Source organism: Mucilaginibacter sp. UYNi724, assembly GCF_054057495.1.
The window spans coordinates 1-115343 of sequence record NZ_JBSRZI010000011.1; the positions used below are offsets into that span (position 1 = coordinate 1).

Below are 115343 nucleotides of genomic sequence, written 5' to 3' on the forward strand. Positions count from 1 at the left end.
ACAACAAAAAAGCTCAAACATCTTTGGTGAATGTTTGAGCTTTTTTATCAATGTTTGTGTAATCAAAAACAGTCAACCTATTTCAGGACTACTCAGAACGGTTGGTGACGAATATGAAATATAGTTCGGCGATGTTTAATAGCAGACTGCCAGGCTCTATTTTTTTAAATAAATAATGCCGCTTTAAATTTTGCGTTAAATTAGCACCTTAAAGCTTGTGAAAATTACCTGCATGAAAAAATTAGTTATACTTATTACCGCCCTTATCTCCTTTACAACCGTTAATGCCCAAAACGCCGACAGGAGTAAATTTATTAAAGATAGCCTTGACGTTTATATCAATAAAGCCCTAACCAACTGGCGCATACCGGGGGTAGCGGTTTGTATTGTTAAGGATGGTAAAATAGTGCTTATGAAGGGCTACGGTATAAAAGAGCTTGGCTTGCCCGGTAAGGTAGATCAGAACACTTTATTTATGATAGGCAGCAATACCAAGGCATTTACTGCCACGGCCTTAGCCATGCTGCAAGCCGAAAAGAAACTATCGCTCGATGATAAAGTAACCAAATACATCCCCGAATTTAAATTGGATAATAAGCCAGCCGGCGAAATGGCTATTGTAAAAGACCTTTTGAGCCACCGCTTAGGTTTCCGCACCTTCCAGGGTGATTTTACTTTTTATAACACCAACTTAAGTCGCCACGAAGTAATTGAGAAATTGGGTAAAATGAAGGCTACCTACCCGTTCCGTACCAACTGGGGCTACACAAATTCAGCGTTTTTAACGGCGGGTGAGATCATACCCCGTGTTACAGGCAAGCAATGGGAAACTTATTTAAAAGAAAGCATTTTTTCACCGCTTGGTATGACAAATACCCTTGCCCTCACTGCCGAAATGCCTAAAGCCCTTAACCGCACCGTACCGCATACTTTAATTGATGGCAGGCTATCGGCCATACCTTATTGCAATATTGATGGCCTGGCCCCTGCGGGCAGTATCAGCTCATCGGCGGCAGATATGGGTAAGTGGGTAATGGCTTTGCTTGATAATGGTAAGGTTGGTAATAAACAGGTAATACCCGTTGCTGCGATCGCTGCCACCCGCCAACCGCAAGATTTTGTAAGCAGCGTAAATCATTTAAACGGCGAAACAGGCTTTGAGCTTTATGGCCTTGGCTGGTTTTTACAGGATTACAGCGGCCGCAGGCTGGTGATGCACGACGGAGGCGTTAACGGCTATGTATCATCGGTTACCTTGGTGCCTAAAGAGAACCTGGGCATAGTTATCCTGACCAATACTGACCAAAACTCGCTTTATGAAGCCATGCGCTGGGATATACTGGACGCCTTCTTTAAAAACAAAAACAACCATTACAACGATACCTACCTGGGATATAATAAAGCAAATACAACCACCTTCCAGGCTATTGATAAGAAAATGCGCGATAGCACATTGCTAAACCTTAAGCCATTATTATCTACCGGTAAATACACCGGCAAATACGTTAACGAGCTATACGGCAGCCTTGAAATTACCCCCGGCGATGTAGGTAATGACCTGGAGATCCGTTTTGAGCATCACCCTAAAATGTTTGCTAAGCTGCAACCACTGGGTGGTAACCGTTTCTACGTAACCTTCTCCGACCCGGTTTTGGGCAAAGCAATATTCCCGTTTACTGTAGTTGATGGTAAAGTAACCGGCGTGCGGGTTAAAGTAGCCGATTTTGTAGAATACAATGCCTACGACTTTAAGAAAATAGATAAGTGATTGAGCTTACCAGTCTGAGTTTGTCGAGCTGTTTGCCTGAAGGCGAGTCTTCGACAAGCTCAGACTGGCACATCAAGATTAAAACCAATCCACCAAACCGATTTTAAATATTTCTATTAACTCAGGATCATTAAATTGATAGTCGTCCGGGATGTTTAGCACGATGATTTTCTTTTGAGGAATTTCAACATACTGTTGTTTGATGATGTCCCGATGCTTATACTCCATCACAAAAACCACATCGGCCCAATCTATTAATTTTTGGTTGAGCTTAATGCGCGCTTTATCGCTTGTGCCAGCGCTGCGCGCATGATGCAAGCGATGGCCTTTAAACAACAATTCGGCAGTTGGGCTGCGCCATTGGTTTTTACTACAGATGAAAAGGAGGTTGGACACTGTTGATTACTTAACTGCTAAAATACGTACTGCGAAGGCTCCATCTTATTTCCCCTTCGCCGCCATATAATCCAACGTTAAATTACACAGGGCTTTTACGCCGAGGGTAAAACCGCTTTCGTCCAGGTAAAAATCGGGCGTGTGGTGCGATGGGGCTTTCAGGCTGTTGCCCCCTTTTGGCATCCCGCCTAAAAAGAAGAATATGCCGGGTACCTTTTGCTGGTAAAAACTAAAATCTTCGGCGCCGGTAACAGGTGGGCGCAACAATACATTCTCTTTGCCCGCGGTAGCTTCCAGCGTGGGCAGCATTTTAGCGGTAAGGGCAACATCATTAAACGTAACCGGGTATTTATTACTGAAGGGGATCTGTACTTCGGCAGTGGCACCATAGGCTTCTGCCGTTTTGGTGGCAATACGTTTCACGTTCTCGGTGATCAGTTTCTCGTCGCCTTCGGTAAAGTATCTTACTGTACCCTGCATCTTAACACTCTCAGGAATGATATTAAAGCGCGAGCCGCCATTTATTAAGCCGATGGTAACTACGGCGGGATTTTCGGTAACGTTGATGTTGCGGCTTACAATGCTTTGCAGGCTGCTGATAATTTGTGCCGATACCACTATCGGGTCTACACTGCTCCACGGGTAAGCACCGTGTGCCGAGCGGCCTTTAACGATGATCTGCAGATCTTTTACACCTGCCATGGTTCCACCAGGGCGGTAAACTATTTTGCCAACCTCGGTTTGCGAATTAATGTGCAGACCAAAAATCACATCAACCTTCGGATTTTCCATTACGCCCTGCTTCACCATTTCTTCGGCACCGCCTTTTTCGCCAACCGGTGCACCCTCTTCGGCGGGCTGGAAAATGAATTTTACCGTGCCGTGCAGGTCTTTTTTCATGGACGACAATACCTCCGCCACCGCCATCAATATCGCCATGTGCGAATCATGCCCGCAGGCGTGCATCACACCAACTTCCTGCCCGTTGTATTGTGTTTTTACTTTCGATGCAAATGGCAGGTCCACACGCTCGGTCACCGGCAGGCCATCCATATCTGCACGTAGCGCAACAACAGGGCCGGGCAAGCCGCCTTTTAAGATCCCAACAACTCCCGTGGTGGCTACACCGATTTAACCTCGATACCTAACGACTGTAAATGTTTGGCTATAATGCCCGACGTGCGTACCTCCCGATTACCCAGTTCGGGGTGTTCATGAAAATCTCGTCGCCATGCAATTATTTTGCTTGTAAGCGCATCGGCCCTGGTGCTGATAATTTTTTTAGATGCGTTATTTTGTGCCGATATATTTAAAGCGTAAAGGACAAAAAAAAGGGTTAAAAGTTTTTTCATTGCTACAGTTTAGTGCAGTAAGATAAACTTTTAACCCTGAAATATAAAAACGGTAAATTTATTAGTCGACCACCGCCCCAACTCCGTTCACCGATTTAACCGTAATTGTAAATACCAGATTTGAATTAGCAGGTAGCTGGCCATTAGCATATGGGCCATAGGCTAAAAGAGAAGGAATAATTAACAAGATCTTTCCTCCGTTTTTAATTTTAGGTAATCCTAATTGCCATCCGGTTATTACTTGGGTAAGCGTAAAAGAAAGGCTTTCATTTGTCTCAAATTGAACATCTTTTAGATCTTTACCTGTGTAGCTTACGATAAGTTTAGAACTACCGGAAATAGCTGCGCCCGAACCTTCTTTTAATACTTGGTAATATAAACCAGAAGCATCTTTGCTGGCTAGAATATCAGGGTGTGCACTTAAATAAGCAGTGATCAGGTCATTATCGATTTTTGCCTGGGCATCAAAATCTACAGTTGGTTGTGTTGGCGTTTTCTCTTTGGAGCAAGATGCTAATACGATAGCAAATACGCTTAATATAAAAATATATTTCTTCATGATTTTTCTTTATAGCTTAAAATTAAAAATTATTGAACACTTAAAACATCAATAGTAAATACTAAAACAGAATTTGCCGGTATAGCGCCGGTAGGGCTTGAGCCGTAAGCTAAAGCCGATGGAATTATTAGTAAAATACGGCTACCTGCACTTGCGTGTAGTAATCCATATTTCCATCCGTTAATAATGCCACCCAGCATACTGGCGGAATACCCCGTACGGGAATCAAACTGGGTGCCATTAAGCAATTTACCAACATAATTTACACTAATATCGCTTGATGCGATAACCCTTTTACCTGTACCCTCTGTTATAACCTGGTAATAAACGCCGTTGGCATCTTTTGTAGCATGGATGCTGGAGTTGGCTGTAAGGTAGGCTTGTATGGCTGTTTCATCTTTAGCCGCTTGGCCGGCAGTGTCATCTGTCTTGTCTTTTTTGCAAGATGTAAAAACAGCAAGGAATAAACTTAGTATCAGTAGCGTTTTTTTCATGCTATAATAACGTGTAAACTTAAGTAGGTGATACAGTTGTTTTAATTTTTAATTCGTTTAGTTGCGCCTCAGCAATGGTTGATGGCGAATCGATCATCACATCGCGGCCCGAGTTGTTTTTAGGGAACGCGATAACATCGCGGATAGAATCCAGGCCTGCGAAAATTGAGGTTAACCTGTCAAACCCAAACGCGATACCACCATGCGGCGGTGCGCCGTATTCAAAGGCATCCATCAAAAAGCCAAATTGCTTTTGTGCTTCTTCTTTTGAAAACCCAAGGTGTTTAAACATCAGTGCCTGCAAATCGCGGTTGTGGATCCGGATAGAGCCGCCACCAATTTCGGTACCGTTTATAACCAGGTCATATGCATTTGCACGTACGTTTTTAGGGTCGGTATCCAACAGGGTGATATCCTCCGGTTTTGGCGAGGTAAACGGGTGGTGCATGGCGTGGAAACGCGATGTTTCTTCGTCCCATTCTAACAGCGGGAAATCTAACACCCAAAGCGGCGCGAATTTATTTTTATCGCGTAAGCCTAAACGGCCGCCAACTTCAAGGCGCAGTTCGTTCAGTTGCTTGCGTACTTTGTCGGTTTCGCCGGCAAGGATCAAAATTAAGTCGCCCTTTTCAGTTTCGAAAGCGGCACTCCATTTAGCCAGTTCTTCTTCGTTGTAAAATTTATCTACAGATGATTTTAACGTGCCGTCGTCATTATGGCGGGCATAAATTAAGCCTGTCGCGCCAATTTGCGGGCGTTTCATCCACTCGGTTAATTCATCAATTTGTTTGCGGGTGTAACCGGCGCAGCCTTTTGCGTTGATACCCACAACAAGTTCGGCATTATCAAAAATGCTAAAGCCTTTGCCTTTAACCACATCGTTCAGTTCAACAAACTCCATCCCGAAACGGGTATCCGGCTTATCAGAGCCGTATAAACGCATAGCATCGGCGTATTGCATACGCGGAAAATCGCCAAGTTCCATCCCTTTTACGTTGCGGAACAGGTGGCGGGTAAGGCCTTCAAATATATTCAGGATATCTTCCTGGGTAATGAACGACATCTCGCAGTCTATCTGCGTAAACTCCGGCTGGCGGTCGGCACGCAGGTCTTCGTCCCTAAAACATTTCACGATCTGGAAATAACGGTCAAAGCCGCTTACCATCAGCAATTGCTTAAATGTTTGCGGCGATTGCGGCAGGGCGTAAAACTCGCCCGGGTTCATGCGGCTTGGTACCACAAAATCGCGCGCACCTTCGGGGGTCGATTTGATTAATACCGGGGTTTCCACCTCAATAAAATCTAATCCATCAAGATACTTACGGATCTCTTGTGCCATTTTATGGCGCAGCACCAAGTTGTTGCGGATAGGGTTACGGCGCAGGTCTAAATAGCGATATTTGGCACGAAGCTCTTCACCACCGTCAGTTTCATCCTCAATTAAAAACGGAGGGATCTTGGATGAGTTAAGTATTTCAAGTTCGGTAACGGTAATCTCTACCTCGCCGGTTGGGATCTTGGTGTTTTTGTTAGAACGCTCTACCACGGTGCCTGTAACCTTAATTACAAACTCGCGGCCAAGCTGCTTCCCTGCTTCGCGAAGGCCGGCATCGGTATCGGTATTTAAAACCAGTTGGGTTAAACCATACCGGTCGCGCACATCAATAAATGTTGTGCCGCCCAGGTCGCGCGATTTTTGGACCCATCCGCAAAGGGTTACCGGTTCACCTAAATTGCTGATATTTAATTGCCCGCAGGTGTGTGTTCTAAGCATAATTCCTTTTTTTAAAAGTCTGCAAAAGTAATATTTTGAGGCGAAAGGTGCTCAGTAAAAACTAAAGTTAGTATCAAAAAAAATTGAGAAGCCGGCGGTAAATGATATTTTTAGCAAATGAGATGGAAACTGTTAGCGGGGCAGATACTTGAAAAAAGCAATAACCTGATCATTAACTCGGGGCTAAATTTTGTAGATAATAACTACCCATATGGCAAAAACTGGGTGTTCGACCTAAAAAGGCTTTTGCCGGGGGCAACCACTATATTTGACATTGGGGCGCATGCAGGCAGCGTATCTTTAGAACTTAATAATAGTTTCCCCAATGCTGATATTATTGCATTTGAGCCAGTAAGTGCATCTTTTGATCGGTTTAAGGCAAACACGGTTAGTATTTATAAAATAAAGGGCTATCAATTAGCTGCCGGGAATGAAGCCGATGTTTTAGAGATACCGATATATAGCGAAAGTACCATTAATACACTTAAGAACGCTGAATACAGCATACCGCCAATAGGAAATGAAAAAATAACGGTAATCAGGCTTGACGAGTTCGCAAACAAGAATAATATTAGTCACATTGATATTTTAAAAATTGATGTGGAAGGTTACGAACTTGAAGCCCTGAGAGGGGTCGGCAATTTTTTGCAACAAGTGAAATATGTTTATGCCGAAATTGGCTTTGAGCGATGCCCCACTAAAACCCATTTTACAGATATGGATGTTTTTATGGAACAACATGGCTTTAGGCTTGTAAACATCTACGAATTACAACACCATTATATCGACAGAACGCGGCTTAGCTACGCTAATGCTTTATATGTAAAAAAATAACACACCGCCCTATATACGGTCATGTTTACTTTTATTATTAATTTCTCAAATCAAAAACTATATTTGCCACATAATTCTCAAGGGGTGCCTTGCTTTGAGCAATCAAACTGAAAGACAGGCTGAGATCAAACCCATTGTTTTGCAAAGTCAAAAGTTAAAAGTCAAAAAGTTAAAAGCTGCATGTCAGCTTTATACTTTGAACTTTCAGCTCTCAACTCCAAAAAACATGCACCTGATCCGGGTAATGCCGGCGTAGGGAGAGGTAACAAGTTAAGTGTACTGCCATTATACCCTGGTGAGCAGATGGTTTAACTAATTTTATTGTTTAACAATTTGAAAAATTTATTTGCGGCGCTTATCGCCCTGCTGCTGCCTGTCCTGGCATCGGCCCAATTTTCCATCAGCGGAAAGATCACCAACCAAGCCGGCGAAGCTTTGCCCGGCGCAACGGTTTCCATCACAAACCCGGCCACTAACACCCAAACGGATGTTAAAGGCAACTACCAAATTGGCGACCTGCCCGCAGGCACCTACACCATTAAGGCCAGTTACATTGGCTATCAAATTACTACCCAAACTGTAAATTTAACGGCTAACAGGGTTGTAAACCTTTCGCTTACCAACTCCATTTTTAGCGCCGAAGAAGTTACGGTGACCGCGACCCGCGCAGGCAAAAACTCGCCAACGGCATTTACCAACCTCAGCAAAAAAGACATCGAAAAAAACAACTACGGGCAGGATCTGCCTTACATGCTGGCCCAAACGCCATCGGTAGTGGTATCGTCAGATGCGGGAACGGGCATTGGCTATACCGGCATCCGCATCCGCGGAAGTGACGGCACACGTATAAACGTCACGGTTAACGGCATTCCGCTAAATGATGCCGAAAGCCAGGGTTCGTATTTTGTGGACCTGCCCGATCTTACCTCTTCAGTAAATAACATACAGGTGCAGCGTGGTGTGGGTACCTCTACTAATGGCGCAGGTGCTTTTGGTGGTAGCATCAACATACAAACTGCAACCCGCCGCGATACCGGCTTTGCCGATATCAACAATACTGTAGGCTCGTACGGCACGGTAAAAAATACCGTAAGCCTGGGTACAGGCCTGTTAAATGGGCATTTTAGCTTTGATGGCCGGTTGTCCAGGATCCGTTCTGACGGGTATATCGACCGCGCATCATCAAACCTGCGTTCTTTTTTTGCGAGCGGTGCTTATTACGATGACAAAAGCACTTTAAGGCTTAACGTGTTCTCGGGCGTAGAGCGCACTTACCAGGCCTGGAATGGTGTGGCCGATTACATTATTGGCGATAACACCCGAAAGGATAGCCGCACCTATAACGAACTTGGCCTGATGCCGGACGGCACTTTTTATAAAGACCAGGTAGATAATTACCAGCAGAACCACTACCAGTTATTGTACGATAGAAAGTTATCAGATAAACTCGCCTTTAGCGGTGCCCTGCATTATACTAAAGGCTTTGGTTATTACGAAGAGTTTAAGGCCGATCAGGCTGTAACCAAGTATGGCTTAACCCCCGTGGTTGTTGGCGGTACACCTATCACAAATACGGATCTTGCCCGCCGCCTTTGGTTGAACAATGATTTCTACGGAATAACATACGCGCTAAAATACCAGGCAAAAAGCAACCTTAACTTTACCCTCGGCGGTGCTTATAACAAGTACACTGGCGCGCATTACGGCAATATTATTTATACCGCGCAAAGCGCGGGTATAACGCCTAATTACGAATACTATCGCGATAACGCCAAAAAAACGGACTTCAATATCTTCGGCCGTGGCGAGTACAAATTGGGTGATGCAACCCTTTTTGCAGATCTGCAATACCGCCGGATAGATTACTCATTTTTAGGTTTCGACAGGAATTTGAACAATGTGCAACAGGATGCTAAGCTGAACTTTTTTAATCCTAAAGCAGGTATAACCTACGAAATTGATGAGCATAACAATGTGTACGCATCATTTGCCGTTGGTAACCACGAGCCCAACCGCGACGATTACACCAACTCTACCCCGGCAAGCAGGCCCAAGGCCGAGAACCTGAAAGACTTTGAAGCCGGTTACCGCACCAGCGGCGATGTATTTAAAGGTGGCGTAAACCTGTTTTACATGCTTTATAAAAACCAGCTGATATTAACCGGGGCGCTAAACGATGTAGGATCGGCAACACGTATCAATGTGGATGATAGCTACCGCGCAGGTATAGAAGTTGATGGCCGTGTTAGGTTTACTAAACAGCTAAGTTGGGCAGCAAACGCAACCATCAGCACCAATAAAATCAAGAATTTAACCCGCACCCTGGCAAGCTATGATGACGACTACAACCCGCTAACCCCGGTAACGCAAACATTCAAAAAAACAGATATCGCGTACTCGCCGTCACTTATCGTGGGTAGCGAGATCGCCTACTCGCCGGTGCCGAATGGCAGTATTGCCTTTGTAAGTAAATATGTAAGCAGGCAGTTTTTAGATAATACCGGCAATGTTAACCCTACAGGTATAAGCACCGCGCCGGATGTTGCCAATAACCCATATGCGGTTAACAGGTTGTTAAAAGCTTACTTTGTAAATGATGTAAGACTGAATTATAACATCCATACAAAAGCGATTAAAAATATTGGGTTAGGCTTACTGGTAAACAATGTATTTAGCAAAAAGTACGAAGCCAATGGCGCTACCTACCCGGAAGTTGACAGTGGTGTGCTGGTTAACTATAACTACTATTTCCCGCAGGCAACGCGCAACTTTTTAGCATCTGTTAGCTTAAGCTTTTAAGTATGCAAAGCTGGATAGACTTGTTTATAAACCAAGTTAAGGCTACCACCAGGCTGGAATGGCTCGCCGTAATTTTAGGCGTGGCCGAAGTGCTGCTGGCAAAAGCAAATAAAGTGTGGCTATACCCAACGGGTATAGTCGCTACTTTAATTTCTATATACTTGTTGCTCAACTTTGGGCTGTACGCCGAATGCCTGCTTAACGGCTATTATGTAGTGATGAGCTTTTATGGCTGGTATTATTGGATAAAAAAGAAGAATGAACCACCTGTAAAAGTTAGTTATTCTACCAGGCAGGAATGGCTCATAACCCTCCTTATTGTATTTGTAGGGTGGGGAGTGTTATATTTAATCCTCATCAAATTTACACCATCTACCGTTCCCATTTGGGATGCATGGGTATCATCAACGGCTTGGGCTGGCATGTGGCTGTTGGCAAGGCGAAAGATTGAGAACTGGGTACTGCTTAATGTGAGCAACATGTTTGCTATCCCGCTACTGTATCATAAAAACCTGGCCATGTTTGCCGTGCTTACGCTAGTACTGTTCATTGTAGCCATCTTCGGTTATTTTGAATGGAGGAAAATAATACATAAAAACCAGCCCCCTAACCACCTAAAGGGGGAACAGGATTTAAACTCCCCCTTCAGGGGGCTGGGGGGCTCAATATGATGCATCCGTCAACTTTATTAAAACCCGTATGGGTTGAAATCATCCGTCAATACGCTACCAAAGCCGAAAAATTAGGCAAGTTGCACCCGGCACAATTGGAATTGGTTTACCAACAACAGTGGTTTAATTTATTATCACCCGCTACATATGGCGGACTTGAAACCCCTTTACCCCTCCTTATCAAAACAGAAGAAGCCCTGGCATGGGCCGATGGCAGCCTGGGCTGGGTGGTAACCTTATGTTGCGGCGCGGGTTGGTTTGGTGGTTTTATTGATCAGGGCATCGCGCAGCAAATTTATGCTGATAAAAAAGCCTGCCTTGCAGGTAGCGGCGCGGCTACAGGCACAGCAAAAATTACAGATAACGGTTACCTAATTAACGGTAGTTGGAAGTACGCCAGCGGGGTGCATCATGCTACCTATATAACGGTTAACTGTAACATAATGCAGGGAGAAAACCCGGTGTTAGATACTGATGGCAACCCATTGATCTTGCCTTTTGTGTTGGACAGAAAAGACGTACAGCTACTGTCCGGATGGAAATATATAGGGATGATAGCCACCGGTAGCGATGCATATTCAGTAGAGGATTTACATGTTGATAAAAACCGATGTTTTAAAATTGACGCCGATTCTGCGTTGATAAATTCGCTGCTGTACACCTATCCCTTTTTGCAATTGGCCGAGGCTACGCTGGCGGCAAACCTATCCGGCATGGCAGTGCATTTTATAGACCTTTGTAAACCCGCGTTTGAATATAAGGCGACTAACATCCGCAGGGTAAATGCCGCGAACGTGTTGCTGATGGAGGAGGCGTTGCAGTCGGCCACAGAATTGTTGAACCAGGCAAGGGCGGCTTTTTTTGATGCGGTGGATGCATCATGGAAGGATCCCAAAGATGAAAAGTTATTGAAAGCGGTAAGCAACGCCAGCCGGGTACTGGCAAAAATAGCCCGCGAAAGCGTAGACGAGCTTTTTCCTTATTGTGGCTTGCAGGCAGCATCACCGGATACCGAGATCAACCGGGTTTGGCGCGATATACACACCGCAAGCCAGCACAGTTTGCTTACTTTTTTAGATTAGGTTTGCCATGTTTTTAATTATATGGTAACGCAAATATCACATTGTTTATAAATAGCAATGGTGATATTTGCCTTTTTAATATCCAAATCCATGAAGATAAAAGTACTGCTTACATTAACGTTTGCTACCGCTGTATTTAGCTTATCGGCACAAAATAAAAAAATCATAACTACTGTTTCAACTAACTTGCCCCGCCCTAAATTAATGGTTGGTTTAGTGGTTGACCAAATGCGTTGGGATTACCTATACCGCTATTACGACCGCTACCAGGCAGGTGGTTTTAAGCGCATGCTTAACGAGGGGTTCACTTGCGAGAATACGCTTATCCCTTATATCCCTACCGTTACCGCGGCCGGCCATAGCAGTATTTATACAGGGTCGGTACCATCAATAAACGGTATTGCGGGTAACGATTTTATAGTACAGGCAACCGGCAAATCGATGTATTGTACCGATGATAGCACGGTTACAGCGGTTGGTAGTAGCTCAATAGCAGGCAAAATGTCGCCACGTAACTTGCTTACAACTACCGTTACAGATGAGTTACGGTTGGCTACTAATTTCCGCTCGAAGGTTATCGGCATCGCATTGAAAGACCGTGGCGGCATTCTTCCCGGCGGCCACGCTGCAAACGCCGCATATTGGTTTGATGATGCCAACGGCGCATGGATCAGCAGTACTTATTACATGACAGAACTGCCTGCATGGGTTAAAAGCTACAACGCCACAAAACCGGCCGAGCAATATTTAAAGAAAGATTGGAATACCCTTTACCCCATAAATACTTACGTACAAAGCGCGCCGGATAATAGCCCGCGATACGAAGGTAAATTTAGTGGTACCGATGCCCCAACATTCCCGATAAAAACATCGGAGTTATATAAAGGTAGGGCCGGTATGATCCGCTCTACGCCATACGGTAACAGCATGACGCTTGACCTGGCAAAGGCGGCTATAGAGAATGAAAAATTAGGCGCTGGTTCGGTTACCGATTTCCTGGCGGTGAGTCTTTCATCAACAGATTATGCTGGCCACCAGTTTGGTCCAAACTCGGTTGAGGTTGAAGATACCTACCTGCGTTTAGATAAGGACGTGGCCGCTTTCTTCACCTATTTAGATAGCAAATTGGGAAAAGGAAATTATACAGTATTCTTGAGTGCAGACCACGGTGCTGCTCACAACCCTAACTTTTTAATTGACCATAATATCCCTGCAGGCGTTTGGAACGAGGGTGGTGTGCTTACGCGATTGAACAAAATGCTGGAAGAGAAATACAAAGTAAAAAACCTGATTATAAGCTTCGGCAATTACCAGGTCAACTTTAATAATGCCGCCATCAAAAAGGAAAGCCTGAACAGCGATGCGCTAAAATTTGAATGTATCCAGTTTTTACAGCAGGAACCCGAAATTGCTTACGCGGTAGATATGCAACGCATCCAGATAGCGACTATTCCCGAAGAACTTCGCCTGCGCATCCAGAATGGTTACAATACGGAGCGCAGCGGAGCTATCCAAATCATCCTGAAACCGGGATGGTACAGCGGCCATGGCCAAACAGGCACAACACATGGGACCTGGAACCCGTATGATGCACACATCCCATTGGTATTTATGGGGTGGGGCATTAAACATGGCAGCCTTACCCGCGAAACCCACATGACAGATATTGCTGCAACCGTTGCCCAGCTATTACATATCCAGGCGCCGAACGGCAATATTGGTACTGCTATTGGCGAGGTGCTTAAATAGAGATTCGTGGATGGATGTCAGAGATTAGAAGAAGCTTAAATTCCCACCCTCTTTCCGCGCAGCGAAGAGAGGGTCGACCAGCGAAGCGATGTCGGGGTGAGTAGAAGCGTTTGTTAAGTGTACGTGATGTCAGTCTGAACATGTAGAAAACCTTTTCAGCTTTTAATGGTTCGACAAACTCACTATTACAAAACTACCCTCTTTTCGCGAAGCGAAGAGAGGGTGGTCGAGCGAAGCAATGACCGGGTGAGTAACTATGCGATAGGCAACTTTCCCCCAATTCTTTCGCCGTTGTTGGTGTTGTCAACAACATTTAGGACGGTCTAAAAGGTGAAAGCCGTAATTGTGGACGAAAGTCAGAAAAACAGGATTTGCTTGTTCTATAATAATTACTGCCATTGGCGCAAAGCCGACGGTTTAAACCTTTCGCTCTTTTCCGACTATAACTATGAAAAAATACATCTCCAAACTCCATTACCTAACGCAGGACTTGCCCAACCGCAGCCATGTAGAGCAAGCACAAATAGCCTGCGAGGCCGGTGCCAACTGGGTCCAGTACCGCTGCATGAGTAAAAGCGACGAAGAGATGATGGCCGAACTGCACCAGATAGCGTCCATCTGCGATGATTGGGGCGCTACGCTGATCCTTGCAAACCATTATCACCTGCTGGATAAAGTAGATGCGCAAGGCGTACACATCGAAGACTTAAATGCTGATCTCGCCGCCATCCGCGAAGCTGTAACAGATGAAAAAACTTTAGGCGCATCGGCCACGGATATTGAAGGGTTATTACGCATTCAAAACAGCGGCGTGGTAGATTATTGCGGCTACGGCCCCTTTGCCCACACCACTACCAAAGCTAATGATAAACCTTTGTTAGGATACGATGGTTACCGCCAACTGGATAGCCAACTTATAAATATCCCGGTGATTGCCGTGGGTGGCATACAGCTAAATGATATTGAACTATTGATGCAAACCGGCGTGTACGGCATCGCGGTATCATCGGCAGTTAACCTATCGCCAGATCCGGGTGGGATGGTTAAAGAGATATATCGGAAGATCTATTGATTAAAAGCCTGTCAGTCTGAGCTTCTCGAAGACGTAGGTGCAATGCTAATGGTTCGACAGGCTCATCGTGGCAGGCGGCTATTTATACACCACATAAACATGCTCATCCATCACTTCGCCTGCTTTAATTACGGTTTGTTTTAACACACCCTGCTTCACATACCCGGCCTTTTCCAACACCCGCATCGATGCCTTATTTTTACCGAAAATGAATGCCAGTATGCAGATGATATCAAAATTGGCAAAGGCGTATTTGGTCAATAGTTTAACTGCTTCGGTAGAAATGCCCCTGCCCCAATGCTCCTCGCTAAGCCAGTAACCTATTAATGGAGATTTGCGATAAACATCAGCCCTAAATTCTAAACCGATGCCTCCGGCAACCTCTCCGTTTATTTCAATAGCAAAGTTGGTAACTGTAATTTGATTGATCATAATATCTATAAATGCCTCCGCATCGTCCAAAGAATATGGCGACGGGAACCTGTCCAGTAAATAAGAGGGCACCCTGGGGTTATTGGCGTGTTTTTGCAGGGCCGCTGCATCGGCAATGCGGAATGGGCGCAGTATAAATTGGCTTCCTTTTATTTCCATTTTGTAACAATCCAAACGTTAAAAATAGTAATATTAACTAAACTGCTAAATTGCAGCGCCTAACAGCATTTTGTGATATGAAAACACGCTTTACCTTATTGTTTCTTTGCTTCGGTTTTACCGCTTCTGCCCAATCCCTCGGCACACTAACTGTCGAAAAAATTATGCGCGACCCTAAATGGATGGGCGTATCGCCAAGCAACATCCGCTGGAGCGACGACAGCAAAAAGATCTATTTTAACTGGAACCCGGACAAGGCCGAGCGCGACGAGCTGTTTTTCATCACCCCAAATAACACCAAACCGCAAAAGGCAAGTACTACCGAGCGCCGCGACATGGTTCTTGAAAACGGTAAGTGGAATAAAGTGCGCACGCTGAAAACCTATGAAGAGGATGGCGACATTTACCTATGGCAGGCGGGCAGCGGTAAAACTGTGCAATTAACCCACACCGCAGGCCGCGAAAGTAACCCAACCTTTACCGGCGACGAAGGCAGCATTATTTATACTTACGAGAACAACATTTACAAGCTAAAGCTGAACAAAGCCGAGCTTACCCAGCTAACCAACTTTGTAAAAACCGCTACCACCGAAAAGAAACCTGCCAAAGATACCGAGCAAGCCCGGTGGCTAAAAAGACAGCAAACCGAACTTTTCGATATCATTAAAGTGAACGAGAAAGACCGCAAGCTGGACTCTGTGGAGCAGGCACAGGATAAACCGGCAAAAATAAAAGAGATAGCCTTTGGCGATAAGCGTTTGAACAGCGTGCAGCTCAGTCCGGATGGCAGGTATGTAACCTACAGGTTGATCCAGGCGGCAGATGGTGCAAAAGCCGGGATCGTCCCTAATTATGTAACCTCATCGGGATATACCGAAGATATCCCTAACCGTACCAAAGTGGGTGCCCCGCAATCCACATCAGAGAGTTTTATTTTTGACACGCAGCGCGATTCGGTTTACGCAATTAGCACTAAAGACATCACCGGTATAAAAGATATTCCCGCTTTTTACAGCGATTATCCTAAGGAATTGGACGTTCTTAAAAAGGCAAATAACGACCGCAAAACGGATATTACCGCCCCATATTGGAGCCCCAATGGCAAGTATGCTGTAGTAAATGTAGAATCGCAGGATAACAAGGACCGTTGGTTGATGAAACTGGATGCCGCGACAGGGAAACTTACCCTGCTGGACCGCCAGCACGACGATGCCTGGATAGGCGGCCCCGGTACCGGCGGGTTCTTTGCCGATGGTAGCCTGGGCTGGGCCGATAACACCCACTTCTATTTCCAGAGCGAGGCAAGCGGTTACTCGCACCTGTATATCGCCGATGTGGTAAGCGGCCAGAAAAAGCAACTTACATCCGGGCATTGGGAAGTGCAAACCCTTCACCTTTCTAACGATAAAAAAACATTTTACTTTACCGCTAATATCGAACACCCCGGTATCACCCATTTTTACCGTATCCCGGTAACGGGTGGCGTGCCTGTTAAGTTGACGAGCATGAAAGGCGGTAACGAGATAGACCTTTCGCCCGATGAGAAATGGCTGGCAATTCGCTACTCATACTCCAACAAACCCTGGGAGCTTTATGTGCAGCCAAACAAGCCCGGGGCAAAAGCCGTGCAGGTTACACACTCCACCACTGCCGAATTTAATGCCTACCCGTGGCGCGAGCCGGAGGTGATCAGCTTTAAAAACCGTTACGGCAAAGATATTTACGCGCGTTTTTATCAGCCCAAATATCCCGACCCGGCAAAACCCGCTGTGGTGTTTGTGCATGGCGCGGGCTACCTGCAAAACGTACATTATTGGTGGAGCACCTATTTCCGCGAGTATATGTTCAACAATATGCTGGTAGATAATGGCTACACCGTTTTGGATATCGATTATACCGCAAGTTCGGGTTACGGCCGCGACATTCGCACGGGTATTTACCGCCACATGGGCGGTGCCGACCTTACCGACCAGGTGGACGGTGTAAAATTACTGGTAGAAAAATATGGTGTAAATCCTAAACATGTTGGGTTATACGGCGGCTCGTACGGTGGCTTTATTACGCTTATGGCGATGTTTACGCAGCAAGACGTTTTTGCATCGGGCGCTGCCATACGCTCGGTTACCGATTGGGCGCATTACAACCACGGCTATACCTCAAATATCCTTAACGAACCATTTAATGACGAAAAGGCTTACCGCCAAAGCTCGCCCATTTACTTTGCCGAAGGCTTAAAAGGCCGACTGCTGATGCTGCATGGCATGGTAGACCAAAACGTAAACTTCCAGGATATTGTAAGGCTTACCCAAAAGTTGATAGAGTTGCACAAAGATAACTGGTCGCTTGCGCCATACCCGGTAGAAGATCACGGCTTTGTACAACCCAGCAGCTGGACTGATGAGTATAAACGTATTTTTAAACTGTTTGAGGAGACGCTGAAATAGCATGATGACCTCCCGGCAAATTGACTCACCCGGTCTTTCCTTCGCTCGACTACCCTCTCTCCGTAAACGGAAAGAGGGTTATAAGAAAAGAGGGTTATAAGAAATAGAAATACTCACCCTCTTTGCGCAGCAGAGAGGGTCGACCAGCGCAGCGTAGTCGGGGTGAGTAAACTAATAGATATGCAATCATGAAAAAACTATTGTACATACTTCCATTTTTAATTACCCTTGCCTGCACCTCAACCAAACACCCGGCTGCAGTTCAACTGTCGGTAATCGACAACGGGCAATCCATCCAGTTTAAAGGGCTGGATTATGTGGTGATGCAGGATATTGCCCGCGACAGTGATAAAAACGTTTGGCAAAACCTGGTTCCCGTTTACCGTATGCCTGCCGATACCGACCTGAAGAATTACCAGCCCGTGCAGCCCGGTCGCTACAGGTTAAAAGACAGCGCAGTGGTTTTCACGCCCGACACCCCGTTTGTAAAAGGGCAGATTTACTTTGCACGCAACTATCGTTTAGGAGAGGGCGCAACCCTGATGGATTATATAAAAGGCCACTCCCAACCCGGCAAAGTGCATTTTATCGATTTGATTTTTAAGCAATAAGCTTGTTATAACCAAAAAAACATTTATATTTGCATCTGAATTAAAAAAGAGGGGGCATTTGTCCCCTCTTTTATTTTATCAATCAAATTATCAACCGCCCTGTTATCTATCGGGGGCAACCGGTAAAAACACACGATAATGAATATTGAAAAAAGAACAATTGAACTGGTAAAGGAAAAAATAGCCGATATGCCAAACTTGTTTTTGGTGGATGTTAAAATGCATAGCAACGGCCAACTTATAGTACTGGTTGATGGGGATAACGGGATAGGGATTGCGGATTGTGTTGCCATAAGCAGGCACGTTGGCTTTCACCTCGAAGAAGAGAACGTGGTAGATACCCCATACAACCTGGAAGTTTCATCACCGGGTATCGATACACCGCTAACGCTTAAAAGGCAATATGCTAAAAATATAGGCCGCACGTTAGCCATAAAGATGGATGATGGCACCAAGCGCGAAGGCGTATTGAAGGAAGCGGGCGACGACACCATCGTAATTGAAGAAACAATAAAAGAAAAAGGGAAAAAGGCTGTAACTGTTGAAAGCACTATCCCGACAGATAAAATAACAGAAACAAAAGTTTTAATATCATTCAAGTAGAACATGAGCAATATTAATTTAATTGATTCTTTTCAGGAATTTAAAGATTTCAAGAACATTGACCGCCCAACCATGATGAGCGTTCTGGAAGACGTCTTCAGAAGCATGATCAGGAAAAAGTACGGCACCGATGAAAATTGTGACGTTATCGTTAACACCGATAATGGTGACTTAGAAATTTGGCGCACGCGTGTGGTGGTTGAAGATGGTTTTAGCGAAGATGACGACCTTGAGGTTGAACTTGCAGAAGCTAAAACAATTGATGCCGATCTTGAAATTGGTGACGAACAAATTGAGCAGGTTACTTTGGAGAGCTTTGGCCGCAGGGCTATCCTTGCTGCCCGCCAAACTTTGGTTTCTAAAATTTTAGAACTGGAGAAAGACGAGATCTTTAAAAAATATAAAGACCGGGTTGGCGAAATTGTTACCGGCGAGGTTTACCAGGTTTGGAAAAAAGAAACTTTGGTATTGGATGATGAAGGCAACGAGCTTTTATTGCCAAAAACCGAGCAGATCCCTGCCGATTACTTTAAAAAAGGTGACAGTGTAAGGGCGATAATCAGCAAGGTTGATATGTTGAACAGCAACCCTAAAATTATTATATCACGTACCGCGCCAGAGTTTTTACAGCGTTTGTTTGAGATGGAAGTTCCTGAGATCTTCGACGGGTTGATCACTATCAAGAAAATTGTCCGCGAGCCGGGCGAAAGGGCTAAAGTAGCTGTTGAATCTTATGACGACCGCATAGACCCGGTTGGTGCATGTGTGGGTATGAAGGGTTCACGTATCCATGGTATCGTTCGCGAATTAAAGAACGAAAACATAGATGTTATAAACTTTACCAACAATATCCAGTTATACATCCAGCGTGCATTATCGCCTGCAAAGATCACTTCTATTAAATTAGATGATGAGAAAAAAACAGCGGCAGTGTACTTAAAGCCAGACCAGGTATCGTTAGCTATTGGCCGTGGCGGCCATAACATTAAACTGGCAGGTAAATTGACAGGTTACGAAATTGATGTTTACCGCGAGGCTGATGAGCATGACGAGGATGTGGACATCGAAGAGTTCTCTGATGAGATCGATAGCTGGATCTTAGACGAATTTAAACGCATTGGGCTTGATACCGCGAAATCTGTATTGGCATTATCTGTGGGCGAATTGGTTAAACGTACCGACCTTGAAGAGGAAACAATAAAAGAAGTTTTATCGGTTCTGCAGGCAGAATTTGAATAAACGAGATAACACAAATAAAAAATCGTATTTTTGCGATAATTAGAGAGAAAATTTAATAAATGTCAGAAGACAAATCCATAAAATTAATAAAAGCAGTAAAAGAACTGAACATTGGTATGGGTACCATTGTCGATTTTTTAGCTACTAAAGGCTATAAGGTTGAAAAGCAACCTATGGCGAAGCTGGATGCCGATATGTACACAACCCTGTTGAAGGAATTTGCTGTAGATAAAATTATTAAGGAGGAGGCCAAGCAGATCAAGATCGGTAACATCCGCAAGGAAGAAGGTGTGCAAACGCCTGAAAAACCTGTAGAGCAGCCGCGTCGTTCCCGAGATTTCGAGAACGAAGAGATCCTGATCAAAAACACCGGCCATTTTTCTTCGCCGCAGGCTGAAAAGCCAAAACCGGCCGAACCTGTACAGGAGAAAGCCGAAGAACGCAGCAACGAAGGATTACCCGGTGTAAAGGTGATTGGTAAGATAGACCTTAATAACCTTAATGCTAAACCACCGGTTGAGGAAAAAGCAGCACCAGTTGCTGAAACCCCGAAAGCACCGGAGCCTGTTGCAGAAAAACCTGCACCCGTAGTTGAAGCACCTAAAGCAGCAGAACCTGTTGCAGAAAAACCTGCACCCCTTGTTGAGGCGCCAAAAGCGCCGGAGCCTGTTGTAGAAAAACCTGCACCGGTTGTTATAGAAGCGCCAAAAGCACCTGAGCCTGTTGCAGAGAAACCTGCACCGGTTGTTGTTGCGGAAGCCCCGGCAGTAGTAGCAGATGTTACTCCTGAGGCGGTAGCGCCAGCAATAGCAGAAGGCGAAGGCGACGACGTTATCCGCGCAAGCGCAGAACGTTTAAGCGGCCCCAAAATTATTGGTAAGATCCAACTACCGGTTAACCAGCCTAAACGCGGTGGCCCTGTTGCATCTTCATCAAGCGCGGCAGGTAACGCAGCAGATCAGAAACGCAAACGTAAGCGTAAAGATCAGCAAGGTGGCCCTGGTGGTGGCAATGGCACAGGCCAGCAAGCCCCGCCAAGTGGTACCATTAACCCTAACCGTCCCGATTTCAGGAACCGCCCACCGGGTGCTCCTGGTGGTGGTGGCAACCGCCCCGATTTTAGGGGAGGCAGGCCTGCACCAGGCGGAGGCCCTAAAGAAGAACCTACAGAAAAGGATATACAAGACCAGATCAAGGCTACACTTGCACGTTTAAGCGGTGCAGGTAAGTCGGGTAAGTTTGCACAGCGTGCCAAATTCCGCCGTCAAAAGCGTGATGATGTTGCCGCGAATGCCGATGAACTGGCAATGGAGCAGGACGCGATGTCTAAAGTAATTAAGGTTACCGAGTTTGTTACGGCAAACGAGTTGGCTTTGATGATGGACGTATCGGTAACACAAATTATCTCAACTTGTATGAGTTTGGGTATGTTTGTGTCTATCAACCAGCGTTTAGATGCCGAAACCCTGAGCATTGTTGCTGATGAGTTTGGTTACCAGGTTGAGTTTGTGAAACCACAGGACGAGGAGTTTATACTCGATCAGCCTGATGAGCCTGAAGATCTTATCCCACGTGCACCTATTGTGACTATTATGGGCCACGTAGATCACGGTAAAACATCCTTACTGGATTTTATCCGCAAAACAAACGTAATAGGCGGCGAGGCCGGGGGTATTACCCAGCACATTGGCGCTTATGAAGTTACTTTGGCAGATGATAAGAAAATTACATTCCTGGATACACCGGGCCACGAGGCGTTTACCGCCATGCGTGCAAGGGGTGCACAGGTAACAGATATTGTTATTATAGTAATTGCTGCTGATGACAGCGTGATGCCGCAAACCCGCGAGGCCATAAACCACGCGCAGGCTGCAGGTGCACCTATCATTTTCGCGTTCAACAAAATTGACAGGCCGGGTGCTAACGCCGATAAGGTACGTGAGCAACTATCTGCCATGAATATTTTGGTTGAAGAGTGGGGCGGTAAATACCAAACGCAAGAAATATCGGCTAAAACCGGTTTAAATATCGAGCTGTTGTTAGAGAAAGTATTGCTTGAGGCAGAATTGCTTGAGCTTAAAGCTAACCCTAATAAACGTGCCGTTGGTACCGTTATAGAAGCAGCCTTAGATAAAGGCCGTGGTATTGTTACTACGATATTGGTACAGGCAGGCCGCCTAAAAGTGGGCGACGCGATATTAGCGGGTTGTTACAGCGGGCGTGTTAAAGCTTTAACTAACGAACGCGGCCAAAGGGTTGAATCTGCAGGGCCGTCTACACCGGTACAGGTGTTGGGTATGCAGGGCGCGCCTACAGCCGGTGATAAATTTAACGTATTAGATACTGAGCCTGAAGCTCGTGAAATTGCAAACAAACGTTTACAGTTACAACGCGAACAAGGTTTACGTACCCAGAAACACATTACACTTGATGAAATTGGCCGCCGTTTGGCAGTTGGTAACTTTAAGGAACTTAACATTATTGTTAAGGGTGACGTGGATGGTTCTATCGAAGCGCTGTCAGATTCGTTACTGAAACTATCTACCGAGCAGATCCAGGTAAATATCATATCGAAAGCAGTTGGTCAGATCTCCGAGTCGGACGTTCTGTTAGCTTCTGCATCAGATGCGATCATCATCGGTTTCCAGGTACGTCCTTCGGGAAGTGCGCGTAAACTTGCCGAGGCCGAGCAAATTGATATCAGGCTATACTCTATCATCTACGATGCTATCAATGAGATAAAATTGGCGATGGAAGGTATGCTTGCACCAACCTTTGAAGAGAAAATTGTGGCTAACGTAGAAATCCGCGAAACCTTCAAGATCAGCAAGGTGGGTACAATTGCAGGTTGTATGGTGTTAGATGGTAAAATTACCCGTAACAGCAAGATTCGTATCGTACGTGATGGTGTGGTAATACACACAGGTGAACTGGCTTCACTAAAACGTTTCAAAGACGATGTAAAAGAAGTTGGAACAAATTACGAGTGTGGTTTGAACATCGCTAACTACAACAACATCGAAGTAGGTGACATTGTAGAAGCATACGAAAACGTAGAAGTAAAACGTAAATTAGCTTAAGCGCTAGTTACCAAATATTAAAAGGGCTGCGAATTTCGCGGCCCTTTTTTGTTTATACCAATAAATAAAAAAGCATGTCATTTCGAACGAGGTACGAGGAGAAATCTTCTGCTACAATAAAAAGTCTAATCCGTTAATTCATTATTAAGAAATCGTCGTTCTGGATTCGTTGTGTTAATTAGAGTTTCTTTCTTTTCTCTTCTCCATTTTTTAATTTCCTTTTCTCTTTCAATGGCGTGTTCAATATTCGAAAAGTGCTCGTAGTGAATTAAATAGTGACAAAAATATTTTCCTGTAAATGTTTTACGCAAGCCCCTATTTTCCCCATGCTCGTATAAGCGCCGTAATAGGTCATTTGTTACTCCAACATAAAGGACGGTCCGATCGTAGTTAGTAGTAATATAAACATAGTAGTTGTGGTTCCACATATTCTAAAGTACGAATTAAGACGTAGAGTCAAGCAGCAGAAGATTTCTCCTCGTACCTCGTTCGAAATGACATTTAGGGTAATAGAGCTGTTCTCAAAACCCCTTCTTCCGCGTAACGCCCGGTTTTCTACTTTTAGATGATGGCCTGTCGGCAACCTCATCGGCACCGTAACGACGCGCCATTTTTGCGATGCGTTCTTCCATCGTTTCGGTACTAAGGCGTTCGCGGCCAAGGCTGTCTACCAGTATCGGGAAGGCAAATGGTGTTGGGCGTTCAATTAATTTTAAAACGATGCTTTGCGTTTGGATGCGCTGTAAAGCAGCCCGCAGGCGAAACTCCTCTAATTGAAACGCCAGCGCCTCATTATTGGCCTGTCTGATCAGAAGATTATCCGGCTCGTACTCATTAAACACCTCGAAAAGCAATGACGTGGAAGCCTGCAAATGTTTATTCTTCACCTGTTGTCCCGGATATCCGGTAAATACTAAGCCGCCGATATGCGCGATATCCCTGAACTTACGCCTCGCCATTTCGTTGGCGTTCAAACTTTTCTGTATATCATCTATCAGGTTGTTAATGGAAAAGAACTCGGCATCTTCCAAAGCCTCTTCTATCGGGATATCCTCGTCGGTAAGTAATTCAAAGCCATAATCATTCATGGCAATGGAGAAACTGGCGGGTTTTATTTTAGAGATGCGATAGGCCAGCAAACTCGCCATGCCTTCATGCACCAACCGCCCTTCAAACGGATAAAATAACAAGTGGTGGCCCTCGCGCGATTTAAACGACTCGATCAAAAACTCGTGGCTTTGCGGCAGGTGCGATAGCTTAGCCTGTAACTCAAATAGCGGTTTAAGCGCCTTTACTTCGACATCGGTTTCAATTCCTTGAGCTACTTCGTTCAATTTATCTCGGAAGACTGCAGACAGTTGCGATGATAGAGGCATCCTGCCACCGGCCCAGCTTGGTATCAACCCTTTAGTTTTGGTTGACTTTTTAACGTAGGCCGTCATTTCTTTCACTTTAATGAATTCAAGGCTACGGCCCGCAAACCAAAAGGTGTTGCCCGGTTTTAATTTTGATATAAAACTTTCTTCCAGTGTGCCCAGGCTACCGCCGCTCAACCATTTTACACGGATGCTTAGTTCGCTGGTTATGGTGCCAATGCTGAGGCGATGGCGCATGGCCACGCGGCGGCTGTTCACTTTAAATAGGCCGTTCTCTACCTCAACCTTTAGAAATTCGTCGTATTGGGCCAACGTTTTTCCACCGTTGGTAATAAAATCAAGTAGTTGGTTAAACTCATCACGCCTAAGATCGGCAAAGGCAAAGGTACTTTTAACCTGCCGGAACAATTCATCAGCCCTAAACCCGTCTGATACCGCCAGCGTCACCATAAACTGGATCAGCACATCAAAGGTAAGCAGCATAGGGTCCCGGCTTTCGAACACGCCCTTTTTGATGGCGCTTTTTAACGCGGCCCCTTCCAGTAGCTCCAGCGAGTGGGTAGGCACAAAGTAAGCTTTGGATATAGCCCCCGGATGGTGCCCGCTTCGCCCTGCGCGTTGCATAAACCTGGCTACACCCTTGGGGCTGCCAACCTGCACAACGGTATCTACAGGCCTAAAATCAACGCCCAGGTCTAAACTGGAAGTACACACTACTACCTTTAAAGCTTCGGCATGCAGGGCTTGTTCCACCCAGTTGCGTAACTCGTTATCAAGCGATCCGTGGTGCATTGCCATAATGCCGGCATACTCCGGATAGTTATCGATAATAGCATGATACCAGATCTCGCTTTGTGACCGCGTGTTGGTAAATATCAGCGTGGTTTTGCTCTTGGCTACTATCTCCATTACCTGCGGCAATAATTTTACTCCGATGTGTCCCGCCCAGCTATAGTTCTCAATATTCTCGGGGATAACAGATTCTATTACCAGTTTCTTATCCACATTAGCCCTCACCATTTTTATCCGCTCCGGCGGGAAATCGTTACCCAACAAAACCTCGGCTGCCTGTTCCAGGTTGCCAATAGTAGCGGAGATGCCCCAGATGCGGAGATTTGACAGGTGTGAAGTTTCCGGAGTTGAGGGTGCGGTATTGGCGGCACTTACCATACCACTCCCCGCACTTAATCCTTTCAGTCTGCTCAAGCCAAGCTCAACCTGCACGCCGCGTTTGGTGCCAAGCAACTCGTGCCATTCATCGCATACCATCACCTGCAGGCCTTTAAACACCTTGTCGTATTCCTTTTGGGCCAGCATCAGGTGCAGGCTTTCGGGCGTGGTGAGCAGTACTTCAGGCAGTTTGCGTTTAAGGGCGGCTTTTTCGGCGGCAGATGTATCGCCGGTGCGGGTCATGATGCGCCAGGGCAGGTTCAGATCATCACAAACTTCCTGCATGGCTTTACGAATATCGTTGGTAAGCGCGCGCAGCGGCGTGATCCAAAGCATTAGCAGACCGTTGTTTTTTTGCGTGGTGTAGGTATCGGGGTATTTGTTGATAAAATCGGCCAAAAAAGGCAGGAACAATGCAAAGGTTTTACCACTTCCCGTAGGTGCGTTCAGCAAGCCCGAAAAGCCGGATAGATAGGCCGCTTCCATTTCTTTTTGAAACGGGAATTGTTTCCACTGCTTTTGCTTATACCATTCCTGTATTACCTTTTGCCCTTTAGATGCCATTGTTTTAACTAACAAAACCCGCTTTTACGGGTTATATGTATCAACTGTAAATTAAACAAATTGTTACGATTATGAAGATCTCAAAATATTTAATACTACCGGTACTTGTTCTTAACGTTACAGCATGCCAGCAAAACAAGACACCAAAATCGGCAGATACGGTTACCAAGGCAGATACCATATCTAATACCGATACTACTAAAACCGCCGATACCACTACCGTTGATATGCCCGGCGATAAACCGGTGCCGTTGGCGCAATTGATAGTGCCCGGCATCAGCGTAGGCCAAACAGCTATAAACCAAAGCGGCGAAGATGTACATAAAAAATTGGGCACACCCGACGGCGGGGATGCGGCCATGGGCAAAAGCGTTTCTATCTGGTATGCCAACCACGATACCACGGGTTACGTTACCCAAATGTATTTCTCCCGAGGGCAAGGTAATGATGAAGTTAAACGTGTTAAACAGATTAGGGTGACGTCGCCATTCTTCAAGATTAGCAGTAAAGTATATGCGGGCACGCATTTTAAAAACGTATGGCCGGCTTATAAATTAACAAAGGTGGCCACGTTTAATGATAAAGGCAAAGCGCTAAGCCTTTATGATGATGTTAAAGGAGGCATCGCTTTTGATGTAGACGAGAAGGATATTATTACCGGCATTACGGTACATGAGCCGGGTCGCGAGGCGGCATCAACCTACCTGCCATTCTTTTCTGACTTAAAACAGCTTAAATAAAAATGCCCCGTTAACTAACGGGGCATTTTTTATAATTTACCTAAAGTCTATTTCTTCTCGGGCATCAGGATAACTTTTGCCAGGTTGGCATTGTTCAAATACTTGATGGCCGCATCTTTAGTGCTTTGCACGGTAACATTCTCCAGGTTTTTAACGTGGCTCAGAATGTCATCCGGGTTTTGGTCGTTTTGTACCGCGCCGGAAAGTAAGCCTGCCCATGATACATTTTGTTTAAGCTGTACCTGGGTAGAGCGCGCTTCTTCGGCAGCAAATTTTTGGATGTCGGCAGGTAGCGCGCCTGTTAGTTTTATCTTACCAATCTCATCAAGCGTAGCGGCTACCAGTTTATCAACATTGGCAGCAGCACAGGTGAACGCTATGGTTACGGTGTAACGGCCTTCGGGGTTTTTAGTATAATTTGCCCTGATGCCGGGCGCGTAAATACCGCTTTCCTGTTCGCGTAAACGCTCAACAAGTTTAATGTTCAATATTTCTTCCAGCGCATCCAACTGCATATTGTTGGCCTCGTTAAACTGATATGCGCCGCTGTATATCATTTGTACATTCGCTTTATCATCCAATCCTTTATAAACGGTTTTAGTGATCTGCCCGGGTGCCGGATACATTTTAAGGTTACGGAAGGTTTCCTTTTTATGGGTTGATGGCAGGCCACCAAGGTAGGTAGAAAGGAACGGTTTGATCAATTCCACATTAAAATTACCTACCACTACAAACGTAAAACCACTTGCATCAGCAAACCGGTCTTTATAAAAGCTGAAAGATTTATCCTGGTTAGTAGTGTTTAAACGCTCAACCGTGGTAGCGCCAAAGCGGAAGTTGTTGTTACTTAAAACATTTGATAAAGTATCCTGGTAAACGCTCTGCGGGTCCACCCCGCGGTTTGCCAATAATGATTTGGTTTGCAGTATAGTGCCTTTCCAAATATCGGCATCCTTACGTGGCTGTGTAAAATAAAGATATACCAGTTGAAGAGCGGTTTCCAGATCTCGCGGAGACGAATTTGCACGTATCCCATGTGTAATATCGCTGATGTATGGAGATACATTAACATCCTTACCGGCCAGCATCTTATCTAATTGCCCCTGGTTAAATTCGGAAATACCGCTGCTGCCTACTATAGAGGCAGCAAAACTTGCCGAAGTAAAATCAGCATCACTTGCCAGTGATGTGCCGCCAAATGCTGCGCCATTTATCAGGATCTGGTCGTTCTTAAATTCGGTGGGTTTTAAGATAACTTTAAGCCCATTCTCGAATGTTAAGGTAGTTGTACCAATAGCCTCGTCTTTTAATTCGGAAACTATTTTTGAACCCTCGGGTGCTTTTTCCATTAAGGGCTTGCTTGTAACGTTATCTACGTAAGCAGTAACACCGTTTCCCGCCGCGCCTATCCAGCTTAGAATAGCTTTTTCATCGGGCAATTTATCTTTATCTTTTTCCGGGCCTTGTATTAGTATCACCCTGTTTTGATCGCTTATGAACTGGCCTGCAAGGGCATTCATTTCGGCAAGAGAAATTTTGCTGATGTTGCTTACATAAAAGTTGTATTCAAAATCGATACCGGGCACAGCCTCGCCGGTTAAAAAGTTTTGGGTGTATTCCCTAACGTAATTAACAGAATTTGTTTTGTTACGTTCATAAAAAGCATTTTGGATGCCCACCAGCGCTTGTTGTTTAGCACGCTCCAGCTCGGTTAATGTAAAGCCAAACTTGCGGGCACGTTCGGTTTCGGCAACAACGGCTTTAACAGCAGCCTCCAAACCGTCGGGTTTAGATACTACAATAGATGAGAAGGCGTCCTGCTTGCCAATTAAAGCGCCGTAACTTGTGCGGCCATATAAAAATGGCGGCTCGGGCTTTTGTTGCAATTCGCCAAGCCTTTGGTTAAGCATAAAATTAAAAAGCGAAATACGGATGCTTTGCATGTAGCCCGTAGTGGTGCGTATCACGTTGTGCGGGTGCTTAACAATGATCTGCGCCATGGTGTACGGGAATTCCTTATCGGTAGCCACTTTTACAACAGTGCCCGGCGTTGGTGCAACATTATAATCGGGGCGTGGTTTTTTAGCGATAGGGCCTTTTAAACCCGAGAAGTTCGCTTTTATAAGGGCTTCTACACGTTTTACATCAAAATCACCAACCACAATTACAGCTTGCAGGTCGGGCCTATACCAATCGCTGTAAAAGCTTTTTATGGTAGCTGCATCAAAGTTTTTAAGCACAGCTTCCTGCCCTATAGGCAGGCGGGTAGCATACCTGGAATTATTTAACAGAACCGGCAGGGTTTGCAGGCTTAAACGCTCTTGCGCGTTTTTACCACGCAGGCGTGCTTCTTCAAGCACCACACCACGCTCTTTATCAATTTCGGCCTGGTCAAAGGTTAAGTAGCCTGCCCAGTTAGCCAAAATGTTAAAACCTTTTTCGAATACGGCGGCGCTATCTGTAGGTAATGGCAGCTGATAAACGGTTTCATCAAAAGAGGTGTAAGCGTTTAGATCGGCACCAAATTTAACGCCAGATTTTTGAAGGTAATTAACCAACGCATTCTTCGGGAAATCGCGCGTGCCGTTAAAGGCCATGTGCTCGGTAAAGTGGGCAAGGCCTTGTTGGGCATCGGTTTCTAAAACAGAACCCACTTTATTTACCAGGTAAAGCTCGGCACGGTTTTGAGGCTGCTCGTTATGGCGTATGTAATAGCTTAGGCCATTTGGCAGCTTGCCGGTTATAACCTCTTTATCAAACGGCAGTACATTTGGCGGGGCAACTGCTGCCGCTGCATTTGGTTTATTGCGTGGAGATGGTGTTGGCTTGCGTTTTACCTGTGCATTTACACTGCCCGATGCGATAAGCAAAGCCAGTGCCGCTACAGATAAAGTTCTGTTAATGTTCATATTTAAGTTAAAAAGGGAATATTTTACTAAGATGCTAAACGAATATCTTAGTTACAAATTGTTATGGCGTTTTAAATGCTTCCTGCATCATTTGCTGTAGCTCGGCCTGGTGGCTTTGTACGGCCTGTTGCCCAATCAATGCCGACTTTTGAAACAACGCAGGTTGCTTTTGATTAAGCTTTACACCTAATGGCGAGCGATAAAAGGTAGCAAGGTCTTTTAACTCTTTTTCGCTGAACTCCTGCGCATAAATAGCAGCCATTTGGTCTTTCATCAAATCCCAGTTCATGTACTTGCTCATAAAGGTATTCATGATCTCGATAAATTTTGGCTTTTTATCTTCCGGGACGTTTGCGCTGGCTTGTGTTACCATTGCCGACATGTTTTCTTTTAACTGGTTGCCAGCACCAGATGCTACAAGCACATCTTCGGCCGCTTTTAAACGTGACGGACTGATTGCCGTTGTTTGCGCTTTTAACGCGCCGCATATTAACAATGCGATAATTAAGAATCTATATTTCATAGTTTGTTTGTTGCTGATAAATAGAAAGTTCTATACTGATACCTAATTCAGCGCAGAGTTTTATTAGTGTAATTGGAAGATATTTAGACTGAACAAACTTGTTGATATCACATTCAATACCAAAATCTAAAACCGCAAATTGAATTGCGGGAATCGAAGTGATAAGTTTTAATTTTTCCTGATACAATTCCAAATATCTGCTTGCATCATCTATCTGTTTATTAAAGTCGTTAAAGTCGGCCTTACTAACGTCGACGGCACAACCCGAAAATTGACATTTCTTGCCATCGGGGCTAAGCTTGGATTTTGGTTCGCCTTTATAAAAAACGCTGTAAGAACGTATACCGCTTTGAAGGATAAAGTTGTCAACGTCAAATTCCTCACCTATAATCCTAAGTATACAACCCATTGCTAATTAAAATTTATACCTCACAAAAGCTTCCATAGCGGCATATTCTGCCATACCTAAGCGATCGTAATTTTGGGCGGTTTCGCGGTTCCGATCTTCGGCGCGTACCCAAAACTCGCGTGCATCATCCCCAGGGAAAACGGGCTTATCCTTTTGCGACTGGTGTTTAAAGATCGCGCTGCGCTTACGCAACACTTCGGCCGGCGAAAGTGGTACCGCCATTTCAATTTCGTGGGTAGGGAACTCCTGCCATGCGCCGCGATACATCCAAACCCAGCAATCGTTTACCCAAGCCTCGGTTTTGCCCAGGCGGCGTAAAGATTCTATGATGATATTAAAACATACGATATGTGTACCATGCGGGTCAGCAAAATCGCCGGCAGTAAATACCTGCTGCGGTTTTACTTTTTGCAGCAGCTCCATAGTTAGTTTAATATCTTCCTCACCTACAGAGTTTTTTTGCGTTTTGCCTGTTTCATAAAAAGGCAAAGCCTGAAAATGGATATTACTGTCGGGCAAGCCCGCGTAGCGCGCACCTGCAATAGCTTCGGTTTTGCGGATAAACCCTTTTACATCGCGGATCTCTAACGAATCTATCTGGTTGGGTTCTTTAATGGCCATAAATCGGCGCATGTCGTCGTAAATGCTTTTCATTTTTGAGGCATCTTCGCCAACGCTTTCTTTAAAATCGATGGCAAATTCCACAAAGCGTAGCACGTCATCGTCCCAAACGGCGGTATTGCCCGATGTTTGATAGGCCACGTGCACATCGTGCCCCTGGTCAACCAATCTAATAAACGTGCCACCCATCGAGATCACGTCATCATCCGGGTGCGGAGAGAACACGATAGAACGTTTGCGTGCAGGTTCGGCACGTTCTGGGCGCTGGCTGTCGTCTGCACCCGGTTTACCACCCGGCCAGCCAGTTATGGTATGTTGTAACTGGTTAAAAATATTAATATTGATTTGATACACCGGCCCTTGCTCTACCGCGAGTTGCGCCATACCATTACTGTTATAATCTTCTTCCGTTAGTTTAAGAATGGGTTTGCCAACGGTATCAGAAAGCCAGATCACAGCTTTTTTGATCAACTGATTTTCCCAAACACAATCTTTAACCAACCACGGGGTATCAAAGCGTGTTAGACCCGATGCTGCATCCACATCCAAAACGAACTCTACGTTATCTGATAGTTGCAGGAAGGTTGCAGGCACTTCGCCCGAGATTTCGCCCTCCACAGCCTTCCGTACAATCGGTGCTTTCTTGGCGCTCCAGGCCATCAGGATAATTTCGCGGGCTTTAAATATGGTACCCACGCCCATGGTGATGGCCTTGGTTGGTACGTTTTGCTTACCACCAAAATCGCGCGAAGCATCACGGCGGGTCAAATCATCAAGCGTAACCAACCGCGTACCCGAGTTTGGTGCCGAGCCCGGCTCATTAAAACCGATGTGGCCTGTACGGCCTATCCCTAATAACTGCAGGTCTAATCCGCCTAAGTCTTCTATCTGTCGTTCGTATTCCAAACAAAAATCGGCAACCGCATCTTGCGGCAGCGTACCGTCTGGGATATGGATATTGGCTTTTTTAATGTCCACATGGTCAAATAAATTTTCGTTCATGAAGGTAACGTAGCTTTGCACCGCGTCGGGCTTCATGGGGTAATACTCGTCAAGGTTAAAGGTGATCACGTTTTTGAAAGATAGCCCCTCTTCTTTATGTAAACGCACCAGTTCTGCATACACCTTTATTGGTGTAACACCTGTTGCCAGGCCAAGTACGGCCTGCTCGCCGGCGGCATCTTTTTTATTGATAAGGTCGGCAATGCGTTTTGCAACAGCTACTGATGCTGCGTTTTGGTCGGAGTAGACGGTAACGGGCAGTTTCTCGTACCGGGTTTCTTCTAATAAATTTAATCTGGCCATTGGCTTAGGGTGTAATTGGTTTACAATGATGCTAAACAAATATATCAGATATTTATATACAGGCGGTTTTAATTTATCTTTTGTGGCTGGCGGCAAAACAGGTAAATTAGCGCATGCCCGCACTCAACAAAAACCTGCAAAAACTATTTACCATCGCTCAAAAAGACGAAAAGCTGGGGATAGGGCTCATGTCGGGCACATCGTTAGACGGGTTGGATATCGCACTTTGCAAATTTAAAGGCAGCGGCATCCACACGGAGTTTAAGCTTATAGATTTCATCACTATACCTTACGCGGACGGATTTAAGCACGAGGTACAAGAGGTGTTCGCCAAAAAACTGGTGAGCCTGCAGAAGGTTACTTTACTAAACGCATACATCGGGAATTTTCATGGCGAATTGATATTGCAGACATTAACTAAGTGGGGTATTAAACCTACGGATGTTGACTTTATTGCCAGCCACGGCCAAACTATTTACCATGCGCCAAAACGCCTGCACAAGCAGCCCGGCTATGGTAACGCTACCCTGCAAATTGGCGATGCCGACCATATAGCCGTTAAAACCGGCATTTTAACCATCAGCGATTTTAGGCAGAAGCACATTGCCGCGGGTGGAGAGGGTGCACCGTTGGCCTTATATGGCGATGTGATACTGGGTAGCAAACCCGGCGAGAACCGCATCCTGCTGAACATAGGGGGCATAGCTAACCTTACTTATTTACCTGCGGATATAGGAGCGGAAGTTTTATGTAGCGACATCGGCCCCGGCAACACCTTAATAGATGCTGCCTGCCGCGAATATTTTGGTAAAGCTTATGATGAAGATTCAGAAATTGCTAAATCGGGCGAGGTGAATGATGTTTTGTTGGATGCGCTGTTAGACCATCCTTTTTTTAGGGAAACCGCACCAAAAACTACCGGCCCCGAATTGTTTAATTTAGAATTTGTGGCCGACGCGCAACAGGCGGTTAGGCTATTCAACATCAATAAAACCGATCTGGTAGCTACCCTAAGTGCTTTAACAGGACGGTCTATAAGTAATTTTATAAAAGCCAACTTTAACCAGCCCGATCTTAAAATATTTGTTAGCGGGGGCGGTGCCTGGAACCCGTACGTTATTAATTATCTAAAAAATACCATGCCCAACGTAACCATCGCTAATACCGCCGAACTGGGGATTGACCCTGATGCGAAGGAGGCCATACTTTTTGCTTTATTAGGTAACGAAGCACTTTGCGGTGAACCGATTCCTATTGGTAATAGCCCCGCCGTACTAATGGGGAAGTTTAGTTTTCCCTTGTAAACACAAAACCCTCTTTCCATAATTAGAAAGAGGGTTTTTTATACGCGAATATGGCTTTAATAAAGCAAATTATCATACGGATATCTTTCCGCATGCGCCTTTTTCACGTACTCGTAAAGCAGTTCCCTAAACTCGTCTACATTTTCCTTTTCGGTAGCCGAGATAAATATGGCAGGGCTGTTGTTTTTAGCCATCCAGCTATGTTTAAAATCATCAAGGGTTAGTGGTTCTTCGGTTACGTCAACATGGTGTTGCTCGGGCACAAAGGCATCTATCTTATTGAAAACAGTTATGATCTGTTTATCTATAGCGCCAAGTTCTTTAAGCGTTTCGTTAACCGTACGGATCTGGTCTTCAAAGCTTGGGTGGGAGATATCTACCACGTGGATCAAAATATCAGCCTCGCGTACTTCGTCTAATGTAGATTTAAAACATTCTACCAAATGGTGTGGCAGCTTGCGGATAAACCCAACGGTATCCGACAGCAGGAACGGTACATTCTCGATAACCATTTTTCGAACAGTAGTATCCAGCGTAGCAAACAACTTGTTTTCGGCAAACACCTCCGATTTCGACAGCATGTTCATGATGGTAGATTTACCAACGTTGGTATAACCCACCAATGCTACACGAATGAGTTGCTGGCGGTTTTTGCGCTGTGTTTCGTTCTGACGGTCGATCAGCTTCAAGCGATCTTTCAGTAACGAGATCTTGTTTAATATTAAACGCCTATCTGTTTCTATCTGCGACTCGCCTGGTCCGCGCATACCAATACCACCCTTTTGGCGCTCTAAGTGAGTCCAAAGGCGGGTTAGGCGGGGTAGCAGGTATTGTAGCTGGGCAAGCTCCACCTGTGTTTTAGCCTGCGCTGTTTGGGCACGGCCGGCAAAAATATCAAGGATGAGGTTGCTACGGTCAAGTACCTTTACATTCAGTTCGCGCTCAATATTACGTAACTGAGACGGGGTAAGTTCGTCGTCAAAAACAACGATGTCTATTTCTTCGGCAATTACATATTCTTTTATCTCATCCAGTTTACCGGTACCTACAAACGTAGATCGCTCGGGACGCTGTAATTTTTGGGTAAAGGTTTTCACGGTGAGGCCGCCTGCGGTCTCCACCAAAAATTCTAATTCCTCTAAATATTCTTTTTCGCGTTCTTCGGTTTCGTGTGGTGTAATTACACCAACCAAAACCACTTTTTCCTGCTTTTCGGCAGTATCAAAAAACTTTGGTTTCATTTTAAAAATGATTAACAATTAAAGTATAAAGGTAAACATTAAGTTACCTCCAATATAACTCACTATACGCTTGTTATGTTCACATGGCATTTAATAATTATAGATTGACGATTTCGCTCCTGTGGAATACACCAGGAAGCGTTTGACATGGGCGTCAGGAACTGATCTGTTCATGACAACTTCACCAAGGCATGTCGACAAGGATTGCCAAATAGAAAGTTGCTGCGTGAGGGTATTATATTAGGATCAACATGATACGCAAAGATATTCAATTACGGGCTAATTACAAACCCTTCACAAACTCGCGCATGGCTGCGCCCGGGTCCTGTTTTTTCATGAAATTCTCGCCTATTAAAAACCCGTTGAAACCGGCTGCCTTTAATTGCTTAATGGTTTCGGTGTCGCTAATGGCGCTTTCCGAGATCTTCATGAACTCGTTAGGGATATGCTCAGCAAGTTTAAAAGAGTTTTCTACCGTTACGGTAAAATCGGCCAGGTTACGGTTGTTTACGCCAATAGCATCCAGGTTTGTATCAATGCTTCGTTCCAGCTCTTCTAAGTTATGCACTTCTAAAAGCACATTCAGGTCGAGGCTTTTGGCAAGGCTTGCAAGGCTCTTAATTTCGGCAGGGGTTAGGATGGCTGCTATCAGTAAGATAATATCAGCACCCAATGATTTTGCTTCGATAACCTGGTACTCATCTATCATAAAATCTTTACGAAGGATGGGAATACTGGTAGCGCGGCGGGCACGGCTAACATCCATTTTGCGGCCCATAAAAAAGCCGTAATCCGTCAATACCGAGCATGCCGAAGCCCCCGCAGCAGCGTAATCTTTAGTTACATCTTTTACCAGCGCATCGTCGTTTATAATCCCCTTCGATGGCGACTTCCGTTTAAACTCGGCTATAATACCTGTACGATCCGGCGCCAGCAAAAAATCTTTAAAAGAATAAGTTTCCCGGTGGAAGTATTCAGATTCTTCCAGTTGGCTGTAGGTGGTGCGCACCTTATCACGCTCAACCTCTATCTTTTTATAAGCAACTATTTTATCAAGTATGTTCATTGTTTTCTTTATTGTCATGCTGAGCGATAGCGAAGCATCTGTTTGCCGATTGCACAGTTCATGAATAGATCCTTCGCTATCGCTCAGGATGACAAATTTACTTATTTAATGTTTTACTAAGTCTTCAACCAGTTCTGCATCATTTCTTTCCCGTACTCGGTTAGTACCGATTCGGGGTGGAATTGTACGCCGCGCACGTTGTATTCCTTGTGCCTTAAAGCCATAACCGAGCCATCTTGTTCATCAATAGCGGTAATTTCTAATGCAGCGGGCAGGTCTTTCTCTACCACCCACGAGTGGTAACGGCCTACTTTAAAGGTATCGGGCAGGCCTGCAAAAAGTGGCTCGCCGCTATCCGTAACTTTTATTGCCGTAGCTATACCATGCATAGGTTGTGGCAGGTTATAAAGCTTGCCGCCAAATACCTCCGCAATAGCCTGCTGGCCAAGGCACACACCAAACATACTTTTTGTCGGCGCGTATTTTTCTATCACCTGCAAAAGCAAACCCGCTTCTGACGGTATGCCCGGCCCCGGCGAAAGGATGATGTGGCTAAACGCGTCTACATCCTCCAGTTTAAATTTATCGTTCCTCCAAACCTCACATTGCAAACCTAACTCGTTTACCAGATGCACCAGGTTATAGGTGAAAGAATCGTAATTGTCTATGATTAATATTTTCATTTTTTACACACCCCTAACCCCTCTCAAGAGGGGATTTGTTCTTTAACTAATTTCTAATCACCAGTCTCTAACCTCTAACTACAGCTCCTCCGCTAATTCTATCGCTTTCCTCAGCGCGGCTATTTTATTATCAACTTCCTTCAATTCGCTTTCGGCGATAGAGCCGGCCACAATGCCCGCGCCTGCCTGGTAATGCAGCGTATTGTTTTTGCTGAGGAACGAACGAATCATAATGGCGTGGTTAAAATCGCCGTTAAAGCCAAAGAAACCGATGGCACCGCTGTAAAAGCTGCGTTTGCTTTTTTCGTTCTCGTCTATGATCTCCATGGCGCGGTACTTTGGAGCACCGCTTAGCGTACCCGCCGGGAAGGTATCGGCCACAATTTTAAATGATGTGGTGCCCGGTTTAAGCGTACCGCTTACATGCGATACCAGGTGGATAAGGTGCGAGTAATATTGCACCTCTTTAAATGCTTTAACACTTACGTTTTCGCAATGGCGGCTTAGGTCGTTGCGGGCAAGGTCGACCAGCATTACGTGCTCAGCAGATTCTTTGGGGTCGGCCTCCAGCTGGCGGGCAAGCTCTGCGTCTTTCTCGTCATCGCCGCTGCGTTTAAATGTGCCGGCAATAGGGAATATGCTTGCAGTATTGTTTTTAATGGTGATCTGTGCCTCGGGCGACGAGCCGAAGATGCGGAAGTCGCCGTAGTCAAAATAAAATAAATACGGCGATGGGTTGATGGAGCGCAGCGCACGGTACACGTTAAATTCATCACCCAAAAATTTGCGCGAGAACGCCCTTGAAGGTACTATCTGGAAAACATCACCACGATAAATGTGCTGTTTCATTTTCTCGACGATAGCGATAAAATCCTCATTGGTCAGGTTAGACTTTTCGGCCTCGTTGCTTTTAAAGCTATACTCGGGGAAGTTTTTGTTTTTGATAAGGTCTTCTATCTTCTCTAACCCGTTGGTTTTCGGTTGCCCTTCTACCTGGTTGTGGAAAATGTACAGCTCGTTTTTAAAGTGATCTATAGCAATGATGTAACTGTAGATATGGTACTGCATCACCGGGATCTTGCGGGTGGTGTCAGCACTTTCCTTTAAACGGATGGTTTCGAAATGCTCAACCGCCTCATGCGTAAAGTACCCGAACAAGCCGTTAGACAGGATCTTGGAGGTATTTGCCTCTACCTCAAACCGGGCAGTAAAATTGTTTATCTCGTCGGTAATATCAAATTCGCCGGGGGCGCTTACTTCTTCAGTTCCATCGGGGAATTTCTTTTTAAGGGTTTTGTTGTCTAAAACCAAGCCGCTAAAAGGGGCGCAGCATACAAAGCTTAAGCTGTTTTCGCGGCTGTGGTAGTCCGAACTTTCCAGCAGCAGCGAGTTAGGGAAAACATCCCTTAAGCGCAGGTAAATACTCACCGGTGTAGTGGTATCTGCAAGTAGCTTTTTATGGGTAGTGGTAATTTTATATTTTTTCATTAGTGATTATCTCAGAGCGCATTAAACAAAAAAACCCGGCGAATTGAGCGTTCGCCGGGTTTCAAATTAGGTTTACATTTGATTAGTACTGCATATCAAAAACTATCCGGCCTGCCATGTTTTCACATAGTGCCACCAATTGGTATTAAGAGTAGTTTTTTTCATATCGTGGCGACAAATTTATACAAAAAATTGAATTAACAAATTTTTTGTCGACTTTTTTAGTGGGTAATTCCAAAAAAGGTGTGTCCGGGTGCATCTTTTGTCATTAAAGCGATGGCTACCACGATGATAACCAAGGCTAATGAGTAAAAAATAGCGATGGCTTTATGCTTGTTTTCGGGCAAAGTCGCCTTTTTTGATTTGCTGTGGCCAATGGTGATCAGGATCATGGCGATGATCATCATGGTAATGTGTTCCACCGTCCAGTAGCGTGCAGTAGGGTCTTTCATTACACCCCCGCCAAACTTAACGTTAGGGCTTATGAAATACAACACAAGCCCAATTAAAATTTGAGTATGCACGGATATCATGGTAAACAGGTTGAGTTTGCGGTTACCGTTGCTGTACGCTTTTTTGCCAAACCAATCGGCAAAGGCCCTAACAATAGCAATTGCAACCAATAAAAATACGATGTACCTGAAACCGGAGTGGAATGACAGGAAAAACTGATAAGCGTTCATGCGTTTAAAATTTGACCCGAATATAAATATAAGTTAGCATTGAACAATAATCGCCTGTATTATCCCTTTTCTTCCCAAACCATACATAAGTGCAAAATAGTATCAACCGCTTTTTGCATATCCTGTACAGATACCCACTCCTGCTTGCTGTGAAAAGCATGTTCGCCTGCAAAAATATTAGGTGTAGGCAAACCCATGAAAGATAACCGCGAACCGTCGGTGCCGCCACGGATGCTGCAAAGTTTTGGCTGCAGGCCTGCACGGCGCATGGCTTCCATCCCGTAATCTACAATTTGCGGGTGTTGGGCCAGCACATTTTTCATGTTGCGGTATTGCTGGTGCGTTTCTAATGTATATGTAGCGTTTGGATAACCTTTTAATATTTCGTCGGCCACCTTCCGTATAACATCTGCATGCTTTTTTAAATTCTCTTCTTCAAAATCGCGAATAATAAAATCGACAACGGCGGTTTCTACATGCCCGCTTAGATCAACCGGGTGCACAAAGCCGTGCATATCTGCAGTGTGTTCCGGCGACAAATTATCCGGCAAAGCCGAAACTATTTTACCTGCAATTTTTATTGCGCTTTCCATTTTGCCCTGCGCAAACCCGGGGTGCGCGCTTATGCCGTTTATGGTAAGTTTTGCACCATCGGCGCTAAAGGTTTCATTTTCCATGTTGCCGGCGCTTTCGCCATCCATAGTATAGGCGGCAAATGCACCAATCTTGGCAATATCGGTCTTATCTACCCCTCGGCCAATCTCTTCATCGGGTGTAAATAATATCTTTATGGTTCCATGTTTTATTTTGGAGTGATGCATCAACTGGTGGCAGGCGTCCATTATTTCGGCAAGTCCGGCTTTGTTATCCGCCCCCAAAAGTGTAGTGCCCGATGCCGTTATAATGTCATTTCCCAGTTGGTTTTTCAGGTCGGGATGGTCTTTCAATTTGATAATTTGTGCAGCATCATCCGGCAGGGAAATATCACCCCCCTGGTAATTTTTGTGGATGAGGGGTTTAACGCCCTTGCCGCTGCAATCCGGCGAGGTATCCATGTGTGAACAAAAGCAGATCACCGGTATGTCGGCCTTATCAGAATTAGACGGAATGGTGGCATACACATAGCCATATTCGTCGAGATGGGCATCATTAATGCCTATTTCTAATAGTTCGGTTACCAGTAAACGGCCAAGGTCTTTTTGCTTTTGGGTAGAGGGTATTGTTGTGGATGCGGGGTCAGATTGTGTATCTATCTGTACATACCGTAAAAATCTATCGGTAGCAGTGTAACTTAAGGGTGTGTTAAAATCCATAGAAAGCCTATATTAGTGGAAATTTTATTTGCCCGGTTGTGTTTAACCGCAGCTAATTTGTAAATATCAAACATAAATTCAATTGAAAAAGTATCTTTTATTTATTGTACTGGCATTAGCCTTTTATAAAGGTAAGGCGCAGGGTAGTTTAAACTATGCCACCTTTGGTATTGGTTTAAGCGCAAGTTTAAACCGCCCGTATGCCGATCTTAAAAAAGAGTATAATAATAAATCGTTTGCGTTAACCCTCAATTATTTTTATACACCTTATGTGCCTATTGGTTTAGAGTTCCAGATAGGTAAACTATCCGGCGGTGGCACAGACCTTAAGATAGATAAAGACGGCCGCCAATACGAAAACAATTATAAGGCGGTAATAGTGCATATGGATGTGCAGGCCGGCGAAATAATGAATTACCAGGGCAGCACGGTATTGAATGTGCTGAAAAACTTTTACCTGGGGTCAGGTATAGGTGGTATCATGAATAGCGTTAAAACACAAAGGGTAAGTGTTATTAACCCTCCTTATATGTTTCCGGGCACAGATAGCGGCGTTAACCTGATAATCCCTTTGCGTTTTGGTTACGAGTTTAAGTTTTATAACGAATATGACCAGCCAAACATCCGCCTGGACATTGGTTATCAGCATAATATAACCTTTGGCGAGGGTATTGATGGTTACGCCGACCCTACCACTAAGTTTAAGAACAACGCGCTTGACCAATACAGGCAAATTACCGTAGGTATTAAGGTGAACTTTGGCGGCCAAAATTCATACGATAAAGAGATTAGGGGGTACTAAGTTGAACATAGAAGAACTACGCGATTACTGCCTGGATAAACCAGGTGTTACCGAAAGCTTCCCGTTTGGTGAGGATACACTTGTTTTTAAAGTGGCCGATAAGGTTTTTATGCTTACCGGATTAGATTCGCCAAGTTTTAACGTAAAATGCGACCCGGAGCGTGCCATTGAACTACGGGAGCAGTACAGCGAAGTGCAGCCCGGCTTTCACATGAATAAAAAACATTGGAACACCGTACATACCGATGGTTCGCTTACCAATAAACAATTGCGTGAGATGATAGACCACTCATACGACCTGGTTTTTGCGAGTTTACCCAAAAAGCTGCAGGCCGAAATTGCCGACAGTAAATAATGTTATGAAAAGAAATTTCTTTCTGCTGATTGCCCTTTGTTGCTGGCTGCGGGGTTACGCCCAGCTTACCCCCTTTGAGCAAAGCAAGGATAAAAATTACACGGCCACGTATGCTGAGGTGATGACCTATTATAAAAGCCTCGCCAAAGCACAGCCGCAAATGCACCTTTTTAATTATGGTAGCACGGATATTGGCAAGCCGCTAATGTTAGTAGTTTTATCTAAAGATAAGGTGTTTGACCCGGCGCAAATCAAAAAGCAAAACAAGCGTGTATTGCTCATCAACAACGGCATCCACCCCGGCGAGCCCGAGGGCATTGATGCCAGTATGATGCTGGTGCGGGATCTGCTAAAAAAGAATCAATTGCCAAAAGACGTAGTGCTTTGCTTTATTGCCCTGTACAATATTGATGGTAATATGAACCGCGGCGTATCGCGCGTAAACCAAAACGGCCCCCGCGCTTATGGCTTTCGGGGCAACTACCGCAACCTGGACCTTAACCGCGATTTTATAAAGGCCGATAGTAAAAATGCCCTTGCCTTTACGCAGATCCTGAACACCTGGCAGCCGGAAGTTTTACTGGATAACCACACCAGCGATGGTGCCGACTACCAGTACGTGATGACGCTGATAGAAACCCAAAAGGATAAACAAAATCCAATATTGGCAGCCTATACAGATAAAACCCTTACGCCCGACCTGTATAAAGGGATGAAAAAAAGTGGTTATGAAATGATCCCTTACGGGGCCGGTGAACAAGGCCTGCCAGATAGCGGAATTGTTAGCTTTATGGAAACGCCGCGCTTTTCTACCGGTTTTGCTGCACAGCATAACATCATTAGTTATATGACGGAAACGCATATGCTTAAACCTTTTGATAAACGCGTGTGGGCAACCTATGCTTTTATGCAAAACCTAATAAACATTTGTCAGCGTGATGCGACAGTTTTAGGCATTATGAAAAAGCGGGTTGATGCCGAAGTGAGCAAACAAAAAACCTTCGCCCTTAACTGGATATTGGATGAAAACAAAGTAGATACCATCACCTTTAAAGGCTACGCCGCCGAATATAAAACCAGCGACGTAAGCGGCCTTAAACGGCTTTTTTATGACCGTGAAAAGCCTTATAGCAAACCTATAAAGTTTTATAACACCTACAAAGCAAGTGCTACTGCAGATAAGCCTGTAGCGTACATTATCCCGCAAGCGTGGGGCAAGGTTATCGATTTATTTAAGTTAAACAACGTTGCCATGAGCCGCCTGGCGCATGATACTACGCTGAGTTTGCAGATGTATAACATTGCCGATTACAAGACGGGCACAAGGCCGTACGAAGGGCACTACATCCATACCAATGTAAAGCTAAATCCGGTGGATGATAAAGTGAAGTTTTACGAGGGCGATTACGTGGTGTATGTAAACCAGCCCATTAACCGCTATATTGTAGAAACGCTGGAACCGCAAGGCGTAGACTCCTTCTTCGCCTGGAACTTTTTTGATAGCGTGCTCGGCCAAAAAGAATACTTTTCTGATTATGTTTTTGAAGATGTTGCCGCCAAAATGCTAAAGGATAACCCGGGGCTCCGCAAGAAACTGGATGATGCCAAAGCGGCCGACCCTAAATTGGCGGCAAGCGCGGGCGCGCAACTCAACTGGGTGTACCGAAACTCGCCTTATTTCGAAAAAACTTACCTGCGCTATCCGATAGGCAGGTTGCTTACCAATTCTAAACTCAACCTGCAATGATGGAAATTTTCCTGGCGTCGCCCGTGGCGTCAATCATATTTGTAATTACAATGGCTACCTCGCTTTGGGCTTTCTCTAACGAGAATATCTATGGCGAATTTATATTGAATCCCTATAACGTATCGCGTGGGCACAAGGTGTACACAGTTATCACCAGCGGGCTGATCCATAAAGACTGGAACCACCTGTTTTTTAACATGCTGTCGTATTATTTCTTTGCTTTTCAGTTAGAGAGTATGCTGGGGCACTGGCAGTTTGGTTTGCTATATGTGCTCAGTTTGATATTAAGCGACCTCCCATCCATCCAAAAACATAAAGATAACATTTGGTATAATAGCCTTGGCGCCTCAGGTGCCATCAGCGCAGTGATATTCAGCTTTATCATGTTTAACCCAAAGGCACAAATGGGTTTAATGTTTATACCGATACCTATCCCCGCCTGGATCTTCGGGATACTATACCTGGTGTACTGCCACTTTGCATCCAAACACGCGCGGGATAATGTTAACCACGATGCCCACTTATATGGCGCGGTTAGCGGCGTAGTGATTACATTCGCGTTGCACCACGATGTTATTAATGAATTTGTAAGGCAGTTTTAATTAGGCAGATCGATAGCTTCTTTGCTTATTTTGTTACCATCGGCATCAAACAAAAAGCTCATGGGTTCATTCGGGTTTTTGATAATCTCTAAGAGCAGGAAACCCCAGTTTTTCCAGAAGTTTTCTAATACTTGCCCGTAGGTTTTGTTGGTCCATTCATCAAATAATGGCTTGCTGCTTATGCCGCGCAGGGGCATATCTTCAATATAAATATCTTCGCCAACGGGTAAAATATTATACTCCGGCAGGCGGTTAAACAGGTAGTTGCTGTAAAATACCCGGCCGCTAAATTCATCGAACTGGATAGGGTGCAGCAAGTCGTCTTTTATCTGGCTGTAAATTTTATGATGATAACCAAAGTTGGCGGCATTGTCCTGTAGACAAATTACGAGGCCAAAATCTTTTATCCGCAAAGCAAATGTTTGGGTGTTGATCTCATCGCGGTAGCCAAACTCTTCGGGCTTGTTATCTACCTTAAATAAAAATAGGCTGTAAGGTTTAAACTCTTCAAATATAATAGGCAGGTTAAGGCTCTGCAGCATCAAATGCAGGTGGCTAAATTTATGGATAATGGCTTGCGATACGCTAAACTCCTCGCCCTGCGCATGCATCATTTTAATGCCTGATTGGATCTCGTTAAAGATAATCCCGTATAAAAGTTTGCTGGTCCATTGAAAAAGCTTTAGCTCATCAAGCGCCTTTACGCCTTCGTAGCCATTGGCAAACGCGGCAGCAACTTCCAGTTCAAGCGGGTCTAAATATTCCTCGTTAACGGCAGCTGAGCACGGGATCTTCAGGTCTTTGTATGTAGCTATGCTTTCGTCGAGCAGTTTAAAAGGCTGGTCTTCCAGGTTGTAAAGGCTCATTAGCCATTGGGGGAACACCTGGATCTTTTCTTCTTCGCTTTGCAGGGCCGCGCCTGTTAAAAAGCAGTTGCGGTTACTAAAGTTAAAACGTTCGAACGGTGCGTAAATTTGTGCCGGCATGGCTGCAAAGATAAGCAGGAAATTAACTTAATGTTTTAGCTTTGGTATTATTGACATGCGGCTTACTTATCAACCCTTCGAGCTACTTCTAAAGCACACATTCACCATCGCCAAATTTTCGCGTACAAGCACGCCTTTGATGCTGGTACAGCTTACTCACGAAGGCCAAACCGGCTATGGCGAAGCGTCCATGGTGCCTTACATGGGCGAAAGCCACCAAAGCGCCGCGGCGTTTTTAAGCACGGTAGATTTAAGCCAATTTAGGTTTCCGTTTGATTTTGCTTTGATTATTAATTATCTGGATAGCATAACCCCCGGCCAGCCGGCCATAAAAGCGGCTATTGATATTGCCCTGCATGATCTGGATGGAAAACTACAAGGTAAGCCATGTTGGGAGTTATTAGGCAGCGTCCCCGCCAAAATGCCGGTGACCAGTTATACCATTGGCATCGATACAGAAGACATCATCCTGCAAAAAGTTAAAGAAGCCAAAGGCCTAAAAGTGATAAAAGTAAAGCTTGGCCGCGATAGCGATAAAGAACTGATCCGAACCATTCGATCGGTTACCGATGTGCCGCTGTATGTAGATGCCAACCAAGGGTGGACTGACCGTAAACAAAGCCTCGATCTGATCTTTTGGCTGCACGAACAAGGTGTAAAACTAATAGAGCAGCCGATGCTAAAAACGGACATCGACGGCAATGCCTGGATAACAGAACACAGCCCCATCCCCATCATTGGAGACGAAGCTGTGCAGCGTTTGTCAGATGTTGATGATGCCAAAGGTGTTTACCACGGCATCAATATCAAACTCATGAAATCTGCCGGAATGTACGAGGCTAAACAAATGATAAACAAAGCCCGCGAACTTGATCTTAAAATACTCATAGGCTGTATGAGCGAAACCAGCTGCGCCACCCTTGCCGCCGCCGCCCTTGCCCCACAATGCGATTGGGCCGACATTGACGGGCCGTTACTCACCACAAACAATCCGTATCAAATACCCGCGATGGTTGATGGTAAGTGGGTGTTAAGTGATAAAGTAGGGTTGGGGTTGAATGTTATCGGGTAATTTACTCGCTACGCTTCGCTGGCGACCCTCTTTGCGAAGCAGAGAGGGTAGAAAAAAATAAAATATTTTATCCTCTTTGCGCGCAGTGAAGAGAGGATAGTCGAGCAAAGCAATGACCGGGTGAGTAAATAGCCGCAATGACATTGGAAAAAGTCTTAAAATCAAAAAAGGGATGCTTTCGCACCCCCTTTTCTTCGTTAGTTAGTTTAGTCAGTATAGTGTTGTTATTATAGTTCTTCGTCGTGCTGGCTTACGTCCAAACCTGCAAGCTCTTCTTCAGGAGTAACGCGTAGCGGGCTGATCAGGTCGGTTATTTTAAGTAGTACAAATGCACCTACAAAAGCAAATACCGATACTGCCACCAATGCAACAACGTGTTTGATGAATAATGAAGTTTCGCCGTAAGCCAAGCCATTAGCGCCAGCGCTGTTAACAGCTTTGGTAGCAAAAATACCTGTCATTAACATACCTACCATACCACCCACACCGTGGCAAGGGAATACGTCAAGGGTATCATCGATGTTGGTTTTGCTTCTCCAGATAACTACCAGGTTACTTACAACCGCGGCAACTATACCAATTATTAACGAGCTTGATACGGTTACAAAACCTGCGGCTGGTGTTACAGCAACCAAACCCACAACAGCACCTATACAAGCGCCCATTGCCGATGGTTTTTTACCTCTAAGGATATCAAAGAAGATCCATGACATGGCAGCGGCAGCAGAAGCTGTAGTTGTAGTTGCTAATGCAGTAGCAGCAAGTTCACCAGAACCTAATGCAGAACCCGCGTTGAAACCGAACCAGCCGAACCAAAGTAAACCTGTACCTAATATTACGTAGCTGATACGTGCCGGTGTGTGAACCTCTTCTGCACCGGTACGTTTTTTAAGGTAAAGTGCCGATGCAAGTGCAGCCCAACCGGCAGACATGTGTACCACGGTACCACCTGCAAAGTCTAACACACCATATTTAAAGAAGATACCTTCAGGGTGCCATGTAGCATGAGCCAGAGGGATGTAAATTACAATAATGAAAAGTGTGATGAAAATTAAGTATGAGTTGAAACGGATACGCTCAGCAAATGCACCTGTAATAAGCGCCGGGGTAATAACCGCGAACTTTAACTGGAACATTGCGAAAAGGATAACCGGGATAGTTCCCCATGCTACACCCAGAGTGTTTTGCATCATGAAGAATGATTTAGGGTTACCAATTAAGCCAAGGCCGCCAACATCTTCACCAAAAGCCATGCTGAAACCAAACACCACCCAGATGATAGTGATAAGGCCCATACATACAAAGCTTTGTAACATGGTAGAGATGACGTTCTTTTTACGCACCATACCGCCGTAAAAGAAGGCAAGACCCGGTGTCATTAATAATACCAGCGCGGTTGAAATTAGTAACCATGCAACATCGGCACCATTGTAAGTTGCCGGTTTGGCAGCTACTGTTGCTCCCGGGTACATAAACGCCAGGATAACTACAATAACGAGAATTCCAAAGGGTACAATTTTTTTCATGTTAAGATTTAAGTTAATAATTGATTGTTTAGTACATAGTTAATTAATCGGGTGGTTGGGCCGATAATTAATTTTTATAATTAATGTAATGATCAGTTTAACCTCATAGCCGGTTCATTCATAGAAGAGTTTTTCAACTCGTCGGTTAAATACTGGATATTGGATTTAATGTTAAAGATTATGAAATAAGCGAGACTGAATACCAGGGATAATAGTACGCTTACCAAAATGGCCACTTTTGCAATATCCTGCAATGCTTCTACCTTAAAAGCAAGCATTGTTGTAAAGATGGACATGGTAAAACCGATGCCGGCCAACGTGCCCATACCAAAAACCTGTTTCCATTTAACATTATTTGGCAGGCTGGCCAATTTTAATGCTACAAGCACACGGCTGAACAAGAAAATGCCTGCCGGTTTACCTATAACCAAGCCAAATATGATACCCATACCCAAGCTTGTCCCTAATGAACTTACGATGTGCTCGGGCATTAATATGGCTGTATTAGCAAGTGCAAAAAGGGGCAAAATCAAAAAGTTAACCCAGCCGTGAATGGCTTTTTCAATTTTAGGCAATGTTTTTACAGGGGTAGCAAATGCCACCAATACGCCTGTTATACTTGCCTCAACACCAGAGTTAAATATCGCATACCATATCAATAACGACAATGTTATTTGTATCACACCAAACTTTACCTTAAAATAGTTGCAGGCAAATAATGCCGCGTAAAGTATAGCTGCAATACCTAACAACACCCAGTTAAGATGGCCGCCGTAAAATAAGGCTATTACCACAATGGCGCCAAGGTCGTCAATTATAGCAAGGGCCATAAGTAATATTTTTAACCCTACAGGTACCCGGCTGCCCAATAACGACGCAACCCCTACAGAAAAAGCAATATCAGTGGCGGTAGGTATGCCCCAGCCATGTACATAGCTGGTGTGTAAATTAAACGCCACAAATATCATAGCAGGAACAGCCATGCCACCAAGAGCAGCGCCAAATGGCAAAATGGCTTTTTTTAAGCTCGAAAGTTCACCATTGATCAACTCCCTTTTAATTTCCATCCCGGCCATTAAAAAAAAGAATGCCATCAGGAAATTATTTATAAAGCTCGTAAAGTTTTCAGGTGCATGAAAAGATGTGGGGTTATGTAACCAGTCGCGGTTCCAAAAATCCCGGTACAGGTGCGTAACTCCGCTCATATTAGCCAGTAACATAGATACCATGGTACACACAATAAGCATGATGCCGGTAAAGCGGCTGTCATTTATTAATATCCTTAACGGATTAATTGCTTTGATCAGTAATTTTTCCATGGCAATGTTATAGTTATAAATACCCGGCTGTATTTGATGTAGCCAGGTATTTATTATGATTCAAATTAATCTACGTAGCCTAAAACGCCCATTTCAGGTATGTCAAGCCCTGCAATCTCATCTTCTGCTTTAACCCTGATAGGGGTAATTTTATTTGATATTTTAAAGAAGATGTACATCACGATAAATACAAATACTACACAGGTTACTGTGCCAATGCACTGTGCGCCAAGCTGGCCCCAATCGCCATAAAAGCCACCTTTTACAGTGCCTTTAACACCATTCCAGCCATCGCCGTATGAACCATCAGCAAAAAGGCCTAATGATAAAACGCCCCATGCGCCATTGGCGCCATGCACTGCAAACGCGCCTACAGGGTCGTCAATTCTAAATTTATTATCCATCAGATGAATAACTAATACAACCAGGCAACCCGCTATTGCGCCAATTATAACCGATGATAATGAGTTAACAAACGCGCAAGGTGCTGTTATAGCTACCAAACCTGCAAGCATGCCATTTGCAAGCATACCCGGGTCTGGTTTTTTACCTTGCATGTACAATATAGCTAACACAGCCAGTGTGCCAGCGGTACCGGCCATCATGGTATTTACGGCAACTATACTGATACGAAAATCGCCACCGGCCAATGTAGAGCCAGGGTTAAAGCCAAACCAGCCTAAAGCCAAAATAAAAGTACCTAATAATGCCATTGGGATATTGTGCCCGGGGATAGTGTTAGCTGAACCATCGGCATTAAACTTGCCGATACGCGGGCCAATAATTATAGCGCCTGCAAGGGCTGCAATACCACCAACAAGGTGCACAACAGATGAGCCCGCAAAATCAACCATGCCATGCCCTAATCCAAAATTAGCGCCCAGTTGAGACAGCCAGCCGCCACCCCAAACCCAGTTGCCGTATATTGGATACACGAACATGGAGATGAATAAGCCAAATATCAGGAAAGACTTAAATGACCATCTTTCAGCCATTGAACCCGTAGGGATAGTGGCGGTCGTATCCATAAATACCATTTGGAATAAGAAAAGGGTAAATACACCCACATCATAAACCTTGCTGTTTAAGAAAAATCCAACAGAGCCGGCAATGCCAAAGTCGTGCCCAAACAAGTGTATCACAACTTCGTGGCTTACTACGCCCGGTGCGCCGCCTAAAGTAGCTGCGTTAAGCGCGCCGCCAAACATAAATGCAAAGCCGCAAACCCAAAATCCGAACATGCCGATCGCATAAACCATAAAGTTCATACCCATGGTATGTGCAACATTTTTCTTTTGTGTAAACCCGGTTTCAACCAAAGCGAAACCAGCTTGCATAAACATTACCAGGAACCCTGCTATAAGGGTCCACATGATGTTGATGGCAATTTTGTTGTGCCCAATAGCGTCAACAATTTCGGTAGCGGTTGGCTGACCGGATTTTGCAGCTGTAACATCGGCTGCGGTTCCGGTTTTAGCGCCTGTAGCATCTTGTGCCAGAGAGCGCAGTGGCTGGAAAACCGTTAGCAACACTAATACTACCAGGCCAACAAGCAGGTAGGATGGGATTTTTTTTGGTAGAAATTTTAATTTCATAGTTTTAAAGGATAAAGTTTAGTTAATAGTTATTATTAGTCAGGTCAGTATTTTAGTGCGCGACAATGAATAATAGCCCCGGTGTTGTTAGCTTAAATAGTACTAAGAAAACAGCACCAGCCCAAGGTGCAACCTGTAAGCTGATGCCGGTTTAATTAAATCACAATTAGAAACATTTATATAAACTGTCGCGGTGTTTAATGCAAATTTTGGCTTGTTTTGGATAAAAAAGAAAGCCCTATCAAGGGTTTTGGTGTTTTTAATATCATTAATCATGTAAACAGACTTATTTTTTACGATGATTAAGGTTTCAGCAATGTTATTTAAACGAAAAACAACTATTAAATTAATAATATATCTAAATGGCGCGGAAATTAAATCCCTTAATGGCTTAAATCCATTGCTAATCATTAAAATATCTTTCAATACTGTCAGTTGCACATGCTAAAATAACAATATTAAAACAATACTATCAATAAAAATTGTATTTTTTTGTAAATTCATTCAAAAAACCGGTCTTATAATGAAAAATTAATCTTATTTATTTAATATCTGGTGTCTGAAAAACCTTTATTTTATCATTTTATGGGCATATTTTTAAATTCAGGCCAGATAATTATATCTTTTCAGAAAATTCAGGAAATCGGCAGGGATTATTGGATTATTTCAAATGTCAAAGAGAAAAAGCTGGTCTGTTTGCGGTTTTACCTTAGTTTCTATAGGCAAAAAGTTAGAAATTGTGATTCCCAACAACCTTACCCGGCTATTTTCGGTATCGGTAGCGGCAAGTAATGTTTTAGATGTGCTCAATATAGTATTGGCATCATCTATATTCTCCGGGAGTGAAAGGCTGCGTGTTATTTGCTTAAAGTCGCTGTATTTTATCTTGAGGGTGACGGTGCGCCCTTTTAAATGATATTTTAATAGCCGGTCATGCACTGTTTTGGCTATCTTTTCCAACTCGGCGTGCATTTCCTCAATATCGGTCAGGTCGTAAGCAAAAGTATCTTCAGCGCCCATTGATTTTGTTTCGCGATGAGGTTGCACGTCGCGGTCATCAATACCCCGCACTATATTATAATAAAAGGTGCCTGCTTTACCAAAGCAGCCGGTCATATCTTTCAGGGTTAATTTCTTTAGGTCGGCACCCGTAAACAGGCCCTGTTTTTTCATTTTTTGGGCTGTTACCTTGCCTACGCCGTAAAACTTTTCTACCGGCAGCTGCTCCATGAAATTTTCTATGGATGACGGGCCTATGAACATCAAACCATCGGGCTTCTTAATATCCGACGCGATCTTCGCTACAAACTTATTGATAGATACCCCGGCAGATGCAGTAAGGTTCAATTCATCTTTTATGGCTTGTTTTATTTGTTGCGCGATCTCGATAGCAGAGCCTATCGATAGTTTATCGTTAGTAACGTCCAAGTACGCCTCATCCAACGAGAGCGGTTCTATCAGATCGGTATATCGCCCAAAAATCTCGCGGATCTTTTGCGATACTTCCTTATAAGCCGCAAACCGTGGCTTTACAAATATGGCATGCGGGCAAAGCTGTAAAGCTTGTTTAGACGACATGGCCGAGCGGATGCCAAACTTGCGGGCTTCGTAACTGGCAGTAGCAACCACACCACCCCGTCCTTCGGGCAGGCCGCCAACAACGAGAGGCTTGCCCTGGTACTCGGGGAAATCGCGCTGCTCTACCGACGCGTAAAATGCGTCCATATCAATATGGATTATTTTACGTTTTATCGATATTTCGTTGTCGGCCACTGTATGCTACGGATATTAAAACTGTTTATTTAATTTACCTTTGGCAAAATTACTCAACTGCATATAAATATAATGTCATCCCATCACATTGTACGCGAAAAACAGGAACCTGCCCTGCTGTTATTAAGTGTCGATAATTTCGAGGAAGAGTTATTGGGCCAATTGCTGGAGTGGAGCCCAACGGTAATAACTACGCCGCTAATTGCCGAGCAGATGAACAGCTACGAAATAAAGATAGATATTATTGTAGCCGATGAAATTGACGAAACCCTGCAATCAGATATCAAACAGATCCCGCAAGCGGGGACATCGCAGGTAGAGGCCGCTTTAAACTTCCTCATCCAAAACGAATACAAAGCCGTTAATGTAGTGGCCGATGTGGTTAGCCTTGATGATTTTACAGCCTTCACCCCTAAAATAAACATCGTAATATATAGCGGCAACCAAAAAATTTACGCTGTTACCCCTGGCTTTAGTAAATGGAAACCTGCAGGCGAAAATATTTGTATTTTATTGGTATCATCAAACGTGAAAACCGGGGGGTTAACTGATAATGGCGATGGTGGTTTTGTAACAACCAACGATGGTTTTATCAGCCTTGATTTCGATGGAGGTTTCCTTTTTATATCAGAAGAGATCTGATTAGGATACAAGCCTGACAAACAGGCTGATTAGCGGCCTGTTTTTTGTACAAAAATAATTAAACATCAATTAAACCGTTGATGTGTTTCTTAGTCGTATACATACGTCGGCTTTGAAGGTGCCGATCAATTATAAATTTCAAGATGAAAACAGGATATAAAAAATTATTAAGTATTGCCTTAAGCGGAGTGTTACTCCTGTCTTTCGGCCTATCTGCCAATGCCCAACGTGGTAGCAGAGGTGGTGGCGGTGGCGGCGGAAGCCGTTCATCAGGTGGCTTTAGTGGCGGCGGTGGCGGCGGCGGTTTTAGCCGTCCGTCAAGCAGTGGCAGTAGCGGTGGTTTTAGCCGCCCATCTTCAGGAGGGTCTGCCGGTGTTGGCGTAAGCCGTCCATCAGGTGGTTTTAGTCGCCCGTCAGGTGATGCAGGTGTTAGCCGTCCGTCAGGTGGTTTCAGTCGCCCGAATAATAGTGGGTTCAGCCGTCCGTCTGGTGGTTTTAATCGCCCGAATAATAGCGGCATAGCCGGAACAAGAGGTACAACAGGCTTTAGCGGCCGTGGTACAGCAGTTGCCGGCAGCCGTGGTAATTATGGCTATAGCCGCGGCACTTACGGTAGTGGTGTAAGAGGCGGTTACCGTGGTGGCAACTATGGCCGTTACGGGTATGGTTATAATCGTGGCTACTACGGTGGTTCGCGTTATTTTAACCGTGGATTTTATAACAACCGTGGGTTTTACAATTCGTATTATTTGCCACGGATAGGTTTTAGTATAGGTGTGTTACCATTTGGTTATTACCCTTTCTATTACGGCGATTACCAATACTACTACAGCGATGGTTTATACTACCAGCAATACAATAACCAATACACCGTGGTTGAACCACCGGTTGGTGCCGAAGTAAACTCATTGCCTTCTAAAGCAGATGCTATTACTATTAATGGCGAGCAATACTACGAAAGTAATGGTGTGTATTACCGCGCGGTTACCAAAGATAATGGTATCGTTGTTTACGAAGTTGCCGGTAAAGATGGTGAACTAAATACAGCCGATGGTGGCGCAGGTGCCGGTGCCGAATACGACCAGCCTTATCAGATAGGTGACGTTTTAACCACCTTGCCGCAGGATAGCCGTAAGATCAAAGTAAATGGCGAAAAATTATACGTTGCTCCTGATGGGACTTATTTCCAGGAAACACGCGATAACGATAATAACAAAGTTTATAAAGTTGTAGGCCTTGCAACAGACGAGCCCGAAGACAATAACTAAATTATTTAAAATGTATTTAACGGCAGGTGCTTTGCAGCACCTGCCGTTTTTTGTGCCCTATATTTACAGATAAACCCGGGGCTGGGATTTATCCAAACAATTTTTATCCCCCGTGCATTATTTGTTAAGTTATGAGACATGTGCATCATAGGCATTACCGAAATGTGCCGATGTTTGTCAGGCTCGCTCAAACGTGTGCCATAAACCTATTTACAGGACTATTAATTATGAAAGCCCTAATATTAAATTGCACCCTTAAGCCGTCGCCGGCAGCATCAAATACTGAAGCATTGGCTAAAGAGTTTGTTGGCGAGCTGGAAAGCCTTGGGGTTGAAACGAACATGATTCGCGTGGCAGATCTCAATATTATCACGGGTATAAAATCTAACATGGGCGAAGGCGATGCCTGGCCCGCTATTTTAGAAGAGCTTTTAGCATCCGAGATATTAATCATAGCCACCCCCACCTGGATGGGAACCATGAGCAGCGAAGCTCAGAAAGTTTTAGAGCGTATAAACGGGCTTTACCCAAAACGTGACGCACAGAACCGGCCGGTTACTTTTAACAAGGTTGCGGGCTTTGTAGTAACAGGTGCAGAGGATGGCGCCCGCCACGTAGTATCAGAAATAGCAGGCGTGCTGATGGACGTTGGCTTTACCATCGCGCCGCAATCTTACACCTATTGGAACAATGGTCCCGGTCCCGGGGATAACTACCTGGAGAGCGATTATCGAAAAGAATGGTCGATACAAACGGGTAGGGCTGCTGCCGCAAATGTGGTGGCGGTTGCTACAGCCTTAAAAACCACACCCATTCCCGGCAGGGAATAACATTGGCGTTGATATTATTACCTTTGCGGTATGATCGACGTTGTATTAAAGAAAGGTAAAGAGAAAGCCGTATTGCATAAGCACCCCTGGGTATTTTCTGGCGCGATAGAAAATGTGAAGGGAGAACCTGCCAATGGCGAAATTATCCGCCTGTTGGATAGCAAGAATGGTTTCCTGGCTTACGGTTTTTACAATGATCAATCGCGCGTTGCCGTCAGGTTATTGGAGTGGGATGAAAGTGTAACCGTTGATGACAATTGGTTTCGTGAAAAGGTACAGGTTGCTGTTGCCGGCCGTGCCCATATCCTTGCTGATGGAACAACGGATACCTGCCGTTTGATCTTCAGCGAATCTGATTACCTGCCCGGCCTTATTGTAGATAAATACGCCGACCACTTAGCTGTGCAGGTGTTAACATTGGGTATGCAAAACGCCATGCCGGTTATTATAGATGAGCTTAACGCACTTTTAAAGCCAACCAGCATCTTTGATAAAAGTGATGCAACATCCCGCTCGCACGAGGGGCTGGAAACCACCAACGTTTTATTGGCCGGCAACCAACCACCCGAATTGGTGATGGTAAAAGAGAATGGCATCAGCTATGGCATCAACATCGCCGAAGGCCAAAAATCAGGCTTTTATTGCGATCAGCGTTATAACCGCCAGCTATTGGCAAGCTATGCAAAAGGCAAGAGAATGCTGGATTGTTTTAGCTATACCGGCGGCTTTACCTTAAACGCGTTTAAACATGGCGCGGCATCGGTAACCAGTGTTGATAGCTCTGCACTGGCGCTGGAAACGCTTGAGGAAAACATCCGCCTAAATAAATTTGAGGGTACGGTGCATAATGCCATAAAATCTGACGTGAACGTACAGCTACGTAAGTTTAGGGATGAAGACGCCAAGTTTGATATTATTGTGCTAGACCCGCCAAAGTATGCGCCATCGCGGTCGGCGTTGGATAGGGCATCGCGGGCTTATAAAGATCTTAACCGGTTAGGCATGCAACTGCTAAACAGCGGCGGCTTGCTGGCTACCTTCTCCTGCTCTGGCGCTATGGATATGGAAACTTTTAAACAAGTATTGGCCTGGGCTGCCCTTGATGCCGGCAAGCAGGTGCAGTTCATCTACCAGTTTCACCAACCCGAAGACCATCCCGTTAGGGCATCATTCCCGGAAGGGGAGTATTTGAAGGGGTTATTGTGCAGGGTTTGGTAGAATAATTTCCTGCTAACTAAATATGTCATTAATATATAGGCTTGGTCACGGCAACCCATTCATAACAAAGCAACCTCCAAACTATGCGTAATACACAGTTTGGAGATTGCTTTATACCACGCAATTATGCGCGGTTATACTATCGGCAGGAAACCTAAGTAAAAATTAATCTAAAGTTATTTGCCTTTTGATGCTTTCTTCAAGAGATATAAAGGTCTCGGTGCGTTGTATGCCCTTTACGCTTTGGATGTTTTCGTTCAATACCTCGCGCAGGTGGTTGGTATCGTGGCATACAATTTTAGCGAAGATACTGTAGCTGCCGGTTGTATAATGCAGCTCTACAATTTCGGGCACGGCCTTTAATTGTTTTACGGCATCGTTATACTGCGACCCTTTCTCCAGGAATATTCCCAGGAAAGCGGTTACATCATACCCCAGTTTTTGAGGGTTTACTTCCAGGCTGGCACCTTTAATTACACCCATCTCCTCTAACTTTTTCATCCGCACGTGTATGGTTCCGCCTGAAACGATCAATTCTTTTGCGATTTCGGTGTAAGGGGTGGTCGCATTTTTCATCAATATCGATAAAATCTGTATATCCAGATTATCAATTTCTAAATTTTGAGGTTTCCTGTGAGGCATAATTTTAAATATCTATATTCAAATACAAGTATAATTATAATTAAAGTAAAAATAAAAATATTTTGTTGAAATATTTGCAAGAAAGTATCAACTCTGTTAGATTTGTATAGAGCAAATGACAATTGCTTTATTGTTCTTTAAAAACAAACATTGTTGGGTGGTGAAATTTTTGGCAGACACACCTCCTTGTCCCGGTGGCGGAGAATATGGAAAACCCGAAGCGGGCTAACCACTCTGTGAAGGTTCGAACCCTTCCCCAACAGCTATTAGATCGGAAGATCTAATTAACATCCTGTAGGATGGTGAAATTTTGGCAGACACACCTCCTTGTCGCGGTGGCGGAGATAATGGGAAACTCTTAGCAATAAGAATAACCACTCTTTGAAGGTTCGACCCCTTCTCCTACAGCTCTTCTCATAATTTAGGTTTATAATTGGTTAGTAAAGGCCCCTGCCCATCAGGGGCTTTACTTGTATAAGAGACTTTTTTTCTAACCTATCACACGGCCATTTCATATTGAATTTTGAACTTCGGGTATTGGATTTTACTTCATTATCCCGTGTTGATATACTAATAAACAAAAAATCCCGGCTGTTTACCGGGATCTTCGCATAATATTTAATTAATCAGATCTCTCATTAAAAGAATTTAAAGCCTACGCTTAAAGCCCATATATTTTGGCGCTGGCCATAACTTTCGTTTATTTTAGTAAGGCCACCCTCGTAACGCAAATCGGCAGTTATATGGCCAATATCAATACCCCCACCTACCTGGTAACCCAGCGTGCTTTTTTTGTAATTGCCAAAATCATTGTAAGCGCCACTTACGTTATCGCTAAAGTTTTGGTTCTTATCCATCAGGTAGCTGTAAACCGGGCCGCCCATAATCCTAAAGTTTAGGTTATCGCCACCAAAACCTTTACCTATTAATAATGGTATATTGATGCTGGTAAAGGTTACCTTACCATTTGTAGTTACAGTGCCGCCGTTGTTATTAAAATCGAACTTACCGCCGCTGCTGGCTACATATAGCTCGGGCTGTAAATAAAGGCTACTTCCAAAACGCGCAAATAAACCTGCCTGATACCCGGCAACGGTAGACTCGCTTACATTATTGGCACTGATCTTGGAAAAGTTGACGCCCGCTTTGGCACCCAGCGAGAACTGTGCTTGGGCACTTATTGCCGCCATAAATAGTATGGCAACGCTTAACAAACATTTCTTCATAGTAGTAATTGTTTAGTTGATAAAAAAAGTTAGATGTGCATGTTGTTAAAAGTTTAACACTCTGCAGCATATTAAACGCCTGTAGCGGGGTATTTTTTATATTTTTGCTTAAATATTTTATTGTATGGCAGAGATAACGATCAGTAACAAGGATTGGGAACGTATAAAAATTAAGGTTCAGCGCAAATATAACAACCTTACCGACGAGCAATTACAATATACCGAAGGCCAGGAAGACAGCCTGATAACCCGCCTGATGGACCTGGTTAACCGCGACCGTAAATACGTGGTATTTACTCTTACCAAAGCGTTGGTGAACATGGATACTAACCGCCTTTAAATTTAGTTTATTATATAAAAGCCGTTTGGCTTTTATATATTTATAGTTCAAGAGGTTGGGAGCATGGAAAAAAGTGTGATAAGCAAATACAAAAAACAGGCGATATATATTGGCGGGCTGGCAATTGCTGTTAGTTTATGGAGTTTTCAGGACGATCTTTTCCAAATCTCGAAAAACCTGGATGTATTTGCATCGGTATATAAAGAGGTTAACATTAATTATGTTGATGATATAAACTCGGCAAAACTGATTAAAACAGGTGTTGATGCTATGCTGGAGGGGCTGGACCCTTATACCGAGTTTGTGCCCGAATCTGAAATTGAAGATTACAAACTGCATTATGTAAGCACCCAATATGGTGGCATAGGTGCAAGCATTTTTTTGCGTGATAGCAAAGTTTACGTGTCTGATGTATTTGCCGGCTTCCCGGCCCAAAAGGCAGATATACGCCAGGGTGACCAGATGCTGAAGATAAACGATATTGAGCTTGCCGGTAAAACTAACGACCAGGTGAGCCAACTGCTTAAAGGATCTAAAGGCGCGGTAATTAAATTACTAATGAAGCGCGATGCCGAAGCCCCGCTTGTAAAAACCATAACCCGCGACGAGATAAAACAGCCAAATGTAGTTTACACCGGCATGGTAGCCAACAACATGGGTTATATAAAACTGAATAAGTTTTTAGAAAATTCGGCCGAAGAAGTTACTACCGCGCTTGTTGCGCTTAAAAAGAACAACCCCAACGGGATCATCCTCGACTTACGATCTAACGGTGGCGGCATCTTGCAGGAAGCCGTTAAAATAGTGAACTTGTTTGTACAAAAAGATGTACAGGTGGTATCGCAACGCGGAAAAGTTAAAGAAAAGAATTTTACTTATAATACAGTATCAACTCCTTTAGAACCAAATTTACCGTTGGTGGTATTGGTTAACAGCCGCTCGGCATCAGCATCAGAAATTGTAGCCGGTGCGTTGCAGGATCTGGATAGGGCTATTATAATAGGCCAGCGCAGCTACGGTAAAGGCTTGGTACAACAAACCTTTAACCTGCCTTACAATAGTTTGGTAAAAGTAACGGTGGCTAAATACTTCGTACCATCGGGCCGCTGTGTTCAAGAGTTGGATTACACCCATCGTAAAGATGATGGTAGTGTTATTAAAATGGCCGATTCTTCTATCCACGAGTTTAAAACCCGTAATGGCCGCTCGGTTTATGATGGCAGCGGCATATACCCGGATATCTATATAAAGCAGGATAGGTTCGCTAACATTACCCAAACGCTGGTAAGCAAGCTGTTTGTTTTTGATTACGCTACAAAATACCGTAACGCGCATCCGCAGCCTATAGACCCAAAATCCTTTACTTTAACAGATGATGGGTATGCCGATTTTACCAAATACCTGGAAGGTAAGAATTATACTTATAGCACCATATCCGAAAAAATGCTGGGCAGCTTAAAAACAGAAGCGACCAGGGAGAAGCAGTTTACCGAGATCCAGGCCGAGTACGATGCGCTTAAAACCAAAATGGCCAGCAGCAAAAAGAACGATCTGCAACTACATAAGGAAGAAATAAAGCAGGTGCTTGAAAACGAAATAGCATCACGATACGCGTACGAGAAAGGCCGCTACGAAGCTAACTTTAAGTATGATAAGGAACTGGCCGAAGCTGTAAAAACGATGCAGGATAAAGCTCAGCTGGCAGCTATCCTTAAAGGAATAGGCGATTATAAAACCATAGGCAAACCCGTATTAGCCATGGCCGGTAAAAAAGAAGATAGGGATTAGAAGCGAGAAATAAGAGCCAAGAATCGAGACGATTTAACCATACAAAGCTTTTCGACTATTTGGAGGTTATTTTGCATCCTCTGCCTTTCCTCTTGTATTTTGATGTAACATCGATGTTATAACTATTTTAAGTTTAAACTATAACAAGCTATATCTGTCATACCTGCATTAAAACATAAAAACAACGTTATGAAAAAGATCATCATCACTGCAGCAATATTTTTTAGCTGTATAGCATACAAATCTGCCGATGCGCAAATTAGTTTAAGCCTTAACATCGGCAGCCAGCCTGAGTGGGGCCCGACAGGTTACGACCATGCAGATTATTACTACATGCCGGATATTGATAGCTACTACGATGTACCGGCTCATCAATACATTTACCTGGAGAACAATAGTTGGGTGCGCCGTGCAGGTTTACCGGCAAGATACAGTAATTACAACTTATACAATGGTTATAAAGTAGTTGTAAACGAGCCAAGGCCATGGACCCGCGCCACCGTTTACCGTACTAAGTATGCCAATTATAAAGGCCATAAAGGTCAAACCATTATACGCGATAGCCGTGATGTTAAATATAGCAACCATTGGGCTGGCAACAATTATAACCGCCCCGTTCGTGTTGTAGAGCATAAAAAGGTTGTAAAATACAAAGGAAACAATGGCAACCACGGGGATAATGGCAACCATGGCAATAAAGGAAACGGGCACGGTAAAGGCCATTAATAATTGCCATATAATATAAAAAGCGTACCGAAAATTTCGGGACGCTTTTTATTCCTTATTGTTTTTAGTTTTTTATTAGCACCGAGTTGATCACTTTTTCCAACTCCTCCAAGTCGAAAGGCTTGGCAAGATATGTTTCCGCGCCGGCATGATCTGCAAGCAACTGAATGTCGCTATTGGCCGAAAAATACACCACAGGTATGTTTTTTAGCACTTCGTCTTTTTTAAGGGTTTGGGTAGCAATGATGCCGCCGGCGTCAGGGATCCAATTGTCCATCAGAATAACATCGGGCGATATACCGCTAACTTTTTCGGTAATATCATTGCAGTCCGTAAAGGTATGAACCTCCCAGCCTTGTTCTTCTAAGATATAACTACAGATCGATAGAATGTCTTCATCATCATCAAAAATGATGATTTTTTTTGCTTTGTCGCTCATTGGTAAGTAGAGGGGTGAAGCTATAAATAAGTTTTAAAAAAAGCAAGTTTTTTAATTAGATATATAATGCATCACGCACATCAAACACGTTCCCAATTCTTAAAACTCAAGTTCCAGCAATACGGGACAATGGTCTGAATGTTTTGCCTCTGGCAGTATAGCGCAGCGTTTAATATTATCTTCAAGTTCCTTACTTGCCATGGCATAGTCAATACGCCAGCCAAGGTTTTTGCTACGTGCACCCGAGCGGAAACTCCACCAGGTATAATTATGCGGCTCTTTGTTACAATGCCGGAAAGTATCTACAAAGCCCGACTCTACAAAATTCTCCATCCATTCGCGCTCTTCGGGTAAAAAGCCTGATGAGTTGGCGTTTGATTTTGGGTTATGAATATCAATAGGTTTATGGCAAATGTTGTAATCGCCGCAGATAACTAAATTTGGATGCTCTACCTTTAAAAGGATAAGATATTTACCAAACTCCTCCAGGAAACGGTATTTGAAGATCTGGCGCTCATCGCCGCTTGATCCGGAAGGGAAATAGGCGCTCATTACTGATACTTCATCGAAATCAACCCTGATGCAACGGCCTTCGCGGTCAAAATCGTGGATGCCACATCCGTACTCTATGTGGTTTGGGGTTGTTTTGCTGAATATCGCAGTGCCACTGTAGCCTTTCTTTTCGGCAGGGAACCAGTAGTGGTTGTAGCCTAATGCATCAACAAGGCCAAGCTCTTTAATTACATCTGGCGTGGCCTTAATTTCCTGTAAGCATATCACATCAGCGTCGGTGGCTTGTAACCATGCCAACCAATCTTTACTTATAGCCGAACGAATGCCGTTAACATTATAGGTAATTATCTTCATTTTACTTTGGGCCATAGCAGTTTGTCCATCTGTTTACACTCTTTTTTGCTAAGTAGTTCCACGGTCATGGGTATATTAGTGTCCGGCCTGTCGTTGCCATCTTTTTTAACAGCGGCTATCTGGTCAACCATATCAATACTTGTAACCACTTCGCCATAAACGGTATAATTTTGATCGAGATGTGGCACGCCACCTACGGTGGTATAAATATCGCGCTGCCAGGTTGGGATCTTACGCCCTTTTAAACGGGTCATTTCTAATGTATCAAGCTTACCGTTCGTCCAGCGTTTGCCCTCTACAATATAAAACTGGCAGGCGCTTGACGCTTTTTTAGGGTTGTCATCACGCGCAGCGGCCAATACGCCTCGTTTATGAAATAAGCTATCGCGAAACTCTGCGGGCACCGTGTACTTTAAATCCCCGTTGCCCAGTTCGGCGCCGGCTTTGTTTTTCGCGGTATCGCGCGAGTCCGGGTCGCCGCCCTGGATCATAAAGTTTTGTATCACCCTGTGGAAAAATGTCCCATTATAAAAGCCCTGCTTGGTAAGCTTTATAAAATTATCGCGGTGGAGCGGCGTTTGGTTATATAGGCGGATTATAACGTTGCCATACGTTGTTTTAATACGAACGTACTGGTTTTTGGGCGGTTTGGCAAAAGCTATACTTATAGTAAGCAGTAATAAACAAATGGTAAATATTTTTTTCATATCGTTCAGTTATCCTATTAAAAAATCCATTCCATTTCCGATTCAAAATAGTCGATTATAAGCGATTTTATCAGCATCTCTTGCTCTAATATCGTGTAGTTGGGAACAACTTTCACCAGTTTCCAGTGCGGCCAGCCATCTTGATCAAGCCCCTCCAATTCATAAAAACCCATTTTGCTAAACAGCTTGCAGTTGGCAATATGCATTAGTTCTTCCTTTTGCCTTTTACTGAATTTTTTAGCGCCCTGCCCCAGTTCCTGAACACCTATCAAAAACATCACTACTTTAATGTCGGGTTTTTCATTGTCGAATTCTGTTGCAATTTTGTCTTGCAATGCGGCCCATTTTAAATTTATCTCAGCAGGTTTCATAAGGGCAAATATACTGATGTAGCACGGTTATCAGCATTTATCCTTGTGCTCAATTAACAACATTGTTACGTACTTAAAATATGATTAGAATTTTATTAACTACTTTTGCGTTGTATTGCTAAATGCATAGCTTGTTTTGAAAAAAAGCACTTACCATATTTTTTGCGCATGGGCGCTGATGCTCTGTTTCATAACAGGGCAGTATATGGTATTTGCCCACCAGCACAACATCATAAAAACATTACACGCAAAAAACTGCACTGATTGCCATAACACCTCAAAGCAGGACATTAAAGAAAAATGCCAGCTTTGCGATAGTATGCACCATACTTACATGGAGCTGCCCGGCAATAACCAATACGCGTCATTTACCCCTTCAAATCATACCTTCATTACTTTTGAGTATGATTTTAAAAGCATTGCCCTTGTATTATCGCAAGGCCGTGCGCCCCCTGTAGTTTCATAATACTACCTATCTTTTCAACGCCGCGTCATGTGGCATTTTATCGTATTTCTTTAATTTATTATTATGAAACTTAAGCTTATATATTGCTTTATATTTTTATTCGTTCAGTTGTCTGCATTTGCAGATGTTATAGACTTCAAGGGTAAAGTTGTTGATTCCAAAACCAACGAGCCGTTGATTGGCGCCACTGTGAATATTCCCGATCTTCGCCTTTCTGTGGCCACCAACAACAATGGCGAATTCTCATTCAAATCGATCCCGGCCAAAGGCCGTTTTGTAGTGCAGGTACAATATCTTAGCTACAAAACGCTGACCCAAACCGTAGATTTTTCATCTGCTGCACCAATGGTCTTTGCTCTGCAACCAAGTGTAATAGAATCTCACGAGGTGGTGATCACCGGCACCCCCATTACATCAGGTAGCCGCAGTAACAGCACATCGGCATCGGTAGTTACCAAAGAGCAGTTGCAGGGTTCATCAACAAACTTAATTGATGCGTTAGCCAGGCAGGTGCCGGGTGTAAGCCAGATAACAACCAGCCAGGCCATCTCAAAACCCGTTATTCGTGGTTTGAGCTACAACCGAGTAGTTACCTTAAATGACGGTGTTAAACAGCAAGGCCAGCAATGGGGCGATGAGCACGGTATAGAAATGGACCAGTTTGCTGCCGGCCGTGTAGAGGTGCTGCGTGGTGCTGCATCATTACAATATGGCTCTGATGCATTGGGGGGTGTTATCAACGTGATTGACCCGCCGACGCCCTCAGAAGGCAACATTGCAGGCGAGGTTTTAACCAACTATTCCACTAATAACGGTCTTAGCAATACATCTGTAATGTTAAGCGGTAACGAGAATGGCTTTGTGTGGAGGGGCCGCGGCACTTACCAAAATGCTTATTCATTTAATACACCTGCGGGCCGGTACATCAACAGTGGTTTTAACCAAACCAATGTTAGCGGTATGTTAGGGCTTAATAAATCTTGGGGCTACTCGCACTTAAACTTCTCATACTTTAAAGATAACATCGGCTTTTACGATGCAGAACCTGGCGACCCTTTGTATAACGACAATAAAAGCCGCACATTAGATTACCCCCGCCAGGACATCCGCCACTATAAATTAGCGCTTAATAATAACTTCCAGTTCGGTGGCAGCTCGTTAAAGTTAGACCTTGGGTACCAGAAAAACCAGCGCCGCGAATTGGAGGACAATCCAACGCCAAACCTGTTCTTCGATATGAATACTTATTCGTTAGATGCTAAGTATTACCTGCCCGAGCTTAACGGATGGCACCCGGTTGTTGGTTTAAGCAGTAGCCTAAGCCATAGTGTTAACCTTGGCGAGGAACTATTGATCCCGGCTTACGATGAGTACAGCACGGGCGCGTTCGTTTATGCTAAAAAAGTATGGGGACAAAACACGTTTAGCGCAGGTGCCCGTTTCGATTATATTAAAAACAAAGGCAAAGCCCAAAATGACGACGCCGGCAACCCTATATTTGTTGGATTTGATAATAAATTCTCTAACGTGAGTGCAGCCCTGGGTTACACCCATATTTTTAACGATGTGCTAAGCTTTAAGGCTAATGCCGGTTCTGCTTTCCGTGCGCCAAACCCTGCTGAGTTGGGTAGCAACGGGGTACACGAAGGTACAAGCCGATACGAAATTGGTGATGCTAACCTGAATCCGGAGAAGAGTTACCAGGCAGATGCTACCTTAGAATATGGATCGGGCTTCGTTACCGGTAGCTTTGGGGTCTACGAAAATTACATCCACAATTTTATTTATGCATCAAATACCAACAAAGAACAAACTACGGTAGTTGACCCGGCTACAGGCTTACCGAGGCAATTTGATACTTATCGCTACGGGCAGGTGAATGCTAACCTATATGGTTTTGAAGGTAACTTAACGTTGCACCCGGTATCATTCATCCACTTCGAAAATACTTTTAGCTACACCGAAGCAAAAAACACCACGTTCGACAGGCCTTTGCCGTTGATACCTGCCGGCACATTGCATAATACCCTTCGTTTTGAACCCAAAGTTAAAGGCATTAAGGATTTTTACTTTTACGCGGGTATAGACAACTTTTTTAAACAGAACCGTGTTGACGCCACCTTCGAAACGCCAACAGATGGCTACACCTTACTTAACGCAGGTGTAGGCGCTACGTTTAATATTGGTAAGCAGCCTTTGAAACTTTTTGTATCGGGCACCAACCTTACCAATAAAGCATATTACGATGCCCTTAGCCGCTTAAGGCCGGGCCGCTACAGCCAGGAGGACCCAACTTACGGGGTTTACAACATGGGCCGTAACATAACCTTTGGGGTTTATATACCTTTTGGAACCAATAAATAGTATAGTTAGTTTAGTTAGTTAGAAAGAGAGCCCCGGAGTAGTTACCGGGGCTTTCGCTTTTTATATGATCGGGTTGATCCCTAAAATTTCCAGGTCGCGCTTTAGCTTTTCTGGGGAGGTGAAGAGCAGGGATTTGATACCCAGTTTTTCTGCCGCTAAAACATTGCGGAGGTTATCGTCAATAAACAGAGCGTTTTTAGCTTTTACGTGATACCTGTCTAATAATATCTTATAAAAAGCAGGTGTGGGCTTGCGCATTTTTTCGGTGCCCGATACAACGATGCCGTCAAACCAATTCAGGAAGTCAAACCGTTCTAAAGCAATGGGGAAAGTCTCGGCCGACCAATTAGTAAGGGCATAAATTTTATAATTGCCGCTATCTTTAAGTTGTTTAAAAATCTCGACCGAGCCTTCAATGGCATCGCCAAGCATCTCGTTCCACCGGCCATAAAACGCGCGAATATATTCCTCATGATGAGGGTGTTGGGCAACCAGCAATTCGGTTCCTTCATGCAAGGAGCGGCCCGCATCTTGCTCTTCATTCCAGTCAGGCGTGGTAATGTTCGCCAGGAAATCTTTCATCTCCTGCTCGTTGGCAAATAAGTTACGATAAAGATAATGCGGGCTCCAGTCGATAAGCACCGCCCCAAGGTCGAATATGATGGTATTAATCATTTCTTAGCAGCATTCTGTTTTTCAAATTTCAGTTTGAGCTTTTCCTTATTGTCTTTCTCAGTTAACTTATAATCGCTCACCACCGAATCCTTACTCAAGTAAAGTACAAGCGTTTTAGCGTAAACCGTATCAATACCATCCATCTTACGGACGATCTCGTATTCAAATTTCTTTTCGGCAATACCGGTACGTTGTGGGTATTTAAGCAACCCTAAAGCTTGTTTAAAGGTAAGCCCTTTTAGTTTATGCGTAGCCAGTAGATCATCAACCATGCCGTTACGCTTAGGGAAGGTAATACCATCTCCATCGTTCCAGCCTTCTGTGGTAAACTTCTCTTTTTTTATATCGCAACCTGATAACGCCGCCATAAATGTAACTACCGTTAGGGCCTTTAAAAACACACTTTTGAACATGGCAATATTGCTAAACATTATTTAGCAAATATCCTTTAAATTCTTCAAAGCTTGTACCTAAACTTGTTGCGTGATGCGCTTTTTTCGCCAAGGCGCTTACCTGTTCAGGGATTTCAATTTTATTTGCAATTTCAGGCGTAAATACATCCGGGAATTTACACGGATGCGCCGTCGCTAAAAATACGCCGGCAGTATCTTTAACACTGTGATCTTGCTGGTAGGCTTTTAAAGCTTTCCAGGCAATAGCAGTATGCGGGCAGGCCACATAATTGTATTCCTGGTATATTGCCTCTATTGACTGCAATGTTTCTTCATCACTATAGGTATAGCCCATTATCAGTTTTTTCAGGGCCTCGGGGTCCTCTTTAAATAAGTCGGCTATGCGCACCCAGTTGCTTGGGTTGCCCACATCCATTGCGTTTGATAATGTTGCTACAGATGGCTTAGGTTGATAAACGCCTGTTTTTAAAAATGCAGGTACTGTATCATTGGCATTGGTAGCCGCTATGAATTGCGCTACAGGTAAACCCATTTTCCAGGCTAATAAACCAGCGCCAATGTTGCCAAAATTGCCGCTTGGTACCGCGAATACAACATTGCTTATACCCTCGCGAAGCAATTGCGCGTAGGCATTGAAGTAGTAAAATGTTTGCGGGATAAGGCGGGCTATGTTGATAGAGTTTGCCGAGGTAAGGCGGAATTTCTCATTCAATTCCTTATCAGCAAAAGCCTGTTTAACCAAGGCCTGGCAATCATCAAATGTACCGTCAATTTCCAGCGCACGGATGTTTTGCCCGTTCGTGGTCAACTGCAATTCCTGGATCTGGCTTACCTTGCCTTTGGGATAAAGGATGGTAACCCTTGTATTGGGCACACCTAAAAAGCCAAGTGCAACTGCGCCGCCCGTATCGCCGGATGTGGCAACCAGTACATCCAGCTGCTTTTCGCCTTCTTCTAAAAAAAAGCTCATTACCCGGCTCATAAAGCGCGCGCCAAAATCCTTAAACGCCAATGAAGGGCCGTGGAATAGCTCTAAAACGTAAACATTCGCCTCTAACTTTACCACAGGTGCGTAAAAGTTAATGGCATCATGGACAATAGCCTTCAAGTCATCCGCAGGAATATCGTCACCCAAAAAGTTTTGTGCAACGTGGAACGCAATCTCCGGCAGGGTATATTGATCAAGATTATTTAAAAATTTATCATCAAGCCTTGGTATCTCAACCGGCATGTATAAGCCTTTATCCTGCGGCATACTGTTAAAAACCGCCTCTTTGAATCCAACCCTTAGGTTTGTATTATTAGTGCTGTAGAATTTCATTTAAGCCCCCTCTAAATCTCCCCCGAAAGGGGAGACTTTAATTTTATGTGTTAATATTGTATTGATGTATTCCCGCTTTTCTAATAAGCCCTCCCTTTCGGGGAGGGTTTGGGTGGAACTATCCCAATACCTGTGGCCCGGCATCATTTATGGTTGACACGTAGCCGTTAGAGCCTATTTTGATACTTGTTAAATGCTTTTGTAGTTTAGCGGTGATGCGTTTAGCCGTTTCCTCATCGCGGGTAAAGGCAAATACCGAAGGGCCCGAGCCCGAGATACCGAAGCTTACCGCGCCCAATTCCATGGCCATTTCTCGCATTTCGTAAAAATCGGGGATAAGCATGCTGCGCACAGGCTCTACCAAAACGTCTTTCATGCTGCGGCCTATAAGGTCAATATCTTCCATAAATAAACCGCTTACCAAACCTGCAATATTTCCCCACTGGGTTACGGCATCTTTCATCTGGATGTTTTTGCGGATGATCTGCCTGGCTTCTCTTGTAGGTACATCCACATCGGGGAATACAATGGCACACCATAGATCTTTAGGATGAGGCAAACGCACTACATCCAATGGCTCATAGCTACGGATCAATACAAAACCACCCAGCAAAGCAGGTGCAACGTTATCCGCGTGGCCATGCCCGCATGCCATCTCTTCGCCTTTCATGGCAAAAGGCAGCAAGGTTGATGGATCGGTATCATCGCCCATTAATGTTTTAATTGCAAATAGCCCAGCAACGGTACTGGCCGAGCTTGACCCCAAGCCGCTGCCTATCGGCATTTTTTTGTGAAGTTCGATGTTCAGGCCAATATCCATCCTATCGATACTGCGTAGGTAATGTTCTACGCTTACGCTCACCGTATTTTTTGCCGGGTTAAGCGGCAGCCGGCCATCGTCGCCGGTAATTTTACTAATGGTGATGCCGGGTTTATCGGTGATTCTCATAATTACCTCATCGCCGGGTTCATTCACCGCGAAGCCCAGCACATCAAACCCACAAACCACATTGGCAACCGTAGCCGGGGCAAAGACGTGGATGCTATCCAATGCGTTTTTACCCGCCTTAGCTGGTTTTTTTAAATCTTGTATATCGTTACTCATATTAGTGCTATTCATTAACACACCCCTGCCCCTCTCAAGAGGGGAACCCGATGCTCTGTTCTTTTTTATCTTGTCTCTTGATTCTAAAAATCTTGCCCCTCTTTAATTCGCCCCTACATTTATCAGGTCGGCAAACACGCCTGCTGCGGTTACTTCAGCACCTGCGCCGGGGCCTTTTACAACCAATGGGCGGTCTTTATACCTATCAGTGGTGAATGATATAACGTTATCACTTCCACTCAGCATGTAAAACGGGTGGCTTTCGTCAACACTTTGCAGGGTGATGGACGCCTTGCCGTTTTCCAGATTGCCTATGTAGCGCAATACTTTTTTGTCTTTTTCGGCTTGTTGTTTCAAATTGGTAAAGAAGGCATCTTCGGCTTTGAGCGCGTCGTAAAAAGCTTCAACAGTTTGCGCTTCCAGGCAGGCCTTTGGCAATACGCTTTCTATCTGTACATCGGCTTCTTCCATTTCGTGGCCTGCGTCGCGGGCAAGGATCAATATCTTGCGCATAAAATCTTTACCACTCAAATCGTCACGAGGATCGGGTTCGGTATAACCTTTTTCTTGCGCTGCTTTCACCACATCGTGAAAGTTGGCATCCCCCTTAAAATGATTAAAGATGAAAGATATAGTTCCTGACAGGATAGCCTCTATCCTTTGAATACGATCGCCGCTGCTCATCAAATCTTTTAAGGTACGGATGATGGGCAGGCCTGCACCCACATTGGTTTCGTAAAAGAAATCTACACCGTGCCTGCGTGCGGTATCCCTGAAAGTTTTGTATTGCGCAAACGATGCGGAGTTGCCTATTTTATTACAGGTTACTACTGATACGTTGGCTTTAAAAACATCCTTGTAGAAAGCGATAGGTGCGGGGCTGGCGGTGTTATCGATAAACACGCAGTTCGGCAAGTTCATTTCCTTTATTTTGGCTATGAAGCCTGCTAAGTCAGCGGCGTTTTCTGAAGCCTGCAGATCGTCCTGCCAAGTATCTAAAGACAAACCATCGGCATTAAAAACCATTTTACGGGTATTGCTGATGCCTACTATTTTTACCTGGATGCCGTTGTTCTTTTGTAAAAAATCTTTATGCGCATTTAGTTGGTTAAACAACGTTTTACCGATATTGCCTGTGCCTAAGCAGAACGCATGCAGCGTTTTGGTTAATTCGATAAAGAAGGCATCGTGCACGGCATTTAAAGCCTTAGCTAAGTCATGTGCAGAGATGATCACCGAGATATTATACTCTGAAGAGCCCTGTGCAATTGCCCTTACGTTTACACCATTACGGCCAAGCGCATGGAACAACTTCCCGCTCATGCCGGGGGTTTGCTTCATATTTTCACCCACCACAGCCAATATGGCCTGGTCTTTTTCTACCACCAGAGGTTCCAGTTTATTGGCCAATAATTCCAGTTCAAATTCCTGTTCTATTAAAAGCTTGGCTTTATCAACCTCGTTTGGCTGCACGGCAAAGGTAATGCTGTGTTCTGATGATGACTGGGTGATGAGGATGATGTTGATCTGTTCCCGCGCAAGCAACGAAAATAACCTGCCGCTAAAACCCGATTTACCCACCATGCCGCTACCCTCTAAATTAAGGATGCTGATGTTGTTAATAGACGAGATGCCCTTGATAGGTAAGGTAGACGCTTTACAATCGTGGCGGATAACCGTACCTGCAAAAGCCGGTTCAAAAGTATTTTTGATCACGATCGGGATCTTTTTTAAAAACGCCGGGATCATGGTTGGCGGATAGATCACCTTTGCGCCAAAGTAACTTAACTCCATTGCTTCGGTATAAGTAAGTTCCTCTAACGGGAAAGCTTTTTGCACCATGCGCGGGTCGGCGGTCATCATGCCGTTAACATCCGTCCAGATTTGGATCTCTTCTGCATTTAATGCCGAACCTAATATTGCCGCGGTATAATCGCTGCCGCCACGGCCAAGGGTGGTTATTTGCCCGGCGTCATTTCCTGCGATAAAGCCGGTTACGATGAGCAGCTTATCGCTGTTTTCGCGGTAAAACGTTTTGATAAGCAAGTCGGTTAGCTCGCTGTTTACTTTGGCGTTGCCAAAGGCGCTGTCGGTTTTTATTAGGTCCGACGTGTCAACAAACAGCACATCCTTAAAGTGCTGGGCGGCAATTTTGCTCACCATTAATGATGAACAACGTTCGCCAAAGCTCAATATCTGGTCGCGGGTTTTGGGAGTGAGTTCTCGCAAGGTAAGCACGCCCTGCAGCAATTCCTCTAACTGGTTAAAGTGAATTTTTAAGCGTGTATATGCAGGGTTTTGGTTTTGTACGTCAAGCAAGGCCTTAACAGCATCAAAATGGCGTTTCTCTAACTCAGCTAATTGCGCGGTAAATTCTTTGCCATTGGCAGCATCCTCGGCCATTGATACCAGCAGATTGGTTACCCCGCCCATGGCAGATAATACCACGACAGGGCGGTTGCCTGGCTTATCCTCATCCTTTAAAATTTCCAGTAAAGTTTTGATGCTGTTTACCGAACCTACCGACGTGCCGCCGAACTTTAGAATTTTCATTTTGTGATAAAATAAAAAAGCCTTCCTCTTTGCGGAGGAAGGCTTTCATTTGGTTTTGTTTATGTTTTTACACCATACGATTATCTTCCTCCGAAATATATCCCGGTGGTAATAATTGTTGTAATGGTGGTGTTGTTAATTCTCATATATATTATGTTGGTAAAGTAAGTAGATTTTATTTTAATAACCAAATCTAAAGTTGTTTTATTTTTTCAAACCCTTTAAATCTTCCTAAATTGCGGCCGTATGCAGGGACTGATAACAAAATCAACCGGGAGCTGGTACCAGGTACGATCTGGCGACGAAACTATCGACTGCCGGATTAAAGGTAAGTTCCGGATCAAGGGAATAACTACCACCAACCCATTAGCGGTTGGCGACGTGGTTGATTTTGATATGGAGCCCGAGCAAGGCACAGGCGTGATAACCAATTTACATCAGCGTAAAAACTATATCATCCGCAAGTCCATCAACCTTTCCAAGCAGGCGCAGATCATAGCCGCAAACCTTGATAGGGCTTTATTGGTGGTAACCCTTGCATCGCCCCGTACATCGCTTGGCTTTATCGACCGCTTTTTGGTTACTGCCGAAGCTTACGATATCCCCGCCTGTTTGATATTTAACAAGCTGGATCTGTTTAGCGAAGAAGGTTTAGAGATCCTTGCCGATTACCAGGCCATCTACGAGAATATCGGCTATCCCTGTTATTCTGTTTCGGCTTTAGAGGGTACGAACATCGACCATGTGCAGGAACTGTTGAAAGATAAGGTAACGCTTTTCTCGGGCCATTCAGGGGTAGGTAAATCCAGCCTTATAAACCGATTGCTGCCTGATCTCGACTTGCGTACCCACATGGTATCTGAATGGAGCGACAAGGGGATGCACACCACTACTTTTGCCGAGATGTTTGAACTGCCGCAAGGCGGATCCATCATTGATACGCCCGGCATTCGCGAACTGGGCGTTATCGATATAGAAAAAGAAGTGCTAAGCCATTTCTTCCCGGAGATGCGCAAACGGATGAACCAATGCCGTTTCAATAATTGCCGACACATCAACGAGCCCGGCTGCGCGGTGCTACAAGCGTTGGAAGACGGCGATATCTCGTTATCCCGATATGATAGTTACTTGAGTATTTATAATGGTAATGACACAAGGGCTTAAGAAGAAGCAAGATTTTTAGAGTCAAGAATCAAGACTGAAAATAACAACTTATAAAGGGGTCTTGAATCTTATGTCTTGGCTTCCTGAATCTATAAAAAACATGCGTGCAGTAATACAACGGGTTTCGGAAGCATCATGCAAGGTCAATGGCAACATTACGGGGCGAATTGGTATAGGATTTTTGGTACTGGTCGGTATTGAAGATGCCGATAACGATGAAGATCTGCATTGGCTTGCCCAAAAGATAACAGGGCTGCGCGTGTTTGGCGACGAAAACGGACTGATGAATAAAGCCCTTGCCGACGTTAATGGCGAGATCCTGCTTATCTCTCAATTTACCTTATTCGCACAAACCAAAAAGGGTAACCGCCCGTCGTTTCTGCGTGCGGCAAGGCCTGATAAGGCTACCCCGATGTATGAGCAAATGATAAAAACGCTGGAAACTATTACCGGCAAAAAAATAGCTACCGGTGTTTTTGGGGCAGATATGAAAGTTAGCCTGGTGAACGATGGCCCTGTCACGATTACAATTGATACAAAGGTGAAGGAGTAAGGCGCGTACACTTATGATTTTACTCACCCCGTCCCGATATCTATCGGGAACGCTTCGCTGGTCTATCGTCTGTGCTGACCAAAGAGGGTGAAAACTTTTGTCTTTTACTCCCTCTCCTTCGGAGAGGCCCGGGGAGAGGCTAACAAAAAAGGCCGGAGCTATCGCCCCGGCCTTCTACATAATACTTAATTATAAATTATTGAACCTCAAAAACATTGCTGAAGCTACCACCATCCGGGTAGTATCCGGTGATGATAAGGCGGCCATTTTTTAGGTTGGTAATCACTTTATCCATATCGGCAACACTGCCTATAGGCTGCTTGTTGATGGACGTGATTACCGACCCTACAGGGATCTCGGTGTCATCAAAAATACCACCTGCGCGTACCTGGGTTACTACAACACCTGTACTTACATGGAATTTGGTTTTCTGCGCGGCATTTAACGGCTGGAAACTTGCGCCCAATTTGTTGAACAACTCAGCGGCCGATTTAGAAACTGCTGCGGTTTTATTTATAGGTGCATCTGCTTTAAGCGTAATGTTAAAGTTCTTTTCTACACCTGCACGTAAAACGGTGATATTTATCTTGTCGCCCGGCTGTAAACGTGCAACACGCTCTTGTAAGTCAGATGACTCGTAAACTGCGTTGCCTTCAACTTTGGTGATGATATCGCCTGTTTTAACACCTGCTTGCTCGGCACCGCCACCTGTTACCAGGCTGTTTACATAAAGGCCGTTTGTTTTATCGCTGTTAACTTGTTTCGCAGCTTCCGGATCGCTAAGGTCGGCAAAGCCGATGCCTACATAACCACGTTTAACGGTGCCGTATTTTTTAATATCGTTCAACACCTTTTTAGCCAGGTTGATAGGAATAGCAAAACCATAACCCTCGTACGAACCCGTGTGCGATGCGATAGCCGCGTTAATACCGATAAGCTCACCGGCAGTGTTTACCAATGCGCCCCCGCTGTTACCGGGGTTGATGGCAGCATCTGTTTGGATGAACGATTCGATACCTTTTCTAAGCGTAGGGTTATCCTGTTGCCTAACCGGGTATGGGCTGTCTTCGTCATCTTCGCGGCCAATAATGTTGATGCTCCTGCCTTTCGCGCTTACGATACCTGCTGTAACGGTCGAGTTAAGTTTGAAAGGGTTACCAACAGCTAATACCCATTCGCCAACACGCACCGCATCCGAGTTACCTAATTTTACTATTGGCAGGTTATTGCCTTCAATTTTTATCAGGGCAAGGTCTGTGTTAGGGTCGGTACCAATCACTTTAGCGTCAAAGCTACGGTGATCGTTAGTAACGATGGTAATTTTCTCGGCCTTTGCAACCACGTGGTTGTTGGTTACAATATAACCATCGGGAGAGATGATTACACCAGAACCAGATGCCATCTGCGGGCCTTGCGGGCGCATACGCTGGCCAAACATCTGCCCAAACATTTGCTCCAACTGGTCTTGCTGGCCCCCGCCTTCGGCTTTAGTTGAATACGTTGTACGGATGTAAACTACCGCTGGCGTTACATCGGCCGCGGCCTGTGTAAAATCTACCGAACCCGCCGATGAGGTGACCGGGGCGTTTGAACGGTTGCTGGCAAAGTAAACTTTTTGTTTGTCCTCTAAAGTCATGCTGTCGGCATACTTGTTTTCTACAAGCTTGTACACGCCTAACGCCATGGCACCACCCACAAAGGCGGTTAATAATGTTAAACCAATTTTTTTCATATTATTATTTACTTTTCTTTTGCTTTTTTAATACTGAGACTCAAATTTAATACCATATAGACGATATAATCAATAATAAGGTATATGTAATTTTGTTAAAAATTGTTAAATTAAGAGTAGCATCGGGCTATATTTGTTACGTAAAGTTATACTTTGATATTTAACGACCAATATAAGCAAGCATTGTGCAAATAAACTTTTATAAATACCAGGGGGCCGGCAACGATTTTGTACTGATTGATAATCGTGACAGCGTACTTAAAAGTATTGATAAACAAGCGGTTGCAACACTCTGCGACAGGCGTTTCGGTATTGGCGGTGATGGCCTGATGCTGCTGGAGAACGAACCGGGGTTTGATTTTAAAATGGTTTATTACAATGCCGACGGTAACGAAGGCAGCATGTGCGGTAATGGCGGCCGCTGTATCGTGGCTTTTGCCAAACACCTGGGGGTAATTACCGATACGACAAAATTTCTGGCTACGGACGGTGTGCACCATGCCAAAATTTCAGCTGAAGGTAATTGGGTTAGCCTGCAAATGATTGATGTTGCCGAGATAAAAAAAGACGGCGATGCTTATGTTTTAAATACAGGATCGCCCCACTATGTAAAATTAGCCACCAACCTGGAGGTTAAAGATGTGTACAACGAAGGGTACGCCATCCGCAATAACCCCACCTACAAACAAGAAGGCATCAACGTAAACTTTGTTGAGAAAAAAGACGAGGGCTACTTTGTACGCACCTTTGAGCGCGGTGTAGAAAATGAAACCTACGCCTGCGGTACCGGCGTAACAGCGGTGGCACTGGCCATGGCCAAACACGAACATCAAACGGGTTCGGTAACCACTCCCATAAAAGTTTTAGGCGGCGATCTTAACATCCGCTTTGATTACGACGGCGAAAAATTCAGCAACATATTCTTAGAAGGCCCCGCCGAGTTGGTTTTTGAGGGGGTGATAGCGCTTTAGTTATTCTCAACCAATCACTATTCAGCCCGTTAACTACGCTCTCAAAAAAATGACGCCTTAAAATTTTAGAGTGTCATTTTTTTACATTACGTTTGAATTTTTTCTCAGCGTAGATTGTATTAATTTTTTACTTATAAAAGTTAATGTTACGCGTAGACAGCACCAAGCCCTGCCAAATAATTTATGCCATTGCCCGGCACGATTACCTGTCGTACGTGATAGAGCCGCACATTGTTCAGTTGAACCCCAACGGCGAATTTTCTTTTACCCACCAGCGTTTATTCTCGAATACTGCAGAGGAGTTTACCCATTGCATTGATGATACGGACCGTAAACTGATTAAAATACTGGAGGATATTGAGCAGGGGAACGTTATTAAAAAATACTACAAGAAGCCCATTCGGCCGTTCGAGTTTTTTGCCAAGATCTTTACCGATCAGCTTTTTGATACCATCCGCCCAAAAATTGAAAAGAAATTGGTTGAGGCATTGGCCTTATTAGGTAGCTGCAACAAGCAAATTTACCTGATGAGCAAGGAGGGCTACCCTGCTGGCCGCCAAGTACATATAGCAGATGAACCGGCATCGGTGCTGTTCCATTTTAGGAGAAATGACGAGGAGATCCGCTATTTCCCAACCATCAAATACCAGGGCATGCGCATCGAATTTATGTTTAAAGATGCCGAGGTGATTTGTAACCACCCCGCCTGGATGCTGCTGGACGATACCCTTTACTATTTTGATAAGGAGATAGAGGGTAAAAAACTCCAGCCCTTTCTTAATAAACGTTTTATATCTATACCTAAATCATCAGAACAATCATACTTTGAAAAGTTTGTTGCCCCGCTAATAGAAAAGCATAATGTGTACGCCGAAGGTTTTACTATAAATACCGAAAAGTATGATGCAACTGCTTTCTTGAAACCTATCTACGTAGAAGGCGGCGCATCGCAATTACAGCTTTATTTTAAATATGCCGGCTATATTTTTCCCTATGGGGATGGCAGGACTATATCTGTAAGGATGGAAAAAACGGGCGACGATTACCTGTTTCATCGCATCAAACGGTCGGTTACCTGGGAAAAGGGAAAGCTTTCGATCTTAGAGGGGATGGGGTTAAAAACGGTATCGTCGCTATTCCAAAACTTAGAAGTAGCTAATCACCACGACGAGGGTGACCGATCGTTCCCTGTGTTTGAATGGCTGAACCAGCACCATGATGAACTCCTCGAAAAGGGTTTTGAAATAGAACAGCCCGACGGGCGAAAGCGCTACGTGTTTGGCAATACCAAGATAGACCTGGAGATAAGCGAAAATAACGACTGGTTTGACATTAATGCCGTGGTATATTTCGGCCCGTACCGCATCCCCTTCATCCAATTAAAAAACCATATTCTTAACCATAAAAAAGAATTTACACTCCCATCGGGTGAGATAGCCGTTATTCCCGAAAGTTGGTTTTCGCAATACGGCAATCTGCTGCACTTTAGCGAGGGTGGCGATGAATTAAAACTCCGCAGGCACCACATAGGGTTAGTAAACGAGTTAAGCGACGGCGAAATGGCCCAGGTTGCCATGAACCGCAAACTGCAAAAACTTACCGATTTTGAAGAAACGGAAGATATGCCCATGCCGGTAAATTTTGCGGGTAGCTTACGGCCCTATCAAAAGGCAGGCTATAACTGGTTCCACTTTTTAAAAGAGTACCATTTTGGCGGTTGCCTTGCCGATGATATGGGCCTTGGTAAAACCATCCAAACCCTTGCCCTGCTACAAAAGCACAAGGAGGACACAGAGAATACCGGTAGCAAAGCAACATCGCTGGTTATTATGCCTACCTCACTAATCTATAACTGGCTTAATGAAGCTAAGAAATTTGCTCCACAATTGAGGCTGATGGTGCATACCGGCGCGTTCCGTTACAAATCGGCAGAGGTATTTGCCAATTACGATGTGGTGATTACCACTTATGGCATCAGCCGGATAGATATCGAGATGTTTAAGGCTTACTTTTTCGATTATGTGATATTGGATGAGAGCCAGAACATCAAAAATCCGGCGTCAAAATCTTTCCAGTCGGTAAGGCAGTTAAAATCAAGGTTTAAGCTGATCCTGAGCGGTACACCGGTAGAAAATTCGGTTAATGACCTGTGGACGCAGATGTCGTTCATCAACCCGGGCTTGTTGGGTTCGCAACAATTCTTTCAAAACGAGTTTGTGACGCCGATAGAGAAAAAGAAGGACGAGGATAAAGCCCGTAAGCTACAGGCTATAATCAAACCATTTGTATTGCGCCGTACCAAGGAGCAGGTGGCAACCGAGTTGCCGCCAAAAACCGAAACCTTGCTGTATTGCCAGATGAGCGAGGAGCAGGCCGAGGTGTACGATAAAGTGAAATCAGAATACCGGAACGAGTTACTTCGCAGCATTGAGGATGGCACTTATGCCAAAACACAGATCCAGGTATTGCAGGGCCTGATAAAACTACGCCAGATAGCCAACCACCCATCCATGATAGATGCGGATTACGAAGGCGACAGCGGCAAATTTGAGAACGTTACGCATACCCTAACCAGCGTATTAAACGGCGGCCACAAGGTGTTGGTGTTCTCACAATTTGTAAAGCAATTGACCATCTACCGGAACCACTTTGATAAGGAAGGCATCCCCTATGTTTACCTGGATGGCAGCACGCAGAACCGAGGCGACGTAGTAAAACAGTTCCAGGAGGAAAAAAAAACAAGGGTGTTCCTGATCTCGATAAAAGCCGGCGGCGTGGGCCTAAACCTAACTGAAGCCGACTATGTTTTCATCCTCGACCCATGGTGGAACCCGGCGGTAGAGCAGCAAGCTATTGACCGCACGCATCGCATTGGCCAAACCAAAAATGTATTCATCTATAAATTCATCACCAAAGATTCCGTAGAAGAAAAGATCCTTGCCTTGCAACAGCGCAAGCTAAGCCTGTCTCGCGCGTTGATCACCACCGAGGACAGTTTTATCAAATCGCTTACCGCGGATGATATTAAGGAGATACTGGGGTAGAATTTACGTCAATTTCTGCGCTTCGTTTGGGCAAATGTTCACGTTCACGTTGGTGAACACAGGCAACACTTTATAAACAACTGATTATGAGGTTGTCTGAAATTTAATTAACTGACAAAATAGTGCCACCACTTCATGTTTAAATAATACTATAATTCTCTCCCTGCTATCGCGCAAGCCAATACTGCTTTCCCAATGTAGGTAATAAAACTATGCGCAAACAAAAAAGGCTGATGTTTCATCAGCCTTAATCATATTTAATTATTTTTTTCCTATCCTGTAAAGTTTCCCGCTATCGGTTAAACCGTAAAGGGCACCGTCTTTACCGGTTACCAGGGCACGCCAGCGTTCGTTTTTATCTTTTAGCAAACGTTCCTCGCCTACAACTTTATTGGCGCGGATAACCAGCCTTGCAATATGCTGGCCGCTTAAGCCCCCAACAAACAGGTTGTTCTTCCATTCAGCAATGTTGCCGGTGTAAAAGGTGATGCCGCCCGGCGAGATAGTTGGGTCCCAGTAATAAACAGGTTGGGTAACACCATCCTTTTGCTGGATGCCGTCGCCTACTTTTTCGCCACTATATTCTATCCCGTAAGTAACCACGGGCCAGCCGTAATTGCGGCCGGGTTTAATAATGTTGATTTCATCACCTCCGCGTGGGCCAAATTCTGATTCCCATAATTCGCCGGTTACAGGGTTCCAGGCCAAACCATCCGGGTTGCGGATTCCGTATGCATAAACCTCCGGTAAAGCGTTTGCCTTCCCCGCAAAAGGGCCGCCTGCAACAGCTTTGCCCGCTTTGGTAATGTGGATGATCTTGCCGATCCCAGCGCTAAGGTCCTGTGCTTTCATGCGGATGTCGTTACCACTACGTTCGCCGGTGCTTACAAACAGGTTTCCTTGTTTATCAAACACAATGCGGCAGCCATACTGCAAGCCTCCTTTATAAGCAGGCGTAGCACGGTAGATAACCTCTACGCTCTCAAGCGTGGTTTCATTAGCCGATAGCTTGCCTTTGGCAATAGCCAATACGCCGCCATTGTCGGTGGGTTCGGCATAGCCCCAGTAGACCATATGGTTAGTGGTAAATGCCGGGTCAATAGTAACATCAAGCAACCCGCCCTGCCCTTTAAACAGCACCGCCGGGAAGCCTGTTATTTGCTTATCAAATCCGCCGCCTGCTTTTAGTATGCGCATAGTACCACCTTTTTCGGTCACTAAAAAGCGCCCATCCGGCAATACGTGGATGCCCCATGGATTTTTTAAGGTGCTGTTAATAACAGTAGCCGTATAAGGCGTTTTGGTTTTTATACCGCCTATACGTGTTTGTCCTTTAAAGGCTGGTTTGTAGGTAGTATTTGGGTTTTGCGTTTCTACGGGCGCAAGCGTGGTATCGCGTTTTGCAATATCAGCAGCATAGCTAACAGATACCACAGCGGACAAACCCATAGCTAACAAGGTTTTTTTATAATATATTATCATAAATAAATAGTTTTAAGGATATTACCACATTAAACCCCATTTGGTTTTAATGGCATACGTTCGTAACAGATAAAATACCTATTAGGGGCTAAGCCCTGCAATATATAAAATCATTTGTTAGATGATCATTCACAAACAAAACCTCCCGGCATTTTGTATTAACACAATATTATTACAAATTAAAAGCATGGTCAAAATTAGTGTCCACTACTCCCGCATATAGCTTACTTTTTGTAACATTGCACAAAGTTTAATATTGACAACCGCAGCCAAAAAAATATTCTCGTACGTCATTAAGGCAACTATCATTGTTTTAGCATTCTTGTTTATATACAACAAGTTTTTAGGAAAAAATGACAGCCTTAAACAGTTTGAGGAATTAATATCTGTAATTAATCGCAACCAGGTTATATATACCTTATTAGCAGTTATATTACTAATGGTTATCAACTGGTTTTTGGAGAGTTTAAAATGGCAGTACCTTGCAAAAAAGTTAACCAACATATCAATTTGGGTTGCTATCGAAGCTGTATTTTGTGGGCTCACCTGGGCTATTTTTACCCCTAATCGTATTGGCGAATACGGTGGCCGGGTAATGTTTCTCCCAAATCGTAAACGCGTACATGGGGTATTTGCTATGGCCGTTGGCGCATTCGCCCAAAATGTGATCACTAACCTGGTAGGGGTAACAGCCTCATTATGGTTCATCTATTATTTTCTGGATATTAACATATGGCTTTATTTAACACTTTTGGCCTTGTCTATCGTGTTTTTGGGCTTTTTTTTGGTGTTTTATTTTAACATTAATTGGTTGGTAAGCCTGCTCGGCAGGATAAAGTTCCTTAAAAAGTATCACCGCTTTTTTGAGATCATAGGCCGCTATAACGTAAATGAGCTTTTAGTAGTTATCGGCTACAGCCTTGCCCGGTTCTTTGTATTCTCTTACCAATATTATCTCATTATTCATTTGCTGTTACCAACTATCCCGTTTGTAGAGATGATGCTAACCGTATTTGTTTTCCTGTTCGTACAATCGGCCATACCATCGCTTGATCTTTTAGACATCGGCGTACGTAGTTTTACGGCGATGCACCTGTTTTTATATATAACCAACCAGCAAATAGCTATAATTGCAGCGGTATCGTGTATTTGGTTAATAAACCTCATTATCCCTGCCATTATAGGTTCAGTATTTGTTTTTAAAATGAAGTTTTTTGATCGCACTGTATAGTACTATTTCGCTTATGCTAACTGGTTTATACCTATTAGTTGTTTCGTATCTCATAAAAGGGTGGGCTGCTTTAAAACGCCCGGCCATTAACACATCTGGTTTTATAACCAGGGTTACTATCCTTATAGCGGCGCGAGATGAAGCCGAACGAATTCGCTTCACAATTGATGATATCATCGCGCAGGATTATCCTAAAGAACTCACCGAAATTATAATTGTTGACGATCACTCTACCGACGATACTGCAAACATCATCCGTAGCTATGCTGCGCAGGGCGTAAAGCTATTACAACTGAAAGAAGACAAACCGCTAAACTCCTACAAGAAAAAAGCCATAGCAGAAGCCATTGCCCTATCGAAAGGCGATTTAATGGTTTGTACAGATGCCGATTGCAGAATGGGGTCAAAATGGCTGTCGTCAATCATAGGTTATTACGAAACTTATCACCCGGTAATGATATCATCGCCGGTAACCTATTTTGAGGAAAAAAGCTTATTCGAGCGTTTGCAAACGCTCGAATTCTCTTACCTGATAGGCATTGGCGCAGCGTTTATTGGTAATGGCCGTGCATCTACTTGCAACGGCGCTAACTTTGCTTACCGCAAAGATGTATTTTATGAGGTAGGTGGTTTTAAAGGTATTGATGACCTTGCATCGGGTGATGATGAGTTACTATTACAAAAAGTTGCCGAAGTTTATCCTTACAAAATAGGTTTTTTTAAAAACAATGATGCGGTAGTATTTACCCATGCCAAACATACCCTGCAGGAATTTTTACAGCAACGCCGCCGTTGGGCATCAAAATCGACCCGGTATAAAGATAAAAAGGTGGTAGCGCTAGCGGTTTGTATCTGGTTATTTAACCTTTCCTTACTCGTAAATGCTGGTTTAAGTTTTAATAGCCTGGTTTATCTTAAACTTTTTACAATTCAATTTCTGTTAAAATATTTGATAGAATTGGTTTTTCTGTTGCCAATAACCGCTTTTTTAAAACGGACAAATTTGGTTAGCCTCCTTATATTATTAGGGCCTATCCACATCATTTACTTTGTATATGTTGGCCTTATAGGCAACACCCGTAAGTATGCCTGGAAAGGCCGCATTGTTAAATAGAGATTAACATTTTTTAATCTCTTAAAAAAACCTTTGCAGCATCCATTAAAAAAGGAATATTTCGCTATTTTAGGCTGCCTTAACTGATAAATGCAAAATAACAACGATAGCACCGGCGAAGACGAACTGATCAGGCTACTGCTTAAAAGGCAGTCGGAATTGAATTCCCTTTTGGAAGTGACCAGGGCTATAAATAAGAACACCCCAACCCCAACATTAATTCAAATGCTGGAGGTTATCCTAAAAAACTATCTACAGATAGGTAAGTTCCGTTTTCTTATAGAAAAAGAAGGTGCTTACAGCTGTATATCTAAATATGGCGGTGATATCGAATCTGCCGTTACCCTTAACCATACCTGGGCTCATTTAAGCAAAATTAAAGCCCCTGCAGAACTTAGCAGCCATCCGGATAAGATATTGAGCAGGTACAATTATTTTATCCCTATATACCATAAAAATAAAGCGCTTGCATTCGCGCTGATAGGGGATTTCAACACTTCCGGCGATATGTTGAACAATGATCTTAATTTTATCCAGACATTGATCAATGTAATTGTAGTGGCGTTGGAGAATAAAAAGCTATTTCGTGAGCGCTTACAAGCCGAACGTTTCCAGCGCGAAATGGAATTGGCTGTAGAAGTACAAAATATGCTTATCCCGCTAAGAGAGCACAAAGAAGAAGGCGTAGAGGTTGGTGCACGATACCTGCCACACCAGGATATAGGCGGCGATTATTTTGATTTTTTCCGTATTAACGAAGCTGAATTTTTATGGTGCGTTGCCGATGTATCAGGCAAGGGAATATCTGCTGCTTTACTTATGGCAAACTTCCAGGCAAGCCTGCACGGTTTAGCCGCTATTGAAGAAGACCTTACCACGGTTGTAGAACGCTTAAATAAAATTGTTATCCGCAATACTAAAGGCGAACGTTTCATAACCTTATTTTTAGCAAAGTATAACGAGCGTACCCGTAAGCTTAACTATATTAATGCCGGCCATAACCCAACCATCGTATACTCGGAAGGTGAGGTTGTTCCTTTAAAATTAGGCACAACTATGATAGGCGCGTTTGATGAACTACCCTTCCTGAATGAGGGCGAGATTGACCTTGAACCTGGTAGCCTAATATTTAACTACACTGATGGCTTAATGGATTATGAATCACAAAATTCAAAGGTATGGAGCGAAGAAAAACTCCTTGAATTTGTAATAGCTAATGGTGAACTTACTCCTGACGAATTTAACGAAGCCTTAATGAAACACATTAATCAGGTTGTTAAAGGCAAACCTATTGATGATATTACTTTACTTACCTTAAGAATATCGTAGCTGGCTTCTAACAGAGTCAATAATTTTATTTGAACCGATTATAATCCTAAACTTGCTGAGATCTCCAGCATCCTCTCAATAGGTTTAACAGCCTTTTCTATAATATGCTTAGGTACTTCAATCTCCGGCATTTCATTTTTTAAACACAGGTAAAGTTTCTCCAGTGTATTGCGTTTCATGTGCGGGCAATCGTTGCAGGCACAGGTGTTATTTGGCGGCGCCGGTATAAAGTTTTTATCCGGGTTATCCTTTTGCATTTGATGCAAAATACCTGCTTCAGTAGCTACAATAAAATCTTTATCAGGGCTGTTGGTGGCGTATTTTAATATCCCGGTAGTAGATCCTATATAATCTGCCATCTGCAATATAATTTCCTCACATTCAGGATGTGCCAGTATTTTTGCGTTTGGATAGCGCTCCTTAAGCCTGGTTAACTTTTCACGGCTAAATATCTCGTGTACCATACAAGCGCCATTCCAAAGTACCAAATCCCGGCCTGTTTTTTTAGCTACCCAGGCACCCAAATTCCTGTCGGGCCCAAAAATTATTTTCTGGTCTATTGGCAAGCTTTCTACTATCTGCACCGCATTGCTGGATGTACAAACGATATCGCTTAGCGCCTTCAGTTCTGCAGTACAGTTAACGTAGGTTATCACCAAATGGTCGGGATAATTCTCTTTAAATTTTTTAAAAAGGTGCGGCGGGCAGCTGTCGGCCAGTGAGCATCCTGCCTTTAAATCCGGTAAAAGTACTTTCTTATTTGGTGATAATATTTTTGCTGTTTCGGCCATGAAGTGTACACCGGCAAAAACAATAATGTCTGCATCTGTTTTGGCGGCTTGTTGAGATAGGCCCAGGCTGTCGCCAATATAATCGGCAATATCCTGAATATCTCCTTCCTGGTAATAGTGGGCCAGTATAACGGCATTTTTCTCTTTTTTAAGTTTTTCTATTTCGGCGAAAAGGTCAAGGGACGGATCGATGTGTTCGTCTACAAAACCTTTCACTTTTATTTCTTCGAAGATATCCATTCCACAAATCAATTAATAATAACTCTTTTTATATATATAAATAAACCTATTGTTATTAAGGTGTTAGTTATGTGCAAAAGTTGTAATACTATTTAAGCTAAAAGTTGTTTTTCCATTTTTACTAACATTTATAAACAACTTTTCCATTTTTATAATATTGATGGTAAGATGAGTATAAGAAACAACATTTATCTTAAAAACTTATTTGTTAATAATTACTTGCTTAATTATATGTTAGTTTCGTAGTAATATCGTCTTACAAATAGCTTAAAAGTAAACGTAAAAATTGTAATTTTCTCACTTATCAACGTTCTGCTTATTTTGTACATTTTTACTTACACAAAGTTAACACGTTTTATACCGCTTATTAACATAAGTGCTAATTTTACACAATACATATACTAAACATGACCAGAACTGTTGATTTCCTCGTGGTAGGATCGGGTATAGCCGGATTAAGTTTTGCACTAAAGGCTGCAAAGCATGGTAAGGTTCTGATAGTTACAAAAGCTAACGAAGACGAGAGTAACACAAAATATGCCCAGGGTGGCGTCGCGGTAGTTGTTGATAAAAAAGAAGATTCGTTTGAAAAGCATATAAATGACACCCTAATTGCCGGCGATGGTCTTTGCGACCCGGTAGTTGTAGAAGCCGTTGTTAAGGAAGGGCCCGATAGAATCCGCGAGATTATTGATTACGGTACCAACTTCGACAAGACGAACGAAGGTATTTATGACCTTGCCAAAGAAGGCGGACACAGCGAATTTAGGGTGCTGCATTATAAGGATATTACCGGTTTTGAGATAGAACGTTCGTTATTAGAAGAGATTCATCGCGAACCTAACATTGAGATACTAACGCATTACTTTGCGGTAGATCTGATAACCCAGCACCATTTGGGTGAGTTTGTAGATAAATCATCAGATAATATAAAGTGCTATGGCATCTATGCTTTTAATACCGAAAATAACCAGGTAGAAAAGATAGAATCTAAAATCACTGTAATGGCATCAGGCGGTGCCGGGCACATATATTCTGTTACGACCAATCCTGTTATTGCTACAGGTGATGGTGTGGCGATGGTTTATCGTGCAAAAGGCAAGGTGCGTAATATGGAGTTCATCCAGTTCCATCCAACGGCATTATTTAATCCTGGCGAGTACCCGTCATTCCTGATATCAGAGGCGGTACGTGGTATGGGCGGAATATTAAAAAGAACAAATGGCGAAGAATTTATGCAGGAATACGATCCGCGTAAATCATTGGCGCCAAGGGATATTGTAGCAAGGGCGATTGATGCGGAAATTAAGAAATCGGGGGAGGACTTTGTTTACCTGGATATCCGCCATAAAAAGAAGAAGGATATTATAGAGCACTTCCCTAATATCTACGCCAAGTGTTTAGAGATAGGGATTGATATGACCCGTGATATGATCCCGGTTGCCCCTGCCTGCCATTATATGTGTGGTGGAGTATTGGTGGATCATCAGGGGAGGTCGTCTATCAATAGGTTGTATGCCTGCGGTGAATGTTCTTCAACTGGGTTACATGGTGCTAATAGGTTGGCCTCTAATTCGTTGTTGGAGGCTTTGGTTTTTGCACATCGCATTTATAAAGATGCGATTGTTGATTTTGCCAATCTGGAAATACCGACAAACATACCAGACTGGAACGAGCATGGTGTACAATTATCAAACGAGGATATTTTAGTTACCCATAACATCCGCGAAATGCAGAAGTTAATGAACGATTATGTGGGGATTGTTCGTTCCGATTTCCGTTTAGAAAGGGCTATGCGCAGGCTGCGTTTGTTATACGAAGAAACCGAGGATTTCTACAAGAAGACCAAGCTATCCGTTAAGCTTTGCGAGTTGCGTAATCTGATACAAGTAAGTTACCTCGTTGTAAAATCAGCAAAGGCAAGGCACGAAAGCAGGGGATTGCATTATACAACGGATTACCCTGAACATCAGGAAGTTTTGGAAGATACAGTTTTTTAGATGAAAAAAAATACGACTAATTGGATATTATTTGGTGCTTTTGCTCTGTTATTGACGTTGTTTATTATTTGGCAAATAAGTGAACAAATTTTCATGATTAACGAAGTTTTTGCTTTAATAATTCTGGCTGTTAGTCCTATATTAAACCATTACATTTTTCCTAAATTCCAAATAGTATTATTATTTGTATTACTTATTCCACTTTTTGGGTTTTTACAATACTCATATTCGTTCGTGGAAGCTAATACAACATACACTTACCATTCAGGAAAATTTACTGGTATAAGCCCAGTAGTTTTTATTATTATGGTGATTTATATAATTGTAAATATTTCTGCAATTAAAAAGGCATTTCGACTTTTTCGACATGGATCAGATGCTGAACAAACCGAAAAATATGATAAGATGAGCCAGTTTTAATATAAGAAATTTAAAGAATGCCCAGATAATGAATTTATAGAAATAAAATCAAAATATACCGATTATCCTTCAGAAGCTCAAGAGGCAATCGATAAAATTAGTTGGGAACGTAATATAATTTGAGAGCGGAAAACGGGATTCGAACCCGCGGCCTTCAGTTTGGGAAACTGATGCTCTACCAACTGAGCTATTTCCGCTTGTATTCGGTATTCAAACATAGCAAAAGTAAATCAATCACTAAACCAATAATTCACCAAATCAATTAATAAATATGCCTGTCATCTTATCCGTAAAAGACAAATCACCCGTATGGGGAACAGATTGCTTTATTGCCGAGAACGCTACTATTGTTGGTGATGTAATAATAGGGAATAACTGTTCTGTTTGGTTTAATGCGGTTATCCGTGGTGATGTACATTATATTAAAATAGGGGATAATACCAACATCCAGGATGGCGCGGTGATACACGCCACTTACTTAAAGGCACCAACCAACATCGGTAATAACGTATCTATCGGCCATAACGCTATTGTACATGGCTGTACCCTGCATGATAATGTTTTAATAGGAATGGGCGCTATTGTTATGGATGATGTGGTAGTAGAGGAGTATGTGATCATAGGGGCAGGGTCTGTTGTATTAGAACGTACCATTTGCGAAAGTGGTTATCTGTACGCCGGCAGCCCGGCCAAAAAAATAAAGCCTCTTACCGACGAGCAAAAGGCTTTATTGAATAAGTTACCGCAAAACTATATCATGTATTCCGGCTGGTTTAAGGATTAATTTGCTCCTTCGGGATATCTATCGGTTCTTCTGCTTCCCAATTTGGCCTTAAGGTTATTTCTTTATCGTATAACCAAATATTTTCAGGCTGTGTTTTCAGTTTCACATTACCGCTATCCCAACGCCCATTTTTATTCGCATCGTACACCACCCTAATTTTATACTTTCCTGTTAAATAATTTTTATAAACTATTGATCCGCTTTTGGCAATAGGATCGCTATGTATCAGGTTCTTTTGGTCGTCAATCAATTCCACCACATAGCTTTTGCTGCTATCCGGGACATTAACTTTAAGTGTAAGCTGGCTATAATTTTCCGGCTTATCCGCCTCAAAATTAATACCTGTTCGTTTGTTTTTGTCCCCGTAAATATCCGTTACTGCAGCGTCGTTAAATACTATCTGATACTTGCCACCCGCACGCCACCGGTTTTTTACCAATAAAACACGTGGGTTAGCGGTGTCCCGCTGAACCGTGATGTTTGGAACATTTGCCGAATCGATAGTAAGCGCTATCAATCCGGGCTCTATGCTTTCTACAGGTAAGTTGGTGGTTATTCTAAGGTCTGTATTCGGCTTTAACTTGTTATCACGGTTAATACCATACTTAAAGGTAAGCGTGCGTGTAAAGGTTTCTTTTCGGCCTTTTAACTGGTACACGGTATCGATTGGCTTTTTGTCGTCATAAATAGCAACACGTAACGAATCAAAATCCATATTACGCATAAATACTAATGCTGTGTCTTTCGTTTTGCTGATGTCTACTATCTTTTTTGCATCTAAGTCTGCAGGGTAAATAATTTTTAATGAGGGGTTATTTAAACGCTTATTAAAAATAAGGGATAATACACCATCGTTAGTTAACTTCTTTTCCGAGATTCTAAATTTTTGGGGCACTTGCTGGAACAGGGATAAACGGATACCCGATGTATCTTTGTTCAAATTTACGGTACGGTTAGAAAAAGCTATCAGCTCTTTGTCGTTATCAAAGATCTTATTCGGGCTTGGTTCCTTTAAAGCGTATATCTTATATTCTCCATCGTGCAAATTATTTAAAGAGAAGTTTCCGGCCGAATCTGTCGTTGCAAAAATTGTGGGTTTCTTTTTGCCGAATAACAAAGAGTCCTGTTTAACCGGGAAGATCATTACCGTTGCATCTTTTTCTTTTTCCTGGGTAATGCTGTTCATTACAAAACCCGACATGCTCAACGAGTCGATATGCGGGCCGGTAGAAAACACGTATGTAAAATTATCCATCACGTTGCTTTCGTTCACATCTTGTATCGCTTTACCAAAGTTGATCACATAGGTTGTGTTTTTTTGAAGCGAGTCTTTAAAATCAATGATGAGGTCGCGCTTACTTGTTTTGTACTCTGGTTGTTTTTCCATTGCCGGGCTAATGGTAATTTCCTGATACGGGTTACTCAGTTTATAAAATTCGTCAAATTCTAAACGGATCTCTTTCGCCGTAAAATTTCGGGTCATGTTTTCAGGTGTTGACTTCAATAATTTTGGCGGGGTAAGATCGCGCGGGCCTCCCATTGGTTTTTGGATGCTTGCGCAACCAAAAATAAGCAAAGCAAGAAAAATGAAGGAGAAAATTTTACCGAGAATAGCCGATTTTGAATTTAACATTGTTTTTATGCCCTATAAACGATTTTTGCCTTTTTATGAACTGTGATATTATAAATCTAAAAGAATGCTTTCTGAACGATATTTTATAATTAACTGATTTGCAGTTTGTTATACGCTATCTTGACACATGTACCATTAATACAGACACATCTGAAGGCGATACGCCCGAAATGCGGGATGCCTGACCTAAAGTGCGTGGTTTTATCCTCGCCAATTTTTCGCGTGCTTCTTTAGAAAGAGAAACCAGTTGGCGGTAATCAAACTCGGGGTTAATTTCCCGATCTTCCATTTTTTTCATCCGGTCAACAATTTCCAATTCTTTTATAAAGTAACTCTCGTATTTGATTTTTATTTCAGCCTGCTCAATAGTTTCTTTATCATAGGCCGATAATTTATCTTGCAATGAGCTATCTACCCGTTTCAGTTCATCAAAACCTATTTGTGGTCGCGAGATTAAATTAAACAACTTAGCGCCCTGGCTAATAGGCGAGGTGCCTACTTCTTCCAATAAACCATTTACTTCCGCCGGGTTAATGCTTTTGCTCCTGGTAAAGGCAACTATCTCGTCCGAGTCCTTTATTTTTTTGTTGACTTTGGCTAAACGTTCGTCGCTTATCAAACCCAGTTCGTGACCCATAGGGCTTAACCTAATATCGGCATTATCCTGTCGTAATAATAATCGATGTTCTGCCCTTGAGGTGAACATACGGTAGGGCTCTTCCGTGCCTTTGGTTACCAAATCGTCGATAAGGACGCCGATATACGATTCGGATCTTTTTAGGATCAGTTCGTGTTTATCATTGAGTTTTTGATGGGCGTTAATGCCCGCTATAAAGCCTTGCGATGCAGCTTCTTCATATCCCGTGGTGCCGTTTATTTGTCCGGCGAAGAAAAGGTTGCTGATCTGTTTGGTTTCCAGCGTCAAACTTAGCTGGGTAGGTGGGAAGAAATCATATTCTATCGCGTATCCCGGGCGGAACATTTTTGCGGTTTCGAATCCGGGGATCTGCGTAAGCGCTTTGTATTGTACATCCTCCGGTAGTGAGGTTGAAAAGCCATTTACATAGATTTCGCATGTGTTCCAACCTTCCGGCTCAACAAATATCTGGTGACGGTCACGTTCTGCAAAGCGGTTTATCTTATCTTCTATAGATGGGCAATATCGTGGGCCTAAACCCTTGATGCGGCCGGTAAACATAGGTGATTTTTCGAATCCTTCTTTTAGGGTTTCATGTACTTTAGTATTGGTATAGGTTATCCAGCAGCAACGTTGATCTTTCGAAAGTTCAACATCCGTGTAAGAAAAGCGGCCACGCTCTTCATCGCCCCATTGCTCTTCCATTAAGGAATAGTTAAGGCTTCGTCCATCCACGCGGGGAGGGGTGCCGGTTTTCATTCGGCCCGCGTCGAAACCCATCGTCACCAGTTGTTCCGTTAATCCGGTTGCGGCCTTTTCGCCTGTACGGCCACCGCCAAATTTCTTTTCACCAATATGGATTACCCCATTTAAGAATGTGCCATTTGTTAGCACTACTGCATCCGCTTCGATTTCTACCCCCAACGACGTTTTTACTCCTGCAATGGTGTTGCCTTTAATCAGTAGTGAGGTTACAGTATCTTGCCAAAAGTCGACATTTGGTGTTTTTTCAAGTGCAATACGCCACTCCTCTGCAAAGCGTATGCGGTCGCTTTGCGCCCTTGGGCTCCACATAGCCGGCCCTTTAGAGCGGTTAAGCATACGGAATTGTAGAGACGTTTTATCCGTGATTACGCCCGAGTAGCCACCCAGTGAATCAATTTCACGAACTATTTGGCCCTTGGCGACACCGCCCATTGCCGGATTGCAACTCATTTGTGCTATAGTACCCATATTCATGGTAATAAGCAAAACGGACGAGCCTAAATTGGCGGCAGCCGCGGCAGCCTCACAGCCAGCATGGCCAGCACCAACAACTATTACATTATATTTCCTAAACATAAAACCTCCATGTTCCACGTGGAACATTATGTAATTTTTTAAACAGATGTTCCACGTGGAACATTAAAAAACGAGTATAGAGCAAACGCCGCCCAAATGCCCTCTAATACAACAAAGGGGTAAAAGTTTATCATATATGACGACAACCCACACATGCCGGCACCTATAAAGTTCATTCCCGTGTAAAAACGTGTTTGTGCCGAAATCTTTTTGAACATATTTAACAAAAAAGCTATCAGTAATATAATAACGCCAATAGAAGCAATGATATCGGATGTTTTCATCTCACTACACTTCTTTAAGTTCGCCTAATTCAATCCAGCGGGCGCTTTTTGCGTCCAATTGTTTATTTAAATAAGCTATTTTGTCTGTCAGTTTTGTTAATTCTTTTGGATCGATGTTGGTTGTGTTCAAAGCGTCGGAAGTTTCCTTTAGCTTGTCTTCAATATCCGAGATCTCTTTTTCCAACCCCTCATATTCCTTCTCTTCTTTAAAACTTAGTTTAGCTTTTTTAGGTGCTTCTGCTTGTTGTTGAGTGGGGGCGGATGATGGTTTCTTATTCAATTGCTTGGCTTCTTCAAGTTCAACACGGTACGACGTATAGTTGCCGTTATATATGAGCACATTGCCTTCGCCTTGCATAATAAATAGTTGGTCGGTAAGTTTATCAAGCAAATACCTATCGTGCGACACCATGATCAAAATGCCGGGGAAGTTAGTTAAAAATTCTTCCAGCACATTCAGAGTGTCGATATCCAGGTCATTGGTAGGTTCATCCAGTATCAAAAAATTAGGGTTTTTGATCAGGATGCTCATCAGATGCAAACGTTTCTTTTCACCCCCACTTAGTTTTGACACCATTCCATATTGTTTGGCCGGAGGGAACAGGAATAAAGTAAGCAAAGCCGAAGCAGAAATAAGCTTACCATCGGCCATGGTAATAAACTCAGCAACGTTCTTTACAATATCTATAACGCGTTCATCTTCTTTAAAGCTTAAGCCAGCCTGGTTAAAGTAACCGATAACGGTGGTCTCGCCTTTTACTAATTCCCCACTATCCGGCAATAATTCACCGGTGATCATATTTAAAAGGGTTGATTTACCGCTACCATTTTTACCGGCTAAGCCTATACGGTCGCCTTTTTTAAACGTGTAGCTAAAATCTTTAATATAAGTATTGCCATTAAAGCCCTTCCCAATATGGTGCATCTCCATTATCTTGTTTCCCTGGCGGGATACCTTAACACTTAGCTCCACATTTTCTTTAGCTCCGCGGTCTTTAGTCTTGGATTCCAGATCATAAAAAGCATCGATACGCGATTTTGATTTAGTGCCACGGGCCTTTGGCTGCCTGCGCATCCATTCTAGTTCTTTACGAAGCAAGTTTGAATTCTTTTGAAAGGTAGCCTCGTCAGACGCTTCTCGTTCGGCTTTTTTCTCCAGGTAATAACCGTAGTTACCTACGTAGGGGATAATTTTGCCGCGGTCTATTTCCAGGATTTCGTTACAAACGTTATCCAGGAAGTACCTATCATGCGTTACCATCAGGATGGTTTTGCTGCCTTCTGTCAAAAGTTTTTCCAGCCACTCAATCGTATCAATATCGAGGTGATTGGTAGGCTCATCTAAAACGTAGATCTCAGGGTCTTCAATTAACAGTTTAGCTAAAGCTAAACGTTTCTTCTGCCCGCCTGATAGCGTATTAATGTGTTGGTTAAGGTGATGTATGTCAAGTCTTCCTAAAATAGTCTTGATCTTATACTCATATTCCCAGGCATCAATCTCGCTCATCTCCTCCATTACTTTATCCATCTCCTTCATGTTATCGGGGTCGTTCTCCAACAACTCCTCGTAACGGCGGATCAGCTGCTGCTGGATATTATCCGAATGGAAGATATAATCGCTGATGGTAACCGCATTTTTAAAGAATGGATCTTGCTCCAGGTAGCCAACGTTAAGGTCACGTGCTTGCGCAACTTTACCTTCGGTAGGCTTTAACGAACCGGAAAGGATTTTCAATAAGGTTGACTTTCCTGCACCATTAACACCAACAAGCGCAACTCTGCGTCCGCGGTTAATGCCAATTGTAAGGTTTTTAAACAACCAGTTGTCATTAAAGGAGTGGCCTAAATTTTCGGCCGAGATATAAGTGCTCACTAAATAGTATGTATTTTATCTGATGTATATATAAAAGTGCCTACGGCACTCTCTAATGATTTTTTGTACATGGCATGGGCAACCGTTGTGCCTTTAACGCTCCTGTATTTTTTAAGCCCGCCAATTAAGATTGGGTCAATAACCTTAAATAGGGCAAACAATATTTTTTCTGGAAATCGCGATTTTTCACGTTTGCCAATTAGCATTGATGGCTGATAGATGTAAAGAGATTTCATATTAACCTTCTTTAGGTCATCTTCTAATTCGCCTTTAAGCTTAACGTAGGGCATAGCAGACGTAGCATCCGCACCAATGGCTGTCACCACATGAAACTGATTGACGCCGTTTTGGTTTGCAAGCTTTGCCAGCAGCAATGGGTAATCGTGGTCTATTTTACGGTACCTATCCTTATCCGGCGTTTCGGCCTTTGTTGTGCCCAGGCAACTGAATACCGCATGGCCGGTAATGGCTCCGGCATGTTTATCCAAGTTATCAAAATTGATTACCAGTTGCACCAGCTTTTTATGTTGGATAGGCAGTTCATGTCTAACAAGCACCAAAACCTCTGTGTACTCGGCCGCTTCCAGTAATATATTTAATAAATTACTGCCAATAAGGCCGCTTGCGCCCGCTATAATTGCTTTGTATGCCATTATGGTGGTTTTAACGCGCAAATTTACGCATAATTAAATTGTGGAATAGATATTGAGTGTTTAAACACGTATTTAATTACATAGGACGTATTTTACTTCTTATAAATCATAAAAATGAAAACAACATTTCACGCCGCGGGCGACCGGGGTTATAACGATATAGGGTGGTTGAAAGCTAATTTTTCGTTCAGCTTTGGCCCATACCAGGACAAAAAAAAGACGAATTTTGGTGTTTTAAGGGTGTTAAATGACGACTTTATTGCACGTGGAAATGGCTTTGGCCGACACCCTCACGATAATATGGAGATTACTACCATTGTATTGGAAGGGGCTTTAGAACATCAGGACAGCATGGGCAATAAAGGCACCATCAAAGCTGGCGATGTGCAGGTAATGTCGGCAGGTACGGGCGTTTTTCACTCCGAGTACAACCCGTCAGAAACCGAAGATACGTTATCATTACAGATCTGGATCTTCCCCAAAGTACGAAACATCGAACCAAGATACGACCAAAAGAATTTTGGCGATAAGTTTATACAAAACCAGCTAACAACGTTAATATCACCTGTTAAAGGTGATGACACATTAGGGTTAAACCAGGATACCACATTCTCCCAGGGTAATTTTGATGCGGGGCAACAGTTAAATTATATCATCAAAACACCCGGAAACGGCGCTTATGTGTTCTTGTTAGAAGGTTCTGTAAACATTGCGGGCAAGGCCCTAAACAAAAGGGATGCAATTGGCGTTTACGATACAGAAGAATTTACAATAGAAACCAATAGCGAAAGCAAAGTATTTATTATAGAAGTACCGATGAGCTGATAAACATCAGAATAAAATTTCGGTAGCCTAAAACATTTGACCAATACTTTGTTTATAACGGGCAAGTAATTAATAACTTATGGCAGAACAGGCAATTACCGGGTACAAAAAATGGCTGGAAGGCGTTGGGGAACAGGGCGTGTTCTTTAAAAGCTTTTTCCGCAATATTTTTAGGGGCGGTTTTGAATGGTCGGAATTTGTGCGCCAATGCTATGAAATAGGTTATCGCTCTATGATGCTGGTTGGTATCACCTCTTTTATTATGGGGCTGGTACTCATATTACAACTCAGGCCGTCTATGTTAGAAATGGGCGCCGAAAGCATGCTTCCAAAAACCCTCGCGGTATCGTTTATCCGCGAGATAGGGCCGGTTATTATCGCCATTATATGCGCAGGCAAAGTAGCATCCGGAATAGGTGCCGAGCTGGGTAGCATGAAGGTTACCGAGCAGATTGACGCCATGGAGGTTTCGGGTGCAAACCCGTTACAATACCTGGTTGTTACCCGCATATTAGCGACCACATTGATGGTTCCTTTACTGACAGTTATTGGTGATGCAATAGGCCTTTTTGGTGGATTTTTAGCCCTTAATTTTACCGACGATATCAGCTTTACGCTGTACTTCCATAAATGTATTTCTTCCCTTGAATTTATAGATTTTTTACCCGCCGTCGTTAAAACAATGTTCTTTGGTTTTGCTATTGGTTTTGTGGGATGCTACAAAGGATATAACTCTAACAAAGGTACCGAGAGCGTAGGTATTGCGGCAAATTCAGCCGTAGTGACTGCTTCTTTATGGATCTTTGTAATAGATGCCGTTGCGGTGCAGATAACCAGCTTATTATTTTACAGGTAACCATGGGAGAAATAAAACAAAGTAAGACCGACATGGATAAAACTACTGGCGAAGTGGTGGTAGATATCGATCACATCTCAAAATCTTTCGGAACAAAAGATGTGCTTACAGATATTACCCTACAGCTAAAACGCGGTGAAAATATTGTTGTGCTTGGCAAGTCGGGCCAAGGAAAGTCAGTTACTATACAATGCATTGTTGGGTTGCTTACGCCGGATACCGGCAAGGTGACCGTTTTTGGAGCGGATGTTGCTGAAATGAACGAAGAGCGGCTAAAGGAACTTCGTACCAAGGTAGGTTTCCTGTTCCAGAGCGGGGCATTATATGATTCTATGACCGTGCGCGATAATTTGGAATTTCCGCTTACGCGGATCCTGAAAATTACCGACCAAGCAGAATTAGATAAACGTGTCGAAGAAGCTTTGGATGGCGTGGGCCTTTCGGACGCGATAGATAAGCTACCTTCAGATTTGTCCGGAGGGATGCGTAAACGTGCGGGATTAGCGAGAACGATGATCGTACGGCCTGAAATTATGCTTTACGACGAACCGACTACCGGATTAGATCCTATTACTTCCCGTGAGATAAGCGAGTTGATCCTTAACATGCAAAAAAAGTATAAAACATCATCCATCATTATAACCCATGACATGGAGTGCGCAAAAATTACTGCCGACCGTGTTGTAATTATGAATGAGGGTACATATATAGCCGAGGGCTCGTTTGATGAGCTAAAAAACTCAAAAGACGAATTGGTAAAGTCATTTTTTAACGAAACAACATGAAAACCACATCATCACAAAAAGTAAGAATTGGTGCTTTTACCATAGTAGGGCTGGCCGTATTGTTCCTGGCCGTTTTTTACATCGGGAACCAAAAAAGCTTATTTAGTTCCACCTTTAAAGTTTATGGTACGTTTAAGAACGTTAGCGGGCTTACCGTTGGTAACAACGTGCGTTTTGCAGGTATAAACGTGGGTGTGGTTGAGGCCATAAACATCGTGACAGATAGTTCGGTAAGGGTTGACCTTACGCTGAATAACTCCGTAAGAAAATTCATTAAAACCGACTCGAAGATGAGCATCGGCAGCGATGGTTTGATGGGCGATAAGCTGGTTGTTATCGCTCCCGGCGGGATTACCAGCCAGACAGAAATAAGCGAGGGTAAGGAACTAAATTCCGTTAATCCTGTAGATGTAGACAAGATAATTAACAAGCTTACCAAAGTAGCAGACAATGCTGAAAGCCTTACCAGCGACCTGTCGCAAATTGTAGCCAAAGTGAATAGCGGTAAAGGGAGTATCGGCCGGCTGTTAAATAATGATAAGATAGCAAGAGACCTGGAAGGCACGGTAAATCAGGCTAAAACCACTATGAAAGGCGTACACGCCACCACGGCTACGTTAAATGAGGATTTAAAAGCTGCGCAAAGCAACTTTTTATTAAAAGGCTTCTTTAATAAGAAAAAGAAAGCCGCAAAAGCCAAACAAGATTCAATTAAAAAAGTACAGGAAGAAGCTATTAAAGCCAAAGAAAAAGCAGCTAAAGACGCAGCCAAAAAGAAGGACGATAATTAAGAATGACGGATAAGGAAGTAAAAAGGGGAAGTTAATTAAGCTTCCCCTTTTTGTTATAATGCTTTTGTTATCTCGTCAGATAACGGTTTTGTTGTAGAGCGGTAGCGGTGTATTAGTTTGCCGTTCTCGTCTATAAGGAATTTCTCAAAATTCCATTTAATCTCGCCGGTAAAATCAGGGTTAGCTTCTTTGGTTAAGTAAGCAAATATTGGAGCGATATCATCACCCTTAACACTCACTTTTGAACTTAATGGGAACGTAACACCAAAGTTTTTCTGGCAAAACTCTTTAACATCCGCATTGGTACCAGGCTCCTGTCCGCCAAAGTTGTTTGCAGGGAAACCAACAACAACAACCTTGTCTTTGTACTGGTCTGCAAGTTTTTGCAGCTCGGCATATTGTGGGGTAAAGCCACATTTTGATGCGGTGTTAACAATAAGCAATTTTTTCCCTTTATACTTAGATAAAGAAAAATCATTACCATCGATAGTTTTTAGTTTAAAACTATAAAGCGGTGCGGGCGCAGACGTGATGAACATCATAGCACAAATTAATGTCAGTAATTTCATGTTTTATTTGTTGAAGATGAATAATTTACGAGGGATATTGATTTATGGATGTAAAATTAGGCATTAAAAACCTCTTTTATCCAAATAGAAATCCTCTTTCTGCGTCATTTTTTTCTTAGCGGCAGGGGTTTTATCAGGGTACCCTAATAAGTGTAAGGTTCCGTGTATGATAACACGATGCAATTCCTGTTCGGCGGTAACGCCAAACTTGGCGGCATTCTCTTTAATGCGCTCTATAGAAATAAAAATATCTCCTACTATTACCCCATCATCTTCCGAATTATCAAAGGTGATAATATCTGTATAGGTGTCATGATCGAGGTATTCTTGATTAATCTTAAGCAGGTAGTTGTCAGAACAAAAAATATAGGTAAGCTCGCTCAGCTTGTGTCCTTCTGCAACAATGGTGTCGGTGATCCATTTACGAACCGCAGTTTTATTTTTTAATTTATATTTGATGTCTTCCTCATGGAAAGTAATTGCGGGCATTATATCTTAAAGTGTAGTTCAACCTCGTTACCACTTGCGTTAAATATACACTGGTCGGCAAGGTGTTTTAGTATAAATACGCCACGGCCGGTTAGCTCTTCCAAGCGATCTGCAGCTGTTGGGTCGGCAAGGTTATTATAGTCGAAACCTGCACCCTCATCGGTAACTGTCCAGATGATGCGTTTGCCATCAACCTCAACATTCACAAAAACAGTTTTATTTGGGTCTAATTTATTGCCGTGTATAATAGCGTTAATAACCGCCTCATTGAGGCAGGTCATCATGTTGGCGAATACGTCCTCTGCTACGTTATATTTATCCGCCACTTCTTCAATCAAAGTCTCCAGCGGTGTAATGCTTTCGTATTTCGAAGGAAGTTGTAAGGTATAAAGTTCCGTGTGAACATTTGCCTGTGCCATATCATTTTCCATTAAGTTGATCAAAGTATTTTTTAATTTTTTGCCTGTAATACAAGTTGAGCGCCGCAGGTACGGTTTTTATTTGTTCCGTTTGCTTTGTTTTAACTTGTTCATAGTCCTGCAAAGCTTTAATATACCCCGGCGGCATATTACTTGCCGCCCGGCTCTCTCTTTTTTGGTCCTGCTCTCTCTCTTGCTCCGCTTTCTCGGCCTCAAGCAAACGCGTTTTTATTTGCTCTTGCCTTTTTAACGCTTCATTTGTAATTTTCTTGTTTACGAGATCGTTCTCAGTTTGTTCCATTTCTTTTGAAATTTTATCCAAATTTCCCAAACCGTTGGTCCCGTCTTTATTGTTTTCCTTATTTATCTGCTGCAGTGTTTGCCTTATCATTTGCTGCTCGCGCGCCATTTTGGCAAACTGCTCGCTCATGCCTTGCTGCCCTTGCTGGCCGCTTTTGCCCTGCTGAGGATTACCTGCCTTTTGCATTTGCTCGCGCGCCTTCTGCATATTTTGGTTGAGCTGCTGTTGCATCTTGCTCAATTGCGATATCGACGGTTGTTTGCCTTTGCCCTTACCGCTTTTGCTTTGCTGTTTTTGCAATTGGTTAAGCGCTTCACTCAACATCAGTGCCAAATTGTTCATACTGGTCATTGCAAACTGCTGGTTACGCATGGCCTCGGGCGTTTTTCGTTCGCCTAAATTATCTAAAGATTGGTCTATTTGCTCATTAATGCCGGCAATTTCTTTATTAACAGTCGACTGGATCTGTGGAATGCGGCGGCTAAGCGAGTACAAACTATCCTCGGCCGTTTTTAAATTATCTTTAACATCTTTTTGTTTTTGAGCCAATGCAATGTAAGCCGGATCGGTTGGGCTGGTGTTGCGTAATTGCTGCATTATTTTTTCTTGGGCGAAGGAACTGTTCACCAGCGATTTTAATAACTCGCGCAGTTGGCGTGCATCCACAGCATTTTCGCTATCCTGCCCTTCGCTTTCATCATTTTGTAATTTGTCGGCCAGTTGCTTCATTTGTTTGGCAGCTTGCTGTTGGGATTTTGACGCTTGCGGGCGACTGTTCTTTTTCAACGCGTCCAAACTTTTACTCATCTGTTCATCTATCGCTTGCTTTTCGGCCTCAGGGTTTTTAAAGTCCTGCTTACCACCGTTCTTTTCGTTCTCTTTTTGAAGGTCGTCCAGTTGTTTCTTGACGTTATCAAACTGGTTGTTCAGTTTATCTTGCTGTTGCAGGTCTTTGTCGTTATTGCCCGCCTTCCGTGTTTGGTCAGATAGTTTTTGCTGATCTTGCGCCAGTTGGTTTAGCTGGTTGATATTTTGATTAAGCCTCTGCTCAAAATCAAGTTTTTTGTATAATTCCAGTATGCGGTCAAGTTCTTTTTTTAGTGATTTATTGTCCATCTGCATTTTAGACAACTCGTCGCGTGTGCTATCTTTTTGGCTCTCCTGTAACATTTGTTGCAATCGTTGCAGCATTTCTTTGGTCTTATCATCCAGCACATTATTAAACAGGTTTTCTATCTGCTTTTGCATGTCCATCAGCTCCTGGGTTTGCTGTTGGTTTTCTTGTCGATTGTAAAGGTTCTTTTTGTTTTCGGCCTGGATATCTTTAACCAACTCATCCAGATCCTTGCGTTTTTGCAAAAGCTCTTCTACCTGCTTTTTCTCATCGAATGAAAGGGCGTTCTTATCCAATAGCGCTTGATTCAGCTTTTGTGCGCTTTTCTCAATCTGCGCGGCCAATTTCACTGCCGACTGCATTTTTTCTTTTACTGCATTAGATCCTTTGTTCAACTCTTCAGTTAGTTGAGCGGCATCAGGAACGTTCAAGGTTTTCACTGGCGTGCGTGCTTTTTTAGGGCCGGCAACACCGTCATTATCGGCAACTTCAAAATAATAGGTAACCTGGTCGCCGGGACGGATGCCCAGTTCCTTTAAGTCCCAGAAATAAAAGAAATTGGATTGGGTAGCTGACAAATCTGCCTTAACCGGTTTGTTTACAGCTTTTTCTGACCCTTTTTCACCAACTTTATAATGGAATATTAATGACGAAAAGCCATGGTCGTCCTGGATGCGGCCGTTAAAATAAAATGCCTTCATACTTACCGAATCCGGTCTTTCCTGCACTTCTATTGCGGGTGCTTCATCCGCAATTACATTGATACGGTAACTTGCAGAGTCGCTACGCCGAACGTTATTATTTAACGGACTAACGTTATAGGCTGTGTTTTTTAAGATGCGCTCTCGGTGTTCAAATAGGTTGCTATTTGTTGGTGGGATGGGAGTATTAGTGCCATCTATTTTAAACAAAAGCGAGGAAGCATTTTGCGTATGAAATTTCCAGTTTACCACAGTCCCGGCGGGGAGGGTAAGGTCGCCGGCATTGGCAATGATTTCATTCTTTTTGTGGAGGTAAGTAGGGTACGTTAAATCGGCGTCAAAGTGTAGTAATACCGGTTTTAGGTTAACCTTTATCTCGTATGGTGCCGAGCTAAATCCATTACCAACTAATTTAAACGAAGTGTTTTGCTGCAGGTTGGTAAACAGGTATTGGAAGCGGCTGATGTTCTCTTTATCAAGTTTAAACGTATTGTTTGCTGTTTTTATATAAATCTCATTAGGTAGTTTATCGCCGGTAAGTTTAAGGTCGAGTTTGTAATCTTCGCCCTGTAATGCAGATAAATTCTTATTCAAAAGCACAAATTGGAACGGGGCAACAGGTGCAAAATATTCGTTATGACGAATAAGCCTTTTGGTACTCTCTGTTAAAATAGATGGCGCTGCAAAAGCGATAATACAAATTACAGCCGCAGGAGGCATAACCCACTTAAGGTATTTACTATTCTCGCGAATGTTTACCGCTGATGGAAAGCTTACGGGCTTTAATGTTTCTATTTTTTGGTTGATGCTGGCCTCCAAAAGATCGCGGTTTTCAGCATTTTCAGCGGATTGCTTTTTTAGCTGAAGGGTATTCAGCAACTTGTCATGCACATCATTAAAATGTTGCCCTATTATTTCGGCGGCTTGGTCGTGCGTTAAGGTTTTGCCCAATTTAAGGCGCGCTAAAAGCGGCGGTAACACCAGCCAGATAACTAAGCCAATATTCAGCAGGATAAAAAAATAGAACAGGATGGTACGTAGTGTAGTGTTAAAATTCCCGAAGTATTCCAGCAACGTTATAACCACATAGGCCGAAAATATACCCGCGCCCAAAAATATCAATCCGCGCAGCAGGTTGTTATAATGGTACTTACGGATAAAGGTGTTGATCTTTTCGATCAACAAATCATAGTTTTCGGCCGAGGTCATAGTTTGGATAAGCTGCCAGCATAAGCAATAAAACGAAAATAACGTATTAATTGATACGCAGGGCATATTTTATATAATGCCTGTGTTTTTATATCCAATGCAATTAATGCCATGTTACGGTAATTTAGTTATTATAAAGCCGGCGGGAAACAATTAGCGGATAATTATTGTCGTTGAATTATATACAATGAATATCACCACCTTCAAGGCATTCCGCAGCCGCAACTACCGTTTATACTTTGCAGGTCAATCCGTATCGCTTATTGGTACGTGGATGCAGAAAACAGCAGTAAGCTGGGTTATCTACTCGCTTACCCATTCCACATTTATGCTGGGCGTTACACTTTTCGCCAGCCAGTTTCCGTCATTTTTATTGTCGCTTTTTGGCGGAGTGGTATCAGATAGGTACAACCGCTTCAGGGTACTATTATCCACGCAGGTTGCCTCAATGATACAGGCTACCATCCTTACTGTATTGGTGTTGCTAAAACATTACGAAGTTTGGGAGATATTGGCATTAAGCGTTGTGCTAGGCATTATTAACGCGTTCGACGTGCCCGCCAGGCAATCATTGGTTTATGAAATGATCGAGGATAAAAAGGACCTGCCTAACGCCTTGGCCCTTAACTCATCCATGGTAAACCTATCGCGATTAATTGGCCCCGGCATCGCCGGCTTTATATTAGAGTATTGGGGCGATGGGTTTTGCTTCGCGCTAAATGCAGGAAGCTTTATAGCGGTTATCGGATCGTTACTATTAATGCGTCTACCCAAATATGTGAAAACGGAACATAAGAAAAATGTATTTGGCGAGTTGCGGGAAGGGTTCGCGTATTTAAAAGCCACGCCATCTATTTCATTTGTGATATTGATGCTTGGGTTAATAAGCCTGTTGGTATTGCCATTTAGCACATTGATACCATACTATGCCCGTGAGGTTTTTAAAGGGAATGCCACAACATTCGGGGTGATTGATAGCGTTATTGGCCTCGGCGCATTTACCGGGGCTATATTCCTGGCATCGCTTAAGGCAGGAAGTAATTTGAAAAAGATCTTGAGCATCAACACGCTGGTGTTTGGTATTGGCCTGGCGTTGTTCTCGCACGAAAACACTTATTGGCTTGCGCTGGTATTTGCAACCATAGCGGGTTTCGGCATGATGTCACAGATCACCATCAGTAATACCCTAATACAAATAACAGTTGAGCCTGGCATGCGCGGAAGGGTGATCAGTTTTTATGCGATGGCGTTTTTTGGCTTACAACCAATTGGTGGCCTGTTGGTTGGATCGGTATCTAAATGGATAGGCGCGCCCGATACTATTTTGCTGGAAGGTGTCGCCGCGCTGCTAATTGGCTTGTTGCACTTCCGCTATCAGCGTAAAGAAAAACTGAGACAGAAAGATAACGTGATGGCTGTTGAAGAACACCACCTGCGGGCCGCAGTTTAACCCTTAAAATAACATAATTTAACGGGGTGTCAGCGTCACCACTGCCGAACACATCGTAAAATTACAAAAAGAACTAAAGGCAGACACTTACGATTGATGCAATATGCAAGGGCGTTTGATTTGATCTAATCTAACAAAACCAAAAAGGCCCGCTCATTTGAGCGGGCCTTTCAATAAGGAAGTTTAAACTTATTGTTTTACCGGGGCAGTTTCAGGGGCTTTACCTATCAGGTCCATAAACTGATCAAGTTTAGGGGTGATAATTATTTGCGTGCGCCTGTTTTGGGCTTTGCCGGTTGGCGTGTTGTTATCCGCAATTGGATTATACTCGCCACGGCCACCTGCGGTTAAACGTTTAGGATCTACTTGGTAAGTGTTTTGCAAAGCAAGCACTACTGACGATGCCCTTAAAGCACTCAGGTCCCAGTTGTTACGAATGTTTTTCATGGTAATAGGTACATTATCTGTATTACCTTCTATTAATACATCGTAATTTGAGTAATCTTTAATAATCTTTGCAATTTTGCTTAGGGTTATACCTGCTTTATCCGTCAGGTCATAACTGCCGGATTTATAAAGCATGTTATCAGCAAGAGAAATATAAACCACGCCCTTTAATACTTTAACGTCAACATCTTGTGTTTCCGATTGGCTTAACGAACGGGTTAGGTTATTGGTAAGCACCATGTTAAGCGAATCGCTTTTGTTTTTGGCATTAACCAATTGTTGAATGTATTTGTTAGAGCTATTTATTTCGTCGACCAGTTTAGAGATATTTAAGTTACCCTGCCCACTTGAGGTTAAACATTTGTCAAGGGCCGATTGTAGTTGTTTGTTGTTAGCTCGTTCTGACGCTAATTGTTCATCAAGGCTTTTAACACGTTCTTTTGCAAGGCCAAGGTTACGCTCGGTAAGCAGGTAACGGCCTTTCATTTCGCGGGTATTGCTGTCAAGCTTATCGTAGTTGGCTTGTAATTCTTTGTACTTTTTGCTGCTCACACAGCTGGAGGCTACCACTGCCATTATAAATAGCGAGGGTATCAATATTCGGAGTTTCATAAATGTTAAAATTAGTGAAAAAATTTAATTGTCTAACTCTAAACGAATTAGGAGTAATAAAGTTTTGATTGCCACAGTTACTCTACATCGTAATAACATTATCGCTAATATTTGTGGATGCATAGGGTTGTTGATACCTTGGCAATCTATAATAGAGGCAATGATAAGTACAGCAATATCCGGACAATCCAGATTAACAAATTTAAAATGCCCGGCATGTGGCGCGATGTATGATGCATCGCAACAAAATACTTTTTGTGTAAATGATGGATGCAACAGTACGCTTTTCGCGCAATACGATCTAAATCAGCCGCTTGATAAAGCTATCTTGAAAAACCGCCCGGCCAGTATGTGGCGTTACCGGGAGTTGTTGCCGGTTATTGATGATAAAAATATTGTGACCATGGGCGAGGGATTTACGCCCATTATCCCCGTTAAAAACCTTACTAACCATACTACAGGTAATCAGGTTTACTGGAAAAATGAAGCCGGTAACCCTACAGGGTCGTTCAAAGCGCGTGGCATTGGCATGGCGGTATCAAAAGCCAAAGAATTGGGTATAAAAATTATAGCAACCCCAACAGCAGGTAACGCAGGTGGTGCATTGGCAGCCTACGGCGCACGCGCAGGCGTAAAAGCTATTGTGTACATGCCCAAACTTACCCCGCAGGTATTTAAAGATGAATGCCGCTTATATGGTGCGGAACTGGTTGAGGTTGATGGTAACATTGCCGATTGTGGTAAATTGGTTGCAGATGGTGTTGCCGAACACGGCTGGTTTCAGATCTCCACCCTGAAAGAACCCTATCGTTTAGAAGGTAAAAAAACGATGGGCTTTGAAATTGCCGAACAGTTTGGTTGGCAGCTTCCCGATGTAATATTTTACCCCACAGGTGGCGGAACAGGCCTTATTGGCATTTGGAAGGCATTTGATGAGTTAGAACAGTTGGGGTGGATAGGCAGCAAACGCCCAAGAATGGTAGCTGTGCAATCTGAAAGCTGCGATGGCATTGTAACCGCTTTTAAATCAGGAAATTATAGTGCAAAATTTGTTGATGGCGGGTTTACCATTGCTAATGGCCTGCGGGTACCAAAATCATTCGCCGATAAAATAATATTGCAAGTGCTGCGCGATAGCAAGGGTACGGCGCTTACCATTAGCGATATAGAAATGAATGAGGGCATAAAAGAAGTTGCCCGCCACGAGGGTATGCTGATAGCACCTGAAGGCGCCGCCCTATGGCAGGCCTATAAAAAATTAAAAGCAACTAACTGGATAAAGCCCGGCGAAAACATTGTTTTGGTAAACACCGGGAGTGGATACAAATACCTGGAAAATATAGTAATCTAAATCACCAGAAAGCCTTTTTTTCACCCACAAGCGACCCTGAAAGTAGTTATTTGGCTACATTTTTGTACTGTAGAAACCAATTAAAACAAGCAGCATGTTAAAAGATTCAAAAGCGTTCAGCGGATTTTCTGTCAATGATATTGATGCCGCTTACCAATTTTACGGCGAAGTGTTGGGCCTGCAAGTTGAGAAGACTGAGGACATGGGCGGCATGGTTACTATCCATATCGAGGGTAACCAAAACAACATTTTGGTGTACAAAAAACCCAACCATCAGCCGGCTACTTACACCATTTTAAACTTCCCGGTTAAGGATGTGGAGGCAACCGTAAAGGAGTTAACTGCCCGAGGCGTAAAATTTGAGATCTATGATAGCGAATACCTAAAAACGGATGAACATGGCGTAGCCAAAGGCAACGGAGGCCCAACCATCGCCTGGTTTAAGGACCCTGCCGGTAACTTCCTTTCTGTACTTGATCCAACCTCCGCCCAATAGCGGCTGGTTAATTTCTAATTAATTTATTTTCAAAACCATTTGTTGTAAACGCCTGTTTACTTGTTAACTAAATATAATAAGTTATGGATAACAAACAGAATACAGGTAGCCCGGACAGAGACAGGATCAACGTAAACGAAGATTACGAATTACAATATTGGAGCGAAAAATTTGGTGTGAGCCGAGATGAGCTTAAGGAGGCTGTAAAAGCAGCTGGCACCTCGGTTGAAGCCGTACAGAAACAATTAAACAAATAATTGTACCGTCATGAGCCTGGAGAAATACGCCGAAAAACGAGATTTTACAAAAACCTCGGAACCCAAAGCCGGAAGAAGCAAGGATAAAGATAAACTGATGTTCGTGATCCAAAAGCACGATGCATCGCGCCTGCATTACGATTTTAGGCTGGAGATGGAAGGCGTATTAAAAAGCTGGGCCGTACCCAAAGGCCCCTCGACCGACCCCAAGAACAAACGACTGGCTATGATGGTGGAAGACCACCCATTCGACTATCGCAATTTTGAGGGGATCATCCCCCAAGGTGAATATGGCGGCGGTACTGTTATTATTTGGGACGAGGGCACCTATGAGCCTATCGAAGAAATAAAGGGCGGCAAAAAAGCACAGGAAAAACACCTGCTTAAACAGCTTAAGGACGGCTCACTTAAAATAAAGCTCCACGGCGAAAAGCTGGAAGGCGAATATGCCCTTGTGAAAACCCACGGCATGGGCGAGAACGGCTGGCTGCTTATTAAACACAAAGACGATTTTGCTTCTACTGCCGATATCACCAAGAAAGACAAATCAATCCTCTCCGGAAAAACCATTGAGAAGATGGAAAAAACCAGCGAAAAGGTTTGGAAAGATGGCGGGGAACAGGATATAGAAGAAGAAGAGCCAAAGAAGAAGTCGGTGTCTAAAAAAAAACTTCATGAGCCGATAGCAGACCTGGAAGAAGAGGCCGAGGAAACATCGATAAACAAGGACATTAATGCCAAGGACGTTTTAAAGAAAGCCCCCAAAGGCAAGATCCCAATCGGCATAAAGCCCATGTTAGCGACCTTAGTTAACGAGCCCTTTGATGACCCTGAATGGGTTTACGAGGTGAAATGGGATGGTTACCGCACGCTTGGCTTTGTCAATAAAGGCGAAGTGCAGCTGCTATCACGCAATAATAAGGATTTTAATGAGAAGTACTACCCGCTTAAAAAACTCCTGGAAACCTGGGGGTTAAATGTGGTTATAGATGGTGAGATTTTGGTGCTGAACGATAAAGGTGTATCAAACTTTGGCGCCTTACAAAACTGGCGTAGCGAGGCAGATGGTGAACTGGTGCTATATGTATTTGACATTCTTTGGTACGAGGGTAAAAACCTAATGGATCTGCCCCTGGTAGAACGCCAGGCCATTATGCGAGATGTGATACCTACAGATGACGACCGCGTGCGTATCAGCCAAACCTTTAAAGCCAACGGCACCGAATTTTTTGAAGCCGCCGGCAAAATAGGTCTCGAAGGTATTATGGCAAAACGCGGCAGCAGTACCTACGCACCGGATAACCGCTCTAAAGACTGGCTTAAAATAAAGATCAACAAACGACAGGAGGTTGTAATAGGGGGCTTTACCAAAAACGAAGGTACGGCAAAGCAGTTTAGTTCGCTTTTATTAGGTGTTTACGAGGAGGGCAAATTCCTGTATGCTGGTAAGGTAGGCACGGGCTTTTCAGATAAACTACAAAAGGAGATGATGGCAATGTTTACGCCATTGATTGTAGATAAGGTGCCGTTTACCAGCGAGCCGGATGTAAATAAGCCATCACGTTTTCGCCCCAATCCGCCGAGGGCAAAAGCAACCTGGCTAAAACCCGAATTGGTTTGCGAAGTCAGCTTTGCCGAAGTAACCAGCGACGGCGTATTTCGCCATCCATCGTTCGAGGGGATGCGGGTTGACAAAAAAGCAAAAGAGGTAGTGCGTGAAACTGAAGCCGATACCAACGAAATTGTTGAAGAAGAGGAGCAGCGTCCCGAAAAGAAAAAAGAGCCTCAACATAAAATTGTAGCCGCCCCAAAAGACGCTGTTAAGCGTACCCTCCTTAACCCCAAAGAAGAAACGCAGGTGAAAAAGATCTGCGGGCACGACCTAAAGTTTACCCACCTCAGCAAGATTTACTGGCCCGAGGATGGCATCACCAAGCGCGATATGTTCAACTATTATTACCAGGTAGCGGAATATATTTTGCCTTATTTGAAAGACAGGCCGCAATCGCTAAACCGATTCCCTAATGGCATCCATGGGCCCAGCTTTTACCAGAAGGATGTACGGGGCAAATCGCCGGATTGGGTGAAGACTTTTCCGTACACTACCAGCGATGGCGAGGATAAGGATTACCTGGTAGGGCATGATGAAGCCACCCTGCTTTGGATGGCATCGTTGGGTTGTATCGAGATGAATCCATGGTTCAGTCGCGTGCAGTCGCCGGATAACCCGGATTATTGCATCATCGACCTCGACCCTGACAAAAATACTTTCGACCAGGTGATAGAAGCCGCGCAGGAAGTAAAAAAAGTGCTGGATGCCATAGATGTTCCAAGCTACTGCAAAACGTCCGGCTCAACGGGTATGCATATTTACATCCCGCTCGCGGCGAAATATGATTACGACCAGTCGCAGATGTTTGCCCGTTTGATCGTCAACATTGTACACGAGCAAATTCCCGATTATACTTCGCTTGAACGTATGATCAAGAATCGCAACGGTAAAATGTACCTTGATTTTCTTCAAAACCGCCCCGGCGCAACTATTGCAGGCCCATACTCGCTTCGGCCAAAGCCCGGCGCAACCGTTTCCATGCCACTGCACTGGGACGAGGTAAAGCCCGGCCTTACAATGAAACATTTTACCATTCACAACTCCATAGCTCGCCTTAAGAAAGAAGGTGACCTGTTTAAAGGTGTGCTTGGCGAAGGCATTGATCTGGAAAAAACGATCAAAAAAGCGCAGAGTATATTTAAGTAACGAACGTTCCGGTAGAGACGCGATACTTCGCCTCACTTTGCATAAAACACATAGCTGGTTCAAGTTTATCGCAGCGTAACTTGGACCTAAAATATTGTAAGCTTTAGCTTACGCAAGCAGAACGCTTGCTACATTTTGGGTCGAAGTTGAAAACTTCGACCAGTGAAGTAAATATCCCCTTCTGTCATCCTGAGCGATAGCGAAGGATCTATTATCGAACTCTCCCTCGCAGACTTAGCGGGCGGAGATCAGATGCTTCGCTATCGCTCAGCATGACAATCTTTTATAAAACGAGCATGATAAACGGGACGTTAGCTCTCCTAAATGCGGCCTTAGCGCGTTGCGGATAGTACAGGCATCGCCTCACCACACCCTTTAACAGCGACGCGGTACAGCCGCGTGTTTTTTCTTTGGTTACTTTCTTTTTTGCGACAAAAAAGAAGGTAACATCCACTAACGATTCATATTACTCACTGCCATTCCTAACGAAGCCCCAATCGCCTGCTATGCCTAAAGAGATTGCCGCGTCGCTATCGCTCCTCGCAATGACGCGTGAGAGGATGTAGATAAAAAAATTATTATCCTCATAATCAACTTTTTAAATCAATTCTAAAAGAAATCCTAATTAATTAGTTGTAATACTAATTTATTAGTAGTACACTTGTTTTATAATTATAATTTATGCAAAAGCTGGCTAAGCGCGAAGAACAAATAATGCAGGTATTTTGGAAACTGGGTAAGGCTTTTATAAAAGAAGTGATCCCAGAGATGCCGGATCCTAAGCCGCACTATAACTCGGTAGCAACTATGGTGAAGATACTGGAAGAGAAAGGCTTTTTAAATCATGACACCATTGGTAATATTTACCATTATTACCCAAAGGTAACCCGCGAAGAATATCAGAAGCATGCTATGAAGGATATTGTGAGCCAATACTTTGATGATTCGTACCCCAGCATGCTGGCCTTTTTTGCCAAAGAGCAAAAAATAAGTGAGCACGAACTACAAGAGATCTTAAACCTGATTAAAACCAACAAGAAATGATACCATACGTTTTGCATGTTGCACTGTTAATAAGCGTTTGCCTTTTGTTTTACAAGTTGCTATTACAAAACGAAACGTTCCATCACCTTAACCGGTGGGTGCTGCTGGCCTGCCTGGTCTTAACCTTTATATTGCCCTTAATGCGTGTGCCTCAACAATGGGCGTTCAGGAAAGCGCCGGAAGCAATCGTAAACACACCTACACCTGTAAAAACAGGGCTTGAAGTGATTAAGCCCACGCAAACTTATGAACAGGAAAAAACACCGCAAGAAACTGTTGCCGCAAATCCGGTTACAGAAAAGTCGTTTATTGAAACAGCGGCATCATTTACCCCTCAGCTTTTAAAATGGGCGTTATGGCTTTACTGGTGTGGTGTAGCAGCATTTGGATTAAACCTTTTGCTGCAGGTGATAGTGCTTATGCGCCAGGCTTATAAAAGCCAGGCCATACAAAATGGCCAATACCGAATTGTAGAATTGGATACCGATAAAGCCCCATGCTCGTTCGGCAATTATATTTTTATAAACCCTGCAAAATACGATTGGGAAACCTACAGCCAGATTCTGCTGCATGAAAAGATCCACGTTAAACAGGGCCATAGCATAGATCTGCTTCTGTCGGAGTTGATGCTGGTATTTCAATGGTTTAACCCATTTGCCTGGCTTTACCGCAAGGAGCTGGAGAACAACCTCGAGTTTTTGACCGACAGCGATGTGCTGAACAATAATGAAGTAGAACGCGAAATGTACCAGATGAGCTTGCTAAAAGTATCGGTTCCCAACCTGTCGCTACGCATAACAACAAACTACAACCAATCACTTCTTAAAAAACGAATAGTTATGATGAACGCAAAAAGATCAAACATACACACCACCTGGAAATACTTTTTTCTGCTGCCACTTATGGCATTTTTAATGTGTGCTTTTAACGAGCCAATGGCAAACCGCCTGCCTATATTACAAACAACAGAAAGTAGAATCAATACCGACATTGATTATGAAGGCACCTGGACCGCAATTATAAAAGATGAAAAAATTGACATACAGTTCAATAGCGACGGAAACCGCAACCATATGAGTAACAGTAATTTTTTGGTGAGTGAATTTAAACCATTTTTGCCAAACAAATCTGAAAGCGATTTTAAGCTGGTACGCGAAGCGGGAACCATGAACTTTACAGGTAAATTTACCGGCTATAAAGGAAGCGGGCATTACAAATTTGTAAGAAATGCCGAATATATTACCTATCTAAAAAGCCAGGGCATAACCGATATTGAGCAAAACGATGAGTTGGCATTTTTTATGATCAACATAAAAAAGAGCTACGTTGCCATGATGCATCGCCAGGGATACAAAAACCTTTCAAAAGGTGACCTGATCGCCACCGCCGCTTTAGGTGTGGATGAGCCGTACATTATATCGCTTAAACAAAACGGATTCCCCGACATTAGTACGCAGGACTTGATAACCGGTAAAGCAATGGGTATTACAGGACTGTACATCAGCGAGATCCGTAAGGCCGGCTACCCAAAAGTATCTTTTGAAAAACTGGTTAGCTTTAAAGCGCAGGGTATAAACGGCCAATATATTTCTAAGTTTAAAACAGCAAGGGGAGCCGCGCCGGATAAAACAAAGGCCACTGCTAAAAACAATAATGCCGACGAAGACAATGCAGATGATATGATAGCCTACAAGGCCTTAGGTGTTGATGATAACTATGTAAAAGGCTTAAAAAACGCCGGCTTAAACAAATTGAGCAGCAGCGACCTTACCGGGATGAAGGCCGTAGGCGTTACCCCGGAGTATGTTGCCGGATTTAAACATGCGGGTTACGATGTATCGGCAGACGATATTTTATCTATGAAAGCGTTAGGCATCACCCCCGAGTACCTGAACAGCTTTAAAAACGCCGGGTTCAAGATAGATGCCGACAAAGCCGCCGGTTTAAAAGCCTTGGGTGTTACTGCAGATTATATAAAGAGCTTTAAGGGGATGGGCTTTAAAGATCTTTCTTTAGACGATGCAACGGCTTTAAAGGCCTTGGGGATCACGCCCCAGTATGTTACAAACATGCGCGAGAAAGGATTTAAATCGAATGATATTAATAAATATATTACGATGAAGTCCGCGTTTTAAGCCTTACTAATTGATAATTGAGAAGGCCGGACCTGTAAGGGGCCGGCTTTTTTTATGTTGCCAAAGTGCGTTTATCGCACCATTGATGAATTTTATGATATAATCCTTATACAGGCTCAGCTCGCATAGATATTATATTTTAAGCCGCCAACTGTACTTCCACCTTATTTATAAGCGCGGACATATCAAAAGGCTTATGGAGTATGTCATCCGGTGCACCGGCCTGGTTTAAGGTGGCTTCTATGTCATCTTCTGCAGAGCAAATGATAACAGGGGTGTCCTTGGTGGATTTATTAAGCTTTAAAATTTTGCAGATGTCGCGCCCATCCATTCCCGGCATGTTTGCATCGATGATCAGCAGGTCGGGATGGCTGTTTTGTACCTCCTCTATCACATGGTCGCCATTGGGTAGCGAAGATACCTCATAGCCGCTATTGATAAGGATGTAACTCATTACATCCAATATCAGTTCATTATCGTCAACTATTAATATTCTCTTGCACATAATACAAGGTTATGCAAAGCCCGTGCCGTAAATTATTACGCCGTTAATATACAGGCAATTAAAGCGGGTATCGAGCACAAAAATAGCTGAAATTAAAAAGCATAAGATGCTTACACCTTATGCTATCAAATATAATAGGCGGCTAAGCCGCCAGATATGTATTAAATATGGATGAAAAATTCGCTGGCCGGGCGGCGAACTTTCGCGGCATTGGCTGTGGCATCATCTTCAGAACGGTAACCAATGGTGGCCATAACGGTTGCTGTTAAGCCTTTTTCCTTTAAACTTAACACTTCATCAAAGCCGGCCGGGTCAAAACCTTCCATCGGGCAAATATCTACATCCTGGTCTGCAGCAGCAGTAATCAAAACACCTAAGCCAATGTATGCTTGCTTTTGCGCCCAAATCAATAGTTGCTCTGGCGTACGGCCCTTTATGGCTCCTAATACCATTCCCTCAAAGCCTGCTAAAGCCTCGCGCGGAATGTTGCGTGTAACAGCAACATTGTCTATGTATTTTTTACCAAAATCTTCATTGATATTTGTTTCGGCAGCGAATACAATAAGTTGTGAAGCATCGGTAATTTGCGGTTGACCGTAACCTACAGCTTTTAATTTTTCGCGTGTCTCAGCGTCCTCAATCACTAATATGCGGTAATGTTGTAAGCCTATTGATGAAGGCGCAAGTTGCACGGCATCTAAT

Annotated in this window: 100 protein-coding genes and 2 tRNA genes (1 of these 102 running past the window's edge); 50 read left to right on the forward strand and 52 right to left on the reverse strand. The window is 43.6% G+C overall.

Annotated features, from left to right (window positions below; translation table 11 throughout):
• Positions 1-232 precede the first annotated feature (232 nt).
• Entirely contained in the window at positions 233-1768 is a 1536-nt protein-coding gene (locus ACVW0P_RS15630; RefSeq protein WP_457132923.1) for a serine hydrolase, read from the forward strand.
• Positions 1769-1846: 78 nt separating this feature from the next.
• Here ACVW0P_RS15630 and ACVW0P_RS15635 read toward each other — a convergent pair whose 3' ends face one another.
• The 6 genes from ACVW0P_RS15635 to aspS all read right to left on the reverse strand — a co-directional run bounded on the left by ACVW0P_RS15635 (position 1847) and on the right by aspS (position 6343).
• A complete protein-coding gene (locus ACVW0P_RS15635) occupies positions 1847-2164 on the reverse strand; it encodes a low molecular weight protein tyrosine phosphatase family protein (protein ID WP_457132924.1) in 318 nt (105 codons plus the stop codon).
• 45 nt (positions 2165-2209) lie between these two features.
• Entirely contained in the window at positions 2210-3250 is a 1041-nt protein-coding gene (locus tag ACVW0P_RS15640) for an amidohydrolase (protein WP_457132925.1), read from the reverse strand.
• Positions 3251-3285: 35 nt separating this feature from the next.
• Positions 3286-3516, reverse strand: a complete 231-nt coding sequence (locus ACVW0P_RS15645) for a hypothetical protein (RefSeq protein ID WP_457132926.1) — start codon at positions 3514-3516, stop codon at positions 3286-3288.
• A gap of 61 nt (positions 3517-3577) precedes the next feature.
• Complete coding sequence (locus ACVW0P_RS15650; RefSeq protein ID WP_457132927.1) at positions 3578-4075, reverse strand: FKBP-type peptidyl-prolyl cis-trans isomerase; 498 nt, start codon at positions 4073-4075, stop codon at positions 3578-3580.
• Between the two features lie 29 nt (positions 4076-4104).
• Positions 4105-4569, reverse strand: a complete 465-nt coding sequence (locus ACVW0P_RS15655; protein ID WP_457132928.1) for an FKBP-type peptidyl-prolyl cis-trans isomerase — start codon at positions 4567-4569, stop codon at positions 4105-4107.
• A 19-nt stretch (positions 4570-4588) separates the two neighbouring features.
• Positions 4589-6343 carry an aspartate--tRNA ligase gene (gene aspS / locus ACVW0P_RS15660; protein ID WP_457132929.1) on the reverse strand — a complete coding sequence of 585 codons (1755 nt, stop codon included), beginning with the start codon at positions 6341-6343 and terminating at the stop codon, positions 4589-4591.
• Positions 6344-6460: 117 nt separating this feature from the next.
• On the opposite strand from aspS, the gene ACVW0P_RS15665 reads away from it, so the two are divergent.
• The 6 genes from ACVW0P_RS15665 to ACVW0P_RS15690 all read left to right on the forward strand — a co-directional run bounded on the left by ACVW0P_RS15665 (position 6461) and on the right by ACVW0P_RS15690 (position 14550).
• A complete protein-coding gene (locus ACVW0P_RS15665) occupies positions 6461-7177 on the forward strand; it encodes an FkbM family methyltransferase (RefSeq protein WP_457132930.1) in 717 nt (238 codons plus the stop codon).
• A gap of 333 nt (positions 7178-7510) precedes the next feature.
• Positions 7511-9976: a TonB-dependent receptor gene (locus tag ACVW0P_RS15670; RefSeq protein ID WP_457132931.1), complete on the forward strand. Its 2466-nt coding sequence runs from the start codon at positions 7511-7513 to the stop codon at positions 9974-9976.
• Positions 9977-9978: 2 nt separating this feature from the next.
• On the forward strand, positions 9979-10647 hold the full coding sequence (gene pnuC / locus ACVW0P_RS15675) for a nicotinamide riboside transporter PnuC (RefSeq protein ID WP_457132932.1): 669 nt from the start codon (positions 9979-9981) through the stop codon (positions 10645-10647).
• Positions 10644-11729: an acyl-CoA dehydrogenase gene (locus ACVW0P_RS15680; protein WP_457132933.1), complete on the forward strand. Its 1086-nt coding sequence runs from the start codon at positions 10644-10646 to the stop codon at positions 11727-11729. Before pnuC ends, ACVW0P_RS15680 begins: the two co-directional genes overlap by 4 nt.
• A 90-nt stretch (positions 11730-11819) precedes the next feature.
• Positions 11820-13478, forward strand: a complete 1659-nt coding sequence (gene pafA, locus ACVW0P_RS15685) for an alkaline phosphatase PafA (protein WP_457132934.1) — start codon at positions 11820-11822, stop codon at positions 13476-13478.
• A 448-nt stretch (positions 13479-13926) separates the two neighbouring features.
• Positions 13927-14550, forward strand: a complete 624-nt coding sequence (locus tag ACVW0P_RS15690) for a thiamine phosphate synthase (RefSeq protein ID WP_457132935.1) — start codon at positions 13927-13929, stop codon at positions 14548-14550.
• A gap of 78 nt (positions 14551-14628) precedes the next feature.
• Here ACVW0P_RS15690 and ACVW0P_RS15695 read toward each other — a convergent pair whose 3' ends face one another.
• The gene (locus ACVW0P_RS15695; protein WP_457132936.1) at positions 14629-15141 is read right to left on the reverse strand and encodes a GNAT family N-acetyltransferase; all 513 of its coding nucleotides are present in this window, start codon (positions 15139-15141) and stop codon (positions 14629-14631) included.
• A gap of 77 nt (positions 15142-15218) precedes the next feature.
• Between ACVW0P_RS15695 and ACVW0P_RS15700 the strand changes: the two genes are divergently transcribed.
• The 5 genes from ACVW0P_RS15700 (at position 15219) to infB (ending at position 23118) form a co-directional block, all read left to right on the forward strand.
• Positions 15219-17585, forward strand: coding sequence for a prolyl oligopeptidase family serine peptidase (locus ACVW0P_RS15700; protein ID WP_457132937.1), 2367 nt, complete (start codon positions 15219-15221; stop codon positions 17583-17585).
• Between the two features lie 188 nt (positions 17586-17773).
• Complete coding sequence (locus ACVW0P_RS15705; protein WP_457132938.1) at positions 17774-18196, forward strand: hypothetical protein; 423 nt, start codon at positions 17774-17776, stop codon at positions 18194-18196.
• Positions 18197-18334: 138 nt separating this feature from the next.
• Positions 18335-18799 carry a ribosome assembly cofactor RimP gene (gene rimP / locus ACVW0P_RS15710; protein ID WP_457132939.1) on the forward strand — a complete coding sequence of 155 codons (465 nt, stop codon included), beginning with the start codon at positions 18335-18337 and terminating at the stop codon, positions 18797-18799.
• A 3-nt stretch (positions 18800-18802) separates the two neighbouring features.
• Positions 18803-20038 (forward strand): transcription termination factor NusA, encoded by a 1236-nt coding sequence (nusA, locus tag ACVW0P_RS15715; RefSeq protein WP_354427098.1) that lies wholly within the window; start codon positions 18803-18805, stop codon positions 20036-20038.
• A gap of 59 nt (positions 20039-20097) precedes the next feature.
• Positions 20098-23118, forward strand: coding sequence for a translation initiation factor IF-2 (gene infB / locus ACVW0P_RS15720; protein ID WP_457132940.1), 3021 nt, complete (start codon positions 20098-20100; stop codon positions 23116-23118).
• A gap of 125 nt (positions 23119-23243) precedes the next feature.
• Here the strand turns inward: infB and ACVW0P_RS15725 are convergent, their stop codons facing one another.
• Positions 23244-23546, reverse strand: coding sequence for a GIY-YIG nuclease family protein (locus tag ACVW0P_RS15725; protein ID WP_457132941.1), 303 nt, complete (start codon positions 23544-23546; stop codon positions 23244-23246).
• 93 nt (positions 23547-23639) lie between these two features.
• Positions 23640-26228, reverse strand: coding sequence for a ligase-associated DNA damage response DEXH box helicase (locus tag ACVW0P_RS15730; protein ID WP_457132942.1), 2589 nt, complete (start codon positions 26226-26228; stop codon positions 23640-23642).
• Positions 26229-26299: 71 nt separating this feature from the next.
• Between ACVW0P_RS15730 and ACVW0P_RS15735 the strand changes: the two genes are divergently transcribed.
• Complete coding sequence (locus ACVW0P_RS15735; RefSeq protein WP_457132943.1) at positions 26300-26968, forward strand: hypothetical protein; 669 nt, start codon at positions 26300-26302, stop codon at positions 26966-26968.
• Between the two features lie 47 nt (positions 26969-27015).
• On the opposite strand, the gene ACVW0P_RS15740 is transcribed toward ACVW0P_RS15735, so the two are convergent.
• From ACVW0P_RS15740 to nagB, 4 genes are all read right to left on the reverse strand, one after another.
• Positions 27016-29877, reverse strand: a complete 2862-nt coding sequence (locus ACVW0P_RS15740) for a M16 family metallopeptidase (protein WP_457132944.1) — start codon at positions 29875-29877, stop codon at positions 27016-27018.
• A 61-nt stretch (positions 29878-29938) separates the two neighbouring features.
• On the reverse strand, positions 29939-30400 hold the full coding sequence (locus ACVW0P_RS15745) for a DUF2059 domain-containing protein (protein ID WP_457132945.1): 462 nt from the start codon (positions 30398-30400) through the stop codon (positions 29939-29941).
• A complete protein-coding gene (locus tag ACVW0P_RS15750) occupies positions 30390-30809 on the reverse strand; it encodes a hypothetical protein (protein ID WP_457132946.1) in 420 nt (139 codons plus the stop codon). Before ACVW0P_RS15750 ends, ACVW0P_RS15745 begins: the two co-directional genes overlap by 11 nt.
• Before the next feature lie 6 nt (positions 30810-30815).
• Positions 30816-32735, reverse strand: coding sequence for a glucosamine-6-phosphate deaminase (nagB, locus tag ACVW0P_RS15755; RefSeq protein ID WP_457132947.1), 1920 nt, complete (start codon positions 32733-32735; stop codon positions 30816-30818).
• A 113-nt stretch (positions 32736-32848) separates the two neighbouring features.
• Here nagB and ACVW0P_RS15760 point away from each other — a divergent pair, with 113 nt between their 5' ends.
• A complete protein-coding gene (locus ACVW0P_RS15760; protein ID WP_457132948.1) occupies positions 32849-34039 on the forward strand; it encodes an anhydro-N-acetylmuramic acid kinase in 1191 nt (396 codons plus the stop codon).
• A 56-nt stretch (positions 34040-34095) separates the two neighbouring features.
• Here the strand turns inward: ACVW0P_RS15760 and hflX are convergent, their stop codons facing one another.
• The 6 genes from hflX to pepT form a co-directional block, all read right to left on the reverse strand.
• Entirely contained in the window at positions 34096-35280 is a 1185-nt protein-coding gene (gene hflX / locus ACVW0P_RS15765) for a GTPase HflX (protein ID WP_457132949.1), read from the reverse strand.
• Positions 35281-35563: 283 nt separating this feature from the next.
• Positions 35564-36346 (reverse strand): indole-3-glycerol phosphate synthase TrpC, encoded by a 783-nt coding sequence (trpC, locus tag ACVW0P_RS15770; protein ID WP_457132950.1) that lies wholly within the window; start codon positions 36344-36346, stop codon positions 35564-35566.
• A 116-nt stretch (positions 36347-36462) separates the two neighbouring features.
• Positions 36463-37029, reverse strand: a complete 567-nt coding sequence (locus tag ACVW0P_RS15775) for an anthranilate synthase component II (protein WP_457132951.1) — start codon at positions 37027-37029, stop codon at positions 36463-36465.
• Between the two features lie 78 nt (positions 37030-37107).
• The gene (locus tag ACVW0P_RS15780) at positions 37108-38517 is read right to left on the reverse strand and encodes an anthranilate synthase component I family protein (RefSeq protein WP_457132952.1); all 1410 of its coding nucleotides are present in this window, start codon (positions 38515-38517) and stop codon (positions 37108-37110) included.
• Between the two features lie 221 nt (positions 38518-38738).
• Positions 38739-39200 (reverse strand): cytochrome B, encoded by a 462-nt coding sequence (locus tag ACVW0P_RS15785; protein WP_457132953.1) that lies wholly within the window; start codon positions 39198-39200, stop codon positions 38739-38741.
• A gap of 59 nt (positions 39201-39259) precedes the next feature.
• A complete protein-coding gene (gene pepT, locus ACVW0P_RS15790; RefSeq protein ID WP_457132954.1) occupies positions 39260-40513 on the reverse strand; it encodes a peptidase T in 1254 nt (417 codons plus the stop codon).
• A gap of 82 nt (positions 40514-40595) precedes the next feature.
• Here pepT and ACVW0P_RS15795 point away from each other — a divergent pair, with 82 nt between their 5' ends.
• From ACVW0P_RS15795 to ACVW0P_RS15810, 4 genes are read left to right on the forward strand one after another with little or no spacing between them, the layout of a single operon-like run.
• The gene (locus tag ACVW0P_RS15795; RefSeq protein ID WP_354427071.1) at positions 40596-41315 is read left to right on the forward strand and encodes a hypothetical protein; all 720 of its coding nucleotides are present in this window, start codon (positions 40596-40598) and stop codon (positions 41313-41315) included.
• 1 nt (position 41316) lies between these two features.
• Positions 41317-41670: an MmcQ/YjbR family DNA-binding protein gene (locus tag ACVW0P_RS15800; protein WP_457132955.1), complete on the forward strand. Its 354-nt coding sequence runs from the start codon at positions 41317-41319 to the stop codon at positions 41668-41670.
• 4 nt (positions 41671-41674) lie between these two features.
• The gene (locus tag ACVW0P_RS15805; protein ID WP_457132956.1) at positions 41675-43417 is read left to right on the forward strand and encodes a M14 family zinc carboxypeptidase; all 1743 of its coding nucleotides are present in this window, start codon (positions 41675-41677) and stop codon (positions 43415-43417) included.
• Positions 43414-44019 carry a rhomboid family intramembrane serine protease gene (locus ACVW0P_RS15810; RefSeq protein ID WP_457132957.1) on the forward strand — a complete coding sequence of 202 codons (606 nt, stop codon included), beginning with the start codon at positions 43414-43416 and terminating at the stop codon, positions 44017-44019. Before ACVW0P_RS15805 ends, ACVW0P_RS15810 begins: the two co-directional genes overlap by 4 nt.
• Here ACVW0P_RS15810 and ACVW0P_RS15815 read toward each other — a convergent pair.
• The gene (locus ACVW0P_RS15815; protein ID WP_457132958.1) at positions 44016-45005 is read right to left on the reverse strand and encodes a hypothetical protein; all 990 of its coding nucleotides are present in this window, start codon (positions 45003-45005) and stop codon (positions 44016-44018) included. The two genes, ACVW0P_RS15810 and ACVW0P_RS15815, sit on opposite strands and share 4 nt — an antisense overlap.
• 55 nt (positions 45006-45060) lie before the next feature.
• Between ACVW0P_RS15815 and ACVW0P_RS15820 the strand changes: the two genes are divergently transcribed.
• Positions 45061-46077, forward strand: a complete 1017-nt coding sequence (locus ACVW0P_RS15820) for a dipeptide epimerase (RefSeq protein WP_457132959.1) — start codon at positions 45061-45063, stop codon at positions 46075-46077.
• Positions 46078-46304: 227 nt separating this feature from the next.
• Here ACVW0P_RS15820 and ACVW0P_RS15825 read toward each other — a convergent pair whose 3' ends face one another.
• From ACVW0P_RS15825 to dinB, 5 genes are all read right to left on the reverse strand, one after another.
• A complete protein-coding gene (locus ACVW0P_RS15825) occupies positions 46305-47603 on the reverse strand; it encodes an ammonium transporter (protein ID WP_457132960.1) in 1299 nt (432 codons plus the stop codon).
• A 92-nt stretch (positions 47604-47695) separates the two neighbouring features.
• Entirely contained in the window at positions 47696-48922 is a 1227-nt protein-coding gene (gene nhaA / locus ACVW0P_RS15830) for a Na+/H+ antiporter NhaA (protein ID WP_457132961.1), read from the reverse strand.
• A 65-nt stretch (positions 48923-48987) separates the two neighbouring features.
• A complete protein-coding gene (locus ACVW0P_RS15835; RefSeq protein ID WP_457132962.1) occupies positions 48988-50517 on the reverse strand; it encodes an ammonium transporter in 1530 nt (509 codons plus the stop codon).
• A 102-nt stretch (positions 50518-50619) separates the two neighbouring features.
• Positions 50620-50958 carry a hypothetical protein gene (locus ACVW0P_RS15840; protein WP_457132963.1) on the reverse strand — a complete coding sequence of 113 codons (339 nt, stop codon included), beginning with the start codon at positions 50956-50958 and terminating at the stop codon, positions 50620-50622.
• A 225-nt stretch (positions 50959-51183) separates the two neighbouring features.
• Positions 51184-52242 (reverse strand): DNA polymerase IV, encoded by a 1059-nt coding sequence (gene dinB, locus ACVW0P_RS15845; RefSeq protein ID WP_457132964.1) that lies wholly within the window; start codon positions 52240-52242, stop codon positions 51184-51186.
• A 120-nt stretch (positions 52243-52362) separates the two neighbouring features.
• On the opposite strand from dinB, the gene ACVW0P_RS15850 reads away from it, so the two are divergent.
• From ACVW0P_RS15850 to ACVW0P_RS15865, 4 genes are all read left to right on the forward strand, one after another.
• Positions 52363-52932: a thiamine pyrophosphokinase gene (locus tag ACVW0P_RS15850; protein WP_457132965.1), complete on the forward strand. Its 570-nt coding sequence runs from the start codon at positions 52363-52365 to the stop codon at positions 52930-52932.
• 143 nt (positions 52933-53075) lie between these two features.
• Positions 53076-54200, forward strand: a complete 1125-nt coding sequence (locus ACVW0P_RS15855) for a DUF6515 family protein (protein WP_457132966.1) — start codon at positions 53076-53078, stop codon at positions 54198-54200.
• 227 nt (positions 54201-54427) lie between these two features.
• Positions 54428-55030 carry a flavodoxin family protein gene (locus tag ACVW0P_RS15860; protein WP_457132967.1) on the forward strand — a complete coding sequence of 201 codons (603 nt, stop codon included), beginning with the start codon at positions 54428-54430 and terminating at the stop codon, positions 55028-55030.
• Positions 55031-55060: 30 nt separating this feature from the next.
• Complete coding sequence (locus ACVW0P_RS15865) at positions 55061-56248, forward strand: class I SAM-dependent rRNA methyltransferase (protein WP_457132968.1); 1188 nt, start codon at positions 55061-55063, stop codon at positions 56246-56248.
• Between the two features lie 165 nt (positions 56249-56413).
• On the opposite strand, the gene ACVW0P_RS15870 is transcribed toward ACVW0P_RS15865, so the two are convergent.
• Positions 56414-56890: an Lrp/AsnC ligand binding domain-containing protein gene (locus ACVW0P_RS15870; RefSeq protein WP_252758844.1), complete on the reverse strand. Its 477-nt coding sequence runs from the start codon at positions 56888-56890 to the stop codon at positions 56414-56416.
• A gap of 151 nt (positions 56891-57041) precedes the next feature.
• Between ACVW0P_RS15870 and ACVW0P_RS15875 the strand changes: the two genes are divergently transcribed.
• Positions 57042-57153, forward strand: a tRNA-Asp gene (locus tag ACVW0P_RS15875).
• 375 nt (positions 57154-57528) lie between these two features.
• Here the strand turns inward: ACVW0P_RS15875 and ACVW0P_RS15880 are convergent.
• Complete coding sequence (locus ACVW0P_RS15880; protein ID WP_354427053.1) at positions 57529-58116, reverse strand: porin family protein; 588 nt, start codon at positions 58114-58116, stop codon at positions 57529-57531.
• A 124-nt stretch (positions 58117-58240) separates the two neighbouring features.
• Between ACVW0P_RS15880 and ACVW0P_RS15885 the strand changes: the two genes are divergently transcribed.
• From ACVW0P_RS15885 to ACVW0P_RS15895, 3 genes are all read left to right on the forward strand, one after another.
• Positions 58241-58456, forward strand: a complete 216-nt coding sequence (locus ACVW0P_RS15885) for a hypothetical protein (RefSeq protein WP_354427052.1) — start codon at positions 58241-58243, stop codon at positions 58454-58456.
• Between the two features lie 63 nt (positions 58457-58519).
• Positions 58520-60244, forward strand: a complete 1725-nt coding sequence (locus tag ACVW0P_RS15890; RefSeq protein WP_457132969.1) for a S41 family peptidase — start codon at positions 58520-58522, stop codon at positions 60242-60244.
• A gap of 189 nt (positions 60245-60433) precedes the next feature.
• Complete coding sequence (locus tag ACVW0P_RS15895) at positions 60434-60970, forward strand: hypothetical protein (RefSeq protein WP_457132970.1); 537 nt, start codon at positions 60434-60436, stop codon at positions 60968-60970.
• A gap of 64 nt (positions 60971-61034) precedes the next feature.
• On the opposite strand, the gene ACVW0P_RS15900 is transcribed toward ACVW0P_RS15895, so the two are convergent.
• The 4 genes from ACVW0P_RS15900 to ACVW0P_RS15915 all read right to left on the reverse strand — a co-directional run bounded on the left by ACVW0P_RS15900 (position 61035) and on the right by ACVW0P_RS15915 (position 63354).
• On the reverse strand, positions 61035-61409 hold the full coding sequence (locus ACVW0P_RS15900; RefSeq protein ID WP_457132971.1) for a response regulator: 375 nt from the start codon (positions 61407-61409) through the stop codon (positions 61035-61037).
• A 99-nt stretch (positions 61410-61508) separates the two neighbouring features.
• On the reverse strand, positions 61509-62276 hold the full coding sequence (locus ACVW0P_RS15905) for an exodeoxyribonuclease III (protein WP_457133049.1): 768 nt from the start codon (positions 62274-62276) through the stop codon (positions 61509-61511).
• Complete coding sequence (locus ACVW0P_RS15910; RefSeq protein WP_457132972.1) at positions 62273-62983, reverse strand: peptidylprolyl isomerase; 711 nt, start codon at positions 62981-62983, stop codon at positions 62273-62275. Before ACVW0P_RS15910 ends, ACVW0P_RS15905 begins: the two co-directional genes overlap by 4 nt.
• A 17-nt stretch (positions 62984-63000) precedes the next feature.
• The gene (locus ACVW0P_RS15915) at positions 63001-63354 is read right to left on the reverse strand and encodes a hypothetical protein (RefSeq protein WP_354427047.1); all 354 of its coding nucleotides are present in this window, start codon (positions 63352-63354) and stop codon (positions 63001-63003) included.
• A gap of 136 nt (positions 63355-63490) precedes the next feature.
• Here ACVW0P_RS15915 and ACVW0P_RS15920 point away from each other — a divergent pair, with 136 nt between their 5' ends.
• On the forward strand, positions 63491-63820 hold the full coding sequence (locus tag ACVW0P_RS15920; protein WP_457132973.1) for a hypothetical protein: 330 nt from the start codon (positions 63491-63493) through the stop codon (positions 63818-63820).
• 63 nt (positions 63821-63883) lie between these two features.
• Positions 63884-66184 (forward strand): TonB-dependent receptor, encoded by a 2301-nt coding sequence (locus tag ACVW0P_RS15925; RefSeq protein ID WP_457132974.1) that lies wholly within the window; start codon positions 63884-63886, stop codon positions 66182-66184.
• A gap of 60 nt (positions 66185-66244) precedes the next feature.
• Here ACVW0P_RS15925 and ACVW0P_RS15930 read toward each other — a convergent pair whose 3' ends face one another.
• The 5 genes from ACVW0P_RS15930 to thrA form a co-directional block, all read right to left on the reverse strand.
• Entirely contained in the window at positions 66245-66859 is a 615-nt protein-coding gene (locus tag ACVW0P_RS15930) for an HAD family hydrolase (protein WP_457132975.1), read from the reverse strand.
• Positions 66856-67290: a hypothetical protein gene (locus tag ACVW0P_RS15935; RefSeq protein ID WP_457132976.1), complete on the reverse strand. Its 435-nt coding sequence runs from the start codon at positions 67288-67290 to the stop codon at positions 66856-66858. Before ACVW0P_RS15935 ends, ACVW0P_RS15930 begins: the two co-directional genes overlap by 4 nt.
• Positions 67283-68593 (reverse strand): threonine synthase, encoded by a 1311-nt coding sequence (thrC, locus tag ACVW0P_RS15940; RefSeq protein WP_457132977.1) that lies wholly within the window; start codon positions 68591-68593, stop codon positions 67283-67285. The genes ACVW0P_RS15935 and thrC overlap by 8 nt, the downstream gene beginning before the upstream one ends.
• A 118-nt stretch (positions 68594-68711) precedes the next feature.
• The gene (locus ACVW0P_RS15945) at positions 68712-69698 is read right to left on the reverse strand and encodes a homoserine kinase (protein WP_457132978.1); all 987 of its coding nucleotides are present in this window, start codon (positions 69696-69698) and stop codon (positions 68712-68714) included.
• Positions 69699-69800: 102 nt separating this feature from the next.
• Positions 69801-72251 (reverse strand): bifunctional aspartate kinase/homoserine dehydrogenase I, encoded by a 2451-nt coding sequence (gene thrA, locus ACVW0P_RS15950; protein ID WP_457132979.1) that lies wholly within the window; start codon positions 72249-72251, stop codon positions 69801-69803.
• A 246-nt stretch (positions 72252-72497) separates the two neighbouring features.
• Between thrA and rsgA the strand changes: the two genes are divergently transcribed.
• Entirely contained in the window at positions 72498-73415 is a 918-nt protein-coding gene (gene rsgA / locus ACVW0P_RS15955) for a ribosome small subunit-dependent GTPase A (RefSeq protein WP_457132980.1), read from the forward strand.
• Between the two features lie 100 nt (positions 73416-73515).
• Positions 73516-73968 carry a D-aminoacyl-tRNA deacylase gene (dtd, locus tag ACVW0P_RS15960; RefSeq protein WP_457132981.1) on the forward strand — a complete coding sequence of 151 codons (453 nt, stop codon included), beginning with the start codon at positions 73516-73518 and terminating at the stop codon, positions 73966-73968.
• A gap of 196 nt (positions 73969-74164) precedes the next feature.
• Here dtd and ACVW0P_RS15965 read toward each other — a convergent pair whose 3' ends face one another.
• Positions 74165-75700, reverse strand: a complete 1536-nt coding sequence (locus ACVW0P_RS15965) for a Do family serine endopeptidase (protein WP_354427035.1) — start codon at positions 75698-75700, stop codon at positions 74165-74167.
• A gap of 185 nt (positions 75701-75885) precedes the next feature.
• On the opposite strand from ACVW0P_RS15965, the gene dapF reads away from it, so the two are divergent.
• Positions 75886-76671, forward strand: coding sequence for a diaminopimelate epimerase (dapF, locus tag ACVW0P_RS15970; protein WP_457132982.1), 786 nt, complete (start codon positions 75886-75888; stop codon positions 76669-76671).
• Positions 76672-76814: 143 nt separating this feature from the next.
• The gene (locus ACVW0P_RS15975; RefSeq protein ID WP_457132983.1) at positions 76815-79715 is read left to right on the forward strand and encodes a DEAD/DEAH box helicase; all 2901 of its coding nucleotides are present in this window, start codon (positions 76815-76817) and stop codon (positions 79713-79715) included.
• Positions 79716-79976: 261 nt separating this feature from the next.
• On the opposite strand, the gene ACVW0P_RS15980 is transcribed toward ACVW0P_RS15975, so the two are convergent.
• Positions 79977-81197, reverse strand: coding sequence for a PQQ-dependent sugar dehydrogenase (locus ACVW0P_RS15980; RefSeq protein ID WP_354427032.1), 1221 nt, complete (start codon positions 81195-81197; stop codon positions 79977-79979).
• A 256-nt stretch (positions 81198-81453) separates the two neighbouring features.
• On the opposite strand from ACVW0P_RS15980, the gene ACVW0P_RS15985 reads away from it, so the two are divergent.
• From ACVW0P_RS15985 to ACVW0P_RS15995, 3 genes are all read left to right on the forward strand, one after another.
• A complete protein-coding gene (locus ACVW0P_RS15985) occupies positions 81454-82428 on the forward strand; it encodes a lysylphosphatidylglycerol synthase domain-containing protein (RefSeq protein WP_354427031.1) in 975 nt (324 codons plus the stop codon).
• Between the two features lie 13 nt (positions 82429-82441).
• Positions 82442-83542: a glycosyltransferase family 2 protein gene (locus ACVW0P_RS15990; RefSeq protein WP_354427030.1), complete on the forward strand. Its 1101-nt coding sequence runs from the start codon at positions 82442-82444 to the stop codon at positions 83540-83542.
• A gap of 90 nt (positions 83543-83632) precedes the next feature.
• Entirely contained in the window at positions 83633-84871 is a 1239-nt protein-coding gene (locus ACVW0P_RS15995) for a PP2C family protein-serine/threonine phosphatase (protein ID WP_354427029.1), read from the forward strand.
• A 38-nt stretch (positions 84872-84909) separates the two neighbouring features.
• Here ACVW0P_RS15995 and nadA read toward each other — a convergent pair whose 3' ends face one another.
• Positions 84910-85902, reverse strand: coding sequence for a quinolinate synthase NadA (gene nadA, locus ACVW0P_RS16000; protein WP_354427028.1), 993 nt, complete (start codon positions 85900-85902; stop codon positions 84910-84912).
• A gap of 407 nt (positions 85903-86309) precedes the next feature.
• Here nadA and nadB point away from each other — a divergent pair, with 407 nt between their 5' ends.
• Positions 86310-87902 (forward strand): L-aspartate oxidase, encoded by a 1593-nt coding sequence (gene nadB / locus ACVW0P_RS16005; RefSeq protein ID WP_457132984.1) that lies wholly within the window; start codon positions 86310-86312, stop codon positions 87900-87902.
• Entirely contained in the window at positions 87903-88322 is a 420-nt protein-coding gene (locus ACVW0P_RS16010; protein ID WP_457132985.1) for a hypothetical protein, read from the forward strand.
• A 124-nt stretch (positions 88323-88446) separates the two neighbouring features.
• Here the strand turns inward: ACVW0P_RS16010 and ACVW0P_RS16015 are convergent.
• Positions 88447-88519 (reverse strand) — tRNA-Gly (locus ACVW0P_RS16015).
• A gap of 74 nt (positions 88520-88593) precedes the next feature.
• On the opposite strand from ACVW0P_RS16015, the gene ACVW0P_RS16020 reads away from it, so the two are divergent.
• Positions 88594-89106 (forward strand): gamma carbonic anhydrase family protein, encoded by a 513-nt coding sequence (locus tag ACVW0P_RS16020; RefSeq protein WP_354427026.1) that lies wholly within the window; start codon positions 88594-88596, stop codon positions 89104-89106.
• On the opposite strand, the gene ACVW0P_RS16025 is transcribed toward ACVW0P_RS16020, so the two are convergent.
• The 5 genes from ACVW0P_RS16025 to ACVW0P_RS16045 all read right to left on the reverse strand — a co-directional run bounded on the left by ACVW0P_RS16025 (position 89096) and on the right by ACVW0P_RS16045 (position 95527).
• Positions 89096-90739: an Ig-like domain-containing protein gene (locus tag ACVW0P_RS16025; RefSeq protein ID WP_457132986.1), complete on the reverse strand. Its 1644-nt coding sequence runs from the start codon at positions 90737-90739 to the stop codon at positions 89096-89098. The genes ACVW0P_RS16020 and ACVW0P_RS16025 overlap by 11 nt on opposite strands.
• 115 nt (positions 90740-90854) lie before the next feature.
• Entirely contained in the window at positions 90855-92717 is a 1863-nt protein-coding gene (mnmG, locus tag ACVW0P_RS16030; RefSeq protein ID WP_457133050.1) for a tRNA uridine-5-carboxymethylaminomethyl(34) synthesis enzyme MnmG, read from the reverse strand.
• A gap of 38 nt (positions 92718-92755) precedes the next feature.
• Positions 92756-93001 carry a CBU_0592 family membrane protein gene (locus ACVW0P_RS16035; RefSeq protein ID WP_457132987.1) on the reverse strand — a complete coding sequence of 82 codons (246 nt, stop codon included), beginning with the start codon at positions 92999-93001 and terminating at the stop codon, positions 92756-92758.
• A gap of 4 nt (positions 93002-93005) precedes the next feature.
• Complete coding sequence (locus ACVW0P_RS16040; RefSeq protein WP_457132988.1) at positions 93006-94874, reverse strand: ABC-F family ATP-binding cassette domain-containing protein; 1869 nt, start codon at positions 94872-94874, stop codon at positions 93006-93008.
• The gene (locus tag ACVW0P_RS16045) at positions 94874-95527 is read right to left on the reverse strand and encodes an NAD(P)H-binding protein (protein WP_457132989.1); all 654 of its coding nucleotides are present in this window, start codon (positions 95525-95527) and stop codon (positions 94874-94876) included. Before ACVW0P_RS16045 ends, ACVW0P_RS16040 begins: the two co-directional genes overlap by 1 nt.
• 114 nt (positions 95528-95641) lie before the next feature.
• Here ACVW0P_RS16045 and ACVW0P_RS16050 point away from each other — a divergent pair, with 114 nt between their 5' ends.
• The 4 genes from ACVW0P_RS16050 (at position 95642) to ACVW0P_RS16065 (ending at position 98784) form a co-directional block, all read left to right on the forward strand.
• Positions 95642-96352, forward strand: coding sequence for a pirin family protein (locus tag ACVW0P_RS16050; RefSeq protein WP_457132990.1), 711 nt, complete (start codon positions 95642-95644; stop codon positions 96350-96352).
• 79 nt (positions 96353-96431) lie between these two features.
• Positions 96432-97208 (forward strand): MlaE family ABC transporter permease, encoded by a 777-nt coding sequence (locus tag ACVW0P_RS16055; RefSeq protein ID WP_354427020.1) that lies wholly within the window; start codon positions 96432-96434, stop codon positions 97206-97208.
• 2 nt (positions 97209-97210) lie between these two features.
• Entirely contained in the window at positions 97211-97993 is a 783-nt protein-coding gene (locus ACVW0P_RS16060) for an ABC transporter ATP-binding protein (protein WP_457132991.1), read from the forward strand.
• Positions 97990-98784, forward strand: a complete 795-nt coding sequence (locus tag ACVW0P_RS16065) for an MlaD family protein (RefSeq protein WP_354427018.1) — start codon at positions 97990-97992, stop codon at positions 98782-98784. Before ACVW0P_RS16060 ends, ACVW0P_RS16065 begins: the two co-directional genes overlap by 4 nt.
• 53 nt (positions 98785-98837) lie before the next feature.
• Here the strand turns inward: ACVW0P_RS16065 and ACVW0P_RS16070 are convergent, their stop codons facing one another.
• The 4 genes from ACVW0P_RS16070 to ACVW0P_RS16085 form a co-directional block, all read right to left on the reverse strand.
• Positions 98838-99353, reverse strand: coding sequence for a glutathione peroxidase (locus tag ACVW0P_RS16070; protein WP_457132992.1), 516 nt, complete (start codon positions 99351-99353; stop codon positions 98838-98840).
• A gap of 63 nt (positions 99354-99416) precedes the next feature.
• A complete protein-coding gene (gene ybeY, locus ACVW0P_RS16075) occupies positions 99417-99842 on the reverse strand; it encodes an rRNA maturation RNase YbeY (RefSeq protein WP_457132993.1) in 426 nt (141 codons plus the stop codon).
• Positions 99842-100273 carry an ATP-binding protein gene (locus tag ACVW0P_RS16080; protein ID WP_457132994.1) on the reverse strand — a complete coding sequence of 144 codons (432 nt, stop codon included), beginning with the start codon at positions 100271-100273 and terminating at the stop codon, positions 99842-99844. Before ACVW0P_RS16080 ends, ybeY begins: the two co-directional genes overlap by 1 nt.
• A complete protein-coding gene (locus ACVW0P_RS16085; protein ID WP_457132995.1) occupies positions 100263-103586 on the reverse strand; it encodes a DUF4175 family protein in 3324 nt (1107 codons plus the stop codon). Before ACVW0P_RS16085 ends, ACVW0P_RS16080 begins: the two co-directional genes overlap by 11 nt.
• Before the next feature lie 187 nt (positions 103587-103773).
• On the opposite strand from ACVW0P_RS16085, the gene ACVW0P_RS16090 reads away from it, so the two are divergent.
• On the forward strand, positions 103774-105036 hold the full coding sequence (locus tag ACVW0P_RS16090; protein ID WP_457132996.1) for an MFS transporter: 1263 nt from the start codon (positions 103774-103776) through the stop codon (positions 105034-105036).
• A gap of 189 nt (positions 105037-105225) precedes the next feature.
• Here ACVW0P_RS16090 and ACVW0P_RS16095 read toward each other — a convergent pair whose 3' ends face one another.
• Positions 105226-106095, reverse strand: coding sequence for an OmpA/MotB family protein (locus ACVW0P_RS16095; RefSeq protein WP_457132997.1), 870 nt, complete (start codon positions 106093-106095; stop codon positions 105226-105228).
• 160 nt (positions 106096-106255) lie between these two features.
• Between ACVW0P_RS16095 and ACVW0P_RS16100 the strand changes: the two genes are divergently transcribed.
• The 6 genes from ACVW0P_RS16100 (at position 106256) to ACVW0P_RS16125 (ending at position 114136) form a co-directional block, all read left to right on the forward strand.
• Complete coding sequence (locus ACVW0P_RS16100) at positions 106256-107446, forward strand: threonine synthase (protein WP_457132998.1); 1191 nt, start codon at positions 106256-106258, stop codon at positions 107444-107446.
• A gap of 94 nt (positions 107447-107540) precedes the next feature.
• Positions 107541-107942, forward strand: a complete 402-nt coding sequence (locus ACVW0P_RS16105; RefSeq protein WP_354427010.1) for a VOC family protein — start codon at positions 107541-107543, stop codon at positions 107940-107942.
• Positions 107943-108025: 83 nt separating this feature from the next.
• Positions 108026-108199: a DUF3606 domain-containing protein gene (locus ACVW0P_RS16110; RefSeq protein ID WP_354427009.1), complete on the forward strand. Its 174-nt coding sequence runs from the start codon at positions 108026-108028 to the stop codon at positions 108197-108199.
• 10 nt (positions 108200-108209) lie between these two features.
• Positions 108210-110957, forward strand: a complete 2748-nt coding sequence (gene ligD / locus ACVW0P_RS16115) for a DNA ligase D (protein ID WP_457132999.1) — start codon at positions 108210-108212, stop codon at positions 110955-110957.
• Between the two features lie 681 nt (positions 110958-111638).
• Positions 111639-112001: a BlaI/MecI/CopY family transcriptional regulator gene (locus tag ACVW0P_RS16120; RefSeq protein WP_457133000.1), complete on the forward strand. Its 363-nt coding sequence runs from the start codon at positions 111639-111641 to the stop codon at positions 111999-112001.
• Positions 111998-114136: a M56 family metallopeptidase gene (locus ACVW0P_RS16125; protein ID WP_457133001.1), complete on the forward strand. Its 2139-nt coding sequence runs from the start codon at positions 111998-112000 to the stop codon at positions 114134-114136. The genes ACVW0P_RS16120 and ACVW0P_RS16125 overlap by 4 nt, the downstream gene beginning before the upstream one ends.
• Before the next feature lie 139 nt (positions 114137-114275).
• Here the strand turns inward: ACVW0P_RS16125 and ACVW0P_RS16130 are convergent, their stop codons facing one another.
• Complete coding sequence (locus tag ACVW0P_RS16130; RefSeq protein ID WP_457133002.1) at positions 114276-114641, reverse strand: response regulator; 366 nt, start codon at positions 114639-114641, stop codon at positions 114276-114278.
• Positions 114642-114802: 161 nt separating this feature from the next.
• Positions 114803-115343, reverse strand: the 3' portion of a protein-coding gene (locus ACVW0P_RS16135) for an NAD(P)H-dependent oxidoreductase (RefSeq protein ID WP_457133003.1). Its footprint extends 89 nt past the window's final position; 541 of the gene's 630 nt are visible here — the last part of the coding sequence; its start codon lies beyond the right edge, outside the window — the gene reads right to left on this strand; the stop codon is at positions 114803-114805.

Bases quoted from the DNA above. Each gene is read 5' to 3' on its own strand.
- ACVW0P_RS15890 (WP_457132969.1), top strand. From the start codon at position 58,520: ATGGAAAAAAGTGTGATAAGCAAATACAAAAAACAGGCGATATATATT.
- ACVW0P_RS16130 (WP_457133002.1), bottom strand. From the start codon at position 114,641: ATGTGCAAGAGAATATTAATAGTTGACGATAATGAACTGATATTGGAT.
- ACVW0P_RS16120 (WP_457133000.1), top strand. From the start codon at position 111,639: ATGCAAAAGCTGGCTAAGCGCGAAGAACAAATAATGCAGGTATTTTGG.
- trpC (WP_457132950.1), bottom strand. From the start codon at position 36,346: ATGAACATACTTGATAAAATAGTTGCTTATAAAAAGATAGAGGTTGAG.
- ACVW0P_RS15880 (WP_354427053.1), bottom strand. From the start codon at position 58,116: ATGAAGAAATGTTTGTTAAGCGTTGCCATACTATTTATGGCGGCAATA.
- ACVW0P_RS15825 (WP_457132960.1), bottom strand. From the start codon at position 47,603: ATGAAAAAAATTGTACCCTTTGGAATTCTCGTTATTGTAGTTATCCTG.
- ACVW0P_RS15895 (WP_457132970.1), top strand. From the start codon at position 60,434: ATGAAAAAGATCATCATCACTGCAGCAATATTTTTTAGCTGTATAGCA.
- ACVW0P_RS15815 (WP_457132958.1), bottom strand. From the start codon at position 45,005: ATGCCGGCACAAATTTACGCACCGTTCGAACGTTTTAACTTTAGTAAC.
- dtd (WP_457132981.1), top strand. From the start codon at position 73,516: ATGCGTGCAGTAATACAACGGGTTTCGGAAGCATCATGCAAGGTCAAT.
- ACVW0P_RS15935 (WP_457132976.1), bottom strand. From the start codon at position 67,290: ATGTTTAGCAATATTGCCATGTTCAAAAGTGTGTTTTTAAAGGCCCTA.
- ACVW0P_RS15665 (WP_457132930.1), top strand. From the start codon at position 6,461: ATGAGATGGAAACTGTTAGCGGGGCAGATACTTGAAAAAAGCAATAAC.
- ACVW0P_RS15910 (WP_457132972.1), bottom strand. From the start codon at position 62,983: ATGAAAAAAATATTTACCATTTGTTTATTACTGCTTACTATAAGTATA.
- ACVW0P_RS15705 (WP_457132938.1), top strand. From the start codon at position 17,774: ATGAAAAAACTATTGTACATACTTCCATTTTTAATTACCCTTGCCTGC.
- ybeY (WP_457132993.1), bottom strand. From the start codon at position 99,842: ATGCCCGCAATTACTTTCCATGAGGAAGACATCAAATATAAATTAAAA.
- ACVW0P_RS15915 (WP_354427047.1), bottom strand. From the start codon at position 63,354: ATGAAACCTGCTGAGATAAATTTAAAATGGGCCGCATTGCAAGACAAA.
- ACVW0P_RS16095 (WP_457132997.1), bottom strand. From the start codon at position 106,095: ATGAAACTCCGAATATTGATACCCTCGCTATTTATAATGGCAGTGGTA.
- ACVW0P_RS16065 (WP_354427018.1), top strand. From the start codon at position 97,990: ATGAAAACCACATCATCACAAAAAGTAAGAATTGGTGCTTTTACCATA.
- ACVW0P_RS15735 (WP_457132943.1), top strand. From the start codon at position 26,300: ATGAAGATCTCAAAATATTTAATACTACCGGTACTTGTTCTTAACGTT.
- ACVW0P_RS15965 (WP_354427035.1), bottom strand. From the start codon at position 75,700: ATGAAAAAAATTGGTTTAACATTATTAACCGCCTTTGTGGGTGGTGCC.
- ACVW0P_RS15810 (WP_457132957.1), top strand. From the start codon at position 43,414: ATGATGGAAATTTTCCTGGCGTCGCCCGTGGCGTCAATCATATTTGTA.
- ACVW0P_RS15925 (WP_457132974.1), top strand. From the start codon at position 63,884: ATGAAACTTAAGCTTATATATTGCTTTATATTTTTATTCGTTCAGTTG.
- ACVW0P_RS16035 (WP_457132987.1), bottom strand. From the start codon at position 93,001: ATGAAAACATCCGATATCATTGCTTCTATTGGCGTTATTATATTACTG.
- ACVW0P_RS16125 (WP_457133001.1), top strand. From the start codon at position 111,998: ATGATACCATACGTTTTGCATGTTGCACTGTTAATAAGCGTTTGCCTT.
- ACVW0P_RS16020 (WP_354427026.1), top strand. From the start codon at position 88,594: ATGCCTGTCATCTTATCCGTAAAAGACAAATCACCCGTATGGGGAACA.
- nusA (WP_354427098.1), top strand. From the start codon at position 18,803: ATGAGCAATATTAATTTAATTGATTCTTTTCAGGAATTTAAAGATTTC.
- ACVW0P_RS16045 (WP_457132989.1), bottom strand. From the start codon at position 95,527: ATGGCATACAAAGCAATTATAGCGGGCGCAAGCGGCCTTATTGGCAGT.
- pnuC (WP_457132932.1), top strand. From the start codon at position 9,979: ATGCAAAGCTGGATAGACTTGTTTATAAACCAAGTTAAGGCTACCACC.
- ACVW0P_RS16080 (WP_457132994.1), bottom strand. From the start codon at position 100,273: ATGGAAAATGATATGGCACAGGCAAATGTTCACACGGAACTTTATACC.
- ACVW0P_RS15680 (WP_457132933.1), top strand. From the start codon at position 10,644: ATGATGCATCCGTCAACTTTATTAAAACCCGTATGGGTTGAAATCATC.
- ACVW0P_RS15645 (WP_457132926.1), bottom strand. From the start codon at position 3,516: ATGAAAAAACTTTTAACCCTTTTTTTTGTCCTTTACGCTTTAAATATA.
- ACVW0P_RS15655 (WP_457132928.1), bottom strand. From the start codon at position 4,569: ATGAAAAAAACGCTACTGATACTAAGTTTATTCCTTGCTGTTTTTACA.
- ACVW0P_RS15820 (WP_457132959.1), top strand. From the start codon at position 45,061: ATGCGGCTTACTTATCAACCCTTCGAGCTACTTCTAAAGCACACATTC.
- ACVW0P_RS15730 (WP_457132942.1), bottom strand. From the start codon at position 26,228: ATGGCATCTAAAGGGCAAAAGGTAATACAGGAATGGTATAAGCAAAAG.
- ACVW0P_RS15990 (WP_354427030.1), top strand. From the start codon at position 82,442: ATGCTAACTGGTTTATACCTATTAGTTGTTTCGTATCTCATAAAAGGG.
- ACVW0P_RS16060 (WP_457132991.1), top strand. From the start codon at position 97,211: ATGGGAGAAATAAAACAAAGTAAGACCGACATGGATAAAACTACTGGC.
- ACVW0P_RS15775 (WP_457132951.1), bottom strand. From the start codon at position 37,029: ATGAAAATATTAATCATAGACAATTACGATTCTTTCACCTATAACCTG.
- ACVW0P_RS15995 (WP_354427029.1), top strand. From the start codon at position 83,633: ATGCAAAATAACAACGATAGCACCGGCGAAGACGAACTGATCAGGCTA.
- ACVW0P_RS15700 (WP_457132937.1), top strand. From the start codon at position 15,219: ATGAAAACACGCTTTACCTTATTGTTTCTTTGCTTCGGTTTTACCGCT.
- infB (WP_457132940.1), top strand. From the start codon at position 20,098: ATGTCAGAAGACAAATCCATAAAATTAATAAAAGCAGTAAAAGAACTG.
- ACVW0P_RS15885 (WP_354427052.1), top strand. From the start codon at position 58,241: ATGGCAGAGATAACGATCAGTAACAAGGATTGGGAACGTATAAAAATT.
- hflX (WP_457132949.1), bottom strand. From the start codon at position 35,280: ATGAAACCAAAGTTTTTTGATACTGCCGAAAAGCAGGAAAAAGTGGTT.
- ACVW0P_RS15740 (WP_457132944.1), bottom strand. From the start codon at position 29,877: ATGAACATTAACAGAACTTTATCTGTAGCGGCACTGGCTTTGCTTATC.
- pafA (WP_457132934.1), top strand. From the start codon at position 11,820: ATGAAGATAAAAGTACTGCTTACATTAACGTTTGCTACCGCTGTATTT.
- ACVW0P_RS15835 (WP_457132962.1), bottom strand. From the start codon at position 50,517: ATGAAATTAAAATTTCTACCAAAAAAAATCCCATCCTACCTGCTTGTT.
- ACVW0P_RS15945 (WP_457132978.1), bottom strand. From the start codon at position 69,698: ATGAGTAACGATATACAAGATTTAAAAAAACCAGCTAAGGCGGGTAAA.
- ACVW0P_RS15905 (WP_457133049.1), bottom strand. From the start codon at position 62,276: ATGAAGATAATTACCTATAATGTTAACGGCATTCGTTCGGCTATAAGT.
- mnmG (WP_457133050.1), bottom strand. From the start codon at position 92,717: ATGTTTAGGAAATATAATGTAATAGTTGTTGGTGCTGGCCATGCTGGC.
- thrC (WP_457132977.1), bottom strand. From the start codon at position 68,593: ATGAAATTCTACAGCACTAATAATACAAACCTAAGGGTTGGATTCAAA.
- ACVW0P_RS15630 (WP_457132923.1), top strand. From the start codon at position 233: ATGAAAAAATTAGTTATACTTATTACCGCCCTTATCTCCTTTACAACC.
- ACVW0P_RS15900 (WP_457132971.1), bottom strand. From the start codon at position 61,409: ATGAGCGACAAAGCAAAAAAAATCATCATTTTTGATGATGATGAAGAC.
- ACVW0P_RS16110 (WP_354427009.1), top strand. From the start codon at position 108,026: ATGGATAACAAACAGAATACAGGTAGCCCGGACAGAGACAGGATCAAC.
- rimP (WP_457132939.1), top strand. From the start codon at position 18,335: ATGAATATTGAAAAAAGAACAATTGAACTGGTAAAGGAAAAAATAGCC.
- nadB (WP_457132984.1), top strand. From the start codon at position 86,310: ATGACCAGAACTGTTGATTTCCTCGTGGTAGGATCGGGTATAGCCGGA.
- ACVW0P_RS15695 (WP_457132936.1), bottom strand. From the start codon at position 15,141: ATGGAAATAAAAGGAAGCCAATTTATACTGCGCCCATTCCGCATTGCC.
- ACVW0P_RS16100 (WP_457132998.1), top strand. From the start codon at position 106,256: ATGATAAGTACAGCAATATCCGGACAATCCAGATTAACAAATTTAAAA.
- aspS (WP_457132929.1), bottom strand. From the start codon at position 6,343: ATGCTTAGAACACACACCTGCGGGCAATTAAATATCAGCAATTTAGGT.
- ACVW0P_RS16055 (WP_354427020.1), top strand. From the start codon at position 96,432: ATGGCAGAACAGGCAATTACCGGGTACAAAAAATGGCTGGAAGGCGTT.
- ACVW0P_RS16070 (WP_457132992.1), bottom strand. From the start codon at position 99,353: ATGAAATTACTGACATTAATTTGTGCTATGATGTTCATCACGTCTGCG.
- ACVW0P_RS15855 (WP_457132966.1), top strand. From the start codon at position 53,076: ATGAAAACAGGATATAAAAAATTATTAAGTATTGCCTTAAGCGGAGTG.
- ACVW0P_RS15650 (WP_457132927.1), bottom strand. From the start codon at position 4,075: ATGAAGAAATATATTTTTATATTAAGCGTATTTGCTATCGTATTAGCA.
- ACVW0P_RS15725 (WP_457132941.1), bottom strand. From the start codon at position 23,546: ATGTGGAACCACAACTACTATGTTTATATTACTACTAACTACGATCGG.
- ACVW0P_RS16010 (WP_457132985.1), top strand. From the start codon at position 87,903: ATGAAAAAAAATACGACTAATTGGATATTATTTGGTGCTTTTGCTCTG.
- ACVW0P_RS16050 (WP_457132990.1), top strand. From the start codon at position 95,642: ATGAAAACAACATTTCACGCCGCGGGCGACCGGGGTTATAACGATATA.
- nagB (WP_457132947.1), bottom strand. From the start codon at position 32,735: ATGGCCAGATTAAATTTATTAGAAGAAACCCGGTACGAGAAACTGCCC.
- ACVW0P_RS15760 (WP_457132948.1), top strand. From the start codon at position 32,849: ATGCCCGCACTCAACAAAAACCTGCAAAAACTATTTACCATCGCTCAA.
- ACVW0P_RS15850 (WP_457132965.1), top strand. From the start codon at position 52,363: ATGTCATCCCATCACATTGTACGCGAAAAACAGGAACCTGCCCTGCTG.
- nadA (WP_354427028.1), bottom strand. From the start codon at position 85,902: ATGGATATCTTCGAAGAAATAAAAGTGAAAGGTTTTGTAGACGAACAC.
- ACVW0P_RS15870 (WP_252758844.1), bottom strand. From the start codon at position 56,890: ATGCCTCACAGGAAACCTCAAAATTTAGAAATTGATAATCTGGATATA.
- ACVW0P_RS16105 (WP_354427010.1), top strand. From the start codon at position 107,541: ATGTTAAAAGATTCAAAAGCGTTCAGCGGATTTTCTGTCAATGATATT.
- ACVW0P_RS15930 (WP_457132975.1), bottom strand. From the start codon at position 66,859: ATGATTAATACCATCATATTCGACCTTGGGGCGGTGCTTATCGACTGG.
- ligD (WP_457132999.1), top strand. From the start codon at position 108,210: ATGAGCCTGGAGAAATACGCCGAAAAACGAGATTTTACAAAAACCTCG.
- ACVW0P_RS15865 (WP_457132968.1), top strand. From the start codon at position 55,061: ATGATCGACGTTGTATTAAAGAAAGGTAAAGAGAAAGCCGTATTGCAT.
- ACVW0P_RS15745 (WP_457132945.1), bottom strand. From the start codon at position 30,400: ATGAAATATAGATTCTTAATTATCGCATTGTTAATATGCGGCGCGTTA.
- ACVW0P_RS15750 (WP_457132946.1), bottom strand. From the start codon at position 30,809: ATGGGTTGTATACTTAGGATTATAGGTGAGGAATTTGACGTTGACAAC.
- rsgA (WP_457132980.1), top strand. From the start codon at position 72,498: ATGCAGGGACTGATAACAAAATCAACCGGGAGCTGGTACCAGGTACGA.
- ACVW0P_RS15980 (WP_354427032.1), bottom strand. From the start codon at position 81,197: ATGATAATATATTATAAAAAAACCTTGTTAGCTATGGGTTTGTCCGCT.
- dinB (WP_457132964.1), bottom strand. From the start codon at position 52,242: ATGGACGCATTTTACGCGTCGGTAGAGCAGCGCGATTTCCCCGAGTAC.
- nhaA (WP_457132961.1), bottom strand. From the start codon at position 48,922: ATGGAAAAATTACTGATCAAAGCAATTAATCCGTTAAGGATATTAATA.
- ACVW0P_RS16025 (WP_457132986.1), bottom strand. From the start codon at position 90,739: ATGTTAAATTCAAAATCGGCTATTCTCGGTAAAATTTTCTCCTTCATT.
- thrA (WP_457132979.1), bottom strand. From the start codon at position 72,251: ATGAAAATTCTAAAGTTCGGCGGCACGTCGGTAGGTTCGGTAAACAGC.
- ACVW0P_RS15785 (WP_457132953.1), bottom strand. From the start codon at position 39,200: ATGAACGCTTATCAGTTTTTCCTGTCATTCCACTCCGGTTTCAGGTAC.
- ACVW0P_RS15805 (WP_457132956.1), top strand. From the start codon at position 41,675: ATGAAAAGAAATTTCTTTCTGCTGATTGCCCTTTGTTGCTGGCTGCGG.
- ACVW0P_RS16085 (WP_457132995.1), bottom strand. From the start codon at position 103,586: ATGACCTCGGCCGAAAACTATGATTTGTTGATCGAAAAGATCAACACC.
- ACVW0P_RS15690 (WP_457132935.1), top strand. From the start codon at position 13,927: ATGAAAAAATACATCTCCAAACTCCATTACCTAACGCAGGACTTGCCC.
- pepT (WP_457132954.1), bottom strand. From the start codon at position 40,513: ATGGATTTTAACACACCCTTAAGTTACACTGCTACCGATAGATTTTTA.
- ACVW0P_RS15860 (WP_457132967.1), top strand. From the start codon at position 54,428: ATGAAAGCCCTAATATTAAATTGCACCCTTAAGCCGTCGCCGGCAGCA.
- ACVW0P_RS15780 (WP_457132952.1), bottom strand. From the start codon at position 38,517: ATGAAAAAATATAAAATTACCACTACCCATAAAAAGCTACTTGCAGAT.
- ACVW0P_RS15975 (WP_457132983.1), top strand. From the start codon at position 76,815: ATGTTACGCGTAGACAGCACCAAGCCCTGCCAAATAATTTATGCCATT.
- ACVW0P_RS16090 (WP_457132996.1), top strand. From the start codon at position 103,774: ATGAATATCACCACCTTCAAGGCATTCCGCAGCCGCAACTACCGTTTA.